Source organism: Streptomyces sp. NPDC056128, from assembly GCF_042263835.1.
GTDB lineage: Bacteria > Actinomycetota > Actinomycetes > Streptomycetales > Streptomycetaceae > Streptomyces.
On the sequence record NZ_JBHJVQ010000001.1, the window covers coordinates 223,381 to 338,355 of the forward strand.

Consider the following 114,975-nt stretch of genomic DNA (forward strand, 5'->3'; position numbering starts at 1 on the left):
ACCCTGCGGCGGTCGGTGTCCAGGCGCACGTCGGCGAAGGTGAGGACGGGGGCGTGGGCCGTGGGGCTGCGCCGGTACAGGGCACGCAGCCGGGCGACCAGCTCGGGGAAGTCGAAGGGTTTGGCGAGATAGTCGTCGGCGCCCAGGCCCAGACCCTCGACCTTGTCCCCGAGCCGCCCGGCGGCGGTCAGCATCAGGATGCGGCACCCCAGGTCCATGGCCACGATCCGGCGGCACACCTCGTCGCCGTGCACGCCGGGCAGGTCACGGTCGAGGACCACCGCGTCGTAGTCGTAGACGGTGACCCGCTCCAGGGCCGTGGTCCCGTCGTGCACCACGTCGACCGCCACGGCCTCCCGGCGCAGTCCCATCTCCAGGACCCGCGCCATGTACTCCTCGTCCTCGACCACCAGCACCCGCACCCTCGACAACCTTCGCTTCCCACGACTCTCACCCAGTACCGGATCGATTCTCTCAAGCCGCGCATTTGATCCGTGTATGAGCGGCCCGGTACCCGCCGGATCCGGCAAACACCCCTCAAAGCCCCCCGCTCCTAGCGTGGATCTCATGAATCTGTTCAAACGAGCCTGGTGGCGGCTGCGCGGCCATCCGGGCAAGACGGTCATGCTCGTCGGCCTGTTCTCCGTCATCTGCACCCTGGTCCTGTCCGGGTTCCTGATCCGGTCCGCCGCGGCCCGCGCCGCCGACTCGGCCAAGAGCAGCGTGGGCGCGGTGGCCACGATGCAGCTGGACGTCGATGCACTGATCAACTCGGGCGGCGCGTCGCAGGGCGGCGGCGCCCAGCCGGGCACCATCGGGCCCGGTGGTGACCTGCGCAGCAAGCTGGTCGACAAGGTCTGCGGGTCGCCGGTCGTGGCGGCGTGCAACTACACCGTGGACAGCGGCGCTGCCCCCACGGACCAGGTCGCGCTGCACCGGCAGGGTGAGCCGCCGGCCGGGCAGGACACGATGGGCACCGACCTCTTCAGGGCGGCCGGTGTCCGTGACCTCGACTCGGTCAAGGAGTTCCGCAACGGCGACTCGAAGATCGTCTCCGGTTCCGGACTCGAACGGGACAGCGAGAGCGACGCGATCGTCGTCGAGGAACGGGTGGCCGAGGACAACGGTCTCAAGGTCGGCGACCGGATCAAGCTCAGGGTCGGCGAGATCGACCCCGAGAAGGGCGGCATGAGCACCAAGGAGGTCGAGTTCACGGTCGCCGGTGTCTTCAGGAACAACACCGCCGACACCGGCTCCTACGTACCGGCGGTAGCCGACCCGGCGAACCAGGTCTACGTCACCCCGGAGGGCGCGACCCGGCTGCAGGGCAAGGAACCGACCGCCGACGGAGCCGCCCTCAGGGACGCCACCTTCACCCTGCGCGACCCGGACGACCTGGGCCGGCTGAAGAAGGACGCGGAAGCGGCCGGCATCGACATCGAGATCTTCCCGCTGAGCGTCAACGACAAGGCGTACAAGACGATGGTCGGCCCCATCAACAAGACCGCCGACTTCGCCTCGGTCACCGTATGGCTCGTCGCGGTCGCGGGCACCGTCATCCTCGCGCTGATCATCGCCTCGAACATGCGGGAGCGGCGCAAGGAGATGGGCATCCTGCTCTCCCTCGGCGAGAAGAAGCCCAAGCTGCTCGGCCAGCACCTGGTGGAGGTCGTCGGCTGCGCGGTCCTGGCCGTCGGCTTCGCGGCCGCCGGCAGCCAGTTCGTCGCCCAGGCCATCGGCGACCGCCTGCTCTCCGACCAGGTCTCGTCGGCCAAGGACGCCGCGGCGGACGAGGGCCCGCAACGTGACCCGTCCGACCCCACGGGACTCAGCAACGAGGACACGGGCGAGGCCGAGCCCGTCGACTCGATGGACATCGAACTGGGCGCGGACGACATCGGCGCCGTCGGCGCCACCGGCCTCGGCATCGCCGCCCTGGCCACGATCGTTCCCGGCACCCGGATCCTGCGCCTGAACCCGCGCGACATCCTCACGAAGGGCGACTGAGACATGGCCACCACCGAGGCGACCACCCCGGTCCTGCGGCTGTCCGGAGTGAGCCGCGTCCACCAGTCCGGCAACAGCCGCCGCACCGTCCTCAAGGACGTCGACCACTCCTTCGAGGAGGGCAGGATGTACTCCGTCATCGGCCCCTCCGGCAGCGGCAAGACCACCCTCCTGTCGATCGCCGCCGGCCTCGACTCACCGACCGCGGGCAGTGTCAGCTTCCGCGGCCGGGACGTCTCGGAGATCGGCCTCGGCCGGTACCGCAACCGCCACGCGGCCACGGTCTTCCAGTCGTTGAACCTGCTCACCTACATGACGGCCGTCCAGAACATCACCTCCGCGATGGAGATCACCGGGGTGAGGGGCGTCCGGAAGAGGCAGCGCGCCGTCGAACTCCTGGGCCTGCTCGGGGTGGAGGCGGCCGACCGGAACCGCAGGACGCTGGAGCTGTCCGGCGGTCAGCAGCAGCGGGTGGCCATCGCCCGGGCGCTCGCCTGCGAGGTCGACATCCTCTTCGCCGACGAGCCCACCGGCAGCCTCGACCAGGACACCGCCGACGGGATCATCGAGGTGTTCCGGAAGCTGGCGCACGACGAGGGCAAGTGCGTGATCCTGGTGACCCACTCGCGGGCGGTCGCGGACGCGTCGGACGAGGTGATCCGCCTCAAGCGCGGCAAGCTGACGAGGATCTGAGCGGCCGCTACTGCCGGTACCCGCCCAGGAACCGGCCGATCCGCCCGATGGCCGCCTCCAGGTCGTCCGCGTGGGGCAGCGTGAGGATGCGGAAGTGGTCGGGGCTCGGCCAGTTGAAGCCGGTGCCCTGGACCACCTGGATCTTCTCGCGCAGCAGCAGGTCCAGGACGAACCTCTCGTCGTCGTGGATGCCGTGAACCTTCGGATCGATGCGCGGGAACGCGTACAGCGCGCCCTTGGGCTTCACACAGGAGACGCCCGGGATCTCGTTCAGCTTCTCCCAGGCCACGTCACGCTGTTCGCGCAGCCTTCCGCCCGGGGCCGTCAGCTCGCGGATCGACTGGCGGCCGCCGAGCGCGGCCTGGATGGCGTACTGCGCGGGCGCGTTGGCGCACAGGCGCATGGAGGCCAGCATCGTCAGGCCCTCCAGGTAGTCCTTGGCGTGCTGCCTGGGGCCCGTGACGACCAGCCAGCCGGAGCGGAAGCCCGCCACCCGGTACGTCTTGGAGAGCCCGCAGAAGGTGAGGACCACCAGGTCGGGGGCGAGGGCGGCGGCCGAGTGGTGCACGGCGTCGTCGTAGAGGATCTGGTCGTAGATCTCGTCGGCGAAGACCATCAGGCCGTGCCGCCGGGCGAGGTCGAGGATGCCCTCGACGATCTCCTTGGGATAGACCGCGCCGGTGGGGTTGTTGGGGTTGATGATGACGACCGCCTTGGTGCGGTCGGTGATCTTCGACTCCATGTCGGCCAGGTCCGGGTACCACTCGGCCTGCTCGTCGCAGAGGTAGTGCACCGCCTTGCCGCCCGCCAGGGTGGTCACCGCCGTCCAGAGGGGGAAGTCGGGGGCGGGGATCAGGACTTCGTCGCCGTCCTCCAGCAGCGCCTGTACGGCCATGGAGACCAGCTCCGAGACGCCGTTGCCGAGGAAGACGTCGTCCACGTCCACCTCCAGGCCGAGCGTCTGGTAGCGCTGGGCCACGGCGCGGCGGGCGGAGAGGACGCCGCGCGAGTCCGTGTATCCGTGCGCCCGCGGCAGCATGCGGATCATGTCCTGGAGGATCTCCTCCGGCGCCTCGAAGCCGAAGAGGGCCGGGTTGCCGGTGTTGAGCCGCAGCACGCTGTGCCCCGCCTCCTCCAGCGCGTCGGCGTGCTCGATGACCGGGCCGCGGATCTCGTAGCAGACCTCGCTGAGCTTGTTCGACTGCCGGAACTCCATGCGCCGCTTCCCCTCCGGTATCTGGTGTTGCTTGGTTTTACCAAGTAGGAGCTTGGAAAGTCCAACAACTTGTCTACACTGCGTCGCATGTCACCTCGCCGAAGCTACGACCAGTACTGTTCCGCCGCCCGCGCGCTCGACGCCGTCGGCGACCGCTGGACCCTGCTGATCGTCCGGGAGCTGCTCGCCGGGCCGCGGCGCTACACCGACCTGCACGCCGACCTGCCCGGCGTCAGCACCGACGTACTCGCCTCACGGCTGAAGGACATGGAGCGCGAGGGGCTGACGACCCGGCGCAGGCTGCCGCCGCCCGGAGCGGCGTACGTCTACGAACTCACCGCGCGGGGGCGCGAGTTGCTGCCGGTCCTTGAGGCCCTCGGCGCGTGGGGCGCGGGCGAGCTGGGGGAGCGGCGGCCCACGGACGCCCTGCGGGCGCACTGGTTCGCCCTGCCCCTGCTGCGCGCCCTCAGGGCGGCCGGGGCGGCGGAGGGGCTGGTCGAGGTCCGGCTGGAGGAGGGCGACTTCCACCTGCACGCCGGTGCGCGGGGCGACGACGGCCCCGTGTACGGCGACGGGCCGGCGCCCGGCGAACCCGACGCCCGGCTGGTGCTGGACGCCGGGACGTGCGCGGCGCTGAGCCGCGGTGAGACCGGGCTGCGGGAGGCGGTGCGGGAGGGCCTGGTCGAGGTCACCGGCGACGGCACGGCGGCCAAGGCGCTGCGCGAGGGGTGAGACGCCAGGAGACCCACCCCGTGTGTGGGGCGGGCCTCCTGAGTACATGTCAGGCCGTCGGCGGCACCCGGGACGGCCGGCCCGAGCCGCGGGTCAGCGCGTAGCCGCCGATGCCCGCGAGCGCGGCCAGTACGGCGCCGACGCCGGTCCACACCCAGCGGTCCGACCACCAGCCCGACGACCAGCCGTCCTCCGGCTCGATCGCGGAGAGCACGGCGCCGCGCTCCTCGCCGTCCTCCCCGTCCCCGTCGTCCTTGCCGGACGACACCGCGACGCCCGGCACCAGGGGCTCGGCGAGCGAGCCGTCGACCGCCGCGGCCCCGCCCATGTCCTTCGAGTCCACCCGCACCTCGGTGCCGACCGGGACGCCGAGGTCGGACGTCGGCAGGTTCACCGCCGTCAGCCGGACGTAGTACGTGCCCGGCAGCGGGTCGTTGGCCCACGGCTCCGACCAGGCGCGCACCGTGCGCAGCACGCAGGCCAGCCGCAGGTCGGAGGCGTCCGCGGCGGCGGTGCGGTTCTCGGCGCCCCACTGGCAGGCCTGGCGGCGGCGCAGACCGTCGTACACGTCGATCCGCCAGGTCTGCGCCTCGTGCGTCTCGGGCAGCTTCACCGTGGCCCGTACGGTGGGCCGTTGGCCGGCGTCGGCGGGGAACGACCAGTACAGGTAGTCGCCCGCGGAGCCGTTCGCCGTGGCCCGCTGGCCTTGCTCGATCTCGGCCGCCGTACGGAACGACGTACCCGCCTCGGTTGGCGCGCCACCGTCGTCCGCCGGGCTCGCGGAGGGCGAGGGGCCGGCCGCCGCGGGGGCCGCGGCGAGTCCCAGCAGCAGCACCGCCGCACTCAACGCTCGCGTGAAACGCATCAGTTGGTCCTCCAGACCGCGAACCGCCAGCGCGACAGCCAGCCCCACAGCAGACCGGCGAGGAAGCCGACGAGCACCAGCACGCCGAGCAGCCACCAGCCCCGGCCGAGACCGAAGGAGGCCACGTCGTCGGCGTCACTCGGGGCGTCCACGACGTCGACGGTCAGCTCCAGCGGCAGACCGGGCGTGGTCTTCACGCCGGAGGCGACGGAGAAGGAGTGGGTGACCTGGAGGCACACGGCCTCGGCCGCCGCGTCGGCCGAGTCGTCGTCGGAGTCGCTCTCCGCCTTCGGGTACCGCAGCCCCGTCGAGAGCACGTCGGTGCGGCCGTCGCCCGCCGCCTCGCCGCGCACGATCTCGCGCCCGTGCGCGGTCACCGCCCGCAGCAGCACGCCGTGGGACGGGTTCACGGCCCGGTCGGCACCCACGCTCACCGAGGCGCGCAACTCCTCGCCGGGCGCCACGTCGACCCGGTACCAGCGCTGCCCGCCGAACTCCGCGCGGTCGGTGTACAGACCCGACTTCAGCGTCGGCGCCTTCGCGCAGGAGTCCGCGCCCTCGGTGGCGACCGGCGTCACCACCGGGTCGGCCGCGCGGTCCACCAACTGGTTGACCTTCTCGGTCAGTTCGTCGGTGTGCTCGACCGACGTGTACGTGCCGCCGGTCGCCTCGGCGATGCAGCTGAGCTGCTGCCGCATCTTCGCGTTGGGGACCAGGCCCAGCGTGTCGATGGTCAGCCCGATGCCCTTGGCGGCGATCTCGCGGGCCACCTCGCAGGGGTCGAGCGGGGCGCAGGTGTCCTCGCCGTCGCTGATCAGCACGATCCGCTTGGACCCGGCGCCGCCGTCGAGGTCGTCGGCCGCCTCGAGCAGCGCGGGGCCGATCGGCGTCCAGCCGGTGGGCGCCAGCGTGGCCACCGCCGTCTTCGCCTCGGTGCGGTCCAGCGGGCCCACCGGGTAGAGCTGCGCGGTGTCCTTGCAGCCCGTCCTGCGGTCGTCGCCCGGGTAATCGGCGCCGAGCGTGCGGATGCCGAGCTGCACCTCTTCGGGCGTCGCGTCCAGCACCTCGTTGAACGCCCGCTTCGCCGCGGCCATCCGGGTGCCGCCGTCGATGTCCCGCGTCCGCATCGACCCGCTGACGTCGAGCACGAGGTCGACCTTCGGCGCGTCCTCACCCGTGGGTTCACCGGCCACCGCTCCGGCCGGGAACGCCAACCCGGCCGTCAGCGCGGCGAGCAGGGCACAGGTGCCCGCCGCCAGCCGTGTTCTTGTGATCATCGGCGGATCTTATTGATCACTGATGCCGGGCTCCAAAACGAGACCGCCACGACGCCCCGACTTCACCCCGCGTGCAGCGGATTGGGCAGCTCCGTCCACAGATCCCCGCTGGTCCCCGGCGAAGTACGCATCAAAGTCAGCGACTTCACCGGCAGCGGTTCGTCGCTCAGGGCCAGGACGTCGGGGGTACGCGGCAGTTCGCGTACCGCCTCCTCCAGCGCCTTGCCCAGCACCGCACCGGAACCCGCCGTCGCCGCCAGCGCGCCGCCCACCAGTGAACCGAACAACTTGCGCCGCAGCGCCACCGGATCGTCGGTGAGCATCCGCGCGGGCAGCGGCGGGACGGCGATGGCGTGCCGGGCCAGGCGGGCCGGGCTGACGCGGATGTCGGCCAGGTCGCGGTAGACCAGGCGCAGCGGTTCGCCGGTCGGGGAGAGCAGCACGAGCAGGTTCTGCCCGTGCGCCTCCAGGGCCACGCCCAGCTCCAGCAGGCGCAGCCCCACGCCGAGCGCGAGCCGTGCGAACGCCGCCTGCCACCCGGGCGACCCGGACAGCCCGGTGCCCGCCAGCGCGGCCACCGGCACCACGTGCTCGCCGGGACCTGCGTACTCCCGCGGCGACTCGCGCAGTACGGCGGCCAGGTCGGGGGAGCCGGCGGCCACCGCGCCCAGGGTGCCGGTGACGTGCAGCAGCCCGTCCAGGCGCGCCGCCAGCTCCTGCCCGAAGTGGGACACGTCCGCCGACGCGCCGACCGAGGCGACCGAGATGTCCCGCACCGAGGACGTCAGGCGGGCGCTGAGCGCGGTCTTGACGTGCGGTCCGCCGGGCACGGCCAGTGTCCGCAGGGACATCAGCGGGTGCGCGGCGATCCCCTCCTCGCAGGGCCGCTTGAGCACGTGCGCCGCCTGCCACGGATGCACCGGCACCAGCACCGCCGGCCCGTCCCGCAGCTCCCGCGGCCACGACCCCGTCACCAGGCACTCGGCCGCCGGGACCGGCACCAGGCCCAGCTCCACCACCGGCCCGTGCTCGGGCCCGTACGCGAGCTGCTCCGCCACCGAGAAGCCCGGCCGCGAACGGCAGCCGGGGTGGTAGGGATGCCCGTCGACCACGCGCCGCTCCCAGCCCCAGTCGGTCTCCGGCCACTCGTCCGGGTGATTGTCCGGGTGATTGTCCGGCGCCGCCCCGCCCACCGCCCGCGGCTGCCCGGCGCGCGACAGCGCCAACGAACCGACACTGTGCCCGAGTTCGGCGGCGAACCCGGCGGAGTGCGCTACGGCGAGGTCGGTCATCAGCCGCTCCGGATCGTCGTACGCGACCTCGTCGAGGTGGACGACCGGGGCGTACGCGTCCGTGCGGTACGGGTCGGCCGCAGGGCCGGTCAGCCGCCGGCCGTCCCCGAGGCGCAGCACCAGTCCGTCCCCGGCGGGCTCCCGGCCCGCGATCCAGGGCAGCGGCTCATGGGCGAACGCACGCCACAGCCGGGACAGCACGGCCGCGCGGGCGCCCGGCCGCTCGGCGGCGAACCGGTCGGCCAGAGCGGGGCGGACGGCCGCCAGCTCGTCGGCGACCTCGGCCTCTGTGCTGCTGGGACGGTGCACGGGCGGGCTCCTCGGGTACGGGTACGACGGCAGGCGGAGGGACGACTACGGACCGGACGTCTACAGACATACTGATCGTCTCCGTCCTCTCCGCCATGGACAGACCGTAGGGAACGAGTGGAACGCGTGGATCTCCTGCCCCCGCCCATCGGCGCCGACGCCGCCCGGGACGCCGCCTCCCCGGGCGGCATCGCCGAACGCGCCGACGCCTGCGCGGCCGTACCGCTGCTGAACTGCCTGCTGCGCGAGGTGGCCTTGCCGCTGCCCGACGCCGGCGCGCGCCCGGTGTACCGGCTGCCCGGCGGCAGACTGCTGCGGGTGCGCGCCGGCCGGCGCCCCGCCGAACCGGAACTCCGCGCGGCGGGCGGCTGGCACCGTGTCGGCCACGCCGAGCTGGTGAAACTCGTCGCGGAGGAGCTGCGCCGGCACACCGGCCTGGCCAACCACGAACTGCCCACCGAGATGACCGACAGCCGGGACGCGGTGGCCGCGCTGCTGACGGCACGCGCGCGTGCCACCCCGCCGGAGGACCCCTACCTCCGCTCCGAGCAGTCCCTCCTCACCGGCCACACCCACCACCCCGCCCCCAAGGCGCGCGGCGGTGGCCCGCACACCGGCTGGCTGCCGTACGCGCCCGAGGCGCACGCCCGCTTTCCGCTGGTGCTGCTCGGCGTGCGCGAGGACACGGTCGTCGACGAGGGCGACACCGCCGCCCTGGACGCCCTCGGCCAGGCCCCGCCCGGCTACCGGCTGCTGCCGGCCCACCCCTGGCAGCTGGACCTGGCGGCGACCGCACTCGCCCCCGCCTTCGCCGACGGACGGCTCGTCCGGCTGGGCACCACCGGCTTCTTCACCTGGCCGACGGCGGCGATCCGCACGGTGTACGCGCCCGAGTACCTGCCGGGGCGCGACCTCTTCCTGAAGTTCAGCCTCGACGTGCGCATCACCAACGACATCCGGCGCCTGTGGCGGCACGACCTGCTCCGGCTGCGCCGCACCGACACGGCGGTCACCGAGGCGTTCGCCGCCGCCGGGCCCCCGGCCGCCTGGCTCGGCGACCGCGGCCACCGCACCGCGGACTTCGCCTTCGAGGAACTGGCCGTCGTCGTCCGCGACGGACTGCGCGACCGCGTCCTGCCCGGCGCGACCCCGCTGCTCGCCGCCGCGCTCGTGGAGGGCTTCCCCGGCAGCCCACTGGCCCGCGCCACCGACCCGGCGGCCTGGTGGCGGGCGTACCTCGACGCCGTCGTCCCGCCCGTCCTGACCGCCTTCGCCGACGACGGCGTCGTCCTGGAGGCGCACCTCCAGAACACCCTGGTCGCCGTGGACGCCGACGGCACACCGGTCCAGGCCCTGTTCCGGGACGCGGAGGGCGTCAAGCTGCTGCCGGACACCTCCCGCGCGGACGGCTGGGAACGCCTGGTGTACTGCCTGGTCGTCAACCACCTCTGGGAGATCGCCGCCGCCCTGGCCGAACACCACCCCGGCCTCGACCCCTGGCCCGCGGTCCGCCACGCCCTCTCCCGCCACACGCTCCCCGAAATCCCCGCCCTGCTCACCGCCCCCACCCTTCCCGCCAAGACCAACCTCCTCCTGCGCTGGACGGGCGCCGACGGCGCGGACGCCCGCTACCTGCCGCTGCCCAACCCCCTGCGGGAGGCGTGAGAGGACCGGGGCTATCGCGATAATCCGTGCGATCGCGGGCCCCGGAGGTGCACACTCGCTGCATGGCGGACATCGAGGCGTTCCGGGACGAGGCCGCCCGCTGGGCGGCCGGCGGGACCGGCGACACGGCGGGCGAGCTGGCCGAGGCGCTCGGGCTGCGGACGGCGGTGCTCCTTGAGGGCCCCAGCGACCTCGCGGCCGTCGAGGCGCTGGCCGTGCGGCACGGCCGGGACCTGGTCGCCGAAGGGGTGGCCGTGGTGGCGATGGGCGGCGCGATGAGCGTCGGCCGCTACGCCGGTCTGCTCGGCCCGCCCGGTCTCGGCCTGGGTCTGAAGGGCCTGTGCGACGTGGGCGAGGTGCGGTTCTACGAACGGGGCTGGCAGCGGGCCGGGGCACCGCGGGACTTCTTCGTCTGCGAGGCGGACCTGGAGGACGAACTGCTCCGAGCGCTCGGCCCGGACCGCGCCGAGGAGATCATCCGGGCCGAGGGCGAGCTGCGCCCCTGGCAGACCTTCCTCGGCCAGCCCGCGCAGCACGGCCGCTCCCGGCACCAGCAGCTGCGGCGCTTCCTCTCCACGAAGAAGGGCCGCAAGATCCGCTACGGCCGCCTCCTGGTCGAGGCCCTCGACCCCGCCCGGACACCCGCTCCGCTCCGCGGACTCTTCACGGGCCTGTGACCGGGCGGGCGCCGCGTCAGAACTGGGTCAGCCGACCGATGTCCACCGGGTCGATCCCGGTGAGCTGTGCGATGCGGGGCGCGGGGATCCCGGCCGCGTGAGCCCGGTGCACCAGCGTCTCCCAGTCCTGGGTGACCTCGCGGAAGCCGAGGAGCTCCCTCTCCAGGTCGGTGATGGACGCCGGGGTGCACTCCTGCTCCACCCGTACGGCCTCGTCCGTGGTCAGCGGCACGGGCAGGCGCTCGGCGTCCTCCGGGATGAGGACGTCCTTGGCCGCCGGAAGAATCCTGACCTGCTCGGACCCCGGCGCCGTACCGTGCGCGGAGAGCCAGCCGCGCACGGCCGGCGTCTCCAGACACTCCAACGGACCGACCGCCGCCAGCGGCGCCGCGAGCCGCGGATGACGCTCCGGCAGCAGAAACAGATACGCGTCATCGGCCATCGCTCAACTTCGCCTTTCCCGACACGGGTGTGAGGGACTGATATTAGTGCCGTCGGGGGGACCGGGGCGCCCTGTGCCTTCCCCGGACGGGTGCACCCCGTTCACCCGAAGATGGACCGATGGTGTGATGGCAGGCGCGTCGTACAACCACACCGTCCTCAACGAAGTCGTACTCCTCACAACCATCACCGGCCTCGGGGGGAGCCTGCCATTCCAGTGCAGTCCTCGGGTGTCGCGGCATCGGGGAGCAGATCCGCATGACGTACCGCTTCAATCCTCCGCCCGGCTGGCCGACTCCCGCTCCGGGCTGGGTGCCCCCGCCGGGATGGCAGCCGGATCCGTCCTGGCCTGTGCCTCCTGCGGGGTGGCAATTGTGGCTGCCGGAGCAGTCGGCCGGGCCGTCCGTAGCCCCGTCACCCGACCACGGTGCGGCAAGCGCCGGCTCCACGGGCCTCTTCGGCCGGCGGCGCAAGCAGGCCGAGGCGGAGGCCGAGCGTCTCGCCGGTGAACTGGCCCTCTGCGAAGAGCGGACGCGTGGGCTGCTGGCGCAGGTGGACCAGCTGACGGAGCAGCTTGCCGGAGTGATCGGCGCCGACAGCGCGACGATCGCCGCGGAGCAGGAGCGGCTGCGTCGGGCACACGCCGAGAAGCTGGAGGAACTGCAGCGGATCGACGGCTTGCTGGACGCGAAGGCGGAGCACGCGGCGGAACGGGCCGCGCGGTCCCTGGTCGACGTCCGCAGCCAGGCACAAGCGCTGGCGCAGCAGGCGGAACAGGCCCGACGGCAGGTGGCCGCAGCTCAAGCCGACCTGGTGGTCATCGACGAAGTGCGGATGCTGCAGGAGGCCGGTATCTACGAATACCGGCACCCCCTGGCCGACGCGGTGGCGTACGCCGGGCGGCTGGAGGAGCTGAAGTCCCGGTACAAGCAGCTGGCACGGGACGACCGTGCGGTCCTGGCCGCGCAGGACTGGACCGTCAACGGTTCCCTCGCACAAGGCCGCAAGATGGTGCGGGACTTCTCCAAGCTGATGCTGCGGGCCTACAACGCCGAGGCCGACAACGCGGTACGCGGTATGAAGCCGCACCGCCTGTCCTCGCTCATCGACCGGCTCGGCAAGACACGCGAGTCGATCGCGCGGCTCGGCGCCACGATGCACATCCGCATCAGCGACGAGTACCACCGCCTGCGGGTACAGGAACTCGAGCTGACCGCCGACCACCTGGCTCGCAAGGAGGCCGAGAAGGAGGAGCAGCGGGAGCTGCGGGCGCGCCAGCGGGAGGAGGAGCGGTTGCAGCGGGAGATCGAACGCGAGCGACAGCGCCTGGAGAAGGAGCGCAGCCACTACGAGAGCGCGCTGCGACGGCTGCGCGCCGGGACCGGCGACCCCGCGGGCATCGCCGAGCTGGAAGGCAAGCTCCAGCAGCTCGGTGACGACTTGCGGGCGGTGGAGGCGCGGGAGGCCAACATCCACGAACTCGGCGACGCCTCCGTGCCGTTCCGCTTCGACGTCCATGCACTGATCTTCAGTGAAGACGCGGTGGGTCTGGAGCGGCGACTGCACCTGCAGCGCCTGGCCGGTCAACACCTCCTGGAGTTCACCGACACCGCGGAGGCACCCGAATGGCGTGCCGGCCGGACGCCCGCGCCCAGCTGAACAAGCCTCAAACCGACTTCCCGCCGGTTGTGGTGACAACCTGCTGCAGAGTGCACCTAATGGGCTCTAGAGTTGCCGCGTTGAATATGTGGGGGGATCCATGTACGAACTGGTCAAGGGCGCCAATGCCGCATTGGCGGCCCTGAGTGACAACACAGACTCCGTGCTCGTGAGTCTGCAGTGGGCGAGCCAGTCCGGGGAGGGCGATGCGGACGTGTCCGTGCTGCTGCTGGGCGAGAACGGCCGTGTCCGCAACGACGGCGACTTCTTCTTCTACAACAACCCGGTGGCCGCCGACGGGAGCGTCGAGCTGTTGGGGAAGAAGCCCGCGGGTGAGGGCAGTGAGGACCGCATCGTCTTCGACCTGACTGCCGTCCCGCCCGGCGTCGAGCGCATCGTGATCGCCGCAAGCCGCTACGAGGGCTCGCGCTTCGACGAACTGGACGGACTGCAGGCCACGCTGGCCGATGCGTCGGGGGAGGATCTGCTCCGCTTCGTGATCAACGATGCCGGCTCGGTGAGTGCCGTCATCTTCGCCGAGCTCTACCGGCGTCAGGAGCAGTGGAAGTTCCGCGCCGTCGGACAGGGCTATGACACGGGCCTGGCCGGCCTGGCCATGGACTTCGGCGTCGACATCGACGACGACGCCCCCGTCCAGGAGGGCAGCGAGGATGTCGGCGGGGACGCCGAGGCGGCAGACACCGACGACGTACCGAGCGTCGCTACGACGGCTGCGAGCGAGCCGGATCGGCCGGTCGTACCGCCGGCCGCCGCAGCGCCGACCGTGGTGCATGGACAAGCGGCGCTCGCGGCGATCCCCGCGCCGAGGGAGCCCAGTACGTCGCCCGCGCCGACCCGCAGGGCACCGCGCCCGCGTACCGCCAAGAAGAAGATCACGATCGCCAGTACGGTCAAGAAGACCCTGGCGGAGAACGACGGTTGGAACGAGGCCCGGCTGTTCCCCGTCTCCGTCGTCAAGAGCGACCGTGACCGGGAGATGCGCGCGACCTCCGTGCTGTTGTCGGTGATGTCCCAGGTTCCCGAGTTCGGACGCCGCCTGACCGCCGCGTTCGGTGCGCCGGCTGGTCGCATGGAAGCCTTCACCGAGGTCATGCTTCCGCACGGCGACTCGCCCCGTCGGCCCGACGGCGTCATCCGGGTCGAGCGGGCCGGCAAGCTCTGGACGGCGCTGGTCGAGACCAAGACCAACGGCAATGCCTTGAAGTCCGAGCAGGTCCAGGCGTACATGGACATCGCCACCCGCCGTGGCTACGAGGCCGTCATCACCCTGTCCAACGACGTAGCCCTCGAAGGCAGCCCTCTCGTCGACGTCAAGATCGACAAGCGCCGTAAGCACAAAGTGGCTCTCTGGCACTTGTCCTGGGCCGAGGTCGCACACCAGGCACAGATGCTCATCCGCCACGAAGGCGTCAGCAACAGCGCCCACGCCTGGCTGCTGCAGGAACTCCTGCACTACATCCAGCACGACAACTCCGGTTGTCACGGCTTCCAGAACATGGGAGCGGCCTGGGTGCCGGTCCGTAACGGAATCGACGACGAGACCCTGTGCCAGGGCGACGCCCGCGCCCTGGAGGTGGTCGAGAGCTGGGAACGCCTCATCCGTCAGGTCTGTCTCGGACTCGGCGGTGAACTCGGCCAGAAGGTCCTGCCCGTGCGACGCGCCAAGCGGGGATCCGACCCTGGCCTGCGCCGGGCTCAGATGGCCGACCAGCTTTGCCTGGAGGGCCGCCTGCAAGCGGACCTGCGCATTGACGGCACCCCCGGCGTGCTGACTCTCAGTGCCGATCTGCGCACGGCCAAGCTGCGTACCTCCATCGAGATCGCGGCACCGACCGAGGGTTACCCGCTGACCTGGGCCAAGCGACTGGTCCGGAAGCTTGCCGACGCACCGGCCGATCTGCACATCGAGACGCTGGTCGACACGGAGACCGGAGGCCCGCGAGGGACGCTGGAGCGTCTTCGCCCCGAGCCGGGGGACCTGGTCCCGAAGGGCGGTGCACAGATCACCGGATTCCGCTTGTCCCTGCTCAAGGGCATGGGCAGCACGCGCGGGAACGCCGAGTCCGGCTTCATCCGCAGCGTCGACGACGCCGCTCACCGCTTCTACTCAACCGTGGTCACCCACCTGGACCGCCCAACCACCCGCAGGAACGAGCCGACCCGGGCCTGACCGGGGCCCCGACGGTGAGTGAGTTGTCAGGGGCGGTCGATCGGTGTGGGACAGGCGCATGCGTGAGCGATAGGAGCGCTCTCTGATCACCCACCAGCCATTAAGGAGGTTCAGATGCTCGAAGGTGTGCTGATCGCCGAAAGCCTGCGGGCCGGATCCGAGCTGACCGGGGTCCCTCTGCAGATCACCAAACTGACACGGGTCGAGATGACGAACGTCGGGGATGGTCAGCCGCGGCTCTGGACCCTGCTGGACTTCACCGCGGAGGAGGCCGAGGCCCGGCGCCTCGCAGATCAGCTGGCTTCTTGTCTGTCTTCGACGGGAGGTTGGTACGCCGACTTCCACACCCAGTTCGACACGTTCGTGATCTTTGCCAACAAGGTCTTCCGCTATCCACGCGGGCAAGCCGAGGGCCGCCGTGAGGCTCAGGACTACGGTCGTCGCGTCGGCGTCCCGGAACAGCAACTCGACTGGCGAGACTGACCCTCTCTCCGCTGTCGTGGAGCCCGAGCCCCGCATCGCCGGTGATCACCCTCGGTTACTATGCTGATTTCATGCCAGAGGCTGGGAAAGTGCTGAGAAGAGTCACCGCCACCCGATACATCGAGTCCCTGCACAACGGCGGCTCCGTTCCAGCCGTCGTCGAGGCCGACGACCTGGGCACGTATGTTCTGAAGTTCACCGGCTCCGCGCAGGGCCGTAAGGCGCTGGTCGCCGAGGTGATCGTCGGGGAGTTGGGGCGGGAGCTGGGGCTGCGGGTGCCCGAGTTGGTCCTCGCGCACTTCGACCCGGCGACGGCCGAGGACCAGCCGCATCAGGAGGTGCGCGACCTGCTCGACGCCAGTGCCGGACTCAACCTCGGCATGGACTACCTGTCGGGCGGCGCCGACCTCACGCCGGAGCTGGCCAGGACGTTCCCCGTGGACGCGCGGGAGGCCGGGCGCGTCGTCTGGCTGGACGCCCTCACCGTGAACGTGGACCGCACGGTGCACAGCTCCAACCTGATGGTCTGGCCCACCCTCGGCATCGCACCCCCGCGCCTGTGGCTGATCGACCACGGCGCCGCGCTCGTCTTCCACCACCGCTGGGACACCTCCGCCCCGGAGAAGGCGTACGACTTCCGCCACCACGCCCTCGGCCACCACGCGCCCGACGTCCGGGCCGCCGACGCCGAACTCGCCCCGAGGGTGACGGAGGAACTGCTGCGCGACGTGGTGGGCCGGGTGCCGGACGCCTGGCTGACCCCCGAGGCGGGCTTCGGCACACCGGACGAGGTGCGCTCCGCCTACGTCGGCTACCTGCACGCGCGCGCAAGGGCGTCCGAGCAGTGGCTGCCCACCGACTTCCCGGGCCGCGACCAGCTGGCCGCCGAGAACGCCGCCCGCGCCGTCCGGACCGAGCGGGGGCGCCCGGACTGGCTCAAGCGCGTCCCCGACCTGCACGGCAGGCCGGCCGCCGAACGGGACTGGTCCGCCCACCTGGACTGAGACACGACCGCGCCCCCGGTGCTGTGCGGTACCGGGGCGCGGGTCGGTCACGGACGCCGGGCGTCAGCCCTTGAGCTGCTCGTACGCCGGCAGGGTCAGGAAGTCGGCGTAGTCCTCGTCGAGCGAGACCGTCAGGAGCAGGTCGTGGGCCTGCTGCCAGTTGCCGACCGCGAAGACCTCGTCGCCGATCTCCGCGCGGATGTTCGCCAGTTCCTCGGCGGCGACCTTGCGGGCCAGTTCGGCGGTGACCTGCTCGCCGTTGTCGAGGACGACCTCCGCGTTGATCCACTGCCAGATCTGCGAGCGGGAGATCTCGGCGGTGGCCGCGTCCTCCATCAGGTTGAAGATGGCGACCGCGCCGAGACCGCGCAGCCAGGCCTCGATGTAACGGATGCCGACCTGCACGGCGTTGACCAGGCCCGCGTACGTCGGCTTGGCGTCCAGGGAGTCGATCGCGATCAGGTCGGCCGCCTTGACGTCGACGTCCTCGCGCAGCCGGTCCTTCTGGTTGGGCCGGTCGCCGAGGACCTTGTCGAAGGACTCCATGGCGATCGGGACCAGGTCGGGGTGGGCGACCCAGGAGCCGTCGAAGCCGTCGCCGGCCTCGCGGTCCTTGTCGGCGCGGACCTTCTCGAAGGCCACCTTGTTGACCTCGGCGTCCCGGCGGGACGGGATGAACGCCGCCATGCCGCCGATAGCGTGCGCGCCGCGCTTGTGGCAGGTGCGCACGAGGAGTTCGGTGTACGCGCGCATGAACGGCGCGGTCATCGTGACCGCGTTGCGGTCCGGGAGGACGAACTTGGCGCCGCCGTCACGGAAGTTCTTCACGATGGAGAACAGGTAGTCCCAGCGGCCCGCGTTCAACCCCGAGGCGTGGTCGCGCAGTTCGTAGAGGATCTCCTCCATCTCGTAGGCGGCCGTGATCGTCTCGATCAGGACGGTGGCGCGGACTGTGCCCTGCGGGATGCCGACGTAGTCCTGCGCGAAGACGAACACCTCGTTCCAGAGGCGCGCCTCCAGGTGCGACTCCGTCTTCGGGAGGTAGAAGTACGGGCCCTTGCCGAGGTCCAGCAGGCGCTGGGCGTTGTGGAAGAAGTACAGGCCGAAGTCGACCAGCGCGCCCGGCACCGGACGGCCGTCGACCTGGAGGTGGCGCTCGTCGAGGTGCCAGCCGCGCGGGCGCATGACGACCGTCGCCAGCTCCGCGTCCGGGCGCAGGGCGTACGACTTGCCGGTGCGCTCGTCGGTGAAGTCGATGGCGCGGTGGTAGGCGGCGGTGAGGTTGAGCTGGCCGCCGACGACGTTCTCCCAGGTCGGCGCGGAGGCGTCCTCGAAGTCCGCGAGCCAGACCTTCGCGCCCGAGTTGAGCGCGTTGATGGTCATCTTGCGGTCGGTCGGGCCGGTGATCTCGACCCGGCGGTCCTGCAGCGCGGCCGGAGCGGGGGCCACCTTCCAGGAGTCGTCCGCGCGAACGGCGGCGGTCTCCGGGAGGAAGTCGAGCGTGGAGGTGCGGGCGATCCCGGCGCGGCGCTCCGCACGGCGGGCGAGGAGCTCGTCACGCCGGGGCGTGAACCGCCGGTGCAGCTCGGCCACGAAGGCGAGCGCCGCATCGGTGAGGACCTCTTCCTGCCGGGGCAGGGGCTCGGCGTCGACGATGGCCAGCGGGGACGGCGCTGGTGCGGACATGAGCTGTCACTTCCTTCAGCGTGGCACCGGGTGCCAGAGGGTGCGTATGGGGGCATAACGCACTCGCCGTGCAGTCGAGTGCTTCTGGTCAGTGGATACTAGTTTCCTCATCGTGGAACTTCAATGGTTTGTTGACGTCGAGATTCTCCGGGTCGAGGAAAGGTGGCGCTCGGTGCCACGCCCTTCACTCAAGGTGGACCAGGTCGGCCTCGGTGTCGATGTCGTACGGCTGCGCCACGTCTCCGCACTCCACGAGCGCGATCTCGGCCTCGTGTTCCCTCAGATAGGCGCGTGCCCCCCGGTCCCCGGTGGCAGTCGCCGCGACCCCCGCCCAGTGGGCGGCGCCGAGCAGGACGGGGTGCCCCCGCACCCCCGCGTACGCCGCCGACACGAGCGACGTCTCGTCCCGGTATCCGGCGCGCACCCGGGCCATCGCCTCCGCGCCGATGCCGGGCTGGTCCACCAGGGAGACCAGGGCCGCCCGCGCCCCCGTCCCGATGAGCGAGTCGAGCCCGGTCCGCAGCGAGGACCCCATGCCCCGCTCCCAGTCGGGGTTGTCCACGAGTACGCACCCCTCGAGCGCCGCCCGGTCGCGTACGTCCGCCGCGCGCGCCCCGAGGACGACGTGCACGCGGGCGCAGCCGGCCGCGCGCAGCACGCCGACCGCGTGTTCGACGAGTGGGTGTCCGCGGTGTTCGAGCAGTGCCTTGGGGCGTCCGCCGAGCCGCCGGCCGCCCCCGGCGGCCAGCAGCAGCCCCGCTACCTGGTCTTCGTCATCCGTCATGGGTCCTGCATACCTGACGGCCCGCCAAACGTCCGGGCGTGCGCGGGGTCGCCGAAGGCTGAATTTCGGTCCGCGTGGTGGCGCGTGCCGTACGGCGTGGCGTTTACTGACCCGCGCACGACGGGGTGCGAGGGGGAGGGCTGTGTTGCGGAGCTTGGGGCAGAGGCGAGTGACCGTCGGCGACGAGGATGTGAGGGTGGCGGAACTGCGGGCCGCGGTGTCCCGGTTGCGCCGCCAACTCGCCCTGCTGCCCGCCGACTTCCCGGACCGGGCGATCGCCGAGGATGAGCTGGCCGACCTCGCCGCGATGGCGGGGCACGGAGTCCCCGAGGCGCCGCGGCTGCGCCGCTCCCTGCTGCTGATAGCGGCCGCGATCGGCTCCGTCAGCGCCCTGTCGCCGGGGCTGACGGAGGTCCGGCACGCCGTGGAACTGTTCGGGGACCCGCCGCCGGGCGGCTAGGTCCGGTCGGGCTCGGCCTCAGGCCGCCGGGTTGCCGTTCGAGGTCAGCAGTGCCTCCGACAGTTCCGCCGCCACCTGCTGGAGCAGCGGCACGATCCGGTCGGTCGCGGACTCGGTGACGCGGCCCGCCGGGCCGGAGATCGAGATGGCCGCCGCGGTGGGGGAGTCCGGCACGGAGACGGCCAGGCAGCGCACGCCGATCTCCTGCTCGTTGTCGTCGATCGCGTATCCCTGGCGGCGCACGTCCGCCAGCGCCGCGATGAACCCGTCCGGCGTGGTGATCGTCTTGTCGGTCGCGGCCGGCATGCCCGTGCGGCCCAGCAGGGCGCGCACCTCCTCCGCCGGGAAGTCCGCGAGCAGCGCCTTGCCGACGCCGGTGGAGTGCGGCAGGACGCGCCGGCCGACCTCGGTGAACATGCGCATCGAGTGCTTGGACGGCACCTGGGCGACGTACACGATCTCGTCGCCGTCGAGCAGTGCCATGTTCGCCGTCTCGCCGGTCTCCTCGACGAGGCGGGCGAGGTGCGGGCGGGCCCAGGTGCCGAGCAGCCGGGAGGCGGACTCGCCCAGGCGGATCAGGCGGGGGCCGAGCGCGTACCGGCGGTTGGGCTGCTGACGGACGTATCCGCAGGCCACGAGGGTGCGCATCAGGCGGTGGATGGTCGGCAGCGGCAGGCCGCTGCTGGCCGACAGCTCGCTCAGGCCGACCTCGCCGCCCGCGTCCGCCATCCGTTCGAGCAGGTCGAAGGCGCGCTCCAGGGACTGGACGCCGCCTGTGGCGGACCTGGCGGAGTCGGTGGTGCTGGCGCTGGACGTCGGCACGGCACGTTCCTTTCGGGGCTGGCGGGAGGAAAGAAGCGTACCCGGCGGCCGGTTGACTACCGGCTTGTACGTAGCTACGTTCTGCTTGCTGGAATTCTAATTCCGCTTTGTGGAAACGTCCAGGGCTTGGTTGCTGGGCATGCCCCCACAAAGGGTGCCTCTTGACGGGGTCCGGCGGGGAGTGAAGACTCCTTCAACAGAACGTTGAAACACATGGCAGGGAAGAGAGGGGTTCGGGTGTCGCAGGCTGAACTGGTGCTGCGCTCGACGCGCGTCGTCACTCCCGAGGGGACACGCGCCGCGTCGATCGCGGTGACCGGAGAGAAGATCACGGCCGTCCTCCCGTACGACGCACCCGTCCCGGAGGGCGCCCGGCTGGAGGACGTCGGCGACCACGTCGTCCTGCCCGGCCTGATCGACACCCACGTGCACGTGAACGACCCGGGCCGCACCGAGTGGGAGGGCTTCTGGACCGCCACCCGCGCGGCGGCGGCCGGCGGCATCACCACCCTCGTGGACATGCCGCTCAACTCCATCCCGCCGACCACGACCGTCGGCCACCTGCGCACCAAGCGCGAGGTCGCCGCCGCCAAGGCCCACATCGACGTCGGCTTCTGGGGCGGCGCCCTGCCCGACAACGTCAAGGACCTGCGCCCGCTGCACGAGGCCGGGGTCTTCGGCTTCAAGGCGTTCCTGTCGCCGTCCGGGGTCGACGAGTTCCCGCACCTCGACCAGGAGCAGCTCGCCCGGTCGCTGGCGGAGATCGCCGCCTTCGACGGCCTGCTCATCGTGCACGCCGAGGACCCGCACCACCTGGCCGCGGCCCCGCAGCAGGGCGGTCCGAAGTACAGCCACTTCCTCGCCAGCCGCCCGCGCGACGCCGAGGACACCGCGATCGCCACCCTGCTCGCGCAGGCCAAGCGGTTCAACGCCCGCGTGCACATCCTGCACCTCTCCTCCAGCGACGCCCTGCCGCTGATCGCCGAGGCCCGCGCCGACGGCGTCCAGGTGACGGTCGAGACCTGCCCGCACTACCTCACCCTCACCGCCGAGGAAGTGCCCGACGGCGCCAGCGAGTTCAAGTGCTGCCCGCCGATCCGCGAGGCCGCCAACCAGGACCTGCTCTGGCAGGCCCTCGTCGACGGCACCATCGACTGCGTGGTCACCGACCACTCGCCGTCCACCGCCGACCTCAAGACCGACGACTTCGCCACCGCCTGGGGCGGCATCGCCGGCCTCCAGCTCAGCCTGCCGGCGATGTGGACCAAGGCCCGCGAGCGCGGCCTCGGCCTGGAGGACGTCGTCCGCTGGATGTCGACGCAGACGGCGCGCCAGGTGGGACTCGACGGGCGCAAGGGCGCCATCGCGGCCGGCCACGACGCCGACTTCGCCGTCCTCGCCCCCGACGAGACGTTCACCGTCGACCCGGCCGCCCTCCAGCACCGCAACCGCGTCACCGCGTACGCGGGCAAGACCCTGTACGGCGTCGTGAAGTCCACCTGGCTGCGCGGAGAGCGCGTCCTGGCGGACGGCGCGTTCACCGACCCGAAGGGACAGCTCCTCACCCGGACCTGAGACGTCCGGACCCCCTGAACCCAGATCACCCCGAACGACCCCGAGAGGAACACCTGATCACCGTGACGGCCCAGCAGAACTCCCAGTTGGCCAGCTTCACCGGCGACGCGAACCCCTACGGAGGCGGTGACCCGTACGCGGACTACCGCACGGCCGACCTCCCGTTCACCCATCTCGCGAACCTCGCCGACCGGCGACTGGGCGCCGGTGTCGTCGCCGCCAACGACGAGTTCTTCGCCCAGCGCGAGAACCTGCTGGTGCCTGAGCCCGCCGAGTTCGACCCCGAGCACTTCGGGCACAAGGGCAAGGTCATGGACGGCTGGGAGACCCGGCGGCGGCGCGGCGCCTCCGCCGAGCACCCCTGGCCCACCGAGGACGACCACGACTGGGCGCTGGTCCGGCTCGGCGCCCCCGGCGTGATCCGCGGCATCGTCGTCGACACCGCCCACTTCCGCGGCAACTACCCGCAGGCGGTCTCCGTCGAGGGCGCCACCGTCGAGGGCTCCCCGTCGGCGGAGGAACTGCTCGCCGGGGACGTCAAGTGGACGACCCTCGTCCCGCGCACCCCCGTCGGCGGCCACGCCGCCAACGGCTTCGCGGTCGCGGCCGAGCAGCGCTTCACCCACCTGCGCCTCAAGCAGCACCCCGACGGCGGCATCGCCCGCCTGCGCGTGTACGGCGAGGTCCTCCCGGACCCGGCCTGGCTCACCGCCCTCGGCACCTTCGACGTGGTCGCCCTGGAGAACGGCGGACAGGCCGAGGACGCCTCCAACCTCTTCTACTCGCCGGCCACCAACACCATCCAGCCGGGCCGCTCCCGCAAGATGGACGACGGCTGGGAGACCCGCCGCCGCCGCGACCAGGGCAACGACTGGATCCGCTACCGGCTGGTGGACCGCTCCCAGATCCGCGCGATCGAGATCGACACGGCCTACCTGAAGGGCAACTCGGCCGGCTGGGCCTCGGTGTCGGTGCGGGACGGCGAGAGCGGGGAGTGGCGCGAGGTCCTGCCCCGTACCCGCCTCCAGCCCGACACCAACCACCGCTTCGTCCTGCCGGAGCCGGCCGTCGGCACGCACGCGCGCGTGGACATCTTCCCCGACGGCGGCATCTCCCGCCTGCGCCTGTTCGGCTCCCTCACCGAGGACGGCGCGGCCCACCTGGCCGCCCGCCACCAGGAACTGGGCGGCTGATCCCGCCCCTCACACCCACGCGCGGGGCGCCCGGCCGGACAGCACCGGGCGCCCCGCGCGTGCGTTTTCCCGCGGCGGTACGCGCGGGCGGCGCGGGCCTACGCCGCGTGCCCGCCGTCCACGGCGAACTCCGCACCCGTGACGTACGTGGCACCAGCCAGGTGCGCCACCATCGAGGCCACCTCGTCGGCGGTGCCGAAGCGGCCCAGCGCGGTCAGTGCCGACTGGCCGTCGGCGTACGGCCCGTCGGCCGGGTTCATGTCGGTGTCGATCGGGCCGGGGTGAATGATGTTGGCGGTGATGCCGCGCCCGCCCAGTTCCCGGGCCAGCGCCTTGGTCAGCCCGGTCAGCGCCGACTTGCTCATCGCGTACAGCGTCCCGCCGGGACCCGGCACGCGCTGGGTCATGCAGCTGCCGATGGTGATGATCCGTCCGCCGTCCGCCATGCGGCCGGCCGCCGCCTGCGCGGTGAGGAAGACGCCGCGCACGTTGACGGCCAGCACCCGGTCCAGGTCGGCGACCGAGAACCCCTCGACGGGGCCGAGCAGCCCGACGCCGACGTTGTTGACCAGCACGTCGAGCCCGCCCAGGGCGTCGGCGGCACGCTCCACCGCCCCCGCCGCCTCGTCCGGGTCGGCCGAGTCCGCCCGCAGGGCCACCGCCCGGCGTCCCAGCGCCTCCACGGTGCGTACGACGTCCGCGGCGGCGTCCTTGCCGTTCACATAGGTCAGGGCCACGTCGGCGCCCTCCCGCGCCAGTCGCAGCACGGTGGCCGCGCCGATTCCGCGGCTGCCGCCGGTGACGAGGGCGGTCCGGCCGAGCAGGGGTGCGGAGGGGTGCGTCGGTGAATCCGTGTTCGTGTGTGTATTCGTGTTCGTGTTCATGGGTCCATTCCAGCGAGCGGCAGGCGCGCACGCTGGCGGCGATCGGACGTCGAATCCGGACGGCCCGATTGCGGGTCGCGCGCTTTGTGAACTCGCCGAAAACACATATGACGTCCAGGGAAACTCCACCGTCTTGTCATTGACATGCCACTGTCTACGCGCGTCATCATGAATCCATGCGATTCCCCCCACACGCCGCCCGGCTCGGTGCGGCAACCGCAGTCCTGTCCGCCCTCCTCGTGGGCGGCACCGTCTCCGCGACCACGGCGGGCGCCGCCCCGGCGGCGGTCGGCGACATCTGCTACAGCGCCCTGCCCTCCCAGGCGCATGACACCCTCGACCTGATCGAGCAGGGCGGCCCCTACCCCTTCGAGCAGGACGGGACCGTCTTCCAGAACCGGGAGGGCATCCTGCCCGGCCAGTCCACCGGCTACTACCACGAGTACACGGTGATCACTCCGGGCTCCGACACACGCGGCGCCCGGCGCATCGTCACCGGTGAGGAGAACCAGGAGGACTACTACACGGCCGACCACTACGCGTCGTTCGACCTCGTCGACTACGGCTGCTGAGCCGCCGGTCCCGGGCGGGCCGAGTGCTCAGCCGGGCTTCCGGCTCTCGGCGGCCGCGAACAGCGCGCCGCCGAGCACGAGCAGCGCCACGCTCGCGTAGAGCTCGGCGCCGTCGAGGAAGCCGATCCGCTGCACCAGGCCCCAATGCCAGTCGGTGAACTCGTGCACCAGCCCCAACACGCCCTGAACCACGGCGAGCAGTCCCAGGAACTCCAGCAATTCCTTCATGTCACCGACTCTCGCCCCGCGGACCCCCCACCCACATCGGCCGCGGGGCGAGATCTCCCCGACCGAAGGCCCCTTTCTCCGTCGTCCCGCGCGTCGAAAGTCTGAGGTCCCGCGACTTTGGTCGGTGATCCCGCGCGAGGGATCGTGGCCGTGGCTTGCCCTGCGTAGATTTGTCGACCGTGAGCAAAGACAGGCCCGATCGGATCACCCCGGCGTTCCCAGGACGCCGCTGGCTGCTGCCGTCGGCGCTGATCGAACAACTCGACCCCAGCCCCGGCCCCGAGTCCTCGGACCGCCGCTTCCAGCGGCCCCGGCGCACCGCCCGCGACTGGTTCGTCGACTTCACCTGCTTCCTGATCGCCGTCGTGATCGGTCTCCTCGCCGTGGAGCAGTTGGAGAATGAGCCCGGCCTCTCCCACGGCCTGCAATTCGCCGACCAGCTGATCGGCGCCCTCGCCTGCGCCGCGGTCTGGCTCAGGCGCCGGTGGCCGGTCGGGCTCGCCGTCGCGATGCTGCCGCTGGGCTTCGTCTCGGTCACGTCGGGCGGCGCCACGCTGGTCGCCCTGTTCACCCTGGCCGTGCACCGCCCCTTCCGGTACGTGGCCTGGGTGTCGGGCGCCCAGATCGTGCTCCAGCCCCTCTTCTACTGGCTGCGCCCCGACCCCGAACTGCCCTACCTCGGCTCTCTCGTCTTCGGCACCCTGCTCACCGCCGCCGTGGTCGGCTGGGGCATGCTCGCCCGCTCCAAGCGGCAGCTCATGCTCAGCCTCCGCGACCGCGCCCGGCGCGCCGAGACCGAGGCCCGGCTGCGGGCCGAGCAGGCCCAGCGGCTCGCGCGGGAGGCCATCGCGCGCGAGATGCACGACGTCCTCGCGCACCGGCTGACGCTGCTCAGCGTGCACGCGGGAGCCCTGGAGTTCCGCCCCGACGCGCCTCGGGAGGATGTGGTGCGGGCGGCCGGCGTCATCCGCGAGAGCGCGCACGAGGCGCTCCAGGACCTGCGGGAGATCATCGGCGTGCTCCGCTCGGCGGAGTCCGACGACGCCGGGGGCCGCCCCCAGCCGACGCTCGCGGCACTCGACGCGCTGGTCACCGAGTCCCGGGAGGCCGGCATGAAGGTCACCCTCGCGAGTCACGTCACCGACCCCGACGCGGTCCCCGCCTCGGTCGGCCGCACCGCCTACCGCATCGCCCAGGAGGCGCTGACCAACGCCCGCAAGCACGCCCCCGGCACCGAGGTCACGGTCTCGGTCGGCGGAGCCCCGGGCGACGGACTCGCGATGTCGGTGCGCAACGCCCCGGCCGACGGCGAGGTGCCCCATGTGCCCGGATCCGGACAGGGGCTGATCGGACTGACCGAGCGGGCCGCGCTCGCGGGCGGCACTCTGGAGCACGGCGCCACGCCCGACGGGGGCTTCGAGGTGCGGGCGTGGCTGCCATCGGGATGAGTCCGGCACCGGCGGCCGGACGGGCTCTGTCCACAGGGCGAACTCGGCCGTCGGCAACCGTGATTACGTATGGTCCATGACTGCGATCAGACTGCTCATCGTCGATGACGACCCGCTGGTGCGGGCCGGGCTGTCCTTGATGCTGGGCGGCGCCGACGACGTCGAGATCGTCGGCGAGGCCGCCGACGGCGACGAGGTCGAGGCGCTCGTCGACCGCACCCACCCGGACGTCGTCCTCATGGACATCCGGATGCCGGTGGTCGACGGCCTGACGGCGACCGAGCGGCTGCGGGGCCGCGCGGAGGCCCCGCAGATCATCGTGCTCACCACGTTCCACGCCGACGAACAGGTGCTGCGGGCGCTGCGCGCGGGCGCCGCCGGGTTCGTCCTCAAGGACACCCCGCCCGCGGAGATCCTCGACGCCGTGCGCAGGGTCGCGGCCGGTGACCCCGTCCTGTCGCCCGCCGTGACCCGCCGGCTGATGGACCAGGCGGCCGGAGGCGCCGCCGACACGCGCCGCACCCGCGCGCGTGCCCGCCTCGACACCCTCAACGACCGCGAGCGCGAGGTCGCCGTCGCGGTCGGCCGGGGACTGGCCAACGCCGCCATCGCGACGGAGCTGTTCATGAGCGTCGCCACCGTCAAGACCCACGTCTCCCGCATCCTGGCCAAGCTGGACCTCGACAACCGGGTCCAGATCGCACTCCTGGCACACGACGCGGGGCTGCTGGAGGGGTACCAGGAGGACGGCCGGTAGGGGGCTGGGGGAGCGGGGGCCGTGACGTGTCCGGTCAGCCCGCCAGGGACGCCGCGCCCCCGGGGACCTCGGCCAGCCGCACGGGCCTGCGCTCGCGGCGGGAGATGTCGCAGGCCTCGGCGACGCGCAGGGCCTGGAGTGCCTCGCGGCCGTCGCACGGGTTGGCGCGCTCGCCGCGCACGACCTCCACGAACGTGGCCAGCTCGGCCTCGTAGGCGGGCCCGAACCGTTCCACGAAGCCCGTCCACGGCTTGTCCGCGGCCGGGGGACCGGTCGGCTCGGTGGACGCGATCGGCGTACGGTCGTCCAGACCGACGACGATCTGGTCCAGCTCCCCGGCCAGCTCCATGCGGACGTCGTACCCCGCCCCGTTCAGCCGTGTCGCCGTCACCGTGGCCAGCGTCCCGTCGTCCAGCGTCAGCAGCGCGGCGCCGGTGTCCACGTCGTCCGCCGCGCGGAACATCGGCGGACCCGCGTCCGACCCGGCGGCGTAGACGTCGGTGACCTCCCGCCCGGTCACCCAGCGAAGGACGTCGAAGTCGTGGATGAGCGTGTCCCGGTAGAGCCCGCCGGACTGCGGCAGGTACTCGGCCGGTGGCGGGGCCTGGTCGCTCGTCACCGCCCGGACGGTGTGCAGCCGGCCGAGCCGCCCGGCCCGTACCGCCTCCCGGGCCCCCTTGTACCCGGCGTCGAAGCGCCGCTGGAACCCCATCTGGAGCACCGTCCCGGCCGCCTCCACCTCGGCGATCGCCTGTAACGTGCCGGTCAGGTCCAGCGCGATGGGCTTCTCGCAGAACACCGGCAGCCCCGAGCGTGCTGCCCGACCGATCAGTTCGGCGTGGGCCGGTGTCGCCGTGGTGATCACCACGGCGTCCACGCCCCACCGGAAGATCTCGTCCACTCCGGGTGCCGCCGTCTCCCCCAGCCGGTGAGCCAGATCCTGGGCCCGCGTGAGGTCGGCGTCCGTGAGGATCAGGGATCCCACGTCGCGGTGGCGGCTGAGCGTGTTGGCGTGAACGGTGCCGATACGGCCCGTCCCGATGACCCCGATGCGCATGGAATCAAAGTGGGCTCACAGCCCGCACCCTGTCAATGCGTATGTCCGGACAATCGAACTACACAACTTCCCGTCAACAGCGCACGGAGCTACGCTCGGCCCGTGCCGAAACCAGAAGTGGACCCCACCGTGGCGCTGGACCTCAGCGTGGATCGCAGCAGCCCCGTGCCGCTGTACTTCCAGCTGTCGCAGCAGCTGGAGGCGGCGATCGAGCACGGCGCGCTGACCCCGGGCAGCCTGCTGGGCAACGAGATCGAGCTGGCCGCGCGGCTCGGTCTGTCCCGTCCCACCGTCCGCCAGGCCATCCAGTCGCTCGTCGACAAGGGCCTGCTGGTGCGCCGCCGGGGCGTCGGCACCCAGGTCGTGCACAGCAAGGTCAGGCGCCCGCTGGAACTCAGCAGCCTCTACGACGACCTGGAGGCCGCGGGCCAGCGTCCCGCCACGAAGGTCCTGGTCAACACCGTCGTCCCGGCGACCGCGGAGACCGCCGCCGCACTCGGCGTGACCGAGGGGAGCGACGTGCACCGCGTCGAGCGGCTGCGGCTGACCCACGGGGAGCCGATGGCGTACCTGTGCAACCACCTGCCCTCCGGTCTCCTCGACCTCGACACCGGCCAGCTGGAGGCCACCGGCCTCTACCGGCTGATGCGCGCCGCCGGGATCACCCTGCACAGCGCCCGCCAGTCCATCGGAGCCCGCGCCGCCACCGCCGACGAGGCCGAACGGCTCGGCGAGGACGAGGGAGCGCCCCTGCTCACGATGGAACGCACCACGTTCGACGACACGGGACGCGCGGTCGAGTTCGGCGCGCACACCTACCGCCCCTCCCGGTACTCCTTCGAGTTCCAGCTCCTCGTACGGCCCTGAGCCGCTCCCTCCGGCCGCCGCTCGCCGCGCGGGTTCGTCGCAATGTCCGGACAATGTGACCGTCGTCCGATCCCCGGAGGCAGACGCTCCGCTTGTGTGTCGGACAATGGGGCGTTTGGGGCTTCCCGGCCCCGGCCGGAGCCTCGGGCGCCCGGCACGCACAGCACGGCACAGCAAGAAGGGCACGGCCTCGTGGCACGGTTTCGGACCTGGGTAGGCATCGCGCTGGCAGGAGCACTGTCGGTGTCCCTGGCCGGGTGCAGCAGCACTGGCGGCAAGCGCGCCGAGGACGCCCGCAAGGCCGCGTCGGCCCAGGGGCAGGCGGCGGTGAACACGCCCCGCTGGACCTTCGCGATGATCACTCACTCGGGCGACGGCGACACCTTCTGGGACATCGTCCAGAGCGGCGCCGAGCAGGCCGCCGTGAAGGACAACATCAACTTCCTGTACTCCCACGACGACGAGGCACAGCAGCAGGCGCAGCTGGTGAACGCCGCCATCGACAAGAAGGTCGACGGGATCATCGTCACGCTGGCCAAGCCCGACGCCATGAAGTCCGCCCTCGACCGCGCCCGCAAGGCGGGCATCCCGGTGATCACCGTGAACTCCGGGTCCGAGGAGTCGAAGGCGTTCGGCGCCCTCACCCACGTCGGCCAGGACGAGACGATCGCCGGCGAGGCGGTCGGCGAGGAACTGAACGAGCGAGGCCGCGAGCAGGCCCTCTGCGTGCTCCACGAGCAGGGCAACGTCGGCCACGAGCAGCGCTGCGACGGCGTCGCGAAGACCTTCGACGGCAAGGTGCAGCGGCTCTACGTCAACGGCACCAGCATGCCGGACGTGCAGTCCGCCATCGAGGCCAAGCTCCAGACCGACAAGGCCGTCGACGCGGTGGTCACCCTCGGCGCCCCCTACGCCGACACCGCGGTGAAGGCCAAGCAGGGCGCGGGCAGCAAGGCCGAGATCGACACCTTCGACCTCAACGCCAAGGTGGCCGCCGGACTCGCGGACGGCACCCTCGGCTTCGCGGTCGACCAGCAGCCCTACCTCCAGGGCTACGAGGCCGTCGACCTGCTGTGGCTGTACAAGTACAACGCCGACGTCCTCGGCGGCGGCCGGCCGGTGCTCACCGGACCGCAGATCATCACCAAGGACGACGCCGCCGCGCTCTCCGAATACACCAAGCGGGGCACCCGATGAGCGCGGGCACGGATGCGGCCACCGCTGACGAAAGGATTCTGCAGACCTCTCCGCTGCGGAAACTCCTGGGCCGCCCCGAACTGGGCTCCGTCGTCGGCGCCATCGCCGTCTTCGTGTTCTTCGCGTTCTTCGCCGACAGCTTCCTGCACGCCGCCAGCCTCAGCACGGTGCTCTACGCCGCCTCCACGATCGGCATCATGGCCGTCCCGGTGGCGCTGCTGATGATCGGCGGCGAGTTCGACCTGTCGGCCGGCGTCATGGTCACCTCGTCGGCCCTGGTGTCGTCGATGTTCAGCTACCAGATGACCGCCAACGTCTGGGTCGGCGTCGGCGTGTCCCTGCTGGTCACGCTGGCGATCGGCGCCTTCAACGGCTTCATGCTGACCCGCACCAAGCTGCCCAGCTTCATCATCACGCTGGGCACCTTCCTGATGCTGACCGGCCTGAACCTGGGCTTCACCAAGCTGATCGACGGCACCGTCTCCACCAAGTCGATCGCCGACATGGAGGGCTTCCCCTCCGCGCGCGACGTCTTCGCGTCCACGATCACCATCGGCGGCGTCGGCTTCAAGGTGACCATCCTGTGGTGGCTCGCCCTGGTCGCCGTCGCCAGCTGGATCCTGCTGCGCACCCGCGCCGGCAACTGGATCTTCGCGGTCGGCGGCAACAAGGACGCCGCCCGCGCGGTGGGCGTCCCGGTCACCAAGACCAAGATCGGCCTCTACATGGGCGTCGGCTTCGGCGCCTGGATCTCGGGCCAGCACCTGCTCTTCTCCTACGACGTCGTCCAGTCCGGCGAGGGCGTCGGCAATGAGCTGATCTACATCATCGCGGCCGTCATCGGCGGCTGCCTGATCACCGGCGGCTACGGCAGCGCCGTCGGCTCGGCGGTCGGCGCGTTCATCTTCGGCATGACCAGCAAGGGCATCGTCTTCGCCGAGTGGAACCCCGACTGGTTCAAGTTCTTCCTCGGAGCGATGCTGCTCCTCGCGACCCTGCTCAACGCCTGGGTCCGCAAGCGCGCGGAGGCCACCAAATGACGCAGACCCCGGCACCCGAGGCGCTCGTCGAGCTGTCCGGCGTCAGCAAGAACTACGGCAACGTACGCGCCCTCGAAGGCGTGTCCCTCCAGGTGCACGCGGGCGACATCACCTGCGTCCTGGGCGACAACGGCGCGGGCAAGTCGACCCTCATCAAGATCATCTCCGGGCTCCACCAGCACGACGGCGGCACCCTCGCCCTCGACGGCGAGGAGACCCGCCTCTCGTCCCCGCGCGAGGCCCTGGACCGCGGCATCGCCACCGTCTACCAGGACCTCGCCGTCGTCCCGCTGATGCCGGTCTGGCGCAACTTCTTCCTCGGCTCCGAGCCCCGCAAGGGCGTCGCCCCGTTCAAGCGCATGGACGTCGACCACATGCGCCGCACCACCCACGCGGAGCTGCTGCGCATGGGCATCGACCTGCGCGACGTCGACCAGCCCATCGGCACCCTCTCGGGCGGCGAGCGCCAGTGCGTGGCGATCGCACGCGCGGTGTACTTCGGCGCGAAGGTGCTCGTCCTGGACGAGCCGACCGCCGCCCTCGGCGTGAAGCAGTCCGGCGTCGTCCTGAAGTACGTGGCGGCCGCCCGCGACCAGGGCCTGGGTGTCGTCCTCATCACCCACAACCCCCACCACGCGTACCTGGTGGGGGACAGGTTCGTGCTGTTGAAGAGGGGCACGATGGTGGGTGCGTATACGCGTGACCAGGTCACCCTGGACGAGCTGACGCGCCAGATGGCGGGCGGAAACGAGCTGGACGATCTACGCCACGAACTGCAACGCCCCTCCTAGGGGCGCGGGGAACTGCGCGACCAGCCACAACGCACCCGCAGACGGCAACGAACCGGTGACGCCACCCCCTGTCCCATTCGGCACCCAGCGTGAGCGTGCGGCACAATCGCACCCGATGAGCACCTACCGCGACTTCACCGCCCCCATCGGATCCCGCCGCGCCCCGGTCCTGCGCACCGTGGGCACGAGGGAACGCCGCTCGCACCTGACGGCACCCCGCGTGCCCACGGTCGGCATCGACATCGGCGGCACGAAGGTCATGGCGGGCGTCGTCGACGCCGACGGCAACATCCTGGAGCGCCTGCGCACGGAGACCCCGGACAAGTCCAAGAGCCCGAAGGTGGTCGAGGACACCATCGTCGAGCTGGTCCTGGACCTCTCCGACCGGCACGACGTGCACGCCGTCGGCATCGGCGCGGCCGGCTGGGTCGACGCCGACCGCAACCGCGTGCTGTTCGCCCCCCACCTGTCCTGGCGCAACGAGCCGCTGCGCGACCGCATCGCCGGCCGCCTCGCGGTCCCCGTCCTGGTGGACAACGACGCCAACACCGCCGCCTGGGCCGAGTGGCGCTTCGGCGCCGGCCGCGGCGAGGACCACCTCGTCATGATCACGCTCGGCACGGGCATCGGCGGCGCCATCCTGGAGGACGGCCAGGTCAAGCGGGGCAAGTACGGGGTCGCCGGTGAGTTCGGGCACATGCAGGTGGTGCCCGGCGGCCACCGCTGCCCGTGCGGCAACCGCGGCTGCTGGGAGCAGTACAGCTCCGGAAACGCCCTGGTCAGGGAGGCCCGCGAGCTGGCCGCCGCCGACTCGCCGGTGGCGTACGGGATCATCGAGCACGTCAAGGGCAGCATCGGCGACATCACCGGCCCGATGATCACCGAGCTGGCCCGCGACGGCGACGCCATGTGCGTCGAGCTGCTCCAGGACATCGGGCAGTGGCTCGGCGTCGGCATCGCCAACCTCGCCGCCGCCCTCGACCCGTCCTGCTTCGTGATCGGCGGCGGGGTCAGCGCCGCGGACGACCTGCTCATCGGTCCCGCGCGCGATGCCTTCAAACGCCAGCTCACCGGCCGCGGCTACCGCCCCGAGGCCCGCATCGTCCGCGCCCAGCTGGGCCCCGAGGCCGGCATGGTGGGCGCCGCCGACCTGGCCCGGCTGGTGGCCCGCCGGTTCCGCCGCGCCAAGCGGCGCCGCGTGGAGCGGTACGAGCGCTACGAGCGGTACGCCGAGGCCCGCCGCACCACCGGGGAGTCGCTGTGACCGAGACCCTGCCCCACCAGGCCGCGGCGCCCGAGGAACACGGGCCACCGGCCGAGGACCGCCGGCACATGATCCGGCGCCGTGCGCTGACGCTGCTCACCATCGTGCTGCTCATCGGCGTCCCCGCCGGCTACCTCGTGATCTCCGCCAACCAGAGCCGCGACAGCGGGCGGCAGAAGGAGGCGAAGTACGCGGCGACCGGCATGACCCGGGGCTGGCCGTCCAAGCTCCAGCGCCGCATCTACGAGCTGCCGGTCCCGGTGCCCTCCGAGAAGATCGCCTACTACGAGACGAACAACTGGAAGACCAGCCGCCTCTACGTCCAGTTCCAGACCACCAACGCCGGTCTGGACGCCTTCCTCGCCGGACTGGGCATCGACCGGGACGCGCTGGAGAAGGACAAGATCGCCATCAGCGACCGGGCCCAGCGGGTCACCGGCTGGAACTTCCGCTCCTCCAGCACCTGGTGGGGCGTGGTCAACGAGCAGCGGAACCCGGCACCGACCCAGGACGTCGTCGTGGACCTGGACGACCCGGACTACCCGATGGTGTACGTCGTCTCGCGCACCGTTCCCTAGCGACGCACGCGCCCGGCGATCGGCCGGGGCCGATTGTCAGACCCCGCCCGTAGAGTCGAAGACAGCTGATCGGGCAGACGGGCGGGAGGTGACAGGACGTATGGGCGACATGGCCGTGGCGGACACAACCGTCTCCGGGCGGGCGGGGGAGTGGCGGGAGACGAGCGGGCCGCAGGGCCCCGCACCGTCCGTCCCGCTCCGGCTGGCGGCCGTCTTCCTGCCCGCACCCCTCCCGCGCGACGCCCGGATCGCCTTCTGGGACCCGGAGGCGGGCAGGGACGACACCCTCTCCGGGTACGCCTCGACACCGGAAGGCGACCCGGCCGGACGCACGGAGCGCACGGAACTGACGGTCGTCCGCCGGCACGGCACCGGCGTGCGGCGCGGGACGACGCCCGCGCTGTCGTTGCCGCTCGGCGAGGCCCTGCCGCTCCTGGTGCGGGCCCGGCACGACCCGGCCGCCCACCCGGCGACCGCCTGCTGGGGAGCGGCGGCCCTGCACGCCCTGCGGCTCACCGCGCGCGGCAGGCTGCTGCCCGGCCTCACCGCGACCGGGCACGACGCCTGGCGCGCCGGACCGCTGGACCCCGACGACATCGCACACCTGCGGGCCGTGGCCGCCGCCCTGCCCCCGGAGGGCCACGCGGTACCGCTGGACGGCCCGGGCCCGATCCACCTGCCGGAGCCGGAGGCACTGGTCCGCGCCTTCCTGGACGCCGTCGCCGACACCCTGCCCCGCACCCCGGCCGCACCCCACGCCTCGGGCCGCCCCTTCGCCGCACGCGCCGCCCAGCGCCTGCCCGGCGCCCACGACTGGGCCGCCGAGGTCGCCGCCGGAATGGACGCGGGCGTGCGGATCTCGCTCCGCCTCGACCTGTCGGCGTACGACCTCTTCGACGGGGACGTCGCCGCCGGCGAGGGGGGCGGCGGCAGCGGCGGGGTGCGCAGCGCGGGGGCCGCGATCGTCCAGGTGCACAGCCTCGCCGACCCCACCCTGGTCGCCGACGCCGCGGATCTGTGGTCGGGGGAGGCCGACGCGGCGTTCGGCCCCCGCGCGCGGGTCGACGCCGCCCTCGGGGTGCGACGCGCGGCGCGGGTCTGGACGCCTCTCGACCGCCTCACCGAGCAGGACGTGCCCGACGTCCTCGGGCTGTCCGAGGAGGAGGTCACCGACCTGCTGGGCGTGGCGGCGGGTCGGCTCGCCGCCGCCGGGGTGGCCGTGCACTGGCCCCGCGACCTCGCGCAGGACCTCACCGCGACCGCGGTCGTCAGGACCGCGCCGGGCTCGGCGACGGACGGCACGGGATTCTTCGAGAGCGAGGACCTCCTCCAGTTCCGCTGGCAGCTGGCCATCGGCGGCGACCCGCTCACCGAGGCCGAGATGGACACCCTCGCGGAGGCCCACCGCCCGGTCGTCCGGCTCCGTGACCGGTGGGTGCTGGTCGACCCGGCGCTCGTCCGCCGGGCCCGCAAGCGCGACCTGGGCCTGCTCGACCCGGTCGACGCCCTCTCCGTCGCCCTCACCGGCCGCGCGGAGGCCGACGGCGAGACCGTCGACGTGGTGCCGGTCGGCGCGCTGGCCGCCCTGCGCGACCGGCTCACCGCGGGCGTACACCCCGCCGAACCGCCGCCCGGCCTGCACGCCACCCTCCGCGACTACCAGCTGCGCGGACTCGCCTGGCTCGACCTCATGACCTCCCTCGGCCTCGGCGGCTGCCTCGCCGACGACATGGGCCTCGGCAAGACGGTCACCGTCATCGCCCTGCACCTCGAGAGGGCCCGGACCGAGCCCACCCTGGTGGTCTGCCCGGCATCACTGCTGGGCAACTGGCAGCGGGAGATCACCCGCTTCGCGCCCGGCGTCCCCGTCCGCCGCTTCCACGGCGCCGACCGCACCCTGGACGACCTGGCCGGCGGCTTCGTGCTCACCACGTACGGCACGATGCGGTCCGCCGCCCCGGCCCTCGCCGAGCGGTCCTGGGGCATGGTCGTCGCGGACGAGGCACAGCACGTCAAGAACCCGTACTCGGCGACGGCGAAGGCCCTGCGCACCATCCCGTCCCCCGCGCGGGTGGCCCTGACCGGCACACCGGTGGAGAACAACCTCTCCGAGCTGTGGGCACTGCTCGACTGGACCACCCCCGGACTCCTCGGCCCCCTGAAGTCCTTCCGCGCGCGGCACGCACGCGCGGTGGAGAACGGCGAGGACGACGAGGCGGTGGCCCGCCTCGCCCGCCTGATCCGCCCCTTCCTGCTCCGCCGCAAGAAGTCCGACCCGGGCATCGTCCCCGAGCTGCCGCCGAAGACCGAGACCGACCACCCCGTCCCCCTCACCCGCGAACAGGCCGCGCTGTACGAGGCGGTGGTGCGCGAGTCGATGCTCGCCATCGAGGAGGCCGAGGGCATCGGCCGCCGCGGTCTCGTCCTCAAGCTCCTGACCTCGCTCAAGCAGATCTGCGACCACCCCGCGCTCTTCCTGAAGGAGGAGCACCCGCCGGGCGCCACGGGTGTGGGCGGCGCCGACCGCATGGCCGCCCGGTCGGGGAAACTCGCCCTGCTGGACGAGCTGTTGGACACGCTGCTCGCGGAGGACGGATCGGCGCTCGTCTTCACGCAGTACGTCGGCATGGCCCGCCTCATCACCTCCCACCTGGCCGCTCGCGCGGTCCCCGTCGACCTCCTCCACGGCGGCACGCCGGTGCCCGAGCGCGAACGCATGGTGGACCGCTTCCAGAGCGGCGAGACGCCGGTCCTCGTCCTGTCCCTCAAAGCCGCCGGCACCGGCCTGAACCTCACCCGCGCGGGCCACGTCGTGCACTTCGACCGGTGGTGGAACCCGGCGGTCGAGGAGCAGGCCACCGACCGCGCCTACCGCATCGGCCAGACCCAGCCGGTCCAGGTGCACCGCCTCATCACCGAGGGCACGGTCGAGGACCGGATCGCCGAGATGCTCCAGTCCAAGCGCGCCCTGGCCGACGCGATCCTCGGCTCCGGCGAGTCGGCCCTCACCGAGCTGACGGCCCGTGAACTGTCCGACCTGGTGTCCCTGCGGAGGCCGTCATGACCGCCCGCCCCGCCGACGAGGCCCGCCGCGCCCTGCGCGAGGCCCGACTGCGCGGCGAGACGACACCGGACACCCCCGCGGACACCGGGTCCGGGACCGGCGCCCACCCGGAGCCCGACACCTCGGTCCGCGAGCCCGCGCGGCAGCATGACCGGGACCAGGCCCGCGACCCGGACGGGGACCGCCCTCCGCGCCCCGGTGACATCGCACGCGCGGCGCTGCGCGGCACCCGGACCGCACGGCAGACGGTGGCGCACGACGCCGACGCCGAGGAGCCCGAGGAGACGGCTCCCCAAGCCGCGTCCGCCCGCACGGACGCCCTCGACTCCGACCCCGATGCAGCGCCCCGCCCCACCGCATCGACCCTTCCTGACGCATCGTCACCCTCCGCCCCCACCACCCCGGACGCGGGCGACACCCGCCCGGCCGACGTGGCACGGGAGGCCCTGCGCGCGGCGCGGCGACAGGCACGCGCGGACGCCGCGAGCAAGGAAGCGTCGAGCACCCGGCGACGCCCGGCCCCGCCCCTGCACCCCCGGCCCACCACGGGCGATCCGCGCGCCGCCGACGCCCGTGCCCGCGCCCGCGCCGTACGGGACTTCGCCGCGGACGCCTTCCGACTGCCGCCGGAGACGGACCGGGAGGACGACGACGCCCCGCCCCCGGCAGCACCCGAAGGGCCGGGCACGCCGGGCGGCCCGGCCGACGAACCGACCCGCTCGCCCGCCGTCGCGGCACGGACACCGCACCCCGCCGAGGACTCCCCGCCGGACGGGCAGCCCCGCCCCGCGACGACCTCCTCGCCGCCGCACAGAGACGACGCCACCCCCCGCCAGGCCAGCTCCACCCCGCCCGCCCCCTCCGCGAAGCCCCGCAGCACCCCCCGCTCGATGGCCGCCCCGGACCGCGACGGCGACCTCCGCCGCACCTTCCCCGCGCTCCCGCCCCGCGCGCCGGACGAGGGCCTCGCCGCGACCTGGTGGGGGAACGCGTGGGTGAGCGCGCTGGAAGAAGGCGCCCTGGACGCGGCCCGGCTGGCCCGCGGACGCGGCTATGCCGAGCGGGGGCACGTCGACGCCATCACCGTGACGCCCGGCCTGGTCCTCGCCTACGTACAGGGCAGCCGGCCGCGGCCGTACCGGGTGCAGGTGCGGTTGCGCACGCTGGGCGACGACGACTGGCAGCGGTTCCTGGACGCTGCCGTCGAGCGGCCCGGACACATCGCCGCACTTCTCGACGGGGAGCTGCCCCACTCCCTGGCCGACTGCGGGGTGCCGCTGCTCCCCGGCCCCGGCGATCTCGCGCCCCGGTGCAGTTGCCCCGACTCGGGGCACCCCTGCAAACACGCCGCCGCGCTCTGCTACCAGACGGCGCGGCTGCTCGACGCCGACCCCTTCGTCCTGCTCCTGCTCCGCGGCCGGGGCGAACGCGCGCTCCTCGACGCCCTGTCCCGGCTGAACGCGGCCCGTGCCGCGCGTGCCGCCCAGGACCGCGGACCGGCGCCGCTGCCCGGCGTACGGGCCAGCGCGGCACTGGACACGCGGGCTCTCCCGCCCCTCCCCGCCCCGTTCCCCACACCCCCGCATCCCGAGCAGCCCCCGGCCTACCCGGCGGCACCCGGCGGACCCGACCCCTTCGCGCTGGACCAGCTGGCCACCGACGCCGCCGCTCGCGCCCACGCGCTGCTCAGCACCGGCCGTGACCCGGTGGGCGGGCTGACGCTGTGGCAGGACGCCGCCCGCCTCGCCGCGGCCCGCCCCGGCTCCGGTCTCACCGCCGGCACCCGGGCGCTCTACGCCTCCCTGGCCGGCGCGGCCGGCCGGGACCAGGCCGACCTGGCGCGCGCCGTGGCGGCCTGGCGACAGGGCGGCGCCGACGGCCTGGACGTACTGGAGGAGGCCTGGGACCCGCCGGCCGGCCGCTTCGACCGCGCCCGACCCCTGCTGCTCGCCGCCGACCTCCCCGCGTTCCGGCCCTGGCGCAACCGCCTCACCCACCCCGGCGGCCACGTCCAGCTCCGGCTCGGCCGGTCAGGGCTCTGGTACGCCTACGAGTCGGAGCCCGGCCGGGAGGACTGGTGGCCACGCGGCACCCCCGACCTCGACCCGGTGGGCGCCCTCACCGGCCTGGGCGCGTCCGACGACCTCTGACCGGCCGCCAGGGGCCACCCTTGCCGGGGGTCACCCTTGCCAGGGGTCACCCCTCGGCGTCACGCACCAGGAGGGCGATCTGCACCCGGTTCTCGACTGCCAGTTTGGCGAACAGGCTGCCCGTGTGCGCCTTGACCGTCGCCACGCTGATGTGCAGCCGCCGGGCGATCTCCGGGTTGCCCAGCCCGTCCGCGATGGCCCGGGCGGTGTCGAGTTCCCGTTCGGTCAGCGCGGCCAGCTGCTTCCGCGCGGCGTCGCGCGAGGAGTCGCGGGCGTGCGAGGACTGCGGACCGGTGGCCGCGGCGATCACCCGGGCCGTGGCGGCCGGAGACAGCACGGGATTGCCGTCCGCGACCGCCCGCACCGCGTCGAGGAGCCGCGGCGGCTGGGTGTCCTTGAGGACGAACCCGAGCGCTCCGGCGCGCAGGGCGCCGAGCACCAGATCGTCGGAGTCGAAGGTGGTCAGGATCAGCACCCGCGGCGGCGCCGGGCGGGTGAGCAGCTCCCGGGTCGCGCTGAGACCGTCACGGCCGGGCATCCGCACGTCCATCAGCACGACGTCCGGCCGATGTTCGTCCACCACGGCGATCGCCGCGTCGCCGTCGGCCGCCTCCGCGACGACCGTCAGGTCCGGTTCGCCGTCGATGACGAGCCGCAGCGCCATGCGCACCAGCTGTTCGTCGTCGACGATGACGACCCGCACCGGCTCCCGCTCGCTGTCCACTCATGCTCTCTTTTCGTGCGTGGGGTTGGGCCAGGGCAGTTGTGCGGTGAGGAGGTATCCGTCGTCCCGTGTGGGGTGGTGGCGCAGCTCTCCACCGGCGAGGTCGACACGCTCGCCGAGGCCGAGCAGGCCGAACCCCGACGCCGGCGGCTTCGCGGCCGTCGTGGTCGACGCGGAATTGCGGACGCTCACCCGGAGGCTGTCGCCCGCCGCCCCTTCCAGGGTGATCCGGATGCGCGCGTCCGGGGCGTGCTTGGCGGCATTGGTCAGCCCCTCCTGGACGACCCGGTAGCCGGTGCGGCCGACGAGGTCGGGCGGCGTCCCCGTCACGGTGCCGGTGAGCGTGACGTCCAGTCCGGACGCGCGGGCGTCGGCCACCAGGTCGGGGACGCCGTCCAGCGAGGGCTGCGGCGGTTCCGGGAGACCGGGGTCGGCCCGGAGCACGCCGAGGACGTCCCGTAGCTCCTCCAGCGCGAGGTGGGACCCCTCAGCGATGCCGCGGACCAGTACGCGGTTCTCCTCGGCCTTGAGATCCCGGCGGTGGTCCAGCACACCCGCCTGCATGGCGACCAGGGAGATCCGGTGCGCGAGGACGTCGTGCATCTCGCGGGCGATCCGGTTGCGTTCCAGGGCCCGCGCCTGCGCCGCCCGCGCGGACTGCTCCCGCTCCGCGCTCTCCGCCCGCTCCCGCAGCGACCGCACCTCGACGCGCCGGGCCCCGACGGCCATGCCCATCGCCACCGCGATGCCCGCGGTCAGGGCCGGCGACACGAGCTGGAACCAGAACGAGCCGGGCGGGGTCTCGACCGGATAGAGCTGGACGGCGAACTGGGTCGCGGCCACATAGGCCACCACCACGACCCCGATCTCCACCGGACGACGACGGGTGGAGATCGAGCCCAGTGCCACCAGCGCCGCGCCGGTGGCCAGCGCCGACGTGGTCGAGGCGACCGACACCGCCAGTGCGACGGCGAGCGGGAACCGCCGCCGCCACAGGAGCGCCGTCAGGCAGGCGCCGGCCACCAGCGGATCACCGATGAGGAACCACGAGCCCACTTCGCCCGCCGGCCCCTTCGACACCGCCACACCGGTGGTGACCCAGGCCAGCAGGCCCAGGGCCGCGGCCGCCGCCAGCCGCCAGGTCTGCTGCCACCACCCGAGCCGTGGCGCGACGTCCATGTTCACCCGGCCATTATCGCGAAGCCGTGCGGCCGGTGACTCGGTCAGAGGAGTGAGGTGCCTTAGACCAAAGTCGAATCCCTGCCTCGCCCGTGGTCCAAGACGTTTCGGACCGCCGGGCCGATGTGCGGTCCGCGCCGCACGAACAGACTCCTTCATGCGCCGGGACAACCGAAGAGCAGCGCGAGCCGAGCGAGCAGAAGGAGTGGCAGGCATGTTCGAGGACGTGCGCCGTCGGCGGGCCGTGGGGCGGGTCGAGCCAGGGGACGGGCGGGCGCTGAAGCGTTTCCGTTGGTGGCAGTTGCCGTTCCGCGCCCTGTTCTATCTCCGGCTGCCGAACGACGACGGCGGCCGGAGCGTCTACGCCGTCGACGTCAGGCACTGGAAGAGCGACGACTCCGGCAGGGTCAGCGCCCAGCTGTACCTCGACGGCAGGCAGCACGCCGAGTCGAAGCTCCCCGCCGCCTTCCCCGTCCCGGGCGGCGTCGTGGAGGTGAGGCGGAGCGAGTTCGGGCTCAAGCGCTGCCACTACGTCACCGATGACGGGGCCGAGTACCAACTCGTCCCCGACCGTGACTCGGCCGAAGGGCGCCGCGCCCACTTCGACCGCAAGCACCCCGCGGTGAGCCGCGCCGTCGGCTTCCTCTCGGCGGTCGTGCTCCTCGTCGGCCTGTTCCTCGTCCTCACGCAGCTCGCCGAACAGCTCACCCGGCCGGAGGAAATCGCCCGGCACGTCGGCGGGACCTTCACCGCGCCCGTCGACCTGCCGGCCTGGGGCAACACCGTGGTCGGCCTCATCACGGTGGCGGCCAGCACGGAGCGGGCCCTGCGGCTCCGCTACAGCCGGCTCCTCGACGGCGCGGCGGGCTGACCCGCCCCCTGCCCCCCCACACACACCACGCTCCACAAAGCAAAGAGTAAGGAGTACTGCATGCGAAAACTTCTCGTCGGGGTCCTCGCCACCCTCATGGTGGCGCTGCTCACCTGGCAGGGCGCCTCCGCGCAGACGGCACCGAGCGCGGCACCGCCCCCCGACCGGATCAGCTGGGGCGAGTGCCCCGGCACCCCACTGCCGAGACTGGAGTGCGGCACACTCAAGGTGCCGCTGGACTACCGGAACCCCGACGGCAGGAAGATCGACGTCGCGATCTCACGTCTGGCCAGCACGAATCCCGAGAAGCGCCGAGGCGTGCTGTTCACGAACGCCGGCGGACCGGGCGCGCCCGGCCTCAGCTATCCGCTGGTGCTGAAGTACTACGGCGTGCCGCAGAGTGTGCTCGACACCTACGACGTGATCGGCTTCGACCCCCGCGGTGTCGGCTACAGCGCTCCGGTGACCTGCGGTCTGGAGGGGGAGGCGACGGCGACGGCGAACGTCCCCGACTACGCGTTGAACCGGGCCGACGTCGCCCGGCAGGCCGAGCACGCCGCCGAGGTCGCCGAGAAGTGCGGCTCAGCGGCGACGGCGTCCCTGCTGCCCCACATCAGCACGGCCAACACCGCCCGTGACATGGACCGGATCCGTGCCGCCCTGGGCGAGCCGAAGATCTCCTACCTCGGCATCTCCTACGGCACCTACCTCGGTTCCGTCTACACCACGCTGTTCCCGCGCCGGAGCGCGCAGTTCGTGCTCGACAGCGCGATGAGCCCCGAAGGCAGCGGACCGTCGGCCACCCGCGGATTCGGGGAGGGCGTCGAGGACAGATTCCCCGACTTCGCGACGTACCTGTCAGAACATCCGGAGTACGGCTTCGGCACCTCGGTGGAGCGGATCAGGGACACGTACTTCGAGCTCGCCGCCCGGCTGGACGCGAAGCCGAGGCCGGACGGATTCGACGGCAAGAAGTTCCGCAAAGTCACGTTCGAGAGGCTCTACCTGGACCTGTGGCTGCCCGAACTGGCCGAGATCTGGCAGGCCGTCGACACCGGACGGGCCCTCCCGCCGACACCGCCCGTCGAGGTGCCGCCCGGGCAGCCGGCCGACAACCCCGTCGCCGGTCAGCTCGCCGTGCTCTGCAACGACCGGAACTGGCCGGAGTCGGTCGCCACGTACCAGCGCAACGTCCGGACCGACCGTGACCGACACCCGATGTTCGGCGCGGCGGCGGCCAACATCTGGCCCTGCGCGTTCTGGCCGACGGAACCGTCCGAGCCGCCCGTGCGGATCAGCGACCGGGGACCGTCGAACGTGCTGATCGTGCAGAACCTGCGCGACCCGTCCACGCCGCTGTCCGGTGCCCGCGCACTGCGCGCGGCCTTCGGCGAGCGGGCGCGGATGATCACCGCGGACCAGGGCGGGCACCTCGCCTACCTCTACCTCAAGAACCGCTGCCTCAACGACGCGACGACCACCTTCCTGGTCACCGGGGAGCGCCCGCGCACCGACCGGGCCTGCGCGGCCGAACCGAGCGCGAGCCGCGACGGTCGGCCCGATGCCCCCTGAAGCGGGAGCACCGGCGCCGGAATCCGTGCGGCTACGCGGCCTTCAGTCGTCGTACGACAAGCCGTGTCCCATGCGGAAGAGGACCCTGGCCGGATCGTCGGCCCGCTGGATGGGTACGGGCAGCTTGCCCCGCGGCTCGACCCGGCCGGCGATCACCCGGGCCGCGGCGCGCAGTTCGACCTCGGTCCAGCAGTAGGAGACCAGTGAGGCCGGGACGTCGCCGAGGTGGGCGATGTCGTAGGGGTTGCGCACCGCGAGGTGGACGACGGGGACGCCGGTCGCGAGCAGCCGGGACACCAGGGTGCGCTGGGCGCTGGTGGCACCGACGTTGTCGGTGGTGACCACCACCGCGTCCCGTCCCCGCGCGGCGGCCACGGCCTCGTCGATCTTCGCCGCGTCGGGCGTCCGGCCGGTGGCGAGGTGGGTGGTGCCGTAGCCCAGTTCGTCGAACGCCCTGGCCAGCTCAGGCACCGTGGTGCGGTCGGCGTCGGTCGGGAAGGCCGGGCTGGCGCCGACCACGAGCAGCTTCCGCTGCCTGCGGCGCAGCGGGAGCGTGTCGTCCTCGTTGACCAGCAGGGTGGTGGTGCGCTCGGCGATCCGGGCGGCGGCGCGCAGGTGACCCCGGGCGCCGACGACCCGGTCGACCTCCCTCTGCGACACGTAGGGGCTGCCGCTGAGCAGGCCGGCCTTGTCCTTGACCCGCAGGATGCGCAGGACCGATTCGTCGAGGCGGTCCTCGGTGATCTCCCCTTCCCGGACGGCGGCCAGGACGCCGTTGTAGGCGACGCCGATGTCCGGCGGGAAGAGCAGTTGGTCGACGCCGGCCTTGAGGGCGAGGACGGGCACGCGGTCGTCGCCGTACTTGGTGCGCACGCCCTGCATGTTGAGGGCGTCGGTGACGATCACGCCGTCGAAGCCGAGTTCGTCGCGCAGCACGCCCTGGAGGATGGCGGGCGACAGGGTGGCGGGATCGTTGCTGGGGTCGAGCGCGGGGACCTGGAGGTGCGCGGTCATGATCGAGTCGACGCCGGCGGCGATCGCGGCCCTGAAGGGCGGGGCGTCGATGCGCTCCCACTCCTCGCGGGTGTGGGTGATCACGGGCAGTCCGGTGTGGCTGTCCTCGCCGGTGTCCCCGTGGCCCGGGAAGTGCTTGGCGCAGGCCACGACACCGGCCCGCTGATAACCCGTCACCTGGGCGCCCACCATGCGACCGACCTCGCGGGCGTCGGCGCCGAATGAGCGGACGTTGATGATGGGGTTGGCCGGATTGACGTTGACGTCGGCGACCGGCGCGAAGTTCTGATGGATGCCGAGAGCGGCGAGTTCGGTGCCCGATATCCAGCCGGCGGTGCGCGCGTCGGAGAGCGAGCGGCCCGCGCCGAGCGCCATCGCACCCGGCAGCTGGGTGGCGCCGCTGCCGATGCGGACGTTGACGCCGTGCTCCTGGTCGATGGAGATCAGGGAGGGGACGGGGGTGGGCAGCGCCAGCGAGGCCCGCTGCACACCGTTGCTGAGGTCCGCGATCTGGCGGGGGTCCTGGATGTTGTTCGCCCAGCCGGAGAAGTAGATGACCCCGCCGACGTGGTACTTGGCGATGAGCTCGGCCACGGTGCGGACGCCGAGTTCCTTGAGGTTGCGGTCCTGGTCGAGCCGGCTGGGGGAAGTCGCCGACGTACCGTAGAAGTACGGCACGAACAGCTGGCCGATCTTCGCCTCGACGCTCATCCTGGAGATGATCTTCTTGAGGCGCCGGTCGCGCGAGTGGGCGACCGCCGGGGTGGCCGCCACACCCGAGACGGCCGTCGCGCCCGCGGCGACCACGGTCGCGGAGGCGAGCACGGTTCGTCGGGAAAGACTCCGGTCCTGCATGCGGACTTGCTCCTTCCACCCTTGCCCATCAAGGGACTTGACGGATTCTTGAAGGACTCCGAGCAGCGGGAAACGTAGCCCGCGGATTACGGGCGGGGCAATAGGTCTAGACAAAATAGGTCCAGACGAATGAGGGCTCCGCGCCCGTCAGGAGTCCGGGTGGGCGGCCCACTCGTGGTGGTGACCGATGAGTTCTGACGTCGATGGGAGTCCCATGGACGACACCCGATCCCTGGAGGCCCGCGCCATGACCGAACCGCACATTCTGGAGACCCGGCGAGACCTGGAGCGGGCGATCCACGTCGAGCGTTCCGCGCTCGCTCAAGACCTGGCCGGGCTCAGTGAGGCGCAGTGGGCGGCATCGTCGCTGTGTGAACGCTGGACGGTGGAGGAGGTCGTGGCCCACCTGACCGCGGGTGCCGGCGTGGGGAGGTGGCGTTGGCTGTTGAGCATGCTGGCCGCCCGGTTCGACGCCGACCTGCACAACGACCGACGACTCGCTGAGCACCGTGGTGCCACACCTGAGGCGACCTTGCGACGGTTTCGCGATGCCGTCGCCGGGCCCGCCGGGCCCACGGGACATACAGCGGCCTGGCTGGGCGAAATCGTCGTGCACGGCGAGGACATCCGTCGGCCGCTGGGTCTGGTGGGGACACCACCGGTGGCCACGACGACCGCCGTGGCCCGCTTCTTCGCCCGCCGCGATTTCACCGTTTCGAGCCGCAGTGCCATCGCCGGGTTGCGGGTCGAGGCCACGGACGGTCCGTTCACCACCGGCTCGGGGGAGCTGCTCCGAGGGCCGACGCTCTCGCTGGTGATGGCGATGGCGGGCCGCGCGGCGGCATGCGAGGACCTCGAGGGGGACGGTGCGGCGGTCTTGCGCGCCCGGCTGCGCTCGGGCCAAAAGACAAGCTGAGTGCCGATCTGCGCGACCTCAGGCCATCGGCGGTCACTTCGGCGAGAGCGAGGCCGGCTACTCGTCCCGGAAGCCGATCGTCGGCACCGCCCGCAGCCGGGTCGGCGCGAGCGGTTCCGCCGGTGCCAGGGCGTCCAGGAAGGCGTACCGCCGGGCCAGTTCGCCGGTGGCGGCGCTCCCGCGCAGCGCCCGCCACCAGGCCGTCACCTCCACCCAGCCGGGCGCCGACAGCGAGCCGCCGAAGTGCTCCACGGACAGGGCGGCGGTGAGGTTGGCGAAGGCGAGACGGTCGGCGAGCGGCCAGCCCGCGAGCGTACCGGTCATGAAGCCCGCCACGAACACGTCGCCGGCGCCCGTCGGGTCCAGGGCCCGGACCGGGACGCCGGGCACCTCGGCGCTCTCGCCGGTGACGGAGTCGATGGCGAGGGCGCCCTCCGGCCCCCGGGTGACCACCGCGATCGGCACCAGCTCCGCCAGCGCGCGCACCGCCTCCTCGGGCGTCTCCGTACGCGTGTAGCGCTGGGCCTCAGCGGCGTTCGGCAGGAAGGCGTGGCAGTGCCCGAGGTCGCGCAGCTCCGCCAGGTCCCAGCGTCCGCTCTCGTCCCAGCCGACGTCGGCGAAGATCTTGCTGCCCTGTCGGGACGCCTCGCCCAGCCACGCGTCCTGCCGCCCCGGTTCGAGCGAGGCCACGCAGGCCCGCGAGCGCGGCGGCCCGCAGGCGGGCGGGGGCGGGGCCGGGTGCTCGTGGGTCACCATGGTGCGCTCGTCCTCGTACGCCATCGAGACCGTGACCGGCGAGTGCCAGCCGGTGACCCGGCGCGAGGGCCCGAGGTCGATGCCCTCGGCGGCGGAGAGGGTGTCCCAGCAGTAGTCGCCGTACAGGTCGGTGCTGAAGGCGGAGGCCAGCGTGGTCCGCAGACCGAGCCGGGCCAGCGCGGTGGCCATGTTCGCGACGCCGCCCGGGCTGAACCCCATGCCACGGGCCCAGTTCTCGGTGCCGCGGACGGGGGCGTGGTCCAGGCCCGTGAAGATGATGTCGAGGAAGACCGTGCCCGTCAGGTACACGTCGTGCAGAGGATCACCGGCGACGCGTAGGCCCGCCAGCGGGTCGACCGAACCGGAGACCGCCGAAGGAGTGCTCACCGGTGCGCCTTTCTGATTGTTTGCAAGCATGACGACCGAAACCTTGCACCGCGGTCCCGCAGAATGCAAGAGGTCGATCACAGTCGCGCACAAGCGCTCATGTGGAGTAGATTGCGGGGCATGTTGCGAGAGGTACGCCACGAAAAACTGCTCGGCATCCTCGGCGAGGAGGGCGTACTGCCCATCCGGGAGATCGCCCGACGGCTCGGCGTCAGCCAGGCCACTGCCCGCCGTGACCTCACCGAGCTGGGCGAGGCGGGCCGGCTCACCCGTGTCTACGGAGGGGCGGTGGCCGCCCGCGCCGACGACGAGCCGGCCTTCGAGGACGTGGCGGTGGACGAGTTGTCGGCCAAGGCCGCCCTGGCCGCCCGGGCCGCGGAACTCGTCGCGGACGGGGACACCATGCTGCTGGACATCGGGACCACGACGCTCCAGCTGGCGAAACTGCTGCACGGGCGGCCGGTCACGGTGGTCACCAGCAGTCTCGCCGTGTACGAGGAGCTGGGCGACGACCCCGAGGTGCGGCTGATCCTGCTGGGCGGCGAGGTGCGCCGCAACTATCTCTCGCTGGTCGGCTTCCTCACCGAGTCCAACCTGCGCGAGCTGCACGTCCGCCGGCTCTTCCTGGGCGCGAGCGGCGTGCTGCCGGACGGCAGCGTGCTGGACAGCACCCATGTGGAAGTGCCGGTGAAGCGGGCGATGATCGCCGCGGCGCGGGAGGTCGTGCTGCTCGCGAGCGCCGGCAAGTTCCCGGGCCACTCCGGCCTCGCCCGCGTCTGCGGGGCAGCGGACATCGACGCCCTGATCACCAACGACACATCGGACCCGGCCACCCTCGCGGCGTTCCGCGAGGCCGGGACGGAGGTAATCACCGTATGAGGCTCACTCTGCTCGGCGGCGGCGGGTTCCGCGTACCGCTCGTCCACCGCGCCCTGGTCACGGACGACGGCGACGCGACCGGCCGGTGCACCGAACTGGTGCTGTACGACACCGAGCGGGCGAGGCTCGACGCCATCTCCTCGGTCCTCGCCGAGCAGGCGGCCGCGCTCGCCGGGAACGACCGGCCGGCGCCGCCCGCCGTCCGGACCACCACCGATCTCGACGACGCTTTGCGCGGCGCGGACTTCGTCTTCTCCGCGATCCGTGTCGGTGGCCTGGAGGGCCGTGGCCGGGACGAGCGTGCGGCACTCGGCGAGGGGGTCCTCGGGCAGGAGACGGTCGGCGCGGGCGGCGTCCTGTACGGGCTGCGCACGGTGCCGGAGGCGGTGCGGATCGCCGAGCGGGTCGCGGCCGTCGCGCCGGACGCCTGGGTCATCAACTTCACCAACCCGGCGGGCATGGTCACCGAGGCCATGCAGCGCGTTCTCGGGGACCGCGTCATCGGCATCTGCGACTCGCCGGTCGGCCTGTGCCGGCGGGCCGCGCGAGCGCTGGGCGCGGATCCGGACCGCGTGGGCTACGACTACGTGGGGCTCAACCACCTCGGCTGGCTGCGGCGGGTCACCGTCGACGGCCGCGACCGGCTGCCGGAGCTGCTGGCGGACACGACCGCGCTGGAGTCCTTCGAGGAGGGCAGGCTCTTCGGCGCCGACTGGCTGCGGACGCTCGGCGCGCTGCCCAACGAGTACCTGCACTACTACTACTTCAACCGGGAGGCGGTCGAGGCGCTGCGGCAGGCCCCCGCGACCCGCGGGGAGTTCCTGCGCGAGCAGCAGGCCGCCTTCTACGCGGACGCGGCCGCCCGGCCCGAGCACGCCTTCGCCGCGTGGGAGCGCACGCGCCAGGAACGCGAGGCGACGTACATGGCCGAGAGCCGGGAGAGCACAGGTGGCTGGCAGCGTGCCGCGTCCGATCTCGAGGGCGGCGGCTACGACCGGGTCGCGCTGGCGCTGATGCGCGCGATCGCCCGCAACGAGCGGACGACGCTGATCCTCAACGTCCGCAACCGCACGGCCGTCCCGGGCCTGGACGCGGACGCGGTCGTCGAGGTGCCCTGCCTGGTCGACGCCACCGGCGCGACCCCCCTGGCCGCGGGGCCGGTGGCGCCGGACCAGCTCGGCCTGATGCTCAGCGTGAAGGCGGTGGAGCGCGCGGCGATCGAGGCGGCGACCAGCGGTTCGCGGTCCGCGGCGCTGCGGGCCCTGGCACTGCACCCGCTGGTGGACTCGGTGAACACGGCGGAGCGCGTCCTCGCGGACCGGCTTCCGCCGAACCGGCCCCACCGGGACTGACGAAGCCGGGGGGCAGCATGCTGCCCCCCGGCTCCGACTCACCCGACGTCGACGCGGTGTGCTCGGCCCCCGTCGAGGGATATCCGGGCAGGGTTGCCGACCGGGGCGCCGTCGACGCGGACAGGAAGCCCGGCGTATGCGCGCGGCACCACGAACTCGCCCCGGGTGTCCGCCGGTGCGCAGACCTCGACGTTCATCCCGCCGCCCGGCGGACACACCCACCGCACCCGGAACCTGCCGTACGGCGTGTGGAGTTCGCCGCGTGCCCGGCCGAGCCGGGCGGGGCAGGGGGCCAACTGCCAGCGGAGATAACCCGGTTCGCGGGGCAGGACACCGAGTACGTAGCAGCTGAGCAGCGCGGTGGGACCCACCGACCAGGGGTGGGCCAGGCTGGTGTTGCCGCCGTGGCCGCTGTTGATGCCGGGGGTGGTCAGTGAGCCGTCGGCGTCCATGACCTCCCAGACCGTCCTTCCGGGATCGCCGTCGGCCATCGGGCCCCACATGCGCCGCACCAGGTCCAGCGCCTGCTCCGTCATGCCGTTCTCCGCCAGGGCCCACGTGAACATGCCCGCCATCATGGGACCGAGGATCGGGAACTGTCCCTCCGTGGCGGGGAGGGGGACCGCCAGCATGCCGCGCGGCGTGTCGAGGACCGCGCTCGTCGCCTCCAGCGTGCGGCGTGCCTCCGGTGCGTCGAGCAGGCCGTGGAGGACGACGGCGGTCGCGGCGTCGAGGGGCGTGACGCCGGGCTGTTCGCCGCTCATGCCGATCAGCCCGGTGGCGGGGTCGCGGAAGGCGGCCACCACCGCACGGGTCACCCGCGCCGCCTGCCGGGCGCACTCGGCCGCGGCACGCAGATCGCTCCGCGTGCCCAGGGCCCGGTACATCCGTGCCGCGTGGCCCAGCGCCGCCGCGTAGAGCGCGTTCTCGTAGGCAGGTGTGCCCTCGACGAGGGAGTAACGCCAGCTCATGCCGTCATCGATGCCGGTGCGCAGCAGTCCGTCCGGGCCGCGCCGGCTCGCGTTCCACGCCAGTTGCCGGTCCATCGTCTCGCGCAGCTCGGCGACGAACCCCAGGTCGCCGGTGTGCATCCAGTAGTCGTGGAGGTTGAGTACGAAGGCCAGGGAGTACGCGGCCGAGGGGTAGCGGACGGTGTCCTCGGCATAGCGCTGCCCGGTGGGGCGAGGCGGAGCCGCCGGGTTGGTGTTGGCGGGCACATAGCCGCTGGGCAGCTGGCGGTCGGCCAGCTGGCGCAGGGATGCGCGGGCGTACTCCCAGCGCTCGTCGATGAGCATCAGCACCCGCGCGGCCACCATGTTGTCGCCCTGCCAGACGAGCCGGTCGCGTTTGATCCCGTCGAGCAGCGTGGGGCGTTCCGTCACCCCCGGCCGCCGGAACCGTTCGGCGTCGGCCGCGGAGTCCAGTTCGAGGTGGATCGGTGCGGCGCCGGCCGGACGCACCGTCAGGCGGCGGAAGCGGGCCGCGCCGTCCGCGGAGACCCCGAGGCCGACCCGTCCGTCCGTCCCCGCCGGTGCCGGTACCCGGGCGGAGAGTATCCGGTGTCCGGCCAGGCGCAGTTCGGCGTGTTCGCCGTGGACGGTGGCCGTGAGCAGCTGCCAGCCGTCATCGCCGCCGGGGACCGCGGCGGTCGGGGCCGAGGCGAGCACCACCGGTTCGGCGTCGATGCGGGCGCGATGCTCGACGACCGGTCCCTCGGGCGTCAGCCGGAACAGCAGTCCCGAGCCGTCCTCACCCGCGCGCAGCACGCAGCCGGCGGTGCCGTGGGCACGGTGGACGCGTACATCGAGGCGGACGTCGCTCCAGCCGCCGTCCCGCAGCAGTCCGTGGTCGAGACCGTCGGGGTCGGTGAAGGTGTGGCGGGCGTCGAGGCCGTGCTCGTCGAAGACCCAGTACCCGGCGTCGCTCCCGGCCGGCAGCAGGTTGAGCTGCACGGTGTGGGCTCCCGCGTACCAGATCCGGTTGAGGAGCGGGTCGTCGCACAGGAAGTGGCCCGCGTAGTCGGCGGCGGGTGCCGGGCAGTCCGTGCGGTGTACGCCGAGACCGGTCAGCCGGACGCTGCCGGGACCGCGCAGGGTGAGCACCTGGTAGCGGAAACCTCCCTGCACGAAGCGCTGCCGGGTGGTGCGGCCGGGTTCGACGGACCACTCCTCGTAGCGGCGCGGGTTGCCCGCCACGCGCAGCCCGTCGAAGACCAGGTCGCCGTCGGGGGCGGCATGCCGGAGGCTCTCGCTGTATCCGGCGCGCAGGAGCGGCGTCCCGGCGGCGGCGGTGGTGGTGCCGGAACACGGGCCTGTGGTGTGCCAGGGGTGGCCCGACAGTTCCTGCCCGTAGTCCACGAGCACCCGTGCCGGAGCGTGCGCACCGGTGCTGCGCAGTTCGAGTGCGTCCTCCTCGGAGGGTTCGCCGCGCGGCAGGCGTACGTCGCCGCACAGGGCCCGGATTCCCGTCGGCCGCGCCCGAGCCGGTGCCTCGGGGACCAGCACGTGCCAGTCGGTGTCGTGCTCCCAGCCTGCCAACGGGTCGCCCGACGAGGGTGCCGTGTGGTCGGCGTGCCCGGTCACCGCTTGCCCTCCTCCGCCGTAGCGGTGGCCGTGCGGGGCGTCCCCTCGCTCAGCGTGAACCGCTCGAAGTCGCAGACGGCGCCCTCGGGCCCGGCCGTGTAGGCGCCGGCGAGGACACCGGTGAACCCGCCGGCCACCTCGGGTGCCAGGTAGCGGATGTCCGCCGTGCCGACGACGCGCTCCCGGCCGTCGCTCGCGCCGACGACGAAGGTGAGCCGGCCGTCCCGGCAGCGCACCTCGAGCCGCGCGTCGTCCTCGACCCGGATCTGCTCCGAGGTGCGGTCGCGCACGTCCCCGATCCGGCGGTGCAGTTCGACGCTCCTGTTGCCCTTCCCACCTTGTAGTGCCAGCCGGTAGTGATGCCGAGGGTCCTCCCAGATCACCAGGCCGGACTCCTCCGCCTCCGGGCCGGGGCGCAGGTGTGCGCCGAGGGTGAAGTCGGGCGCGGGGAGCCGGCGCAGAGCCATGGAGCAGGCCGGACCGTCCTCCGGCAGCGCGTCGCGGCCGGAGAGGCGGATGCCGCCGTCCGGCAGCTCACGGCAGGCGGCCCGGGCCGGCTCGCCGAGGAAGCACCAGGTCTCGGAGACGAAGCGCGGCGCCCGCTCGCCCGCCCACGGCAGGGTCACCGACTCGGGAACGAGCCCGTCGCTGCCGAAGACGGGCCAGTCGTCGTCCGTCCACCGCACGGGCAGCAGGAACGTCTCCCGGCCCAGCGGGGCGACGGCCGGGTGGCCCTGCGGCCGGGTGCCGAGGCAGACGGCCCACCAGCTGCCGTCGCCCGCCTCCACCAGGTCGGCGTGGCCGACGCACTGGAAGGGGCTGGTGCGGCTGCGGTGGCTGAGCACCGGGTTGTGCGGTGCGGGCTCGTAAGGGCCTTCCGGCCGTGCGGCGCGGGCGACGGTGACCATGTGGCCCGCCTCGGTGCCACCCTCGGCCAGGATCAGGTACCACCACCGGCCGCGGCGCACGAACCGTGGCCCCTCGGGAAAGCGGCCGCACCAGCCGCGCGTCAGTTCCGTCACCGGACCGATGCGCGCACCGGTGGCGAGGTCGATCTCCCCGATGAGCACGGCGTGCTCGGTCCGGCTCGGGTCGGCGGCCACGCCGCCGCCGGTGGCTGTGGTCGCCATCAGCACCCGCCCGTCGTCGGTGAAGGCAAGTCCTGGGTCGATGCCGGTGCGGTCCACGCGCACCGGCGGCCCCCAGCCCTGCGCCGGGTCGCGGGTGCTCATCACGAAGTTCCCGTACCGCGTGGTGTCCGTGGCGGCCAGATGGAGCGTGCCGTCATGGGCGCGGAGCGTGGGCGCGTAGATGCCGTCGGAGGGGTCGAGGCCCGACCGGGGGATTCCGGAAGGGCCGTCCAGCGCGTGCCCGACCTGACGCCAGGTCGCCAGGTCGGTGCTGTGGAACACCGGCAGACCAGGTACGTATCCGAACGAACTGGTCACGACGTAGAAGTCATTGCCGAGGCGGCAGACCGAGGGATCTGGATGGAAGCCGGGCAGTACGGGGTTCACGGCGGTGAGAGGGGGACGCAACGGATCTCCTGAGGGGCGAGGCCAGTCTCAACAATCGATATCGCGCAAAGAACGTCATCCTTGTGCAGGACGTTGCTTCAAGACGAGCAGACATACATACTTCTGCGCAACTCGTTGACCGATGTCGCTCGTTCTTGCGGCCACGAAGGGATGGAGCTTCATGCGTCTGAAGTCCTCACGTCGTCAATTCCCGCGTGCCGCCGTCGCCTTGCTGAGCCTTTCGCTCATCTCCGGCTGCGGGCTTCCCGGCGGGAACGGCACGGGCGCCGGACATGGATCGCTCACCGTGCCCACCGACTCGCCGGAAGCCGCGGGTGACTGGCAAGGGACGATCACGATGTTCGCGCAGGAGTACACCCCGCACGCCGAGGTCGCCAACGGCACCGGCCTCGACGGACTGCGGGCCGCCGCGGACGCCTGGGAGAAGCGGCATCCGGGCGTCCGCATCCGCTTCGTCGACGACAAGTTCGACGACTACGTCACCACGGTGCGGGTCAAGGCCGCCGCCGGCGAACTGTGGGACGTCTTCTGGGGCCAGTCGGTGGCGCTGAACGGTCAGTGGCCCGAGGGCATCGCCTACGACCTCACGCCGGCGCTGAAGCAGCGCAACCCGTACGCACCCCGGTACAAGACCTGGGCGCAGGCCATGAACCCGCAGGTCATCAACGCGACCAAGAGCGGGGAGGGGGCGTCGTACAACATCAACGGCGACTACGTCATCTCGAAGTGGTACTACAACAAGGACCTGTTCCGAAAAGCCGGGATCAAGGGACCACCGCGCACGTGGCGCGAGTTCACCGAGGTCTGCCGAGAGCTACGGGAGAAGGGCGTCAACCCGGTCAGCTACGTGCCGTACCAGACGTGGATGTCCAAGCACTTCCTCACGGACCTGTACGCGAAGGACTTCGACAGGCTCTCCCGGCTCGACGGCGCCAGCGGTTTCTCCACCTCCGACGAGGCGCTGGCGATCACCGACGGTTCCCTGGCCCCAGAGAACAAACGTTTCCTCTCCTGGTGGCCGGCGTTCAAGAAGGCCACCGACCACTGGAACCGCGACTACGTCAGCGCTCCCCCCGAGCGCAACGTGCAGGCCGAGCAGGACTTCGTCGCGGGCAAGGCGGCCATGTACTTCAACGGCTCCTACTTCACCGCCAAGCTCCAGGGCGCGAAGCCGTCCTTTGCGTGGGGATCCTTCGACTACCCGAAGGTCACCGAGGAGAGCGTCCCGGACGCCCACGGCATCGGCACGGCGAACGCCTCCGGCGGGCCCACCGGCGCCTACCAGTTCGCGATGTCCACGCCGCAGGCCAACCGCAGCATGGGGAAGAAGGGCAAGGCGGAGACGGTGCTCGACTGGTTGCGCTACCTGGGCAGCGGACCGGTCTCCGAGGAAATCATCAACGAGGCGGGGCAGTTCCTGCCGAGCTTCGCGGGAACCACGCCCGTCCCGGCCTTCAGGAAAGACGCCCACCTGGTGAGGGAGCCGTGGCGAACCCCCTTCGTCGGGTTCACGTCGCCCTCGCTCGACCTGGACCTCCAGCGGGTGTTCGGCAACTACCTCGGTGGCGGGATCTCCCTGGACACCGCCTCGGACGAGGTCCAGCGCCTCCTGGACCGGGCCGCCCAGCAGTACCTCACCGCTCACCGGCCCAACAGGCCGTCGGAGAAGCCATGACCCGTTCCCGCACATCCCTCGGCCCTGCCCTGGTCCGCCGCCACCGGCTCACCCTCACCGGATACGCCTTCGTCCTGCCCGCGTTCGTGCTGCTGGGGTACTTCGTCTACTACCCCGCGTACGTGGCCTTCGTGGGGTCCTTCACCAACTGGGACGGTTTCAACCCGGCCCAGTGGGTCGGGCTGGACAACTTCCGCCAACTGTTCGGGGACCCGACGTTCTCCACCGCCGCCTGGAACAACCTGTTGTGGGCCCTCGGCAAGGTCGCACTGGCTCTGGTGCCGCCGTTTGTCGTGGCCGAGCTCATCTTCCATGTGCGCGACAGCAGATGGCAGTTCATCTACCGCTCGCTGTTCGTCATCCCGCTGGTCATCCCCACGATCGTGACCATGCTGGTGTGGACCTTCTACTACCGCTCCGACGGCGTGATCAACCAGGTGCTCGGCGCGGTCGGGCTCGACGCCCTCCAGCACTCCTGGCTGGGCGACAGCAACACCGCCCTGTACGCGCTGATCCTCATGGGCTTTCCGTGGATCGCGCCGTTCAACCTGCTCGTCTTCTACTCCGGCCTGCAACGCACGCCGAAGGAGATCCTGGAAGCCGCGGCGTTGGACGGATGCGGCACCTGGCGGCGTATCCGCTCCATCGACCTGCCGATGATGATGCGGCAGACGCGCCTGCTCACCACCCTCGCGGTCATCAACAGCGTGCAGGCGATCCTGGAGCCGCTGCTGATGACGGGCGGCGGGCCCGGCAACTCCACGATGACGCCCATCTACTACCTCTACCGCACCGGCGTGAACGACGGCCGATTCGGCTACAGCATGGCCGTCTCCCTGGTGCTGTTCACGGTCGTCCTCGTGCTTTCCGCCGTGAGCAACCGTGTGCTGCGCCCGCAGAGCGACTGAGCCGAGCAACACGACAGGAGCTTTCCGTGACTCAGGTGTCCCTTCCCTCCCAGACCCGCAACCCGGCGGTCGACCGGCCGCCGGCCTCCGACCCGGGCGATGGGGCCGCGCTCGGCACCCTGCACCGGATTCCGGGGCTGGCCCGACACCTGACTCTGGCCGTGCTGGCGGCCATCAGCCTGTTCCCCTGCTACTACCTTCTCGTCAACTCGCTCAAGAGCCGTGGCCGGTTCGCCGACAGCCAGTGGGATCTGCCGCTGTCCGACCTGCGCTGGGACAACTACGGACGAGCGTGGGACGTCGTCGCCCGGCCCCTGCTGAACTCGATCGTGGTCGTCGGGGTCAGCGTGCTCGCCATCCTCGCCCTCGCCGCACTCACCGCCTACGCCTTCTCGGTGATCCGCTTCCCGGGTCACCGGATCGCCTACGCGCTGACCTTCGTCCTGCTGATGGTGCCCAGCTTCCTGCTGCTTCTGCCGCTCTACCTCCAGATCAGCAACCTGCCCGCCATCAAGACCAATCTGTCGGGGATCATTCTGCCGAGCGTGGCGGCCAATCTCTCCTTCGCCGTCGTCGTCCTCAAGTCGGCCTTCGACGACCTGCCCCGCGACGTCGTCGACTCCGCCCGGATCGACGGCGCGGGAGAGCTGCGCATCCTGTGGTCCATCGTCCTGCCCCTGTGCCGGCCCGTGCTGGCCAGCGTCAGCATCATCCAGTTCGTCGCGCTGTGGAACGACTACCTGCTCCCTCAGCTCGTGCTGGCGCCCCAGGACCGCACCGTTTCGGTGGCCCTGGTCGCCTTCACCGGCAACCCCGGGCAGAACTCGTCGCCCGACTTCGGTCCGCTCATGGCCGGGTACGTGCTGGCGGCCGTGCCGCTGATCCTGCTGTTCTCCGTGCTCATGCGCGCCTACATCGAGGGCCTCACCAGCGGGGCCACCAAACTCTGACCGTACGAACCAGGGAAGTCCAGGGAAGTCATGTCCTACACCGAACGCAACCACGGCCACCGCGTGCCCTCCGGCATCGAACGGGCCCTGATCGTCGCCGCCCACCCCGACGACATCGAGTGCTTCGCCGGCGGAGCCGTCGCTCTGCTCACCCGAGCCGGCGCCGACGTCAGCTACTTCTTCGCGACCCGCGGAGAGGCCGGCAGCGACGACCCCGCGCTCGGCCGCGAGGACGTCATCGCCCTGCGCGACCGGGAGCAGACCGAGGCCGCGCGGCTGCTGGGGGTGAAGAACCTGCTGTGGCACGACGAACCGGACGGCGACGTGCACGACCGGACAGCGCTGCGGCACGCGATCGTCCGTGCCATCCGGACCGTCCGGCCGGACGTCGTCATCACCTTCGATCCGACCCGCTACCTGCTGGGCACCTACGTCAACCATGCCGACCACCGTGCGGTCGGCGCCGCCGCCATGACCGCCACCTGGCCCTCCGCCGCCAACGCACGCTACGCACCGCAGCATCTGACCGCCGCTCTCACACCGCACGTCGTGCGTGAACTGTGGCTGATGACGGCGACGGAACCGGACTTCGCGCTGGACATCGAGCCCGTCCTGCCCGACAAGTCCGCGGCGCTCAGCGCGCACGCGTCGCAGGGCCAGCACCCGGACGCCGTCACGGCCCGCCTGCTCGCCGACGCCAGGCGCGACGGCGTCCCGGGGGCCCGCCTCGCAGAGCGCTACCGCCGCGTCGTCATCAACGCACCTGAGCCCGCGCTGGGTGCCGGCGCCCACGATCCTGTGTGTCACACCTCAGTGGCAGACTGGCGGCACAACGAAGTTCCGTAAGGGCAGGGCGATGCGGCAGGTGCCACGGGGGGAGACGCGCGGCTGTGATCTTCGACAGTCTTGATGTGTCGTACGGCGAGTTGTGGGGTTCCCTGCAGGGAATGACCCATCCGGATCCGATATCGCGTGCGGTCGCGGCACGCAGGCATGCTGCCGGGACGGATTACGCGGTTCTGCTGTCCGCGCGGGAGCGGCCGCTGGCGCTGGTCGAATACTGGCCGCGCCGGATGTGGCGTGTGTATCTGTTCGACGACAGGTCCTGGCGCATGCAGACGATTGACCTCAAGCCGCACAGCACGGGGATGTTGCTGGCTCGCTGGAACACCCGATGGCAGTTCTCCAACGAGCAGGAGTACTCGTCCTGGAAGTGGGATGTTCAGGAGAGAACGACTGTCTCGGCCGACGGGCAGGTCGAGGTGAGCACCGAGTTCGCCAGGCCGAGGGGAAAGCCGACGGAGCCAGGGCACGCTGGACCATCCGACCCGCCGAGTGTCCCCGTGCGGCGGTTTTCGGCGCCCGTCGAAGGCTTCCTCTGCCCCGTACCGGAATTCGGCGACTGGCAGGTGTTCGCGCCGCTCCTCGCCCAGCAGGGCCACGAGCCCGCCACTACCGTGGTCCTGAACGACGTGTCGGTGGACGAGGGATCGGGACCGCTGCGCGCGACCGGAATCGAGCACCTCTTCCGTGCGGGCGCGTGCGACACTCCGGACGGGCCGGCCGTCCTCGAGCTCGTTGACGCAGGCCTGCTGCGGATCACTTCAGGGCAGCTGGCGGTCTCGGACCCCGGCTGGATCGGAGAGACCCAGCGGATCGTCGCCGTGCCACCGGGCGAGTTCCCGGTCACGCTGTCGCTCTTGCGCTCGACAGACGGGGCCGGTGTCGCCGCGGCCAGGGTGACGTTCCTGGACATCCCGCCCCACGAGTGGGAACTGGCCCTCCTGCCCGACGAGGACCTGGGGCTGCTCGGCGAGGGCCAGTTCTACGGGGTTGGCGTGGATACGGGCACAGCGGCTTTCATGGATGTGACTCGGACGGTGACCGAAGACCAGCTGGACGAGGACCTGTTCATACCCCTCGGCAGCCAGTTCACCGTCGAACTGCCCGGCACGGAGCCCGAGCCGAACCTCATCGCCTTCCGCGCCGGCCGGGGCGACGGGTCCTACCCCGTCTGGATCGGCCGCACCGATGACGGACGCGTCGGCTGCGTCGTCGTCGACTTCCAGCTCCATTCCGTCGACGGGGAAGAATAAGGAGCGCAGCCGACCATCGGCGCGAGGCCGCACTGCCCGAGACCGGGACCGCGGCGAACCTCCAGAGCGCGGACGGCGACTTCTTCGAGAACGGCAACGCCCGTGCTGCGCCCTAATGTGCGCGGGACTGTATTGGGCGCTCACAGGCTCGCTCTTCCGTGTGCATCGACTTCTTCGCTTTGGCGGTGGCTGCCCGCGCGTTGGCGGAGCATCGCCCAGTCAGGCAGCGGTCCCGCCGAAATCTCGCGTTGGTACCTCGCTGGGCCGGTGCCGCGGCGCGACGGTCAGTCTGCGGTCGCCTCGGGGACGAGCTCTCCCTTCCAGGTCTCCTTGCCGTCCTCGTCGTAGGCCGTCACTTCGCCGTCCTGGAAGTGGTAACTGGTGCCCTGCGGCTTGAAGTTCACCACGTAGCCGTTCTCGGACTTCCTCGCTTCTGTGGGGGCTCCGTACGATTCACCGTCCCCCATGCTGGCGAAGTAGAAGACCTTTCCCGTCTTGGTCCGGCAGAAGGCGTACCGCTCCTCCAGGTCGTCCCTGCTGTAGGCGGCGACGAGTCGCGCCCCGGATCCCTCCGGCAACCTCTCGGCCATCGGCTTCGGGCAGGGGCCGCTCGCCGAGGGCGCCGGGGAGGGCTTCGAGGAGTCGGAGCCGGTCACGAACGAGGTCACGGTCGACCAGTTGAGGATCAGCAGAACGATCGGGGTGATGATGACGGCAGCGATGAGCAGAAGACAGCCGCACCCCGCCACCAACTCCCCGCGTGTCGCTTCCCTGGGGGGTGTGCGTACGGGAAGGGGGGTGCTGCCGAAAAGGGTGTCCTCGAGAAGGGGCGTGGCGGCGGTCGACCAACGCGTGCCGCACCTGTCGCACCTCAGGCGGTCGACTACACGGTGCGCGCAGAGGGGGCACCCCCATACGAGTCCCCGCACGGTCGGGCTGCCTGTTCCCGTCGCGTCGAAGCGCATGTCGAGCGACGTTCTCCTGCCGCCCGTGACAGGCAACTCCGTGACGGGTGCCCTCTTGGCGGTGGCTGATTTCTTGGCAGGGACTGATTTCTTGGCGGGGGCTGTCTTCTTGGCGGCGGCCGCCCTCTTCGTGGCGGCGGCCTTCTTCGATACGGCCTTCCTCGGTACGGCCTTCCTCGGGGAAGGCGGCTCGGGAGCGGCCCTGCGTATCGCCGCGCGCGGTGTCTCACAGACGTGACACACCGGCACCCCGGCGTCGTTGTACGTGTCACAGTCCGAGCACTGCCAGGTCGGCCCGGCCACCATGCCTCCCTGAACTCACGAGTCCGCGACGGTCAGGCGGGCCATGACCGAGCGGAACAGGTTTCGCGTCGCCGGTGAGACGGGCGCGCTGAGCCAGTCCCGGCTCTCCTCCCGCTCGACGGCGGACGGCTCGGCGTCGTCCCACCAGGAGGCGGAGACGTCCTCGACGCGGTAGGTGTGTGCGAACCATTGCGCGAACTGCCAGGCCGAATCCACCTGGTGAGCGCCCACGACGATCTCCGCCACGACGTCGCCGACGCTCACCCCGGTGGGCCGGAACCGGAACGTCAGCCGCAGGCTTCCGTCGTGTCCGGACAGCCGGCCCGCCACCGAGCGACAGCTCTCGGGCTCCATGTACAGACGGCCGCCGACACCGCCCGCGCTGCCGTCTCGGCGGCTCCAGGAGAAGACCAGCCACCGCCGCCCGTCGAAGTCCAGCCGGACGCCGTCGCCCTGTAGCCGGAGACTCACAGGCTGTTCGCGATCGTCTCGATGATCTCGTCCATCTCGAACTCCTCCAGTCCCTCCCCGGCCCTGGAGGGGAAGTGCAGCGTGAGGTCCCACTCCTCCCCGATCGCGTCCTGCCAGGGCTCCTCCTCGGGAGCGAAGAGGACGAGTCGCTTCGCCGACTGTTCCATCACCGCCGTCTGGCTGCGGGCGTATCCCCATTGCTCGAAGAGATCGTCCATGGAGCGCGGGATGTTCCGCGGATACGTCTGCGCGGCGACGCCCACCGTGCCGAGCGGGTGGGCGGGGGCGTCGGTGAACATGACGATGACGTGACGCCGCCGGTCGAGACCCGTCTCCCAGGGGGAGTTGATGGCCAGGGCCAGCGCCTCAAGACCGGACTCGGGGATGTCCCCGCCGCCGCCCGCCTCGAGGTTCCGTACGAAGTTCTCGAATTCCGCCACCTGCTGGGGAAGGCGCAGGAACTCCGTCTGCTCGATCGCGTCGGAGGGATCGTCCCCGAAGTCTCGGAAGGCGATGATCCGCAGCCGCAGCTGGCTGATCTCCTTGCTCTTCCTCGCCATCACCTCGTTCAACCGCTGATGGAACCGGAGCGAGTTGTTCTTCACGATGTCCAGTACGGGATACATGCTGCCCGTGGCGTCGATGCACATCACGATGTCGACGGCGTACCGCAGGTTGCCGTGGTACTTCTCGATCTCCGCGCTCACGCGTTGCTCCTCGGTTTCGGAGGGAGGAAGGGAGGGAGGGAGTAGAAGGGTCATGGGGCGGAACGGCTGCCGGGTAGGTCGTCACGGTGTCGACCGAGATTGATCCTGACCCTGGACTTCTTCGGCCCGTCGTCCGTCGCGGCCGGTGGCCGGTGGCCGGAGCGGTCCGGCGGGTTGAACTGCACCCGGCTCCTGCGAGGTCCGTCGGACGTCGCGGAACCGGCGTGTTCCTTGCCCGGGTCGGAGGCGCCCGGGGGTGGCTGCGGAGTGCTGTGGAGGGTGCACAGCTCGGCGTCCTTCAGCGCCTCCAGGAACGCGGCGACGGTGGGCCGGGCCTTCGGGTCGGCTGCCGTCATGGCTGCGATCAGTGCCTGCGTCGAGGTGCCGAGCCGATCGTCGGCGACCAGTGGCTCGGCCGCGTTCGCCGCGTCCGCCGGGGATCCGTAACGGCCGGTGTACGCGGGCAGCGAGCCGGTCAGGTAGAGGTGCGTCATCAGGCCCAGCGCGAACACGTCCACGGCCGTCGTCAGGTCCCGGGCCTGTACGGACTCGTCGCCCCGCACATAGCGCCGCCACTCCGGTGCGCCGTACAGCGAGTCGCCCGCGATCTCCTCGCGGGCCGGAGGGCGGCCGGAGAGATACGAGTCGTCGAAGTCGATGAGCTTGGCCGTGTGGAAAGCGGCGGCCTCCCGTTTCTGGACCAGGACGTTGGCCGTCTTCAGATCGCCGTGCACCACGTCGATGTCGTGCAGCAGCCGCAGGCTGGTCGCCAGCGTCCTCAGCAGGACCGCCTTCTGCTTCGAGCCGAGTGCCTGCGGATCCTCCAGGCTGGCGGTGTCTATGCGTTCGGTCACCTTGTAGTAGGTGCTGCCCGCGTGAAAGAAGTCGGTGGCGAGCACCAGGTTGCCCGCGCCGCTGGCGTCCGGCCGCAGCAGCTTCATGATGCTCCTGTGCCGTTCCTCGAATTCCCGGCACGTCTCCAGCCGGATGCGCCGGCTCGCGGCGCTGCCCGCGGAGCCCTCGCGGGGGCGCTTGGGTTCCAGGAAGCGTTTGAGGAAGTACTCCTTGCCGTTCTTCTCGGCGAAGGCCCACACGCATTTGCCGCCGTCGGCATTGGTCGGCTCGGTGACGACCCGGTACCCGCCGATCACATCACCCGGCTTCACTCACGCACCTCCGGCATGAACTTCTCGTATGCGGGTCGATAGGTCTGCCAGGTCCGGTCCTGCCAGCCGCGCACCGCCTCCGGACCGTCGCCCGGCGGGACGTCCAGGTACCCGCTCCGTGCGACGTCCGCGTGTCGTTCGGCGAAGGCTTCACGCAGCTGCCCGAAGTCCTCGAAGCCGAAGGCCGCGAGAGAGAGCGACGCGTCGTCGCCCGTGGCCGGCTGGATGGCCCGGCGCAACAGCTCGGCCCACTCACCCATGTCCCGGGCCCGCCCGAGCGTTTCGAGCAGTACGCACTCGAACTGCGCGGGCGTGTGAACGTAGCCGAAGAAGCCGTCGGTGGCGGCCAGCAGGACGCACGGCTCGCGGAACTCGCCGCGGTGGGCGGACAGGGTGAAGTCGCGGTCCGCGCAGATCACGTTCGTCATCGGCGGGTCCTGCCGGAGCTGGGCGAGCGCGTCGTCCTCCCGGGTGTCGTCCCGGGTGAGCGCGTGCAGGCCGCTGACGGGAAGCATGGCGTACGACCGGGAGTCGCCGGCCCAGATGGCCTGCCAGTGGACTCCCTTGTCATGGGCCCGGTACCGGAGCGCGGCCAGGGTCGTGGGCAGTACGCGGCGCATGGACCCGGTGATCTTGCTCCGTGCCCCCGTCGGGGCCGCGTGCAGCATGGTCCGCAGCCAGTGCTTGAGGTGCGGCAGGGAGTCCGCCTCCTCGGAGGCCGCAACGCGCTGGAACCAGCACTCCGTGGCAAGGCGGGCGACCCGGGCTCCGGTCCAGGCACTGGTGTACGTCGCGCCGTCGGGTCCGCGCCAGGCAGGGGCCGCTCCGGAACCGCCCGAGCCGTCGAAGACGGCCAGCAACCCGTGCGCGGTGGGCCGGTGGTACGCCGCGAGCGGCTCGGCGTCCTCACCGTGGCCGGGGCGGCGTTCCGTCCACACAACGAGGGTCTGGAGCCTGCCGTCGACGGCCGACCAGGTCAGGTGGCCGGGCCGGGAGCGAGCACGGTCCGGCGGGAGGGTGGGCTTGGGCGGAATGATCACGTCCGTCCACCGTTCCGGCCGTCGCGTCGCCCGTCGTCCATCGTCCCCGTGCCCCGCACCCTGCTCACGCGACGCTCCGGCGCGGACACCGGGGGTGGTGGCGCGTGAGGTGGCCGGGACGGCGCGGGCGGCGGCACGCTCGGGGGACGGCGTGGCCTGGGCGGCGGCAGTGGCTCCTCCTTGCGTGCCACCACCTCGCCCCGAAGCACGTCGGGTCCGTCGGGCCCCGGCGCCGCCGCGGGCAGGCGGTGCGATACTCCGCGCACGCGGCTTCCGCCGGGGCCGGCAGCAGGCTCCCGACGGGGGAGCAGTTCGGTCCGGGCTCCGGACAGCCGGACATCGGCGTCCCCGGTGAAATCCCGCAGGGCGGCGTTCAACGCGTCCTGTACTGCTGCCCGGGACCGCCCGGCGCCGTATCCGCGCGACACGTTCCGCAGCCGTTCGCGCAGGGGGCCGTCCCATGCGGCGCTCATGTCGCGGATGCCCCGTGCCACCACGGCGCCGGGGTCTGCCACCCGGCACATCAGCTCCACCCGGCAGTGGAACGGTGCGGACCAATCCCGTCCGGCCAGTCGCAGGTCGAGAACCAGCCGGTGCTCCGTCGTGTCGACGAGGAACATCCGCTGGTACACACCGTCCCGGAACTCGGGCACCGGCTCTCCCGGGCGGACCGTGCGCATCGGCCCGGCGTCCGGGACCAGCACCAACGCCCTGCCCGGCGGCGGCGTCCGCAACCGGCCCGGCGGGCGGGCCTGCGGCAGCGAGCGGTCCTCGACCACCGGGTCGTACGTCAGCGGATGCGTCACCATGCCGGCTTCCGGTGCCCGGCTGCGGCCTTCCCGTATGCCCCCGCACGGCGCTCAGCCATGGCCGCTGCCTTCCGCCATACGTCTTCCTCCTGTGGGACACGCGGCGCGGGGCTGTCGCTCTCGCGGGGCCGGTACTCCCCCCCGTTCACGGAGCGCCCGCCCTGATCGTTGAGCCGCTGAGTGATCTGAAGGGCTTGCGCTGTCAGTTTGGGCGTGTGCCGAGTTGTTCAGCAGCCGGTTCCGCGCGGCTGAACAACTGACTGGGCGGTGACGGGCTGGCCGCTTCGGCAGGTGGGACGCGTCACCTGAGAGGGGGGTGGTTCGCTCATCGTGGTACCTCCTCTACCGGGCCGGTCTCGGGCCGGACACCCCCTCCCGGAGGGCGGCACCGTCCGTCACAGCGGCGTCCAACCGGACGCGGCGGGTATCTCGACGGTGACCTCGACGCGGGGAAGACGCCCGTGCGCGCGGACGCGTCGGCCAGGGCGTCGCGGAAGGCGTCCCGGTAGGCGGTATCAGCCGTCGCAGGGGGGCGGTGCGGGCGGATGGCAAGGCCGCACAGCAGCATCCGGCGGTTCGTCGCCGCCTGCATCCCCACATCCGACTGTGCGACGACTGTCCTCTACCTCAACAGCCGTGCTCAGCCGCCCGCACGGAATTCCCCAGGTATGACCAGATGCTCTGGTGACATTCTGTGACGCCTCGCGAGGGCTGTTCTGCCGCCCTATTCGCGTCGAGGGGACTCGAACGGGTTGATCTCAACTGCGGTTGAGGTTGCAGCATCAGTCCGTACGACGAGCCGCGCACGAAAGCTACGGCCGTCGCAAGGTGAGGAGTTGGCGTGAGCAACGTACGGAGTGTCCTGGTCATCGGCGCAACGGGTAATCAGGGCGGCGCCACGGTACGAGAGTTGCTCTCTAGTGGCTGGAACGTGCGGGCGATGGTTCGCAACCCGGACAAGCCGCAGGCCCGGGAGCTCGCACGACGAGGAGCGATACTGGTGCGGGGCGATCTGGACGACGAAGCGTCGCTGCGTCGCGCGATGACCGGTGTCCATGGCGTGTTCAGCGTGCAGGCGCTGGCGTACGAGCCGGCCACCCTGGCCGCCGAGGTCCGGCAGGGCAAGGCGGTGGCGGACGCCGCCAAGGCAGCGGGTATCGAGCACTTCGTGTACAGCTCCGTGGGCGGCGCCGAACGCAACACCGGGATCGACCACTTCGAGAGCAAGGCCGAGATCGAACGGCACATCCTGACTCTCGGTCTGCCCGCCACCGTGCTGCGGCCGGTGTTCTTCATGAACAACCTGCTGCACTACGCCGACGCAGCAGGTGAACGGCTCATGGCACTCCCCGTCAAGCCGGACAAGCCCATGCAGCTGATCGCCAGCGACGACATCGGATTCTTCGCCGCGGCCGCCTTCGACGACCCGCAACGCTACGTCGGCCGCCAGATCGAGCTGGCCGGCGACGAGATCACCTTCCCTGAGGTGGCGGCGATCTACGAGCGGGTCACCGGCGTTCCCACACGCCTGGAGGCCCTGCCGATCGAAGAGCGCATGTTCGAGTGGTTCGCGGAGGAGGGCTACCAGGCGGACATCCCCGCCCTGCGGCGCCTGCATCCCACCCTCATGTCCTTCGAGGGCTATCTTTCCCGACAGCTGGGGACATCTGCGTCCTGATCCCGCCGCCCGCAGCAGCTGGTTCCGTAACGCGCAGTGACAGGTGATTGCCGTGCTCCCGAAGGCGGCATTGCTGATACCCCCGATGTTCGCGTGCGTCGGGCCCGTCGACAGGACGGCAGTGACCGTCGCCGCCAGGGCAGCCGTCCGGTGCCGCCCAAGCCCCCCTTACTCATCCCGGCGTTTCCCAGTCAGTCCCCTGTGGGACTGGGTTTCGCGTTTTCCGTGACGTACTCTTCCAGCCTTGATATGTATTCCCATTTCGTAGGTTCGGTGATGACATCGTGGATCTTCGTTCCCTCCAGTACTGAGCTTTCGCACCGACGTATGTGCAGTACTCGCTCACACGGTCTGAGGCGCGGGTGGGATGCGAGGCGCACGCGACCAACTGCACGTCCCGCGGGGACGGTTCCGCCTCCTGGCCGTCAGTGGCATGAGTGAGAAAGTCCGTGCCCCCGGTAAAGAGGACCAGTGGATGCGGTCCGCCCCCGCTGTAGGGTGCCGTTTCGCCGAATCCCTCATGATTCTCACTGCAACGGCGATGTAAATCCGGCAGCCCTAAGTGTCAGCCATTCGACTACTGCTTTCCACATGCCATGGAGGCTAGTCGACAGGCACAGCCGGCCCTGGCCAAGTCCTCTTCCTATGACGGCGGTTGGCAGAAGCGCGAGGGCTGTCCCCAGCTGGGAGCACTTCGCCTGCCGAATGAGCTGATCGGCCGCCTTATGAGCGGATCCGGTCGTAGACCATGGCGATCTCGCCCAGCTCACCGGTCTCCTGGTGGGCGAGCCTCCACGTCGAAGCCGGCAGGCCGTCGTCGAACAGTCGCTGCCCGTCTCCCGCGATCTCAGGGAAGATCATGAGGTAAAGCCGGTCGAGCAGATCTGCAGCAAGGAGCGGCTTGATGACACTCGGGCAGCTGTTGACGAGGATGTCGCCCTCGCCGGTGGCCTTGAGTTCGGCAACGACGTCGGCGGCTGGGGCGTTCACCACGCGGGTGTGTTCCCACGGCGCTTCGGTCAGCGTGGTCGAGAAGACCACCTTATCCGTTTCCACCAGCCACTTTGCGTATCCGCGGTCGCGGGGATCGGCGTTCTCGTCCTCGGCGACCGTCGGCCAGTAGCCCAGGAATCCCTCGGCGTTGATCCGGCCGAGCAGCGCCGTCGTAGCGCCCTCCCAGATGCGGGTGAGCTGGCCCCGCGCGACCTCGGAGGTCACGTACGGCGCGAACATGCTGAAGTCGCCGGGCCCGCCGGGGCCGTGGTAACGCCCGTCGAGGGAGAGGCTCAGGTTCGCGGTCACCCTGCGTCCGGTGGAGTCAGTCATTTCGTGCTCCTTGTTTCGGTGCTGTCGGTGTCGTGTGGGTCGGCAGCGAGTGCCGCTTCGAGCTTGTCGAGGCTCTGGCCGAAGCCGATCTCGATGCCTGCGATGAAGTCAGCGGAGTCGACGGTGCTGTCGGTGATCCGCCAGTGGACGTCGAGGTCCGTGCCTGTCCCGTTGGGCCGCAGGTCGAGTGCGACGTGGGCGGTGAAGGCGAGGCCGCCGTCGGGGAGCTGCGGGGAGAGCCGGTAGGCGAGGCGCTCACCAGGGCGGACGTCGTCGACCACGCCCTCCGCGCGCCCTGCGACCAGGTCGGAGCCGTCGGCGTCCTCGACATCGCGGTACTCCTGGACGATCCGCCCGCCTTCTCGCGCCTCGAAGACGAGCTCGGATACGCGGAGGTCGTGCGGCGTCCACCATCGGGCGAGCAGGCAGGGGTCGGTCAAGTGGCGCCACACCAGCCCGGGGCGCCCCGTCAGCGACCGGCGGAAGCTGAACGAACGGCCGTCGGCCCACCCCGGCTCCTCCGCGGCGAGCCGCTCCGCGTGGAGGCCGGCCCCGTAACGGTCGTAGGTCTCGCGCGGGCCCCCAGCCTGCTCCGCGGTGTCGGCGAGCCGGCCGAGCGCAGCCGCCAGCTCCCGCAAGGGACCAGACTGGAGCGCGTAGATGCGGCGCTGGCCGGTGCGCTGGGAGGTGACGACGCCGGCGCGCTCAAGGGTCTGCAGGTGTTTGGTCGTCTGCGGCTGGCGCGCCTCGGCGAGCTCGGCGAGGACACCGACCGGACGGGGCCGCTCGGCGAGCAGACTCACGAGCCGCCAGCGCGCCGGGTCGGCCAGTGCGGTAAGGAGTACGTCCATGGAACGAGTATTCATCATGAAGAATATTCGTGTCAAGGAATAGGCTATTTGACCTCGCCGGAGCGGGCTCGATCGGAAGGTCTCCCAGTCGCCGCGGAACGGCACGCCCTGGCCGCGGTGACCGGGCAGGCCCCGACACTCGACTGGCCTTGAGAGCCCACCACCCTTACGCCTGCCTCAACACGATGCGCGGAGTCGACGCAGACAGATGATGTGTTGCACGCGAGTTGAGGCAGGCCGACGTGGATGGCCATTCGTAGTGCTCGCTCCGCGTCGTCTGGTCCGAACCGGCGGACGCCCAGCCGCTGATGAAGGCCAGCACGGCCGAAAGGCCGATTATCGGCACGGAAGGCGGCCGAGGTGCGAGGGTCCCGGGGATCAAGGATCATGACGAGATGCTGGCCGGCGGTCGGCCACCGGGTCCGGGTCGCCGATGCGGGTCAATGCCGCTCAGTGGCGTTTCATGCGTTCGGTGAGATCAGCAGTTCGCCGGTAGGTGGTCGATCGGCCAGCGTGAGGTCGTGCAAGTAGGCGAGTTCGGCGCTGTTTGCGTCGGCCGTGCCTACGCCCGCAGCCTGCGCTCCGCGCCGCATGGGTGACCTTGGGTCATCCAACTCGTATCCGCAGGTGGGGAACTGTGTGGCGAAGGCCGGTAGGTGGACTGCTCGGCGGCCGCCTGATCACGGGCTCGGCTGGTCATCGGTGTTCTGGATCGGTGCGATCTTCCCGCTCGCCCTGGCTGCGGCTCGGGCATCTGCCGCACCCGTGCAGCCAGAGAGCACGCATGGCCCACGAAAGGCCCGGGGGTGTCGCCGGGGAGGGTGAAGCTGGGTCTTGCGGGCCGTGACCGAACCTGGGTGGCTCTGCCGGTATTGGCTGAGCACGAAGGCGGCAGGGCTGGAGCGCGCGCCGAGCAGCCGAGGCACTGGTGATGCTCACCGGGGTGATGCGTCGCCTGGTACAGCTTCCCTACACCCCCGACCCCGGAGACGACCCCGCCCACCAGGAGGAACACCACCGCTACCTGGCCCTCCGCAAGGTCCGGCACACCATCCTGCGCCTCTTGGGCGACGACTTCCGACGCCCCGCAGGGTCCCACCGCTCCTGGCAGGACTGCGATCTCGACCTCAACGGCATCACCATCGACGCCAGCATGAACTTCGCCTGCGCAGCGTTCACCGACGGTGTCGTCGTGTCCTTCGACGGCGCAACGTTCGCCGACGGCAGCACAGTCTCTTTCAACAGCGCGGCGTTCTCTGATGGTGCGGTTTCCTTTGACGGCGCGATGTTCTCTGGAGGCACGGTGGTCGTCCACCACGCGACGTTCTCCAACAGCAGGGTGTCCTTCGAGGGCGCCACCTTTGCCGGTGGCTCTGTGGCTTTCGACGGCGCGTTGTTCAGCTCCGGCAGCTGGCTGCCTCTCGGCACCGGACCGCTTTCCAGTGGCGGCACGGGCGGCTACGTCGGCATCCCCACACCCTCCAGCGGCGTAGTGTGGGCCCGAAACACACCGCGCTCCGACGTTGGAGTGTTCTTCCACCACGCGACGTTCGCCGGCGGCTCGGTGTCCTTCGACGGCGCAGCCTTCGACGGCGGCACTGTCTCCTTCGACGATGCGACAGGCCCGCCCCCAGCGGGCTGCCCACAGACGTCGGAACTCCTACCCCTGAATCGGTCATCCTCCCCTCTGCCTGGCTGACCCCGACTCCGTAGCACCGGGAGAGGCAGAAACGGTCCACATCGGCAGTAACCAGCCCTGCGCAACCGCACTGGCCCGCACCCGCGCGCTCGGCCTGTTCCCGGAACGCCTGGACGCCTTGCCGTACGACTTCGCCTCCGACGACGCCGCGTACGTGCAGCGGCCGGCCGACGCCGACTTCTGGGCCCGCCTGCACTGGACCGTCAGTGCCCACCGCGCGGTGTTCCTGGAGGAGGTCTTCGCCGTTAACGCCTCCCGGTGGCACCGCCTCACCCGCGACAACATCGAGACTGTGCGCTCCCAGCTGGCCCCACGCGCACAGCTGACAATCTGGCCAGACCTGCTCACCGACATCGACACGGCCGCGGCCGCTCTGCCCGACGAAGGCCTCGTGGAGGTCGTCTGGGAGGGCGAGGACGGGCAGATGACGAGCACGGTCGTGGACGAGAGCACGGCTGCGACGGTCTGCAGTTCGCAACGTCCGGCGGTGGGCCATCGCGCCGTCCCCACACCATCGTTGACTTGGTGTGAGTACAGCGGCAGCCTCCGGGAAGGGCGGAACGCTCACAAGTCTGTGAGTGCCTGTGAGCGTCCTGCGGCCGGCCCGAAGCTGAGCCAGTGCACACGTCGCTGGCGTCGCCGATGTGCAGTACCACGGCCGCCTGGTCCGCCGCTCGCGCGGAGAGCACCGACGCGCCCAAGTGCAGCTGCCCGGTGACCTCCAGGGTCTCGCGCGTCTGCCGATCCGGTACTCGCCCTCACGGAAGTAGGTCAACGCTCGGATGAAGGGCGACCGTCTGGCTGCGCTGCCGCTGCTGTCCCTGATGGGGCTCCGTCCGGCGGAGGTCTGCGGCCTGCGTGGTCGGACGTCGCCTGGCGGCGGGCGAGGGGTACGTGGGCGGCACGTGCGTGCTCGTGGATGAACCTGGGAGCGCGTTGAAGGGTCGGCAGCTCCGAACGCGGGCCTACGAAATAATGGACGCAAACGGCCTTCGCAGGGTCCGTCTGTACGATGCTCGGGCGTCTTGCCTCACGTAGCTCGCCAACAACGGTGTGCCAGATCACCTGCTCGCCAGGTGGGCCGGGCACACGAACGTGAAGACGACGAAGAAGTGGTCCGTGAAGCCAGACGTAGCGGACCTGCTTCCGGCGGCGGAGGCATGGGGAGGTCTCGCAGGGGGCGTGTGACAGATCGTGACAGATGAAGGTGTGAACCCGTGACCGAAGACAAGACCGAGACGCTGCAATACCGCTTTGACGGGCCAGAACACCTACCAGTCCTGATCCTGGGGCCGTCCCTCGGTACCACATGGCACATGTGGGACCGCCAGGTGCCCGAGCTGTCGCAGCACTGGCGGGTCTTCCGGTTCGATCTGCCGGGGCACGGGGGCGCCCCCGCCCGCCCGGCGGGGTCCGTCGCCGAGCTCACCCGGCGGCTGCTGGCCACCCTCGACGGACTCGGCGTGCAGCGCTTCGGCTACGCGGGCTGCGCGTTCGGCGGTGCGGTCGGTATGGAGCTGGCCCTGCGCCATCCCGAGCGCCTCGCCTCCCTCGCGCTGATCGCCGCCTCGCCCCGTTTCGGCACCGCCGACGAGTTCCGCCAGCGCGGCGTGATCGTCCGCACCAACGGGCTCGACCCCATCGCCCGCAGCTCTCCGGAGCGCTGGTTCACCGGCGGGTACGCCGCCGCCCAGCCCGCGATCACCGAGTGGGCCGTGCAGATGGTGCGGACCACCGACCCCGGCTGCTACATCGCCGCGTGCGAGGCGCTCGCCGCGTTCGACGTGCGCGGCGAACTCGGCCGGGTCGGCGTCCCCACCCTGGTCCTCGTCGGCTCCGACGACCAGGTCACCGGCCCCGCCGAGGCCCGGACCCTGGTCGCCGGCATCCCCGACGCCCGCCTCGCCGTCGTGCCCGGCGCCTCCCACCTGGTCCCGGTCGAGCAGCCCGCGGCCGTCACCGACCTGCTGGTGCGGCACTTCACCACCGCCTGGCAGGCCCCGCACGACACCGCCTCCACCGGCCAGATCCCCGTCCAGGCCCCCGTCGCCCCGGTGGCCTCCCCGGCCCCCGCGCAGCCGGCCCTGGCCCCGCCGGCGCAGACCGCGCCCATCGCCGAGATCGCCCCGGCCGCCGTACCGCGGCAGGCGCAGGGGCGGCCCGACCCGTACGACGCGGGGCTCAAGGTCCGCCGCGAAGTGCTCGGCGACGCGCACGTCGACCAGGCCCTCGCGCAGGCCGACGAGTTCTCGGGGGACTTCCAGGAGTTCCTCACCCGGTACGCGTGGGGCGAGATCTGGGACCGGCCGGGCCTGGACCGGCGCTCCCGCAGCTGCGTCACGCTCACCGCCCTCGTCGCCGGCGGGCACGCGGACCAACTCGCCCCCCACCTCAGAGCCGCCCTGCGCAACGGCCTCACCCCGGCCGAGATCAAGGAAGTACTGCTCCAGGCGGCCGTCTACTGCGGCGTACCGGCCGCGAACAGCGCCTTCCGGGTCGCGCAGCAGGTCATCCGCGAGGAGACGACACCCCAGGAGTGAGGGCGCAGGATGGAGTCATGAAGCTCACCAAGAAGTCGCACGCCTGCGTCCGCCTCGAAAAGGACGGGCGGACGCTCGTCCTGGACCCCGGCGGACTCAGCGAGGAGGACGCCGCCCTCGGCGCGGACGCCGTCCTCGTCACCCACGAGCACCCCGACCACTTCGACGAGCGGCGGCTGCGCGCCGCGATGGAGGACAACCCGGCCGCCGAGATCTGGACGCTGAAGTCCGTCGCGGAGAAGATCTCGGCGGCGTTCCCGGGCCGCGTGCACACCGTCGGCCACGGCGACACGTTCACCGCCGCCGGATTCGACGTCCAGGTCCACGGCGAGCTGCACGCCGTGATCCACCCGGACATCCCGCGCATCACCAACGTCGGCTTCCTCCTCGACGGCGGCAGGGTCTTCCACCCCGGCGACGCGCTCACCGTCCCCGACCAGGCGGTCGAGACGCTGATGCTCCCCGTCATGGCCCCCTGGAACAAGATCGCCGAGGTCATCGAGTACGTCCGTGAGGTCAAGCCGCAGCGCGCCTACGACATCCACGACGCGCTCCTCACCGACCTCGCCCGCCCGATCTACGACCGGCAGATCGGCGAGCTGGGCGGCGCCGAGCACCTGCGGCTGACCCCGGGCGACTCCGCGCGGCTCTGAGGCCCCACGGGCCGGGACCGGGTTGTCAGTGCCGCCCGGTAGGTTGTGGGACATGCGCATCGCGACCTGGAACGTGAACTCGATCACCGCCCGCCTGCCGAGGCTCCTCGCCTGGCTGGAGAGCAGCGGCACCGACGTGCTGTGCCTCCAGGAGGCCAAGGTCGCCGAGGCGCAGTTCCCCTTCGACGAGCTGCGCGAGGCGGGCTACGAGGCGGCCGTACACGCCACCGGGCGGTGGAACGGGGTGGCGGTGCTCTCCCGAGTCGGCCTCACCGACGTGGTCAAGGGCCTGCCCGGCGACCCGGGCTACGAGGGCGTCCAGGAGCCCCGCGCGATCTCCGCCACCTGCGGCCCGGTCCGCGTCTGGTCGGTCTACGTGCCCAACGGCCGCGAGGTCGACCACCCGCACTACGCCTACAAGCTCCAGTGGTTCGAGGCGCTGCGCGCGGCCGTCGAGGGCGACGCCGCCGGCGACCGGCCGTTCGCGGTGATGGGCGACTACAACGTCGCGCCGTCCGACGACGACGTCTACGACCGCGCCGCCTTCGAGGGCGCCACCCACGTCACCCCCGCCGAGCGCGCCGCCCTCACCTCCCTGCGCGGGGCCGGCCTGTCCGACGTGGTCCCGCGCCCGCTGAAGTACGACGCCCCGTTCACGTACTGGGACTACCGCCAGCTCTGCTTCCCCAAGAACCGCGGCATGCGCATCGACCTGGTCTACGGGAACGAGCCCTTCGCCAAGGCCGTCACCGACTCCTACGTCGACCGCGAGGAGCGCAAGGGCAAGGGTGCCTCGGACCACGCGCCGGTCGTGGTCGACCTCGGCGTGTGAGCGCGCCGGGCCTGCGCGCCCTGTGGTGCGCGGGGCGGTACGAATGACAGTGTGGAGGTATGAACTTCCCCTTCCTGGGCAAGCGGCGCGCAGATCCCCGGGCGCATGACGCCGAGGGCATCGGCGAGCTGCTCGCCGACTGTGATCTGCTGCGTTCGCAGGCGTTGCGGGAGGGGGTCCGACTCGACGACTCCGCGGTCTCGTTGGAGCAGTTGGACCAGATCCTGCCGCGCTGGCGCGGCGACGAGGAGATCCAGACCTGGCTGGGCAACGACGCCGGTCTGTACCTCGGCACGGTGATCGTGCGGACCGTCCCCGGATCCGTCTGGGCCATCCGGTCCGACGGCCAGCCCGTCGTCCGGCTCGCCTCCGGCCGGGAGTTCGACGTGGTGGCGTCCGGTCACGCGTGGGCGGCGGACGGTGTGCCCGAACTCTCGCAGCTGTACGGCGAAGTCGCCGAGGCGTGAACCCTCGGCCCGATAATCGCCTTAAAAGTGGCTAATGCCCGAATGGTGCGTGTCGTTGGCATGTGTGCCGTTTGTCTCGGTACGTTGCAGTGGTCAGGGCACACGAACGGCCAGGGGGAATCGCAGAGTGCAGCCGGAGATCACTGCTCGCGCTCCATGGCGGACACCACGCAAGGGTGTCCGCGGGCGAGGAGAAGGTCAGCTGCACACACCCCCTAAGCCCGGTGGGCGTTGCGGGACGTCGGTGCCGGTGTCGGCAGGGGGCTGGTCGCCGCCCGGGTGACGTCCCCCACGAGTTCGACGACGTCCGGGCCGTACGCCTGAGAGTTGACCACCTTCAGCAGCAGCACGAAGGAGCTGGTGCCGTGCTTGCGGGCCAGCTTCTCGTGGTGCCGGGCGAGGTAGCGGGTGGCGGCCTGGTTGGTGATCGCCCGCTGTCCGCAGAACAGGAAGGCGGGCCGGGCCTCGCGCCGGTCCCCGGCGGTGAGGCGGGCCAGCAGGACGTACTCCGTGATGCCCGCGTCCAGTCGGTAGCGTTCGCTGCCTATCTGGAAGGCGCCGCGGTCCGGACCGGGCTCGGGGTCGACGTTGACCCGCACCCCGGGCAGCATGGCCGCCATGTGGGCGACCATGCGCCGGTTCGAGCCGGGGCCGCCCACGCAGAACTCCGTGCGCTCGCCGAAGCCCTGCGCGACCATGTCCTGCGTGACCACCTGGATGTGCGCGCCGCAGTCCTTGATCAGTGCCGCCAGCTCCAGCAGCGCGAACACGTCGAAGCGGTGGACCGCCGGTTCCGAGGCGGCCGGGTCCCGGTTGACGACCAGCAGCGACTCGGAGCTGTCCGGCAGCCCGAAGAACGCCTGCTTGCGGCGGAGTCTGCGCCGGGACAGGTAGGTGCGGGTGAACCAGCCCAGCGCGGCGCTGATGCCGGCCGCGACCACGCCCAGGACGATGTTGCGTACGTCGTCAGTCATGGGCGCGCATGCTAGCGGGCGTCGGCGTACCCGTGTTCGACGGGCCGCCGGGCCACCCGCTCGGATGGCGGCCGTTGTGCTCCTGACGCGACCATGACGATCAACTAAGCTGCCCGAACGGCCTTTCCCTGGAGGTGCGGATGCGTCGCCCTGTCGCACGGAATCTGACGGTCCTGGCGGTCTCGGCCGCCGTGGTGTCGGTGGGGGCCGCGGCGCCGCCCACGCCCCACGGCAGCCCCGGCGCCCCGAAGACCCCGGTCGCCGTCGGGTACGGGGGCGCGGTCGCCAGCGTCGACCCGGACGCCTCCGCCGCCGGCATCGAGGTGCTGCGCAAGGGCGGCAACGCCGTCGACGCCGCCGTGGCCACCGCGGCCGCGCTCGGCGTCACCGAGCCCTACTCCGCCGGCGTCGGCGGCGGCGGGTACTTCGTCTACTACGACGCCAAGTCCCGCACGGTGCGGACCATCGACGGCCGCGAGACCGCGCCGCTGACCGCCGACGAGAAGCTCTTCACCGAGGACGGCAAGCCGATCGCCTTCGCCGAGGCCGTCAGCAGCGGCCTCGCCGTCGGCACCCCGGGCACGCCCGCCACCTGGCAGACGGCCCTCGACAAGTGGGGCAGCCGCAAGCTCGCCTCCGTGCTCAGGCCCGCCGAGCGCCTGGCCCGGCACGGCTTCACCGTCGACGACACCTTCCGCTCCCAGACCGCCGCCAACGAGCAGCGGTTCCGCTACTTCCCGGACACCGCCGAGCTGTTCCTGCCCGGCGGGCAACTCCCCGTCGTCGGCTCCACGTTCAAGAACCCCGACCTGGCCCGCACCTACAAGGAGCTGGGCCGCGAGGGTGTCGACGCCATCTACCGCGGCGAGCTGGGCGAGGACATCGTCGACACCGTCAACGAGCCGCCCGTCGACCCGGACTCCGGCTGGAACGCCCGCCCCGGCGACCTGTCCGCCAAGGACCTCGCCGCCTACGAGGCCAAGTTCCAGGCGCCCACAAAGACCTCGTACCGCGGTCTGAACGTGTACTCCATCGCGCCCTCCTCCTCCGGCGGCACCACCGTCGGCGAGGCGCTGAACATCCTGGAGCGCACCGACCTCTCCGAGGCGAGCAAGTCCCGCTACCTGCACCGCTTCATCGAGGCCAGCCGCATCGCGTTCGCCGACCGCGGCCGCTGGGTCGGCGACCCCGCCTTCGAGGACGTACCGACGAAGGAGCTGCTCTCGCAGCGGTACGCCGACTCGCGCGAATGCCTGATCAAGGACGACGCGGCGCTCACCAGCCCCCTCGCGCCCGGTGACCCCCGGCACCCCGCCGCCTGCGCGGGCGGCGGCACGGCGGCGCCGACGACGTACGAGGGCGAGAACACCACGCACCTGACCGTGGCCGACAAGTGGGGCAACGTCGTCGCCTACACGCTCACCATCGAGCAGACCGGCGGCAGCGGCATCACCGTGCCCGGCCGCGGCTTCCTGCTCAACAACGAGCTGACGGACTTCTCCTTCGCCCCGGCCAACCCGGCCGTCCACGACCCGAACCTGCCCGGGCCCGGCAAGCGCCCGCGGTCCTCGATCGCCCCGACCATCGTCCTGGACCGGCACCACAAGCCGGTCGTGGCGGTCGGGTCGCCCGGCGGGGCCACCATCATCACCACCGTGCTCCAGACGCTCACCGGCTTCATCGACCGCGGGCTGCCCCTGGTGGACGCGATCGCCGCCCCGCGCGCCAGCCAGCGCAACGCCGCCCAGACCGAACTCGAACCCGGCCTCTACGACAGCGGGTTGCGGGGGCGGCTGGAGGCGCTCGGGCACTCCTTCAAGGAGAACCCGGAGATCGGCGCCGCGACCGGCGTCCAGCGGCTGCCGGGCGGCAAGTGGCTGGCCGCCGCCGAGAAGGAGCGACGCGGCGGCGGCTCGGCGATGGTGGTGTGGCCCACCCGGCAGCGGTAGCGCGGATCACAGGTCGGGGACGGGCCGCTGCGGCGTCCGGAACGCCAGCCGCCCGTCCTCGACGTCGACCGTCACCCGGCCGCCCTCCGCGACCCGCCCGTCGAGCAGCAGCCGGGACAGCTCGTTGTCGACCTCGCGCTGGATGGTGCGGCGCAGCGGACGGGCGCCGTACTCCGGCTGGTAGCCGCGCTCGGCGAGCCAGTCCACCGCCGCGTCGGTGAAGTCGACGGTGATGTCCTGCGCGCGCACCATGCGGCGGGTCTGCTCCAGGAGCAGGCTGGTGATCTGCCGCAGCTGCTCCCCGCTGAGCTGCCGGAAGACCACGATCTCGTCGACGCGGTTCAGGAACTCGGGCCGGAAGTGCTCGCGCAGCGGGCGCATGACCTGCTCGCGCCGCGCCTCCTCGTCCGCCTCCGCACCGCCCGCGCCGAAGCCGATGCCGGCGCCGCGCCGGGTGATCACGTCGGAGCCCAGGTTGCTGGTCATCACGACGACCGCGTTGGTGAAGTCCACGGTCCTGCCCTGCGAGTCGGTCAGCCGGCCGTCGTCCAGGACCTGGAGCAGGATGTTGAAGACGTCGGGGTGCGCCTTCTCCACCTCGTCCAGCAGGAGCAGCGAGTACGGGTGCCGGCGCACCACCTCGGTGAGCTGGCCGGCCTCCTCGTGCCCCACGTAGCCGGGCGGGGCGCCCACCAGGCGGCTGACCGTGTGGCGCTCCTGGTACTCGCTCATGTCGAGCCGCACCATCCGGTCCTCGCTGCCGAACAGCGCCTCGGCCAGCGCCCGGGCCAGCTCCGTCTTGCCGACACCGGTCGGACCGAGGAAGAGGAAGCTGCCGATCGGCCGGTCGGGGCTGGAGAGCCCGGCGCGCGAGCGCAGCACGGCGTCGGAGACCACCCGCACCGCCTCCTCCTGGCCGACCACGCGTTCGTGCAGGTGGGACTCCAGGCCCAGCAGGCGGTCCTTCTCCTCCTGGGTGAGGCTGCTGACCGGGATGCCGGTCTGCCGGGACACCACCTCGGCGATGGACTCGGTGCCGACGACCAGGTTCAGCCCCTCGTCGGCCTCGCCGCCGCCGTCGGCCTCGGTGATCCGCTGCTTCAGCTCGCCGATCCGGTCGCGCAACTGGGTTGCCTGCTCGTACTGCTCGTCCGCGACCGCCTGGTCCTTGTCCCGGAGCAGCTGGTCGACCTCGCGCTCCATGGTCCGCACGTCCGTGCCCTTGGTGCGCGACCGGAGCCGGACGCGGGCGCCCGCCTGGTCGATCAGGTCGATCGCCTTGTCCGGCAGCCGGCGGTCGGTGAGGTAGCGGTCGGACATCTGCACGGCCGCCACCAGCGCCTCGTCGGTGTAGCGGACCTGGTGGTGGGCCTCGTAGCGGTCGCGCAGACCGCGCAGGATCTCGATGGCGTCCGCGGGGGTGGGCTCGGGCACCAGGATCGGCTGGAAGCGGCGGGCCAGGGCCGCGTCCTTCTCGATCCTGCGGTACTCCTCCAGCGTGGTGGCGCCCACGACGTGCAGCTCACCCCGGGCCAGCGCCGGCTTGAGGATGTTCCCGGCGTCCATCGAACCGCCCTCGCCGCCCCCGCCGGCGCCGACGACCGTGTGCAGTTCGTCGATGAAGATGATCAGCTGGTCCGAGTGGGCGCGGATCTCGCCCACGATGTTGTTCATCCGCTCCTCGAAGTCGCCCCGGTAGCGGGTGCCGGCGACCACACCGGTCAGGTCCAGGGCGACCACCCGGCGGCCGAGCAGTACGTCGGGCACGTCGGCGTCGGTGATGCGCTGCGCCAGCCCCTCCACGACGGCGGTCTTGCCGACGCCCGCGTCACCGATCAGCACCGGGTTGTTCTTGCCGCGGCGGGAGAGCACCTCGACGGTCTGCTCGATCTCGTCCTCGCGCCCGATCACCGGGTCGATCCGGCCCTGCTGGGCCAGGTCGGTGAGGTCGCGGCCGTACTTGTCCAGCGTCGGCGTGTTCGTGGCCCGCGCGCTCTCGGGGCGGGCCTTGGCGGCGTCCGGCGACTCCGTGGGCAGGCCCGAGGGCGCGAACCGGGCCGCGTTAAGGATGTGCCCGGCGGCCGAGTCCGGGTTGGCGGCCAGGGCGCTGAGCACGTGCTCCGGGCCGATGTACCCGGTGCCGGTCGTCCGGGCCAGCTCGTGCGCGTCCAGCAGCGCCCGCTTGACGGCCGGGGTCAGCGAGAGCGACGTCGGCGGCGGGGCCTCGCCCGGCGCGTGCTGCGCCGGGCCGGTCCGCTCGTCGATCTGCGACGCCAGCGAGTCGGGGTCGGCACCGGCGCGGCTCAGCAGGCCCCGGGTCGGTTCGGTGGCGAGCGCGGCTCGCAGCAGGTGCTCCGTGTCCAGGTCCCGGCTGCCGTGCTCGGCCGCGTACTGGGCGGCGCCGCGCACCAGCTCCCGGGCCGGCTGGCTGAGCAGCCGGCCGATGTCGATCTGCCTGGGCTTCGGCCCGCCGAAGAAGCGTGCCAGGAATTCCGCGAACGGGTCGCCCTCCGGGCCCATGAAGCCGCTGGTCATCGTTTCCGGTCCTCCGCTGCTTCGCTGATCGGCGTACCGGGGCCGGGTAACCCGGTCGGCTTGCGCTCATGCCCCAACATGACACGTTCTGTGCCGGTGGGCATGTCCGCGAAGGCGGGCGGACCCGGGCGGACCCGGGCCGGGACCTACCGGACCTGGAGGGCGTCCCGTGCGGTCAGGACGCGCGGGCCGCTGTCCGTGATCGCCACCGTGTGCTCCACGTGCGCCGCGCGCGAGCCGTCGTTGGTGCGCAGGGTCCAGCCGTCGGCGGCCGCGTGGTAGTCGTCCCGGCCGCCGGCGATCAGCATCGGCTCGATGGCGATGACCATGCCGTGGCGCAGCGGGAGACCGCGTCCCGGCCGGCCCTCGTTGGGCACGCCCGGGTCCTCGTGCATCTGCCGGCCGATGCCGTGGCCGCCGAAGTCGTCCATGATGCCGTAGCCGCCCGCCCGGCACACCGTGCCGATCGCGTGCGAGATGTCGCCGATGCGATTGCCGACGACGGCCGCCGCGATGCCCGCCGCGAGGGCCCGTTCCGCGGTCTCGACCAGGGTGACGTCCGCCGCGCGCGGGGTGCCGACGACGAAGCTGATCGCCGAGTCGCCGGCCCAGCCGCCGAGCGTGGCCCCGCAGTCGAGTGAGACGAGGTCGCCGTCGCGCAGCCGGTAGCCGTCCGGGATGCCGTGCACGATCGCGTCGTTGACCGACGCGCAGAGGACGGCCGGGAACGGGGTCGGCGCGAAGGAGGGCCGGTAGCCGAGGAACGGCGAGCCCGCGCCCGCCTCCTTCAGTACGCCGTGCGCCACCTCGTCCAGTTCCAGCAGGGAGACGCCCACGGCGGCGGCGTTCCGGGCGGCGGTCAGGGCGCGGGCGACGACCTGGCCGGCCGTGTGCATCGCGTCGATCGATGTGTCTGTCTTGAGCTCCACCATGCCAATTACTATACCGGTATTTGAATTGGGTCGAACCTCGGGTCCGGTACGGGAAGCCGGTATTACAATGACGGTATGGTGCGCACCCCCCTGACCCCCGAAGAGCACGAGCGCGGCGAGCGGCTCGGCCGGCTGCTGCGTGAGGCCCGCGGCGAGCGGAGTATGACGGAGGTCGCCGCCGAGGCCGGCATCTCCGCCGAGACGCTGCGCAAGATCGAGACCGGCCGGGCGCCGACCCCGGCGTTCTTCACGGTGGCCGCGCTGGCCCGCGCGCTCGGGCTGTCCATGGACGAACTGGCCGGGCTGTGCGTCCTCGCCGGGGTGTGAGGGTGCGGTGACGCCCCTTCCCGAAAACTCCCTGTAGCGGCGCCGTAACACGGCTGGTGTTCCCTACGTGACCGGACGGACCGGAGTCCTCCGGTCGGGCGGGAGTCGAACCATGGCCGTGGAACAACTGCCGGGTCGGGTCTGGGACTTCACCCGGTACCTGACCGGACTGCTGACGCGTCTGGACCAAGGCGCCGGCTGGTGCGGGGTGTTCTGGCAGCGCGACCCCGAGGGCATGCGGGCCTGTCTCGAGGGGCGTGAGATCCCGCCTTGGGACGTGCTGGAGGCGCTGCTCCAGGACCTCGCCGGCCGGTACGGTGCCGCCGCCGCGGAGGCCGAGACGGAACCGGCCCGCGCCCTGCACGCCGCCGCGCTCACCGCGTACGACTCCCTGCCGGGCGCGCGCGACGCCCTGCGGGACCGGCTCGACGTCATGCTCCGCGAGCAGCGGTACGCCGCGGAACGCGAGACCCGGCTGACCCGGACGCTGTCCCTCCCCGACACCACCCCGGAGACGGCCGCCTCCCTCCGACTCGACCTCGCCTGGGCCCACGACGACCACACCCGGGCAACGGCCCGCTGCACCGAACTCCGATCCCGGCTGACGGCACTGGATGCCGTCCGGCGGGGGAGCGGGGGCATCCGGACGGACGCCGACACGCCGACCCCGGCAACCGGCCCCACGCGGCCCGGTCCACCGGGAGACGACGCCTCCACCCACACGGCAGGGCCCGAGACCCCGGCCTCCGCCTTCGGCGGGCCCGCGCCCGGGAGGCCGGGAGGCGCCGCTCCCGTGCACCGCCTCGCGCCCGCTGCGGAGCCCGAGGAACCCGCCTCCGCCTTCGGCGCGTACCCGCCCGGGGGCGTGTCCGGGAGGCTGGGGGAAGGCGCTCCCGCGTACCGCCCTGCGGCGATCGACGACTCGGGCTTCGGCGCGTCCGCGCCCGGGGGTGTGTCCGGGGGGCCGGGGGGCGTCGGCCCCGCGCACCACCCTGCTCCCGCCACGCCGCCCGGGGCTCCGGCCTCCGCCTTCGGCGCGTCCGCGCCCGGGGATGTGTCCGGGAGCCGGGTGGACGGTGCTCCCGCGTACCGCTCCCAGGGGTCCGAGGACTCCGCCTCCGCTTTCGGTGCCCCCGGGCACCCCTCCGCGCCCACCGAGCCGCGCGAGGGCCCCGCCCCCGCCTTCGACGCGCCCGCGCCCGATCGCGTGTCCCGGACGCCCGGGGGCGTGTCCCGGACGACGAGGGACGGCACCCCCGCGTACGGCTCCGCGCCGCCGGACGACCCCGCACCCCCTCCCGCCGCACCCACCACCCCGCCCGAGAACCCCGTACCCACCCCCGCCGCATCCCCGCCCCCCACCCCGAAACAGCGCAAACGCCGCCGCGGAGGTGCCCGTTTCGCCGGGGGCGTTGAAGCAGACGTGAGCCCCGTCGTGCCCGGGCAGGTGCCGGTGCCGGCCGCGCCGGGCCGGCGTACGCCACGCGGAGCGCGATTCGCGGGGGCCGATGACGTGGGGGAGCAGGCGGTGCCGCGGGCCGAGGCGCCGGGGGAGGAGGATCGGGTCGCCGTCGATGCCGTCGTCGAGGGCGTGGCGCGGCTGCGGGCCGGAGGGATGGGCGGGGAGGCGCCCGCCCTGCTGGCCGAGGCGGCCCTCGGGCCCGCCACCCGCTTCCCGCTGCTCGCCGCCCGGCTCGAACGGGCCGGGCTCGGCGCCGACTGGACCACCCTGCTGTGGGAGACCGCCTCGCTGCCCGCCGGCCACCTGGTCGCCGCCGCCGACGCGCTGGCCCTCGCCGGGCGCGCGGCCGACGCCGAGCAGGTGCTGCGGCATGGCGTCGTACGGCCCGCCGCCGAGATCGGCGCGGCCGTCGTCGGCCTGGTCGCCGAGGGCCGGCATCGAGAGGCCCGCGCGCTCCTCGACGCCTGCGTCCGCTCCCGCACCCCCGAGGACGCCGCCCGCAGCGCCGCACCGGACCCGGAGACGCTCGTGCCGCTCCTGCTGGAGGCGGCGCGCAACGTCTCCCAGCAATGCCACTGGGACCTCGTGCACGCCCTGCGCGTCGCCGGGTTCACCGCGTGAAATCCGCCCCCGTGACCCCACCGCCCCCACCACTCACCCACAGGAGTGCGAAAAGCGATCGACACCGCGCCTTGGCGACGATGGTCTTGGCAAGCCCGTCCGGCCAGGCTTACGTTCGTCCCTCTACGGCCCGCTCTACGGGCGTAGAGGCTCTGACGTCGCGTCGAAGGAGCAGCTCATGGCCAACGTCGTACGTGCCGCTCTCGTCCAGGCCACCTGGACCGGCGACACCGAGTCCATGGTGGCGAATCACGAGGAGCACGCCCGCGAGGCGGCCCGGCAGGGAGCCAAGGTCATCGGCTTCCAGGAAGTCTTCAACGCCCCCTACTTCTGCCAGGTCCAGGACCCCGCGCACTACCGCTGGGCCGAGCCCGTGCCCGACGGCCCGACCACCCGCCGTATGCAGGCCCTCGCCCGCGAGACCGGCATGGTGATCGTCGTCCCCGTCTTCGAGGTCGAGCAGTCCGGCTTCTACTACAACACCGCCGCCGTGATCGACGCCGACGGCACCGTCCTCGGGACGTACCGCAAGCATCACATCCCGCAGGTCAAGGGCTTCTGGGAGAAGTTCTACTTCCGGCCCGGCAACCTCGGCTGGCCGGTCTTCGACACCGCCGTCGGCAGGATCGGCGTCTACATCTGCTACGACCGGCACTTCCCGGAGGGCTGGCGCCAACTCGGCCTCGGCGGCGCCCAGCTCGTCTACAACCCCTCCGCCACCCACCGCGGACTCTCCGCCCACCTGTGGCAGCTCGAACAGCCCGCGGCGGCCGTCGCCAACGAGTACTTCGTCGCCGCGATCAACCGGGTCGGCCAGGAGGAGTACGGGGACAACGACTTCTACGGGACGTCGTACTTCGTCGACCCGCGAGGGCAGTTCGTCGGCGAGCGCGCCAGCGACACCAAGGAGGAACTCGTCGTCCGCGACCTGGACTTCGACCTCATCGACGAGGTGCGGCAGCAGTGGGCCTTCTACCGCGACCGCCGCCCCGACGCCTACGAAGGGCTGGTGCGGCCGTGACCAAGGACCTGTTCGGCCGCCACCGCGCCGTCCTGCCCGACTGGCTCGCCCTGTACTACGAGGACCCGCTGGAGATCACCCACGGCGAGGGCCGGCACGTCTGGGACGCCGCCGGCAACAAGTACCTCGACTTCTTCGGCGGCATCCTCACCACGATGACCGCGCACGCCCTGCCCGAGGTGACCAAGGCGGTGAGCGAGCAGGCCGGACGGATCATCCACTCCTCGACCCTCTACCTCAACCGGCCCATGGTCGAACTCGCCGAGCGCGTCGCCCACGTGTCCGGCATCCCGGACGCCCGCGTCTTCTTCACCACCTCCGGCACCGAGGCCAACGACACCGCCCTGCTGCTCGCCACCACGTACCGGCGTAGCAACACGATCCTGGCGATGCGCAACAGCTACCACGGCCGCTCCTTCAGCTCCGTCGGCATCACCGGCAACCGCAGCTGGTCCCCGACCTCGCTGTCCCCGCTCCAGACGCTCTACGTCCACGGCGGCGTCCGCACCCGCGGCCCCTACGCGCACCTGGACGACCGCGACTTCATCGCGGCCTGCGTCGACGACCTCACGGACCTCCTCGGCCACACCCGCGCCCCCGCCGCGCTGATCGCCGAGCCGATCCAGGGCGTCGGCGGCTTCACCTCCCCGCCGGACGGCCTGTACGCCGCCTTCCGCGAGGTGCTGCGCGAGCGGGACATCCTCTGGATCGCCGACGAGGTGCAGACCGGCTGGGGCCGCACCGGCGACCACTTCTGGGGCTGGCAGGCCCACGCGCAGAGCGGCCCGCCGGACATCGTCACGTTCGCCAAGGGCATCGGCAACGGCATGTCCGTCGGCGGCGTCATCGCCCGCGCCGAGATCATGAACTGCCTGGACGCCAACAGCATCTCCACCTTCGGCGGCACCCAGGTCACCATGGCGGCCGGCCTCGCCAACCTCTCGTACCTGCTGGAGCACGACCTCCAGGGCAACGCCCGCCGCGTCGGCGGACTGCTCCTCGAACGGCTGCGGGCGGTCGCCGCCCAGGTGCCGCACGTACGGGAGGTCCGCGGGCGCGGGCTGATGCTGGGCATCGAGCTGACCCGGCCCGGCACCGACGAGGCGGCGCCCGAGGCGGCGGCCACCGTGCTGGAGGAGGCCCGCGCGGGCGGGCTGCTCATCGGCAAGGGCGGCGGCCACAACACCAGCGCCCTGCGCGTCGCCCCGCCGATGACCCTCACCGTCGCGGAGGCCGAGGAGGGCGCGGCGATCCTCGAACGCGCCCTGCGGAGCATCTGACAGCAGCGTCCCGAGCAGAGGAACCGCCGCCATGACCTCCACCCCGGACACACCGGACACCCTGGAGCAGCAGCCCTGGGAACCCGCCCTGTCGGTCCGTCAGGTCCTCGGCCTGGAGCGGGTGCTGGCCGGACAGCCCGAGGTGGTGGCCGGCGCGCACCGGCTCGACCAGCCGGTGCGCTGGGTGCACGTGGCCGAGGCCGCGGACGTCGGCGTGATGCTCAGCGGCGGCGAGATGGTCCTCACCACCGGTGTGCTGCTCGCCGGTGACGAGGACAAGCAGGGCGAGTACATCCGCTCCCTGGACCGGGCGGAGGCGGCGGCCGTCGTGCTCGGCCTCGGCCGCGCCTTCCCCGCCCCGCCGGACGTGATGCGGCGGGCGGCCGAGCGGTGCGGGCTGCCCATGGTCGTCCTGCACCGGCCGTTCCCCTTCGCCGAGCTGACCGAGGAGGTGCAGTCCCGGCTGCTGCGGCGCAAGTTCGCCGCCGTCAGCCTCTCCGAGGCCGTACGCACCGAACTGACCGGCCTGATCACCGCGGGCGCCCCGGTGCAGCGCCTGCTCGACGAGGTGGCCCGGCACGGCGGCTGTCCGGTCGTCGTCACCAACCTCGCCCACCGCGTCCTCGCCACGGCGGGGGAGCGGCCCGCGGTCGACGACGTGCTCCGGGACTGGGAGCGCATCGCCCGGCAGGCCGGGGCCGGCACCGCCGACGGCTGGATCCGCGCCGAACTGACCTGCCGGGGGGAGCGGTGGGGCCGGCTGGTGCTGTGCGGCTACCGCGGCGACCGGGCCGCCGGACGGCTGCTGGCCGAGCGCGCCGCCGAGGCGCTCGTCCTGCACCGCATGCTCGGCGGCGACGGGGCACATACAGGCGGCTCCTGGGACTCGTGGGAGCAGCAGTCCGCCCGGAGCCTGCTCACCGACCTGGTCAGCGGCGCCGTACCGGCGCGGCAACTGCTGCCCCGGGCGCGCGCCGCCGGGCTGCCGGTCAACCGCCGGGTCTTCGTCCCGCTCGTCGTCCGCGAGCGGGACACCGCACGCCTGGACCGGGTGCTGCGGCTGCTGGGCCTGTCCGGGATCGCCGCCGGGCTCGCCGACGACCGGGTCGCCGTCCTGCTCAGCCTCGCCCCCGACCAGGACGCCAAGGCGCTGACCGCCCACTTCGCGGCCCGGCTGCGGTCGGAACCGGACGCCGCGCACACCGTCGTCGCGGCGGCCGACGCCCGCACCGACTGGGCCGGCGTACCGGCCGGCCTGCGCGAGGCCCAGCACGTCGCCGACGCCGTGGCCGACTCCCCGGCCGCCCTCGACCTGCCGCCCGTGGTGCGCCTGCGCGACGTCCACCTGCGCGGACTGGTCCGGCTGCTGCGCGACGACCCGCACGTCCAGTCCTTCGCCGAGCGGGAACTCAACGGACTGCTGCGGAGCCCCGACGAGGACCTGCTGGGCGTGCTGCGCACCTACCTCGCCACCGGCCGCAACAAGTCCCGCACCGCCCAGCTCCACCACGTCTCCCGGCCCGCCCTCTACCGCAGGCTGGAGGCGATACAGGGCCGCCTCGGCGTCGACCTCGACGACTTCGAACAGGCCGCCTCCGTCCACATCGCGCTCCTCGCCCACGACGCACAACAGGGGTGACACCGTGCAATGCCCGACCCCCGCAGACGTGACACCGTGCCACTCAAACCGCCCGTCCGCGCTCCCTAGGCTCGCCCCACACGCAGCGCCACACCGAGCGAGTGGAGGCCGAACATGAGCCGAGTGATCCGTGCCGCGCTCTTCCAGACCGCCTGGACGGGCGACAAGGAATCGATGATCCAGGTCCACGAGCAGGCGGTCCGCGACGCCGCCGCGCAAGGGGCCCAAGTGCTGTGCTTCCAGGAGCTGTTCTACGGCCCTTACTTCTGCCAGGTCCAGGACCCCGAGTTCTACGCCTACGCCGAGCGCATCCCCGACGGCCCCATCGTCGAGCGCTTCCAGCGGCTGGCCCGCGAACACGGCATCGTCCTGGTGCTGCCGATGTACGAGGAGGAGCAGCCCGGCGTCCTCTACAACACCGCCGCCGTGCTCGACGCCGACGGCTCCTACCTCGGCAAGTACCGCAAGACGCACATCCCGCAGGTGCGGGGCTTCTGGGAGAAGTTCTACTTCCGCCCCGGCAACTCCGGCTGGCCGGTCTTCGACACCGCCGTCGGCAAGGTCGGCGTGTACATCTGCTACGACCGGCACTTCCCGGAGGGCTGGCGGGCGCTGGGCCTGCAGGGCGCCGAGGTCGTCTTCAACCCGTCGGCCACCTCGCGCGGCCTCTCCGGCTACCTGTGGCAACTGGAGCAGCCGGCGGCGGCCGTCGCCAACGAGTACTTCGTGGGCGCCATCAACCGCGTCGGCGTCGAGGAGTACGGCGACAACGACTTCTACGGCACCTCCTACTTCGTCGACCCCGAGGCCCAGTTCGTCGGCGAGGTCGCCAGCGACAAGGAGACCGAACTCGTCGTGCGCGACCTCGACCTGGCCAAGCTGCGCGAGGTCCGCGACCGCTGGCAGTTCTACCGGGACCGCGCGCCGGGCGCGTACTCCCCGCTGACCGCGCCCTGACCGACCGGGCCCGGACCGCCCCTGACAGGAGGGAACAGCATGAGCAGCCGTACCGTCATCCGCGGCGGCCTCGTCATCACCGCGTCCGACGAGATCCACGCCGACGTCCTGATCGAGGACGGCCGGGTCGCCGCCCTCGCCGCGACCGGCACCCCGGCCGCCGCATCCTTCACGGCCGAGCGGGTCATCGACGCCACCGGCAAGTACGTCATCCCGGGCGGCGTCGACGGGCACACCCACATGGAGATGCCCTTCGGCGGCACCTACGCGGCCGACACCTTCGAGACCGGCACCAGGGCCGCCGCCTGGGGCGGTACGACCACCATCGTCGACTTCGCCATCCAGAGCGTCGGACACTCCCTGCGCGAGGGCCTCGACGCCTGGCACGCCAAGGCCGAGGGCAACTGCGCGATCGACTACGGCTTCCACATGATCGTCTCCGACGTGAACCAGGAGACGCTCAAGGAGATGGACCTGCTGGTCGAGGAGGGGGTCACCTCCTTCAAGCAGTTCATGGCCTACCCCGGCGTCTTCTACTCCGACGACGGCCAGATCCTGCGGGCCATGCAGCGCGCCGCCGAGAACGGCGGGCTGATCATGATGCACGCCGAGAACGGCATCGCGATCGACGTCCTGGTCGAGCAGGCCCTCGCCCGCGGCGAGACCGACCCGCGCTTCCACGGCGAGGTCCGCAAGGCCCTCCTGGAGGCCGAGGCCACCCACCGCGCCATCAGACTCGCCCAGGTCGCCGGCGCGCCCCTCTACGTCGTGCACGTCTCCGCGACCGAGGCGGTCGCCGAGCTGACCCGGGCCCGCGACGAGGGCCTGAACGTCTTCGGCGAGACCTGCCCGCAGTACCTGTTCCTGTCCACCGACAACCTCGCCGAGCCCGACTTCGAGGGCGCCAAGTACGTGTGCAGCACCCCGCTGCGCCCGCGTGAGCACCAGGCGGCCCTGTGGCGGGGCCTGCGGACCAACGACCTCCAGGTGGTGTCGACCGACCACTGCCCCTTCTGCTTCAGCGGCCAGAAGGAGCTGGGCCGCGGCGACTTCTCCAAGATCCCCAACGGGATGCCGGGCGTCGAGAACCGCATGGACCTGCTCCACCAGGCCGTCGTCGACGGACACATCGGCCGCCGCCGCTGGATCGAGATCGCCTGCGCCTCCCCGGCCCGCATGTTCGGCCTGTACCCGAAGAAGGGCACCATCGCGCCCGGCGCCGACGCCGACATCGTCATCTACGACCCGCACGCCGAGCAGGTCATCTCCGCCGAGACGCACCACATGAACGTCGACTACTCGGCGTACGAGGGCAGGCGCGTCACCGGCCGCGTGGAGACGGTGCTCTCGCGCGGCGAACCGGTCGTCACCGAGCGGGAGTACACCGGACACAAGGGCCACGGCGCGTACCTCCCGCGCTCCACCTGTCAGTACCTCAGCTAGGAGCCCAGCCCATGGACTTCGGACTCGTCCTGCAGACCGACCCGCCGGCCTCCCGCGTCGTCAGCCTGATGCAGCGGGCCGAGCGCAACGGCTTCAGCCACGGCTGGACCTTCGACTCCGCCGTGCTCTGGCAGGAGCCGTTCGTCATCTACAGCCAGATCCTCGCCAACACCACAAGCCTCAAGGTCGGCCCGATGGTCACCAACCCGGGCACCCGCACCTGGGAGGTGACCGCCTCCACCTTCGCCACCCTCAACGACATGTTCGGCAACCGCACCGTCTGCGGCATCGGCCGCGGCGACTCCGCGATGCGCGTGGCCGGCCGCAAGCCCAACACCCTCGCCCGCATCAGCGAGGCCATGAAGGTCGTCCGGGCCCTGGGCCGGGGCGAGGAGGCCGACCTCGGCGGCGGCACCGCGGTCAGGTTCCCGTGGATCAAGCCGGGCGCCGAAGTGCCGGTGTGGATGGCGGCGTACGGGCCGAAGGCCCTGAAGATGACCGGCGAGGAGGCCGACGGCTTCATCCTCCAGCTCGCCGACCTCTACCTCACCGAGTACATGGTCAAGGCCGTCAAGGACGCCGCCGCGGCCGCCGGCCGGGACCCGGACGAGGTGACGATCTGCGTCGCCGCCCCCGCCTACGTCACCGCCGACGACTCGCCCGAGGCGCTCGCCCACGCGCGTGAGCAGTGCCGCTGGTTCGGCGGCATGGTCGGCAACCACGTGGCCGACCTCGTCAGCAAGTACGGCGAGCACTCCGCCGCCGTCCCCGACGAACTCACCGACTACATCAAGTCCCGCGAGGGCTACGACTACGCCCACCACGGGCGCAGCGGCAACCCGGACACGCAGTTCGTGCCGGACGAGATCGTCGACCGGTTCTGCCTGATCGGGCCGGTCGAGAAGCACATCGAGAAGCTCCAGGCCCTGCGCGCCCTCGGCGTCGACCAGTTCGCCGTGTACGACATGCACGACGCGCAGGAAGCGACGATCGACGCGTACGGCGCGGAGATCATCCCGGCACTCCACCGCTGACCGGAACCCGTTCCGGAACCCGCCGCCGAAGGGTCACGCCCATGACCGCGACCGTCCCGCCCATGCCGTCCGACGGCCCCATACCCGAGCAGGCGGGACGCGTCGAGCTCCCGTCCGGCACCGTCCTCACCGACAACCGCTTCGTCAACGACGACCTGCTGCCCGTGCCGCTGGCCCGCCGCCGCTGGACGACGTACAACTTCGCGGCCCTGTGGGTGGGGATGGCGCACAACATCCCCTCCTGGCTCCTCGCCTCCGGTCTCGTCGCGCTCGGCATGGACTGGAAACAGGCCGTGTTCACCATCGCGCTCGCCAACGTCATCGTGCTCGCGCCGATGCTGCTGACCGGGCACGCCGGGCCCAAGTACGGCATTCCGTTCCCGGTGCTGGCCCGTGCCTCGTTCGGGCTGCGCGGCGCCAACCTGCCGGCGCTGATCCGGGCCGGGGTGGCGTGCGCCTGGTTCGGCATCCAGACCTGGATCGGCGGCCAGGGGATCTTCGTCCTGCTCGGCAAGCTGTTCGGCGGCTGGGCCGAGGCGTCCGAGGTCGGCGGCCAGCCCTGGACGCTCTGGGTGTGCTTCGTCCTGTTCTGGGCCCTCGAACTGGCCATCATCTACCGGGGGATGGAGGCGCTGCGCCGGTTCGAGAACTGGGCCGCGCCGTTCGTCATCGTCGGGGCGCTGGTGCTGCTGGTCTGGATCGCGAACAAGGCCGGGGGCCTCGGGCCGCTCCTTGACCAGCCGTCGCGGCTCGGCTGGGGCGCCGACTTCTGGCCGGTGTTCTTCCCGTCCCTCATGGGCATGATCGCCTTCTGGGCGACCCTGAGTCTGAACATTCCCGACTTCACCCGCTTCGGTGCGGGGCAGCGCGCCCAGGTCTGGGGCCAGACGCTCGGACTGCCCACGACCATGACGCTGTTCGCGCTGCTGTCCGTGTTCGTCACCTCCGGCTCGCAGGCGGTGTACGGGGCCGCGGTGTGGGACCCGGTCGCGCTCGCCGCCAAGACCGACAACGTCTTCGGACTGCTCTTCGCCCTGGTGACGGTGCTCGTCGCCACCATCTCGGTGAACATCGCGGCGAACGTCGTCTCACCGGCGTACGACCTGGCGAACCTGGCGCCACGGCTGATCAACTTCCGGACCGGCGCACTGATCACGGGCGTCGTCGGCGTGCTGATCATGCCGTGGAAGCTCACCGAGACACCCGAGCTGTACATCTTCACCTGGCTCGGCCTGGTCGGCGGGCTGCTCGGCACCGTCGCCGGCATCCTCATCGCCGACTACTGGCTGATCCGCCGCACCGTGCTGGACCTGCCCGCCCTGTACACGCCCGGGGGACGCTACTGGTACACCTCCGGCTGGAACCTGCGCGCCGTCGCCGCCTTCGTGGTCGGCGGGGTGCTCGCGGTGGGCGGCTCCCACTCGGCCCCGGGCAAGGGACCCTTCCCCGAGGACGGGCTGATCCCCTTCCTGAAGCCCCTCGCGGACTACGGCTGGGCGGTGGGGCTGGCGGCGTCGCTCGTCGTGTACGTCGGGCTGATGGCGGGCCGCAGGCGTACGTGAGCGCCTGCGGGCCGCGCCCGCCCCTCCCCGCTCGTCTAGCGGGCCGTGCCGAAGTCCTGGGTCCAGTAGGAGCCGGGCTGCGCGAGGCCGACGCCGATCTCCTTGAAGTCGCAGTTGAGGATGTTCTCCTTGTGGCCGGGGCTGGACATCCAGCCCGCCATCACCTTTTCGGGCGTTTCGTAGCCGTACGCGACGTTCTCGCCGTAGGTGCTCCAGTTGTAGCCGGCGTTCGTGATGCGGTCCTCCGGGGACGATCCGTTGGACCCGGAGTGCGACATGGTGCCGGTGGCCGCCATGTCCTCGCTGTGTGCCTGCGCGGCCTTGGTGAGGGCGGCGTTCACCGTCACCGGGGAGCAACCGGCCTTACCGCGCTCGGCGTTGACGAGTTCCACGACCTTGGCGACGTCACCGGAGGCCGGGGTGGTGGCAGCCGGGGTGCTCGGCGAAGCGGGGGCCGAGGGGGTGGGCTTCGCGGCGGGGGGCTTGGAGGCACCGGCGGTGGGCTTGGAGGAGCCGGTGGACGGCTTGGAGCCGGCGTCGGACGGCCTGGCGGCGGGGGCCTCGGGGGTGGCGGTCGCCTTCGGCTTGTGCGGCTTTTGCGACTTGTGCGACGGTCCGTCGCCCCGGTGCTTGGGTGCGTCCGGCTTGGAACCGCGCTCGGTGGCGGTCGGCTTCGTAGACGGTGCCGCCGAGGGCTCACCGCTCTGCTGGCTGCTCCACTCCCGGTACCAGTTCGCGTCGCCCCACCTGTCCTCGGTCGTGGTCGAGGCGGCGGTGCTCCGCAGCTCCCGCTCCTCGCTGCCGGGCCAGTCGGAACAGGCCAGGGCGACGGAGGGTATGCCTATGGCCCCCACAACCAGTGCCGCGACGACCGGCTTCCGGTAGTGCTGCTGGTGGCGATGCTTTCCCATGCGTGACCTCACTCGGTGGCGACAACCTGAGGTTGGTCATTCTTGGGACGGGCCCACACGGGGGCAAAGGGTCCTTCTACTATTGCGCTTAGTAGGCGTGCCCGGTACTTGCGGCAGGCGGCCGGGCGTGCAGACCCCGCCCCCACCGGCGGCGGGTGGTATCTGCTGTCGTGTCAGAAGGCCGCCGCTCGCGGAGAAGCGCAGACTCTCCCGCATGGTCTGGACCACCACTCCCATTGGCCCGTACTGCACCCGTGGCAAGCCGGACAAAGTCCTATTTGTCGCGGAGGCGGTGTCTACTAAGGTGCCCGCAGAGATCGGTAAGTGACGTGACGGATGTCACGGAACCGTGGATTCCGGTTCAGCCCTGTTCGTCGGACAGGGCCGCCACGGCCTCCTTGGCCGCCTTGATGGCGCCCTTGTTGATGGTGTCCGAGGACGGCGCCTTCTTGGACTCGAAGTCACTGCCGTTGTACGTGATCATCACCAGGGCGTTGGACGCCCGGACCAGCACGGTGCCCTCGCGCGTCTGCTGCTTGTCCTCGGTGGTCAGGTTCACCACCGAGTAGGCGCCGTCACCGAGGCCCGGGACCTCGCCGCCCCCGCTGCGGTCGGCGACCCGCTCCTTGTACGACTTCTGCGCCGCCTCGTCGGACGCCATCACCTCGAAGGAGACGTCGAGCCAGCGGTAGTCGTATCCCTTGAGCGCGTTCCACGAACAGGTGCGGCGCACGTCCGTGTCGGTCGAGGGGATCTCCTTGCCGGCCGACTTGGCACCCGGCACCAGCGAGGTGACGGTCTTCTCGGCCAGGCTCCCGCACGGCGCGGGTGCGGCGGCGTACGTCTTGGTCGCGGCCTCCGTGGCCGGCGCGGAGGCGGACCGCTCGGCGGTGTCGGGCGGCGTCTTGTCCGTCGCGGCCGGTGAGGTGTCCGGCCCGGACGACAGCGCCCAGCCCGCCGTGGCGAGCACGGCGACGGGGGCCAGACGCGCGGTCAGGGCGAGCGGCAGGGGAAGAGAACGCACGGCGCACTTCTCGTGGGGGATGGTGCGGAGGGGGGTCCGCACTGCGGACGGGACGTCAGTCTCACACGACTCCCTGTGGGGCGGAAGCCCGAACTCGGTGCGTGGCCGGGCGGTGACGCAGACGGAGCGTGGGTGGGGGTACACGGGCGGAGGTTGGTGCGGGTGCCGCGAGGGCGGGGGTGTGCAGAGGGGGCGCGGTGCGGGTGGCGGGTGGGTTGGCGGCGGGGACCGGCCGCCGGGCGCGGCGCTCGCGTCAGGGGCGGACCGCGGTCACCAACCACACCCCGGCACGCATGCGGACGCCGGTGTCGGTGGCGTACGGGCGCAGGGCCGCCTCCAGTTCGGCCAGGCGGCCCGCGGGGAGCGCGCCGCCCGGGTAGCGCGACAGCAGGAACTCGACGGCGTCCGGGACGTCGCGGCCCCAGACCGCCTCGACGGTGACCGGCTCCACCGTCACGTCCTCGTACCCGGCGAGGACCTCCCGGACGCGGTCCGGGTCGGACAGCGAGGCCATCGCGGTCCGCGCGGCGACCGCTTCGGCGCCGGGCTCCTCGTCGACGAGCCGGGCGAACAGCGCGAGCGTCCGGGCCTCCGGCGAGTGCGGTCCCGGCGGCTGCGGGCAGACGAACGCGAGCCGCCCGCCGGGACGCAGCGCCCGCGCGAGATTGCGGAAGGCGGCGGCGTGGTCCTCGAAGAACATCACCCCGCCCCGGCTGACGACCACGTCGTAGGCGTCCGCCGGGAAGGGGTGCACCTGCGCGTCCGCGCACTCGTACGCCGCGTTCGCGACCCCCTCGGCCGCCGTGCTCGCACGGGCCCGCTCCAGCAGGGGCGCCGAGATGTCGACGCCGACGGCGTGACCGGGAGCGGCCAGTCGCGCCGCGATCCGGGTCGTCGCGCCCGCCCCGCAGCCGACGTCGAGGACCCGGTCGCCGGGCGCGACGGCCGCCGCGCCGAACAGGGCGTCGTTCACCCCGGCCAGCATCGCGTCGTAGCGGGCCTGGTGGGTGGCCCAGTGGGCGCCGACCGGGCCGTTCCAGGCTTCGGCCTGGCGGGAGTTGGCGACGAGGGTCATGAGGTCTCCTTGGAGGTGGCAGGAGCGGTGGAAGGGGTGGTCGGACGGGCGGGCGTACGGCGGGCGGGACGGGCGACGGGCGCGGACAGTCCGCGTTCCACGCGGTCCACGGCGGCGAACGCGCCGTACGCGACGAGGTGCACCAGGCAGTGGTCGGTGTGCTCGGGCCGGCGCCACGCCGCCACGTCCGCGTCCGTGATCCGGTACGGCGCGCACGCGGCCAGCAGCGCCAGCCGCGCCCCGGGCCGGGTCCGCCGGTCCGGGAACGGGTCGGGCGCGAGGGGCGGATGGGCCCCGCCCCAGGCGTCCAGGGTCCGGCGTACGAGGGCCTGGTCGTCGGTGTCCAGGAGCCCCGCGCCGGACAGCGCGGCGGTGCGCAGCGCCGCGTACGCCGGGCCGACCGGCGTGCCCGCCGCCCACTCCGGACCCGGCCCGGCATCGTCCAGCAGGGGAAGTGAGGCACCGGGCGCGGCGACCCGGCGCACGGCACGCGACAGCGACCGGCCCACCAGGCTCCGCACCGGACGCAGCCGTTGCGCGTCGGCCGGGAGCAGGTTCTCGGTCACCAGCGCGGACACCACACGGTTGATGAAGTGGAAGGCCAGCACGGTGCCCAGATAGCCGGGCGCCTCCTCGCGCGGGAACGGGTACGGCTCCCGCACGGCCCCCGGCTCGCGGGTGCGCCGCGCCCAGTCCAGTACGCGCGCGTGCCGCTCGTCCTCCGGTTCCAGGCCCCGGGCCAGCCGCTCGGCCAGCGCGTGGTCGCCGGTGGCGTGCAGCAGGACGGTGTGCGCGTCCACGCAGAACGGGCACTTGTTGGCCGACGACACCCCGAACGCCGCGACCTCCTTTCCGGTCCGGTCGCCGGGACCGGCGATCAGGGACTCGCGCATCAGCGCCCACGCGGGGGCCAGCAGGGCGGGGGCGGAGGCGAGGACCACGAAGGTGGAGGGTTCGGCGATGCCGAAGTCCCGCGCCATCTGGGCGTAGACCTCGGCGACGCGGCCGGTGGCCGCCTTCGGCGGCGGCGGTTCGGTGTGACGGAAGGGTGTGGGCATGCACAGCAGCCTGCGCCGCGGGACCGCCCGCGGTCGTCGTACGGCCGGATACGGTCCGCACTGCGCCGACGGTCGCGGTCGCCGTGCGCACTACTTCGCCGGGAGTAGTCCGCAAGCCGTCCACAGGGCCGACGCGGCTGTCGGCGGGCCGGTCTAGTCTGCGGGCATGAGTGGGCGTCAGATCGACCGCAGAGTGCTCGCCGACGTGGTCCTCGCGGCCGTGGTCGGCGCCCTCGGCATGGGCGTCGCCGCCTTCGACGACGGCACCGACGCGCTCGACCTCACGCTCATCGCCCTCGCCTCGGCCTCCCTCGCCCTCCACCGTGCCGCCCCGCGCGCGGTATTGGCCGCGGCCACCCTCCTCGGCACGGCGTACGTCGTCCACGCGCACCCCGGGCCGCTCTCCGCGCTGCCCGTCCTGGGCGCCGTGCACACCGCCGCCCGGGTCGGCCACCGGGGCCTCGCGGCGGCCGCCAGTACGGTGTTCCTCGCGGGGTACGTGGCGACCGGTCCCGGCACGCAGGAGGTGGCCGAGCGGGCCGGGCTGCTCGCCGGCTGGTTCCTGTGCGCGGTGGTGACGGGCCTGGCCGACCGCAACTGGCAGGCGTATCTGCGCCAGACCGAACAGCGCGCCCAGGAGGCCGAGCGCACGCGCGAGGAGGCGGCCCTGCGCCGGGCCGGTGAGGAACGCCTGCGTATCGCCCGGGAGTTGCACGACTCGCTGACCCACAGCATCTCCATCGTGAAGCTCCAGGCGGGCGTCGCCGTCCATCTGGCGCGCAAGCGCGGCGAGGAGGTGCCGCCCGCGCTGCTCGCCATCCAGGAGGCCAGTGGCGAGGCGATGCGCGAACTGCGCTCGGCCCTCCAGGTGCTGCGCGCCGACGAGCCGGCCGGTACCCCGGCGCTGCTCGTGGAGCGGGCCCGCGCGGCCGGACTGGCCGTCGACCTGACGGTCACCGGCGACGAGCGCCCGCTGCCGCGGGCGGTGGACCGGGCCGCCTACCGCATCGTCCAGGAGGCCCTCACCAACGCGGCCCGGCACGCGGGCCCGGCGAAGATCACGGTACGTATCGACTACGGCGGGGGAGGCGAGGGGGAGTTGGCGATAGACGTGGACGACGACGGAGCCGCCGATCCGGCCCGCCCGCCGGTCCCGGGCACCGGACTGACCGGCATGCGCGAGCGGGTGACGGCGCTGGGCGGCACCCTGCGCGCCGCCCCGCGCGCGGAGGGCGGCTTCGCGGTGCGCGCCAGGCTGCCGATGGGGGAGACGGTATGAGTGACGTCCTGCGCGTGGCGCTCGTCGACGACCAGGCGCTGATGCGGGCCGGGTTCCGGGCGCTCCTCGACGCGGAGGACGGCGTCGAGGTGGTGGGTGAGGCCGCCGACGGCGAGCAGGGTGTGGCGCTGGTGCGCGCCCAGGTGCCCGACGTGGCCCTGGTCGACGTGCAGATGCCGGTGATGACGGGTATCGAGGCGACCCGCCGCATCGCCGCCGCCCCGGCCCTCGCCGCCGTTCGCGTGGTCATCCTCACCAACTACGGCGTGGACGAGTACGTCTTCGAGGCCCTGCGCGCGGGCGCGAGCGGCTTCCTGCTGAAGGACACCGAGCCGGCCGACCTGCTCCAGGCCATCCAGGTGGTCGCGCGCGGCGAGGCGCTGCTCTCCCCGTCGGTCACCCGCACCCTCATCGGCGAGTTCGTCGCCCGCCCCCCGGACCGCTCCACCGCCCCCGGCCTGGACTGCCTCACCCGCCGCGAACGCGAGGTCACCGCGCTCGCCGCCCGCGGCCTGAGCAACGAGGAGATCGCCGCGCACATGGTGATCAGCCCGCTCACCGCCAAGACTCACATCAGCCGCGCGATGACCAAGCTGGGCGCCCGGGACCGGGCCCAACTCGTGGTGTTCGCCTACGAGTCGGGCATGGTGACGGCCCGGGGCGGCACCCGTTAGTCCTGGGTCCCCGCCCGTCAGGGCACCCGCGCGGTCCACTCCGGGGAGGAGAACTTCGTCTCCGCCAGCTCCCGCGCCCGGGCCAGTTCGTCGTCGGTCACCTTGCCCCGGCTCAGCCCGTACCGCGCGCCGAAGGAGGCGATCATCCGCCCGATCACGTCCTCGCGCGCCAGCCCGGTCTGCCGGCGCAACGGGTCCACCCGCTTCTTCGCGCTCCGGATGCCCTTGTCGGACATCTTCTCCCGCCCGATGCGCAGCACCTCCAGCATCTTGTCCGCGTCGATGTCGTAGGACATGGTCACGTGGTGCAGCACGGCGCCGGGACCGCCCCCGGGGCCGACAACGCGCTTCTGGGCGGCGCCGGCGATCTTGCCCTGGTCGGTGGCGATGTCGTTCAGCGGCTGGTACCAGGCGCGGATCCCCATCTCGCCGAGCGCCCCCAGCACCCAGTCGTCGAGGTAGGCGTAGCTGTCCTGGAAGGAGAGCCCCTGCACCAGCGCGTCCGGCACGGACAGGGAGTACGTGATGGTGTTGCCGGGCTCGACGAACATGGCGCCGCCACCGGAGATCCGGCGCACCACCTCGATGCCGTGGCGTGCGGCACCCTCGGCGTCCACCTCGTTGCGCAGCGACTGGAAACTGCCGATGATCACCGCGGGGGCGCCCCACTCCCACACCCGGAGTGTGGGCGGGCGCCGGCCCGCGGCGACCTCGGCGGTCAGCACCTCGTCCAGCGCCATGTGCAGGGCTGGGGACTCGGGCCCCTCGTGGATCAGCTGCCAGTCGTAGTCCGTCCAGTCCGTGGCGTGCGCGAGGGCCCGGCGCACGGCGACGGCCACGCCCTCGGAGGTCAGCCCGTACATCACGGTGCCCTCGGGCAGCGCCGCGTCGATCCGCGCGGCGAGCCCCGCCGCGTCCGTGTCCACCGGCGCGCCCTCCAGCGCGCGGTTCACGGCCGCCAGGGCCTCGTCCGGTTCGAGGAAGAAGTCACCGGCCACCCGCACGTGCCGCAGCACACCGCCCTCGGCCTCGACGTCCACCACGACCAGCTTGCCGCCGGGGATCTTGTATTCACCGTGCACCGTCGCGCCTCCGTTCCGCATCCGGGGCAACAGCCCGGCCGACCGGTGTGTTCCCACCGCGCGCCGGGCCGGTCCGGGGCCCGGCTAGCCTGAGCCGCATGCGTGTCACCAGGGAACTGCCGACGCTCGCCGCCGGCGAGGTCGACGTCTCCTTCGTGATCAAGGGGTACGAGGAGGTCGTGGCCGCCGACACGGCCTGGAACGAGCACTCCCACCCGTGGCACGAGCTGCTGTGGAACGAGCGTGGCGCGTCCACCGCCGTGGTCGGCACCCAGGTGTGGTGCATCACGCCGACGCTGGGGCTCTGGATGCCCGCCGGACAGCTGCACTCCGCCTCCGCCGTCGCGGGCACCTCCTACCGCGCCCACTTCTTCCGGCACGGCACCGAGTCGGCGCTGCCCGACAGGCCGGTGGCCGTGGACATCACCCCGCTGCTCCGGCTCCTCCTGGAGCGGCTGGAGGAACCCGGCCTGTCCGCGCGCTCCCGGGCCGTGACCGAGGCCATGGTCCTCGACGTCCTGCGGCCGTCACCGCGTGCCCTGCTGGTGCAGCTCCCCACGTCCGAGCTGCTGCGGCCGATCGTGGACGCGGTCCGCGCGGACCCCGCCCACCAGCGGACGCTCACCGGCTGGGCCACCGCCCTTGGGTGCAGTGCCCGCACCCTGACCCGGGCGTTCCGGACCGAGACCGGCACCAGCTTCGCCCGGTGGGTCGCCTCGGTACGGGCCCAGCACGCCGTGCAGTTGCTCTCCCAGGGCTTCGATGTGGACGTGGTGGCCGACGCGGTCGGCTACCGCTCGGCCAGTGCCTTCGGCGCCGCGTTCCGGCGGACGACCGGCACCACGCCGGGCAGGTTCCGGGCGGGCTGACGGCGCCGGGGGGACCCCGCCGGGTGTCCCGATCGCTACAAGGACTGTCGAAAAGGCTCGATTGATGCGCGCGCATCCGCTCTCTAATCTGTGCAGGTAAGCCTTACCTAACTTCCTGCACCTTCCCATTGAGAGTGAAACCCGGGTCGATGAGAACACCCCGCCTTCGCGTGCTCGCCCTCGCCGCGTCCCTCCTGTTCGGCCTCACCGCCTGCGGCGGCCAGGACGACACCAAGGACGACAGCGCCGCCGCCGCCGGCGCCGACGGCTCCGGCCGGTTCCCCGTGAGCATCAAGCACGCGCTCGGCACCACCGTCATCCCCGACAAGCCGAAGCGCGTCGCCACCGTCAACTGGGCCAACGACGAGGTGCCGCTCGCCCTCGGCGTCGTCCCCGTCGGCATGGCCAAGGCCAACTTCGGCGACGACGACGCGGACGGCGTGCTGCCCTGGACCGAGGACCGGCTCAAGGAACTCGGCGCCAAGACGCCCGTCCTCTTCGACGAGACCGACGGCATCGACTTCGAGGCCGTCGCCGACACCAGGCCCGACGTCATCCTCGCCTCGTACTCCGGCCTGACCGCGCAGGACTACGAGACCCTCAGCCAGATCGCGCCCGTCGTCGCCTACCCCGAGGCCGCCTGGGCCACCCCGTGGCGCGACATCATCCGGCTCAACAGCAAGGCCATCGGCATGGCCGACCAGGGCGACGAGCTGATCGCTGACCTGGAGGGGCGGATCGCCAAGACCGTCGCCAAGTACCCCCAGATCAAGGGCAAGTCGGCGATGTTCATGACCCACGTGTCCTCCAAGGACGTCAGTGAGGTCGGCTTCTACACCACCCACGACACCCGCACCCAGTTCTTCACCGACCTCGGCATGAAGATCCCGGCCAGCATCTCCGAGCCGTCCAAGGACACCAAGAAGTTCGTGCTCAGCAAGAGCGCCGAGCGCATCGACGACTTCAACGACGTCGACATCGTCACCGGCTACGGCGACGACAAGGGCGAACTGCTGAAGGCCCTCAAGAACGACCCGCTCACCTCGAAGCTGACCGCCGTCAAGCAGGACTCCGTGTACCTGCTGCCCGGCACCACCCCGCTCGCGACCGCCGCGAACCCGACCCCGCTGTCCATCCCGTACGTCCTGGACGACTACGTGAAGGCGCTCGCCGCGGCCGCGGACAAGGCCGCGTGACCGTCACCGACACCCCGCGCGCGTCGAACGCCGTCCCGGTGCGGCGTCCGGCGCGCGTCCGCGTGACCTGGCTCCTCGTGCTCGCCGCGGTCCTGCTCGCCGTCATGACCGCCTCCCTCGCCCTCGGCTCCCGCGACGTCGCCTGGTCCGACGTGTGGTCGGCGCTCGGCGGGGCGGAACACACCCTGGAGGAGGCGGCGGTCGCCAAGCGCGTACCCCGCACCCTCCTCGCCGTCACCGTGGGCGCCGCCCTCGCGCTGGCCGGCGCGGTCATGCAGGGCGTCACCCGCAACCCGCTCGCCGACCCCGGCATCCTCGGCGTCAACATGGGCGCCTCGCTGGCCGTGGTGATCGCCATGGCCCACTTCGGCCTCGCGTCGGTCTCCGGGTACATCTGGGTGGCGATGACCGGGGCGGCACTGACCGCCGGGTTCGTCTACGCCGTCGGCTCGCTGGGCCGCGGTGGGGCCACCCCGCTGAAACTGGCCCTCGCCGGTGCCGCCATCTCGGCCGCGCTCGCCTCCCTGGTCACCGCCGTCGTACTGCCGCGCAACGACATCTCCGACACCTTCCGGCTGTGGCAGATCGGCGGCGTCGGAGGCGCCTCCTACGCCCAGCTCGGCACGGTGCTGCCGTTCCTCGCCGCCGGTCTCGTGCTCTGCCTCGCCTCCGCGCGGGCCCTCAACTCGCTGGCGCTGGGCGACGACCTGGCCGCCGGGCTCGGCGAACGCGTGGCGCTCGTACGGGCCACCGCCGCGCTCGGCGCGGTCGTCCTGTGCGGCGCGTCCACCGCCGTCGCCGGGCCCATCGCCTTCGTCGGCCTCGTCGTACCCCACACCTGCCGGCTCCTGGTGGGCGTCGACCACCGCTGGCTGCTGCCGTTCTCCGCGCTCGGCGGTGCCGTACTCCTCACCGCCGCGGACGTGGTGGGACGGGTTGTGGCCCGGCCGGCCGAGATCGACGTCGGCATCCTGACCGCGGTCATCGGCGCCCCCTTCTTCATCCACATCGTCCGCCGACAGAAGGTCAGATCCCTGTGAGCGCCCCTGCCGCGAGCGTCCCGTCCGCGCTGCGGACCGTCACCCGCGCCCGGATCCGCGGCGCGTACCGGCGGCGGCTGCTCGTCCTGACGCTGCTGCTGCTCGTCGCCGCCGCGTTCGCCACCACCCTCATGGCCGGGCACACCTTCTACCCGGCCCACGACGTGCTGCGCGTGGTCATGGGGGAGGACGTGCCGGGCGCGTCCTTCACCGTGGGCAGGCTGCGGCTGCCCCGCGCGGTGCTCGCCCTGACCGCCGGATTCAGCTTCGGCATGGCGGGTGTCACCTTCCAGACGATGCTCCGCAACCCGCTGGCCAGCCCCGACGTCATCGGCATCAGCGCGGGCGCGAGCGCCGCGGCGGCCATCGCCATCGTGACCCTCTCCCTGAGCGGCACCGAGGTGTCGGTGCTCGCGATCGCCGCCGCGCTCGGGGTGGCGCTGCTCGTGTACACGCTCGCGTTCCGCGACGGGGTCGCCGGCACCCGGCTCATCCTCATCGGCATCGGTGTCGCCGCGCTGCTCGACAGCGTCACCTCCTACGTCCTGTCGCAGGCCGCCGAGTGGGACCTCCAGGAGGCGATGCGCTGGCTCACGGGCAGCCTCAACGGCACCACCTGGGAAGAGACCGTGCCCACGGTCGCCGCCCTGCTCGTGCTCAGCCCGGTGCTGCTCTCCCAGGCCCGCAACCTGAGCGCGCTGAGCCTCGGGGACGACACGGCCTCCGCGCTCGGCGTCCGGGTGGAGCGAACCCGCGTCACGGTGATCGTGGCGGCCGTGGGGCTGATCGCGTTCGCGACGGCGGCCGCCGGACCGATCGCCTTCGTCGCCTTCCTCTCCGGTCCGATCGCCGCCCGGCTGGTCGGCACCGGCGGTTCCCTGCTGGTGCCCGCCGGGCTGGTCGGGTCCCTGCTCGTGCTGGTCGCCGACTTCACCGGCCAGTACGCCTTCGACACCCGCTACCCGGTGGGCGTCGTCACCGGCGTCCTCGGCGCCCCCTACCTCGTCTACCTGATCGTCCGCACCAACCGGGCCGGAGGCTCACTGTGACCGCGTCCCACACCCTCTCCACCGAGGACCTCACGCTCGGCTACGGCGACCGAGTCGTCATCGAGGGCCTGGACCTGACCCTCGCGGCCGGGCGCGTCACGGTGATCGTCGGCGCCAACGCCTGCGGCAAGTCGACCCTGTTGCGCTCCATGTCCCGGCTGCTCGTCCCCCGCGCGGGCCGCGTCGTCCTGGACGGCAGGGAGGTCCACCGCACCCCCGCCAAGGAACTCGCCCGCACCCTCGGCCTGCTGCCCCAGTCGCCGGTCACCCCCGAGGGCATCACCGTCCTCGACCTGGTGGGCCGGGGCCGCCACCCGCACCAGCGTGCCTTCGCGCGGTGGACGGCCAAGGACGACGCGGCGGTCGCCGCCGCGCTGGAGGCCACGCACACCACGGACCTGGTGGACCGCTCGGTCGACGAACTCTCCGGCGGCCAGCGCCAACGGGTGTGGATCGCGATGGCGCTGGCCCAGCAGACCGACCTGCTGCTGCTCGACGAACCCACCACGTTCCTCGACATCAGCCACCAGATCGAGGTGCTCGACCTGCTGACCGACCTGAACCGGACCCGCGGCACCACGATCGTCATGGTCCTGCACGACCTCAACCTGGCCGCGCGCTACGCCGACCGGCTCATCGCCCTGGCCGCCGGCCGGCTGCACGCGGCCGGAACCACCGAGGAGGTGATGACCGAGGAGACGGTCAGGACCGTGTACGGCATGGAGAGCCGCGTCATCGAGGACCCGGTCTCCGGCCGGCCCCTCGTGCTGCCCATCGGCCGCCACCACTCGATGGCGTCATGAGTCCGAAGCTCACCGCCCTGCTCCCCGACCTCGCCCCCTGGCGCACCTCCCGGGACTTCCGCCTCCTGTGGGTGCAGGGGCTGGTCACCTACCTCGGCAGCGTCATGGCCCTGATCGCGCTGCCGCTCCAGATCAAGGACCTGACCGGATCCCCGCTCGCGGTCGGCGTCATGGGCGCCGTCGAACTCGTACCACTGGTCGTCTTCGGGCTGTACGGCGGCGCACTCGCCGACGCGGTGGACCGGCGCAAGGTCATCGTGGTCACCGAGGCGGGACTCGGCCTGCTGGCGGCGGTCCTGCTCGTGAACGCGATGCTGCCGAGCCCGATGCTGTGGCCGCTGTACGTGGTGGCGGCCGGGGTCGCCGCCCTGGCCGGACTCCAGCGGCCCGCGCTGGACTCGTTGCTGGCCCGGATCGTCCCGCACGGCCAACTGGCGGCGGCCGCCGCGCTGAACGCCCTGCGCTGGCAGGCCGGCGCGATCGCCGGGCCCGCGCTGGCCGGCCTCGTGGTGGCCTACGCGGGCAACGTCCCGGCGTACGCCACCACCGTGGCCTGCTTCCTCGGGTCGGTTCTGATGTGCCGTCGGCTCTCACCCGTGCCGCCCGCCGAGCACGCGGCCAGGCCGTCGCTGCGCGGCATCGCGGAAGGCGCGCGGTACGCGTGGTCGCGACCGGTGCTGCTCGGCACGTACGCCATCGACCTGGCGGCGATGTTCTTCGCCTTCCCGAACACCATATTCCCGTTCCTCGCCGACGACCTCGACGCCGAGTGGGCGCTCGGGCTGATGTACTCGGCGGGAGCGGTGGGCTCGCTGCTGGTCAGCCTGACCAGCGGCTGGGTGTCCCGGACCCGGCGGCACGGGCTGCTGGTGGTGTGCGGCGCCGCCGGGTGGGGCCTGGCCGTCGCGGCGGCAGGCTGGACGTCGCAGGTCTGGCTGGTGCTGGTGTGCCTCGGGCTGGCGGGAGCGGGGGACATGCTGAGCGGTCTGGGCCGTTCGACGATCTGGAACCAGACCATTCCCGACCGCCTGCGCGGCCGGCTCGCCGGCATCGAGGTCCTCTCGTACAGCGTCGGCCCGCAGCTCGGCCAGGTCCGCGCCGGGGCGATGGCCGGCTGGACCGGCGCGCGTCCGGCGATCTGGAGCGGCGGCCTCGCCTGCGTCGCCGCGGTGGGCCTGCTCACCGCCGCACTGCCCAAGCTGATCAGCTACGACGCCCGGACGGACGAGGACGCCCGCCGCCGCGCCGCCGAGGGCGTCGGTCAACAGCGGGACCCGCTCGTGGACCGGGGGACCGGTGAGGCTAGCGTGAACCACTGACAACAGTGAGTGACCGTTCGCGTCGCCACGCTTTCCGCAAGGAGGAGCGCCCCGCATGCCCCGATCCACGACCCCGCCCCCACACCGGCGTCGACTGAGTCTGCTCGCCCTCGGCGCGACCACCGCCCTCGCTCTCACCGCCTGCGGCGGCGGTGAGGAGGGCGGCACCGACACACCGACCCGGAGCGAGGACGCCGCCCCCAAGGCGCTCATAACGGAGCAGGCGGCGAAGAAGGTGGTCGACACCTACGAGTTGACGAACAACCGCGCCAACGCGAAACGCGACGCGAAGCTGCTGAGCACCGTGGAATCGGCACAGGTCCACGAGCAGTCCAAGGCCGACTACAAGCAGTGGGAAACGTGGCCGGAGAAGGAGCAGAAGGAATACACGGCGCCCTTCTCCTACGAGAAACGCGAGTACCTGATCCCGTCCGCCGACAGCGGAGCCACCTGGTTCGCTGTCAAGGCCCGCTCCAGTGAGGACCCGAAGGGCGAGGGCGCGCTCATCGTCTTCGACAAGGTCGGCGGCACGTTCAAGGTCACGATGGCGGTCTACGCCGACGACGCCCCGATCCCGGAGATCGCCGTCGACAAGAACGGCCTCGTCAGCCCCGCCGACCCGTCGGCCAGGGTCGGCGGCCTCGCCCCGGACCAACTCGGTGCCGTCTACGAGGACTTCTTCGAAACGGGTGGAAAGAAGAAGGCCGCCGACGCGTTCGTCTCCACCAAGACCTCGAAGGGCTCGATCGACGTCTACCAGGACGGCCCCGACGACGACGTCAAGAACTTCGCCACCGAGAAGTACTTCGCGAAGGACCCGGCCCACCCGAAGGTCTACGCGCTCAAGCTCGCCAACGGCGGAACGCTCGCGCTCTTCCCGACCGCGCACACGCAGGAACTGATGCTCAAGCCGAGGTACATGAGCAGCTTCGACATCACCCCCACGGAGGAGGAGGGCCTCTACGACTCGTCCAAGCGGGACGTGGTCACCGACGAGTTCCAGGGCCAGGGTCTCGCCGTACTCGACCCCAAGGGCAAGCCCCGCGTGACCGCCATCGAGTACCGGATGGTCGACTCCCGCTGACGGACCGGCCCGACCGGGAATGGACGGCCGCCATTGCCCGAAAGGGCAGCGGAATTGCCCGGCGAAGTTTTTCAAGACGTTCACAGTCAATGATTTCCGGCTCCGGCCGCCCACTTGACGGCTGGTAACGTGCCCGCCGTTCCACCCCCACAGAACGAAGTACCCGATCTTTGGAATTCACTTTATGACTGGTACGCCAGACGAAACCCCCACGAACACTTTCGCCCCGGGCGGACGCCGGCGGCACCGCCGGGCGAGAGTCGGCCGGTTCGGCGCGCGACGGGCCCTCGTGCTCGCGATGGCCGTGCCCGTGGCCTCCGCCACGCTGGCCGGAACCTCGGCCTTCGCCGCCGACGACAGCGCCGCGGCACCGCAGGGCATCTCGGTCGACGACCTCGACGCCGACGACGCCCAGTTGGTCAAGAACCTCAACGAGCGGGTCGCCGACAAGCGCCTGGGCACGAACGTCAGCGGCGTGGTCCTCGACGCCGACTCGGACACCGCCCTGTGGGACCACAACGGCTCCACCACCCTCATGCCGGCCTCCAACGCCAAACTCGCCACGGCGACCACCGCACTGACGCTGCTGGGCGCGAACCACGAGTTCACCACGAAGGTCGTGTACGGCGAGGGCACCCTCACCCTCGTCGGCGGCGGTGACCGCACCCTCACCAGCGACGACGTGGCCGAGATGGCCAAGACCGCCGTCGACGGGCTCAAGGCCGCGGGCCTGACCGGCGTCAAGGTCCGGGTGGACGACAGCCTGTTCGCCGAGCCCAGCCTCGCCAAGGGCTGGAACGAGGGCTACTACCCCACCGAGGTCGCACCGGTCCGCTCGCTCGTCGTCGACGGCGCCGCGGTGAACGACACGGCGATCGACGCCGGCAAGGTCTTCGCCAAGAAGCTCGCCGCGCTGGGCGTCACCGTCGACGGCGAGGTCGGCCGCGCGAAGGCGCAGCAGTCCGACGTACCGGTGGCGCAGCACAAGTCGGCACCGCTGTCGGACATCGTCAAGAAGATGCTCAAGACGAGCGACAACAACATCGCCGAGACCCTGCTGCGGATGTCCGCGGTGGAGCTGGGGAAGCCGGCCACCTTCGAGAGCGGCGTCGCACTCGTCCGCCAGGTGCTCAGCTCGTACGGGGTGTCGCTCGACAACTTCGAGATGTACGACGGCAGCGGCCTCTCCCGCGCCGACCGCATCCCGGCCGCGACCCTCGCACAGCTCCTCGACGCGATCACGGAGTCCCCGGCCCTCGGGTCGATCCTGGACGGTCTGCCGGTCTCGGGCGAGGCCGGTGCCAGCCTCGGCCCGGAGTGGGGACGCTTCGACGACGCCAACTCCAAGTGCGCCGTCGGCAAGGTGCACGCGAAGACCGGCACGCTCACCGGTGCCGTCGCCCTGAGCGGCGTCACGCGGACCGATGACGGAGAGTGGCGGATCTTCTCCTTCATCGAGAACAACTCGTCGGCCAACCCGAGCGACATCAAGGACGCCATGGACGGCCTCGCCGCCACGGTGAACGGCTGCTGGGCCTGACACCCCACCCCTCACGCCCGCCCGCGCGTCGCCCAACGGCGGTGCGCGGGCGGACGCGTGCGGAGTTCCGGTGAAGAACCGAGCGGACTCGGGAACTGGTGCCCACGCCCGTCGACGGTGCCGCGAGTGCAGCGGCACATGACCTCTCGGGCAAGAGCCCCGATTCTCTTGGTGTTGCCGCCGAAGCACTTGTCGGAGTCCCGGCCCGGCCTGACCCTCACGATCTACACCGCCGAACCCGGCTCACCCTCCGCGGCGAGCTGAGCCTCGGGTGCGATGCCGAGCCGTTCGGCAGGCACTCGCTCGATGCGGGTCCAGCCCCTCCAGCCGCGCTCCTGCAGAATCGCCAGCACCAGTTCGGCGCCCGGTGCGGACGCCACCATGGCCGAGTCCATCAGGGCGACGAACTGATCGTCGAAGCCGTCCTCCCCCACCTCGCCGGACTCCACGGCGCGAATCATCAGGCGCTCCAGGATGTCGGCGATCTCGACGATCCGTGGATCGTCGGCCCGCCAGTCCGGCTCCCCGGTGAAGAAGGAGTAGAGCGTCACCATGTCGGGGTCGTCCAGCTCCTCGTGCTTCTTGGCGATCACGGAGTCGATCAGGTCCGGCACCTGCGCGGCGATCATGATCCAGGCATCCCGTTCCAGCTCGATGTACCGCTCGCCGACGCCGAGACCGCGCAACCGGTCGAGGTACCCCACGACGCTCTGCGGCAGCGCCAGATGCTCCCCGGCGGCGAGCCGGGCGAGCCGGCCGCGGGTGCCCCGCAGCCGCCGGATCTCGGCGCGCAGCTCCTTGTCGATCTCCCGCACGCCACCGGCGAACTCCTCCGGCCCGGCGTCGAGGAGTTCCTGCACCCTGGCCAGCGGCACGCCCGCGTCGGCCAGGGTGCGGATCCGGATCAGTCGCACGACCGCGACGGCGTCGTAGGTGCGGTACCCGGACCGGTCGCGCTCGGGCTCGGGCAGCAGCCCGATCTTGTGGTAGTGGCGTACCGCCCGTACCGTCACCCCGGCGTACGCGGCCAGCTGACTGATGGTGAGCATGGGTCTCAGCCTGCCTCAGGTGATCTTCCGGCGGTAGGCGAGCATCGCGAAGACGTACGCCACGACGAGGATGCCCGCACACCACGCGAGCGTGATCCAGATGTCGTCGCCGACCGGCCGTCCGGCGAACAGGGCACGGATCGTGTCGACGATCGCCGTCGCCGGCTGGTGCTCGGCGAACCAGCGCACCGGGCCGGGCATCGTCTCGGTCGGCACGAACGCCGAGCTGACGAACGGCAGGAAGATGAGCGGGTAGGCGAACGCGCCCGCTCCCTCGACCGACGACGCGGAGAGCCCGGGGATCACCGCGAGCCAGGTCAGCGCCAGGGTGAACAGGAGCAGGATGCCGGCGACCGCGAGCCATGCGGACACTCCCGCCCCCGAGCGGAACCCCATGAGCACGGCGACGCCCACGACGAGCACGAGCGCGATCAGGTTGGCCACCAGCGAGGTGACGACATGCGCCCACAGCACACCCGACCGCGCGATCGGCATGGACTGGAACCGCTCGAAGATCCCGCTCTTCACATCGGTGAACAACCGGTACGCGGTGTACGAGATGCCCGACGCGATGGTCATGAGCAGGATGCCGGGCAGCATGTAGTTCACGTACGAGAACGACCCGGTCTCAATGGCGCCGCCGAACACGTAGACGAACATCAGCATCATGGCGACCGGCGTGATGACGGTCGTGATGATGGTGTCCACGCTGCGTGTGACGTGCCGCAGGGTCCGCCCCGTGAGCGCGGCGGTGTCACTGAGGAAGTGCGCGGTCATCGTTGCCCCTTGGGTGTCGTGCCAGTGGTGCGACTCGTCTCTCCGCCGACCACCGCGAGGAAGATCTCTTCGAGGGTCGGCTGCTTCTCGACGTACTCGACCTTCGCGGGCGGGAAGAGCTGCTTGAGCTCGGCGAGGGTGCCGTTCACGATGATCCGGCCCTGGCGCAGGATCGCGATCCGGTCGGCCAGCTGTTCGGCCTCCTCCAGATACTGCGTGGTGAGCAGCACCGTCGTTCCGTTACGGGCGAGTTCCCTGACCGCGTCCCACACCTCGACGCGCGCCTCGGGGTCCAGTCCGGCCGTCGGCTCGTCCAGGAAGATCACCGGCGAGTCCCCGATGAGACTCATCGCGATGTCCAGGCGGCGGCGCATCCCACCCGAATACGTCGACACCCGCCGCGCCCCCGCCTCGGTCAGCGAGAAGCGCCGCAGCAGGTCGTCCGCGACCGCGCCCGGATCCTGGAGGTGGCGCAGCCTGGCGACGAGGACGAGGTTCTCCCGGCCGCTGAGGATCCCGTCGACGGCCGCGAACTGACCGGTGAGACTGAGGGACTCCCGCGCGTCCGCCGGTTGCGCGGCGACGTCGAAGCCGTTCACGCTCGCCGTCCCCGCGTCCGCCTTCAGGAGCGTGGCGAGGATGCGCACGGTCGTGGTCTTGCCCGCCCCGTTGGAGCCGAGCAGAGCGAAGATGCTGCCCCGCGCCACGTCGAAGTCGACGCCGCGCAACACGTCGAGCTTCCCGTACGACTTCTCCAGCCCCCGCACACGAATCGCCGGACCGGCCATGGATTGGGCCGTCATGGTCATCTGCCTCCTTCGTCCTTCGTGGAGCGGTTCCAGGCGACCGCGAGGAAGCTCCTGCGGGAAGGATGGAGGGTTGACCCGGCGTCAGGGTCAAGCCGGAGCGAAGACTGTGCGCCTCATGACTCGGCAGGGGCAGGGGCAGGGGCGGGGGCGGGGGCTCGGGGAAGGCGCAACTGGAAGCAGGCTCCGAGGGTCCGGGGGGCGAGGGTGAGGGTGCCTCGGTGGCGGTGCGCCAGGTCGCGGGCGATGGCGAGGCCCAGGCCGGTGCCGCCGTGGTCGCGGGAGCGTGCGTCGTCGAGCCGGACGAAGCGTTCGAAGATGCGCTCGGCGTCCTCGGCGGGTACGCCCGGTCCGTCGTCGTGCACCGTGAGGACGACCCACTCGTCCTCGTTCCGTACGGTGATCTGGATGCGGTGTGCGGCGTGGCGGGCGGCGTTGTCGATGAGGTTGCGCAGCAGCCGTTCGAATTCGTCGAGGTTCCCGAGGGCGGGTGCGGGGGCGGTGCTGTCGCAGGTGAGCGACAACGGCCGTTCCGTGAGGGGGTATTGCTCGGTCAGCCGAGAGGCGAGGGCTTTCAGGTCGACGGTTTCGGGGCCGGCCATGGAGGTGCGGGTGTCGAGGCGGGCGAGGAGCAGCAGGTCTTCGGCGAGGGCCTGGAGACGACGGGTCTGTCGTGCGGCCGTGGTGGCCGCGGCGGGCCAGTCGGTGCGTTCCGGGTAGGCGAGCGCGACTTCCAGGCTGGCCAGCAGGGTGGTGAGGGGGCTGCGCAGTTCGTGTGCGGCGTCCGCGACGAAGCGGCGCTGCTGGGCGGCGGCGTGGTCGAGGCGTTGGAGGGTGGTGTTGATGGTGGTGGCCAGGGCGGTGATCTCGTGTCCCGTGGCCGGGACGGTGACGCGTTCGCGGGGGTCGCTCGCGGTGACCGAGGCGGTGAGGACGCGGATGGCTTCGACCGGCCGCAGCGCGATGCGGACGGCGAAGTAGGCGGCGGCGGCGATCAGTACGAGGCCGACGAGGCCGGCCCGCAGCAGCAGACGGTCGGTGGTCGAGGTGATCTCCTCGGCTGTGTCTGGGAGCACCACCACGTAGACGCGCAGCTCGGCGTCGGCGGCGACGCCCAGAGCGGCGCGTTCGTCGCTGCTCAGTTCACCGGCACTGATGTCGGAGCAGAAGACCCGATAGGTACCGCCAGCGATGGAGCCTCTGATCCCGGAGTTGTAGTCGCGGTTCACAGGCAGGCGGACGTAGTTGGGCGAGCCTCCCCCGGTCGGGGCGGGCAGCACATGGCGGGTGCCGGGGTCGAAGTCGGCCATGCCTCCGCCGTAGGCGACAGCGGTGCGTCGGCCGGTCGCGACGACCTCGTACGGCACGACGCTTCCGCGTACGGGGACCACACCCCTGTTCAGCTGGTCGACGAGAGCGTCGAGCTGGTGCACGGCTTGGAGCTGCGCGATCTGCGTGCTCTGGCGGTAGACGTCGTGGTGCACCCACCAGCCGATGCCGGCCAGGATGACGGCGGCGGTCGAGGCGGCGGCCAGGGCCGCGCGGGCCCGTACCGACCTGGGCCACCAGCGGCGTCGCGGCTCAGTCGCGTTCACGGTCGTCCACCAGCCGGTAGCCGGTGCCCCGTACGGTCTGCAGGGACTGCCGGTGGAACGCGGCGTCCACCTTCTTGCGCAGCGCGCTGACGCGCGCTTCCACCAGGTTGGGATCCTCGGCCTCGTCGGGCCACGCGTGATAGAGCAGATCCGCCTTGGAGACCGCCTGGCCCGCCCGGCGGGCCAGCAGCTCCAGCACGGCGAACTCCCTCGGCGTGAGTTCCACCCGGGTCCCGGCCCGGCGGCAGACCCGCCCCGCGACATCCAACGAGAGGTCACCCACGGCAAGGACGGGCGGGGCGACCGTGGCGGCCCGTCTGACCAGGGCCCGCAGCCGTGCGACGAGCACCACGTAGGAGAACGGTTTGGCCAGGTAGTCGTCGGCCCCCGTGTCCAGGGCCTCTGCCTGATCCCATTCCCCGTCCTTGGCGGTGAGCACCAGGATGGGGGTCGCGTTGTTCTCCCGTCGCAGCTGGGCGCAGACCTTGTAGCCGTTGAGTCCGGGCAGCATCAAGTCCATTACGACAAGGGCGTATTCGCCGGTCCGGGCCATCCACAGTCCCTGCCGGCCGTCATGGGCGAGGTCGACGCTGTAGCCCTCGGCGGTCAGACCGGTGTGCAGGGTGTGGGCAAGGTCCACCTCGTCTTCGACCACCAGGATGCGCATGCGGTGCAGCCTCGCACAGCGCGGGGCCGCCTTCCTGATCGGCCGATCAGGTTGGGTCAGCAACCGGTCAACGCGTCCCCGGCACGCTGACGGAGTCTCTTCGCCACTGCTGAAAGGCCCTGTCGCCGATGTCCGTCGATGAACATGCCCTCGCCGTGATCAGGACGGCTTCCCCTCCCGTACCCGCCCCTCGCCAACCACCGGGCCCGGCCCGGGCCGTTGTCGTCCTCGCGCCCCTGACGCTGACGGTCGTTCTGGGGCTCTGGGGTATCCGCAGGAAGAACACCATGTGGGGCGACGAGTCCGTCACCCATCAGCTCGCGCACCGCGATCTTTCGCAGATATGGCTCACCGCCCAGCATGTTGATCTGGTCCACGCCCTCTACTACGTCGTGATGCATGAGCTGTTCGGCCTCTTCGGCGGAGGTCTGCTGACGTTGCGGCTGCCGTCCGTGCTGGCCATGTCCGTGGCGGCGAGCGGCGTCGGGCTCCTGGGCCTCCGCCTGGCGGGACCCCGTGCCGGACTACTGGCCGGGCTCGTATTCGCGCTCCTGCCCCAGGTACAGAAGTACGCGCAGGAAGGCCGCTCGTATGCCATGGTCTGTGCCCTGGTCACCTGGGCCACCTACGCGCTCGTGGTCAGCGTCCCGCACCGCACCCGATGGCGGTGGGCGGTTTACGGCTCCACGATGCTGCTGGCCTGTCTGCTCCACGAGTTCGCCGTCCTCGCCCTGGTCGCACACGGCGTCACACTGGTCGTCTCCCGCGTTCCACGCCCGGTGCTGAGAGCCTGGAGTGTGGCAGCCGCGGGCGTTGTGGCCGGGCTGCTGCCACTGGCGATCTGCAGTGCCGGGCAGTCGGAGCAGATCTCCTGGATCGACGGACCGGTGCGGCTTCGCTACTTCCTGGTGGTGGCGGTCATCGGCGTGGTGTGTGCCCGGGCGCCCCTGGAGGTGCGGTGGCCCGTGCGGCTTTCCGCGCTGGCGGTGCCGATTCTGGTGCTTCCGGGTCTTCTGCTGCTGATCGCCTCACTGGTCAAGCCCCTCTTCGTCGACTGGTACGTGGTCTACAGCAACATCGGAATCGCCTTGCTGCTGGGCGCCTTGATGGACTACGTCCACCGGCTGCGGCACTCTTCCCGCTACACCTGGATCGCGGCGGTTGCCGTCCTTGCCGCGCTCGTCCCGCCGAGCCTGTCGCTGAGGACCCCACAGAGCCGAAGCGACAACGTCACCGCCATCGGCGCCGCCGTACGCAAGGAAGGCCGTCCCGGCGACGGGCTGCTCTACATCTCCGGCCGGCACCGGATCCTGACCGCGGCCAACCCCGAGGACACCCGTTCCCTGACGGATCTCGCCCTGGCACAGGATCCCGTTTCGTCGAACACCCTCGCAGGAGTCGAGCTTCCCGCTCAGGACATCGCGGCACGCATGCTGGAGTTCGACCGGATCGTCGCGGTCCGCGCGGCGGGTACGCACTCACCGGCCAACCCACAGGAGAAAGCGAAGCAGAGCACCCTGCGGAGCCACTTCCGCGAGTACGGAACAACTCATGTCGGCGGGGCGAGAGTCACCGTCTATGTCCGGAACCCAGGCTGGTCGGCTGCCGACGCCCCCACCGCCGAACGACAGGCGATATGGGATAAGGTCCCGA

The 114,975-nt window shown here is 71.8% G+C and carries 98 protein-coding genes and 1 pseudogene (1 of these 99 only partly in view); 60 read left to right on the forward strand and 39 right to left on the reverse strand.

Annotation, left to right across the window (positions count from 1 at the left end):
• Positions 1-422 carry the 5' portion of a response regulator transcription factor gene (locus tag ACFC1X_RS01085; RefSeq protein ID WP_376347612.1) on the reverse strand. 241 nt of this gene lie to the left of the window's left edge, so the window shows 422 of its 663 coding nt (coding positions 1-422); it begins with the start codon at positions 420-422; its stop codon lies beyond the left edge, outside the window.
• A 145-nt stretch (positions 423-567) separates the two neighbouring features.
• On the opposite strand from ACFC1X_RS01085, the gene ACFC1X_RS01090 reads away from it, so the two are divergent.
• Both ACFC1X_RS01090 and ACFC1X_RS01095 read left to right on the forward strand, forming a co-directional pair.
• Positions 568-2,007, forward strand: coding sequence for an ABC transporter permease (locus ACFC1X_RS01090; RefSeq protein WP_376347614.1), 1,440 nt, complete (start codon positions 568-570; stop codon positions 2,005-2,007).
• Between the two features lie 3 nt (positions 2,008-2,010).
• A complete protein-coding gene (locus tag ACFC1X_RS01095) occupies positions 2,011-2,700 on the forward strand; it encodes an ABC transporter ATP-binding protein (RefSeq protein WP_376347615.1) in 690 nt (229 codons plus the stop codon).
• A gap of 7 nt (positions 2,701-2,707) precedes the next feature.
• Here the strand turns inward: ACFC1X_RS01095 and ACFC1X_RS01100 are convergent, their stop codons facing one another.
• Positions 2,708-3,916, reverse strand: coding sequence for a pyridoxal phosphate-dependent aminotransferase (locus ACFC1X_RS01100; RefSeq protein ID WP_376347617.1), 1,209 nt, complete (start codon positions 3,914-3,916; stop codon positions 2,708-2,710).
• An 87-nt stretch (positions 3,917-4,003) separates the two neighbouring features.
• On the opposite strand from ACFC1X_RS01100, the gene ACFC1X_RS01105 reads away from it, so the two are divergent.
• Complete coding sequence (locus ACFC1X_RS01105) at positions 4,004-4,648, forward strand: winged helix-turn-helix transcriptional regulator (RefSeq protein ID WP_376347618.1); 645 nt, start codon at positions 4,004-4,006, stop codon at positions 4,646-4,648.
• A gap of 49 nt (positions 4,649-4,697) precedes the next feature.
• Here ACFC1X_RS01105 and ACFC1X_RS01110 read toward each other — a convergent pair whose 3' ends face one another.
• The 3 genes from ACFC1X_RS01110 to ACFC1X_RS01120 form a co-directional block, all read right to left on the reverse strand.
• Complete coding sequence (locus tag ACFC1X_RS01110) at positions 4,698-5,513, reverse strand: hypothetical protein (RefSeq protein WP_376347620.1); 816 nt, start codon at positions 5,511-5,513, stop codon at positions 4,698-4,700.
• A complete protein-coding gene (locus ACFC1X_RS01115) occupies positions 5,513-6,790 on the reverse strand; it encodes a VWA domain-containing protein (RefSeq protein ID WP_376347622.1) in 1,278 nt (425 codons plus the stop codon). The genes ACFC1X_RS01110 and ACFC1X_RS01115 overlap by 1 nt, the downstream gene beginning before the upstream one ends.
• Before the next feature lie 62 nt (positions 6,791-6,852).
• A complete protein-coding gene (locus ACFC1X_RS01120; protein WP_376347623.1) occupies positions 6,853-8,391 on the reverse strand; it encodes an IucA/IucC family protein in 1,539 nt (512 codons plus the stop codon).
• A gap of 117 nt (positions 8,392-8,508) precedes the next feature.
• Between ACFC1X_RS01120 and ACFC1X_RS01125 the strand changes: the two genes are divergently transcribed.
• Entirely contained in the window at positions 8,509-10,056 is a 1,548-nt protein-coding gene (locus ACFC1X_RS01125) for an IucA/IucC family protein (protein ID WP_376347625.1), read from the forward strand.
• A gap of 62 nt (positions 10,057-10,118) precedes the next feature.
• Positions 10,119-10,733: a TOPRIM nucleotidyl transferase/hydrolase domain-containing protein gene (locus tag ACFC1X_RS01130; RefSeq protein WP_376347627.1), complete on the forward strand. Its 615-nt coding sequence runs from the start codon at positions 10,119-10,121 to the stop codon at positions 10,731-10,733.
• Between the two features lie 16 nt (positions 10,734-10,749).
• Here the strand turns inward: ACFC1X_RS01130 and ACFC1X_RS01135 are convergent, their stop codons facing one another.
• Positions 10,750-11,175: a DUF6003 family protein gene (locus tag ACFC1X_RS01135; protein ID WP_376347628.1), complete on the reverse strand. Its 426-nt coding sequence runs from the start codon at positions 11,173-11,175 to the stop codon at positions 10,750-10,752.
• A 371-nt stretch (positions 11,176-11,546) separates the two neighbouring features.
• Between ACFC1X_RS01135 and ACFC1X_RS01140 the strand changes: the two genes are divergently transcribed.
• The 4 genes from ACFC1X_RS01140 (at position 11,547) to ACFC1X_RS01155 (ending at position 16,511) form a co-directional block, all read left to right on the forward strand.
• Positions 11,547-12,833 carry a DUF4041 domain-containing protein gene (locus ACFC1X_RS01140; protein WP_376347629.1) on the forward strand — a complete coding sequence of 429 codons (1,287 nt, stop codon included), beginning with the start codon at positions 11,547-11,549 and terminating at the stop codon, positions 12,831-12,833.
• 100 nt (positions 12,834-12,933) lie between these two features.
• A complete protein-coding gene (locus ACFC1X_RS01145) occupies positions 12,934-15,024 on the forward strand; it encodes a TerD family protein (RefSeq protein ID WP_376347631.1) in 2,091 nt (696 codons plus the stop codon).
• Positions 15,025-15,138: 114 nt separating this feature from the next.
• Positions 15,139-15,507 (forward strand): hypothetical protein, encoded by a 369-nt coding sequence (locus tag ACFC1X_RS01150; protein WP_376347633.1) that lies wholly within the window; start codon positions 15,139-15,141, stop codon positions 15,505-15,507.
• A gap of 89 nt (positions 15,508-15,596) precedes the next feature.
• On the forward strand, positions 15,597-16,511 hold the full coding sequence (locus ACFC1X_RS01155; protein WP_376348505.1) for a HipA family kinase: 915 nt from the start codon (positions 15,597-15,599) through the stop codon (positions 16,509-16,511).
• Between the two features lie 63 nt (positions 16,512-16,574).
• On the opposite strand, the gene aceB is transcribed toward ACFC1X_RS01155, so the two are convergent.
• Both aceB and ACFC1X_RS01165 read right to left on the reverse strand, forming a co-directional pair.
• The gene (gene aceB / locus ACFC1X_RS01160; RefSeq protein WP_376347635.1) at positions 16,575-18,197 is read right to left on the reverse strand and encodes a malate synthase A; all 1,623 of its coding nucleotides are present in this window, start codon (positions 18,195-18,197) and stop codon (positions 16,575-16,577) included.
• Positions 18,198-18,381: 184 nt separating this feature from the next.
• The gene (locus ACFC1X_RS01165) at positions 18,382-18,981 is read right to left on the reverse strand and encodes an NTP transferase domain-containing protein (protein ID WP_376347637.1); all 600 of its coding nucleotides are present in this window, start codon (positions 18,979-18,981) and stop codon (positions 18,382-18,384) included.
• Between the two features lie 142 nt (positions 18,982-19,123).
• Between ACFC1X_RS01165 and ACFC1X_RS01170 the strand changes: the two genes are divergently transcribed.
• Complete coding sequence (locus ACFC1X_RS01170) at positions 19,124-19,441, forward strand: DUF5955 family protein (RefSeq protein ID WP_376347639.1); 318 nt, start codon at positions 19,124-19,126, stop codon at positions 19,439-19,441.
• An 18-nt stretch (positions 19,442-19,459) separates the two neighbouring features.
• Here the strand turns inward: ACFC1X_RS01170 and allR are convergent, their stop codons facing one another.
• Positions 19,460-20,263, reverse strand: a complete 804-nt coding sequence (allR, locus tag ACFC1X_RS01175) for an allantoin degradation transcriptional regulator AllR (RefSeq protein WP_376347641.1) — start codon at positions 20,261-20,263, stop codon at positions 19,460-19,462.
• 237 nt (positions 20,264-20,500) lie between these two features.
• On the opposite strand from allR, the gene allB reads away from it, so the two are divergent.
• A complete protein-coding gene (allB, locus tag ACFC1X_RS01180; RefSeq protein WP_376347643.1) occupies positions 20,501-21,838 on the forward strand; it encodes an allantoinase AllB in 1,338 nt (445 codons plus the stop codon).
• A gap of 62 nt (positions 21,839-21,900) precedes the next feature.
• Positions 21,901-23,031 carry an allantoicase gene (gene alc, locus ACFC1X_RS01185; protein WP_376347645.1) on the forward strand — a complete coding sequence of 377 codons (1,131 nt, stop codon included), beginning with the start codon at positions 21,901-21,903 and terminating at the stop codon, positions 23,029-23,031.
• Between the two features lie 98 nt (positions 23,032-23,129).
• Here alc and ACFC1X_RS01190 read toward each other — a convergent pair whose 3' ends face one another.
• Complete coding sequence (locus tag ACFC1X_RS01190) at positions 23,130-23,915, reverse strand: SDR family oxidoreductase (protein ID WP_376347647.1); 786 nt, start codon at positions 23,913-23,915, stop codon at positions 23,130-23,132.
• A 176-nt stretch (positions 23,916-24,091) separates the two neighbouring features.
• Between ACFC1X_RS01190 and ACFC1X_RS01195 the strand changes: the two genes are divergently transcribed.
• A complete protein-coding gene (locus ACFC1X_RS01195) occupies positions 24,092-24,487 on the forward strand; it encodes a ribonuclease domain-containing protein (protein ID WP_360892371.1) in 396 nt (131 codons plus the stop codon).
• A 27-nt stretch (positions 24,488-24,514) separates the two neighbouring features.
• Here the strand turns inward: ACFC1X_RS01195 and ACFC1X_RS01200 are convergent, their stop codons facing one another.
• The gene (locus ACFC1X_RS01200; protein WP_376347648.1) at positions 24,515-24,715 is read right to left on the reverse strand and encodes a hypothetical protein; all 201 of its coding nucleotides are present in this window, start codon (positions 24,713-24,715) and stop codon (positions 24,515-24,517) included.
• Positions 24,716-24,885: 170 nt separating this feature from the next.
• On the opposite strand from ACFC1X_RS01200, the gene ACFC1X_RS01205 reads away from it, so the two are divergent.
• Both ACFC1X_RS01205 and ACFC1X_RS01210 read left to right on the forward strand, forming a co-directional pair.
• The gene (locus ACFC1X_RS01205; protein ID WP_376347650.1) at positions 24,886-26,163 is read left to right on the forward strand and encodes a sensor histidine kinase; all 1,278 of its coding nucleotides are present in this window, start codon (positions 24,886-24,888) and stop codon (positions 26,161-26,163) included.
• A 76-nt stretch (positions 26,164-26,239) separates the two neighbouring features.
• On the forward strand, positions 26,240-26,920 hold the full coding sequence (locus tag ACFC1X_RS01210; protein WP_376347652.1) for a response regulator: 681 nt from the start codon (positions 26,240-26,242) through the stop codon (positions 26,918-26,920).
• Between the two features lie 34 nt (positions 26,921-26,954).
• Here ACFC1X_RS01210 and ACFC1X_RS01215 read toward each other — a convergent pair whose 3' ends face one another.
• Positions 26,955-27,977, reverse strand: coding sequence for a Gfo/Idh/MocA family oxidoreductase (locus ACFC1X_RS01215; RefSeq protein WP_376347654.1), 1,023 nt, complete (start codon positions 27,975-27,977; stop codon positions 26,955-26,957).
• 129 nt (positions 27,978-28,106) lie between these two features.
• Here ACFC1X_RS01215 and ACFC1X_RS01220 point away from each other — a divergent pair, with 129 nt between their 5' ends.
• From ACFC1X_RS01220 to ACFC1X_RS01255, 8 genes are all read left to right on the forward strand, one after another.
• Positions 28,107-28,844, forward strand: coding sequence for a myo-inositol degradation transcriptional regulator (locus tag ACFC1X_RS01220; RefSeq protein WP_376348506.1), 738 nt, complete (start codon positions 28,107-28,109; stop codon positions 28,842-28,844).
• A 192-nt stretch (positions 28,845-29,036) separates the two neighbouring features.
• Positions 29,037-30,041, forward strand: a complete 1,005-nt coding sequence (locus ACFC1X_RS01225; protein WP_376347656.1) for a sugar ABC transporter substrate-binding protein — start codon at positions 29,037-29,039, stop codon at positions 30,039-30,041.
• Entirely contained in the window at positions 30,038-31,081 is a 1,044-nt protein-coding gene (locus ACFC1X_RS01230; protein ID WP_376347658.1) for an ABC transporter permease, read from the forward strand. The genes ACFC1X_RS01225 and ACFC1X_RS01230 overlap by 4 nt, the downstream gene beginning before the upstream one ends.
• A complete protein-coding gene (locus tag ACFC1X_RS01235; RefSeq protein ID WP_376347660.1) occupies positions 31,078-31,872 on the forward strand; it encodes an ATP-binding cassette domain-containing protein in 795 nt (264 codons plus the stop codon). The genes ACFC1X_RS01230 and ACFC1X_RS01235 overlap by 4 nt, the downstream gene beginning before the upstream one ends.
• A 115-nt stretch (positions 31,873-31,987) precedes the next feature.
• Positions 31,988-33,136, forward strand: a complete 1,149-nt coding sequence (locus tag ACFC1X_RS01240; RefSeq protein WP_376347662.1) for an ROK family glucokinase — start codon at positions 31,988-31,990, stop codon at positions 33,134-33,136.
• Entirely contained in the window at positions 33,133-33,714 is a 582-nt protein-coding gene (locus ACFC1X_RS01245) for a sugar kinase (protein ID WP_376347664.1), read from the forward strand. The genes ACFC1X_RS01240 and ACFC1X_RS01245 overlap by 4 nt, the downstream gene beginning before the upstream one ends.
• A gap of 100 nt (positions 33,715-33,814) precedes the next feature.
• The gene (locus ACFC1X_RS01250; RefSeq protein WP_376347665.1) at positions 33,815-36,778 is read left to right on the forward strand and encodes a DEAD/DEAH box helicase; all 2,964 of its coding nucleotides are present in this window, start codon (positions 33,815-33,817) and stop codon (positions 36,776-36,778) included.
• Positions 36,775-38,928, forward strand: coding sequence for an SWIM zinc finger family protein (locus ACFC1X_RS01255; RefSeq protein WP_376347667.1), 2,154 nt, complete (start codon positions 36,775-36,777; stop codon positions 38,926-38,928). Before ACFC1X_RS01250 ends, ACFC1X_RS01255 begins: the two co-directional genes overlap by 4 nt.
• Positions 38,929-38,974: 46 nt before the next feature.
• On the opposite strand, the gene ACFC1X_RS01260 is transcribed toward ACFC1X_RS01255, so the two are convergent.
• Positions 38,975-39,652 carry a response regulator gene (locus tag ACFC1X_RS01260; RefSeq protein WP_376347669.1) on the reverse strand — a complete coding sequence of 226 codons (678 nt, stop codon included), beginning with the start codon at positions 39,650-39,652 and terminating at the stop codon, positions 38,975-38,977.
• On the reverse strand, positions 39,653-40,837 hold the full coding sequence (locus ACFC1X_RS01265) for a sensor histidine kinase (protein ID WP_376347671.1): 1,185 nt from the start codon (positions 40,835-40,837) through the stop codon (positions 39,653-39,655).
• Positions 40,838-41,045: 208 nt separating this feature from the next.
• On the opposite strand from ACFC1X_RS01265, the gene ACFC1X_RS01270 reads away from it, so the two are divergent.
• Both ACFC1X_RS01270 and ACFC1X_RS01275 read left to right on the forward strand, forming a co-directional pair.
• Positions 41,046-41,702 (forward strand): hypothetical protein, encoded by a 657-nt coding sequence (locus ACFC1X_RS01270; protein ID WP_376347673.1) that lies wholly within the window; start codon positions 41,046-41,048, stop codon positions 41,700-41,702.
• A gap of 60 nt (positions 41,703-41,762) precedes the next feature.
• Positions 41,763-43,274, forward strand: a complete 1,512-nt coding sequence (locus tag ACFC1X_RS01275; RefSeq protein WP_376347675.1) for an alpha/beta hydrolase — start codon at positions 41,763-41,765, stop codon at positions 43,272-43,274.
• A 42-nt stretch (positions 43,275-43,316) separates the two neighbouring features.
• Here the strand turns inward: ACFC1X_RS01275 and ACFC1X_RS01280 are convergent, their stop codons facing one another.
• Positions 43,317-45,143, reverse strand: coding sequence for a glycoside hydrolase family 3 protein (locus ACFC1X_RS01280; RefSeq protein ID WP_376347677.1), 1,827 nt, complete (start codon positions 45,141-45,143; stop codon positions 43,317-43,319).
• A 214-nt stretch (positions 45,144-45,357) separates the two neighbouring features.
• Between ACFC1X_RS01280 and ACFC1X_RS01285 the strand changes: the two genes are divergently transcribed.
• Positions 45,358-46,059 (forward strand): maleylpyruvate isomerase family mycothiol-dependent enzyme, encoded by a 702-nt coding sequence (locus ACFC1X_RS01285; protein WP_376347679.1) that lies wholly within the window; start codon positions 45,358-45,360, stop codon positions 46,057-46,059.
• 57 nt (positions 46,060-46,116) lie between these two features.
• Here the strand turns inward: ACFC1X_RS01285 and ACFC1X_RS01290 are convergent, their stop codons facing one another.
• Positions 46,117-47,232, reverse strand: coding sequence for a carbohydrate kinase family protein (locus tag ACFC1X_RS01290; RefSeq protein ID WP_376347681.1), 1,116 nt, complete (start codon positions 47,230-47,232; stop codon positions 46,117-46,119).
• Between the two features lie 90 nt (positions 47,233-47,322).
• On the opposite strand from ACFC1X_RS01290, the gene ACFC1X_RS01295 reads away from it, so the two are divergent.
• Together ACFC1X_RS01295 and ACFC1X_RS01300 are read left to right on the forward strand one after the other, a co-directional pair.
• Positions 47,323-48,081 carry a DeoR/GlpR family DNA-binding transcription regulator gene (locus ACFC1X_RS01295; protein WP_376347683.1) on the forward strand — a complete coding sequence of 253 codons (759 nt, stop codon included), beginning with the start codon at positions 47,323-47,325 and terminating at the stop codon, positions 48,079-48,081.
• Positions 48,078-49,433 carry a 6-phospho-beta-glucosidase gene (locus ACFC1X_RS01300; RefSeq protein ID WP_376347685.1) on the forward strand — a complete coding sequence of 452 codons (1,356 nt, stop codon included), beginning with the start codon at positions 48,078-48,080 and terminating at the stop codon, positions 49,431-49,433. The genes ACFC1X_RS01295 and ACFC1X_RS01300 overlap by 4 nt, the downstream gene beginning before the upstream one ends.
• A 38-nt stretch (positions 49,434-49,471) precedes the next feature.
• On the opposite strand, the gene ACFC1X_RS01305 is transcribed toward ACFC1X_RS01300, so the two are convergent.
• On the reverse strand, positions 49,472-52,015 hold the full coding sequence (locus ACFC1X_RS01305; RefSeq protein ID WP_376347687.1) for an alpha-L-rhamnosidase C-terminal domain-containing protein: 2,544 nt from the start codon (positions 52,013-52,015) through the stop codon (positions 49,472-49,474).
• The gene (locus ACFC1X_RS01310) at positions 52,012-53,553 is read right to left on the reverse strand and encodes a family 43 glycosylhydrolase (protein ID WP_376347688.1); all 1,542 of its coding nucleotides are present in this window, start codon (positions 53,551-53,553) and stop codon (positions 52,012-52,014) included. The genes ACFC1X_RS01305 and ACFC1X_RS01310 overlap by 4 nt, the downstream gene beginning before the upstream one ends.
• Before the next feature lie 160 nt (positions 53,554-53,713).
• On the opposite strand from ACFC1X_RS01310, the gene ACFC1X_RS01315 reads away from it, so the two are divergent.
• From ACFC1X_RS01315 to ACFC1X_RS01335, 5 genes are read left to right on the forward strand one after another with little or no spacing between them, the layout of a single operon-like run.
• Positions 53,714-55,228 carry an ABC transporter substrate-binding protein gene (locus tag ACFC1X_RS01315; protein ID WP_376347690.1) on the forward strand — a complete coding sequence of 505 codons (1,515 nt, stop codon included), beginning with the start codon at positions 53,714-53,716 and terminating at the stop codon, positions 55,226-55,228.
• The gene (locus ACFC1X_RS01320; protein ID WP_376347692.1) at positions 55,225-56,136 is read left to right on the forward strand and encodes a carbohydrate ABC transporter permease; all 912 of its coding nucleotides are present in this window, start codon (positions 55,225-55,227) and stop codon (positions 56,134-56,136) included. Before ACFC1X_RS01315 ends, ACFC1X_RS01320 begins: the two co-directional genes overlap by 4 nt.
• A 26-nt stretch (positions 56,137-56,162) precedes the next feature.
• The gene (locus ACFC1X_RS01325; RefSeq protein WP_376347693.1) at positions 56,163-57,086 is read left to right on the forward strand and encodes a carbohydrate ABC transporter permease; all 924 of its coding nucleotides are present in this window, start codon (positions 56,163-56,165) and stop codon (positions 57,084-57,086) included.
• A gap of 30 nt (positions 57,087-57,116) precedes the next feature.
• Positions 57,117-57,932, forward strand: coding sequence for a PIG-L deacetylase family protein (locus ACFC1X_RS01330; protein WP_376347695.1), 816 nt, complete (start codon positions 57,117-57,119; stop codon positions 57,930-57,932).
• 44 nt (positions 57,933-57,976) lie between these two features.
• Entirely contained in the window at positions 57,977-59,182 is a 1,206-nt protein-coding gene (locus ACFC1X_RS01335; RefSeq protein WP_376347697.1) for a DUF4241 domain-containing protein, read from the forward strand.
• Between the two features lie 284 nt (positions 59,183-59,466).
• On the opposite strand, the gene ACFC1X_RS01340 is transcribed toward ACFC1X_RS01335, so the two are convergent.
• Genes ACFC1X_RS01340 through ACFC1X_RS01365 form a run of 6 tightly spaced genes read right to left on the reverse strand, consistent with a single transcriptional unit; the run spans position 59,467 to position 64,643 of the window.
• Positions 59,467-60,453, reverse strand: a complete 987-nt coding sequence (locus tag ACFC1X_RS01340; RefSeq protein WP_376347698.1) for a hypothetical protein — start codon at positions 60,451-60,453, stop codon at positions 59,467-59,469.
• 12 nt (positions 60,454-60,465) lie between these two features.
• Positions 60,466-60,921: a hypothetical protein gene (locus tag ACFC1X_RS01345; protein ID WP_376347700.1), complete on the reverse strand. Its 456-nt coding sequence runs from the start codon at positions 60,919-60,921 to the stop codon at positions 60,466-60,468.
• The gene (locus tag ACFC1X_RS01350) at positions 60,918-61,628 is read right to left on the reverse strand and encodes a vWA domain-containing protein (RefSeq protein ID WP_376347702.1); all 711 of its coding nucleotides are present in this window, start codon (positions 61,626-61,628) and stop codon (positions 60,918-60,920) included. The genes ACFC1X_RS01345 and ACFC1X_RS01350 overlap by 4 nt, the downstream gene beginning before the upstream one ends.
• Positions 61,629-61,678: 50 nt before the next feature.
• Positions 61,679-62,794: a protein kinase gene (locus ACFC1X_RS01355; RefSeq protein WP_376347704.1), complete on the reverse strand. Its 1,116-nt coding sequence runs from the start codon at positions 62,792-62,794 to the stop codon at positions 61,679-61,681.
• Positions 62,791-63,834 (reverse strand): serine/threonine protein phosphatase, encoded by a 1,044-nt coding sequence (locus ACFC1X_RS01360; RefSeq protein WP_376347706.1) that lies wholly within the window; start codon positions 63,832-63,834, stop codon positions 62,791-62,793. Before ACFC1X_RS01360 ends, ACFC1X_RS01355 begins: the two co-directional genes overlap by 4 nt.
• Positions 63,831-64,643 (reverse strand): hypothetical protein, encoded by an 813-nt coding sequence (locus tag ACFC1X_RS01365; RefSeq protein WP_376347707.1) that lies wholly within the window; start codon positions 64,641-64,643, stop codon positions 63,831-63,833. Before ACFC1X_RS01365 ends, ACFC1X_RS01360 begins: the two co-directional genes overlap by 4 nt.
• 841 nt (positions 64,644-65,484) lie before the next feature.
• On the opposite strand from ACFC1X_RS01365, the gene ACFC1X_RS01370 reads away from it, so the two are divergent.
• Entirely contained in the window at positions 65,485-66,321 is an 837-nt protein-coding gene (locus tag ACFC1X_RS01370) for an NmrA/HSCARG family protein (RefSeq protein ID WP_376347709.1), read from the forward strand.
• Positions 66,322-67,044: 723 nt separating this feature from the next.
• Here ACFC1X_RS01370 and ACFC1X_RS01375 read toward each other — a convergent pair.
• Positions 67,045-67,647 (reverse strand): dihydrofolate reductase family protein, encoded by a 603-nt coding sequence (locus ACFC1X_RS01375; protein ID WP_376347710.1) that lies wholly within the window; start codon positions 67,645-67,647, stop codon positions 67,045-67,047.
• Positions 67,644-68,498: a metalloregulator ArsR/SmtB family transcription factor gene (locus tag ACFC1X_RS01380; protein ID WP_376347712.1), complete on the reverse strand. Its 855-nt coding sequence runs from the start codon at positions 68,496-68,498 to the stop codon at positions 67,644-67,646. The genes ACFC1X_RS01375 and ACFC1X_RS01380 overlap by 4 nt, the downstream gene beginning before the upstream one ends.
• A gap of 931 nt (positions 68,499-69,429) precedes the next feature.
• Here ACFC1X_RS01380 and ACFC1X_RS01385 point away from each other — a divergent pair.
• The 5 genes from ACFC1X_RS01385 to ACFC1X_RS01405 all read left to right on the forward strand — a co-directional run bounded on the left by ACFC1X_RS01385 (position 69,430) and on the right by ACFC1X_RS01405 (position 74,689).
• Positions 69,430-70,197 carry a hypothetical protein gene (locus tag ACFC1X_RS01385; RefSeq protein ID WP_376347714.1) on the forward strand — a complete coding sequence of 256 codons (768 nt, stop codon included), beginning with the start codon at positions 69,430-69,432 and terminating at the stop codon, positions 70,195-70,197.
• 1,217 nt (positions 70,198-71,414) lie between these two features.
• Entirely contained in the window at positions 71,415-72,737 is a 1,323-nt protein-coding gene (gene pcaC, locus ACFC1X_RS01390; protein ID WP_376347715.1) for a 4-carboxymuconolactone decarboxylase, read from the forward strand.
• Positions 72,738-72,754: 17 nt separating this feature from the next.
• The gene (locus ACFC1X_RS01395) at positions 72,755-73,390 is read left to right on the forward strand and encodes an MBL fold metallo-hydrolase (RefSeq protein ID WP_376347717.1); all 636 of its coding nucleotides are present in this window, start codon (positions 72,755-72,757) and stop codon (positions 73,388-73,390) included.
• 52 nt (positions 73,391-73,442) lie between these two features.
• Positions 73,443-74,222 carry an exodeoxyribonuclease III gene (locus tag ACFC1X_RS01400; protein WP_376347718.1) on the forward strand — a complete coding sequence of 260 codons (780 nt, stop codon included), beginning with the start codon at positions 73,443-73,445 and terminating at the stop codon, positions 74,220-74,222.
• A 59-nt stretch (positions 74,223-74,281) separates the two neighbouring features.
• Positions 74,282-74,689: a DUF6278 family protein gene (locus ACFC1X_RS01405; protein ID WP_376347719.1), complete on the forward strand. Its 408-nt coding sequence runs from the start codon at positions 74,282-74,284 to the stop codon at positions 74,687-74,689.
• Between the two features lie 215 nt (positions 74,690-74,904).
• Here ACFC1X_RS01405 and ACFC1X_RS01410 read toward each other — a convergent pair whose 3' ends face one another.
• Positions 74,905-75,663: a hypothetical protein gene (locus ACFC1X_RS01410; protein ID WP_376347720.1), complete on the reverse strand. Its 759-nt coding sequence runs from the start codon at positions 75,661-75,663 to the stop codon at positions 74,905-74,907.
• A gap of 140 nt (positions 75,664-75,803) precedes the next feature.
• Between ACFC1X_RS01410 and ggt the strand changes: the two genes are divergently transcribed.
• Positions 75,804-77,612, forward strand: a complete 1,809-nt coding sequence (gene ggt / locus ACFC1X_RS01415) for a gamma-glutamyltransferase (RefSeq protein ID WP_376347722.1) — start codon at positions 75,804-75,806, stop codon at positions 77,610-77,612.
• Between the two features lie 6 nt (positions 77,613-77,618).
• Here ggt and ACFC1X_RS01420 read toward each other — a convergent pair whose 3' ends face one another.
• Positions 77,619-80,147: an ATP-dependent Clp protease ATP-binding subunit gene (locus ACFC1X_RS01420; protein ID WP_376347723.1), complete on the reverse strand. Its 2,529-nt coding sequence runs from the start codon at positions 80,145-80,147 to the stop codon at positions 77,619-77,621.
• Positions 80,148-80,293: 146 nt separating this feature from the next.
• Positions 80,294-81,079, reverse strand: a complete 786-nt coding sequence (gene map, locus ACFC1X_RS01425; protein ID WP_376347725.1) for a type I methionyl aminopeptidase — start codon at positions 81,077-81,079, stop codon at positions 80,294-80,296.
• Positions 81,080-81,154: 75 nt separating this feature from the next.
• Between map and ACFC1X_RS01430 the strand changes: the two genes are divergently transcribed.
• From ACFC1X_RS01430 to ACFC1X_RS01470, 9 genes are all read left to right on the forward strand, one after another.
• Entirely contained in the window at positions 81,155-81,406 is a 252-nt protein-coding gene (locus tag ACFC1X_RS01430; protein WP_064730573.1) for a helix-turn-helix domain-containing protein, read from the forward strand.
• 112 nt (positions 81,407-81,518) lie between these two features.
• Entirely contained in the window at positions 81,519-83,489 is a 1,971-nt protein-coding gene (locus ACFC1X_RS01435) for a hypothetical protein (RefSeq protein ID WP_376347727.1), read from the forward strand.
• 178 nt (positions 83,490-83,667) lie between these two features.
• Entirely contained in the window at positions 83,668-84,510 is an 843-nt protein-coding gene (locus ACFC1X_RS01440) for a nitrilase-related carbon-nitrogen hydrolase (protein WP_376347728.1), read from the forward strand.
• A complete protein-coding gene (locus ACFC1X_RS01445; RefSeq protein WP_376347730.1) occupies positions 84,507-85,790 on the forward strand; it encodes an aspartate aminotransferase family protein in 1,284 nt (427 codons plus the stop codon). The genes ACFC1X_RS01440 and ACFC1X_RS01445 overlap by 4 nt, the downstream gene beginning before the upstream one ends.
• Before the next feature lie 31 nt (positions 85,791-85,821).
• A complete protein-coding gene (locus ACFC1X_RS01450; protein ID WP_376347732.1) occupies positions 85,822-87,429 on the forward strand; it encodes a PucR family transcriptional regulator in 1,608 nt (535 codons plus the stop codon).
• Between the two features lie 114 nt (positions 87,430-87,543).
• On the forward strand, positions 87,544-88,386 hold the full coding sequence (locus tag ACFC1X_RS01455; protein ID WP_122618872.1) for a nitrilase-related carbon-nitrogen hydrolase: 843 nt from the start codon (positions 87,544-87,546) through the stop codon (positions 88,384-88,386).
• 39 nt (positions 88,387-88,425) lie between these two features.
• Complete coding sequence (hydA, locus tag ACFC1X_RS01460) at positions 88,426-89,829, forward strand: dihydropyrimidinase (RefSeq protein ID WP_376347734.1); 1,404 nt, start codon at positions 88,426-88,428, stop codon at positions 89,827-89,829.
• Between the two features lie 11 nt (positions 89,830-89,840).
• A complete protein-coding gene (locus tag ACFC1X_RS01465; RefSeq protein ID WP_376347735.1) occupies positions 89,841-90,863 on the forward strand; it encodes a TIGR03842 family LLM class F420-dependent oxidoreductase in 1,023 nt (340 codons plus the stop codon).
• 41 nt (positions 90,864-90,904) lie between these two features.
• Complete coding sequence (locus tag ACFC1X_RS01470) at positions 90,905-92,425, forward strand: NCS1 family nucleobase:cation symporter-1 (RefSeq protein WP_376347737.1); 1,521 nt, start codon at positions 90,905-90,907, stop codon at positions 92,423-92,425.
• A 35-nt stretch (positions 92,426-92,460) separates the two neighbouring features.
• Here ACFC1X_RS01470 and ACFC1X_RS01475 read toward each other — a convergent pair whose 3' ends face one another.
• From ACFC1X_RS01475 to ACFC1X_RS01490, 4 genes are all read right to left on the reverse strand, one after another.
• A complete protein-coding gene (locus tag ACFC1X_RS01475; protein WP_376347738.1) occupies positions 92,461-93,336 on the reverse strand; it encodes a CAP domain-containing protein in 876 nt (291 codons plus the stop codon).
• A 361-nt stretch (positions 93,337-93,697) separates the two neighbouring features.
• The gene (locus ACFC1X_RS01480; protein ID WP_376347739.1) at positions 93,698-94,360 is read right to left on the reverse strand and encodes a hypothetical protein; all 663 of its coding nucleotides are present in this window, start codon (positions 94,358-94,360) and stop codon (positions 93,698-93,700) included.
• A gap of 253 nt (positions 94,361-94,613) precedes the next feature.
• Positions 94,614-95,435, reverse strand: a complete 822-nt coding sequence (locus ACFC1X_RS01485; protein WP_376347741.1) for a class I SAM-dependent methyltransferase — start codon at positions 95,433-95,435, stop codon at positions 94,614-94,616.
• Positions 95,432-96,493: a carboxymuconolactone decarboxylase family protein gene (locus ACFC1X_RS01490; RefSeq protein ID WP_376347743.1), complete on the reverse strand. Its 1,062-nt coding sequence runs from the start codon at positions 96,491-96,493 to the stop codon at positions 95,432-95,434. The genes ACFC1X_RS01485 and ACFC1X_RS01490 overlap by 4 nt, the downstream gene beginning before the upstream one ends.
• A 166-nt stretch (positions 96,494-96,659) precedes the next feature.
• Here ACFC1X_RS01490 and ACFC1X_RS01495 point away from each other — a divergent pair, with 166 nt between their 5' ends.
• Both ACFC1X_RS01495 and ACFC1X_RS01500 read left to right on the forward strand, forming a co-directional pair.
• Positions 96,660-97,772 (forward strand): sensor histidine kinase, encoded by a 1,113-nt coding sequence (locus ACFC1X_RS01495; protein ID WP_376347745.1) that lies wholly within the window; start codon positions 96,660-96,662, stop codon positions 97,770-97,772.
• Positions 97,769-98,446 carry a response regulator gene (locus tag ACFC1X_RS01500; protein WP_376347747.1) on the forward strand — a complete coding sequence of 226 codons (678 nt, stop codon included), beginning with the start codon at positions 97,769-97,771 and terminating at the stop codon, positions 98,444-98,446. The genes ACFC1X_RS01495 and ACFC1X_RS01500 overlap by 4 nt, the downstream gene beginning before the upstream one ends.
• A 17-nt stretch (positions 98,447-98,463) precedes the next feature.
• On the opposite strand, the gene ACFC1X_RS01505 is transcribed toward ACFC1X_RS01500, so the two are convergent.
• Entirely contained in the window at positions 98,464-99,528 is a 1,065-nt protein-coding gene (locus tag ACFC1X_RS01505; protein WP_376347748.1) for a biotin/lipoate A/B protein ligase family protein, read from the reverse strand.
• A 98-nt stretch (positions 99,529-99,626) separates the two neighbouring features.
• On the opposite strand from ACFC1X_RS01505, the gene ACFC1X_RS01510 reads away from it, so the two are divergent.
• From ACFC1X_RS01510 to dacB, 8 genes are all read left to right on the forward strand, one after another.
• Positions 99,627-100,397 carry an AraC family transcriptional regulator gene (locus ACFC1X_RS01510; protein ID WP_376347750.1) on the forward strand — a complete coding sequence of 257 codons (771 nt, stop codon included), beginning with the start codon at positions 99,627-99,629 and terminating at the stop codon, positions 100,395-100,397.
• A 149-nt stretch (positions 100,398-100,546) separates the two neighbouring features.
• Complete coding sequence (locus tag ACFC1X_RS01515) at positions 100,547-101,593, forward strand: iron-siderophore ABC transporter substrate-binding protein (protein WP_376347752.1); 1,047 nt, start codon at positions 100,547-100,549, stop codon at positions 101,591-101,593.
• The gene (locus ACFC1X_RS01520; protein WP_376347754.1) at positions 101,590-102,633 is read left to right on the forward strand and encodes a FecCD family ABC transporter permease; all 1,044 of its coding nucleotides are present in this window, start codon (positions 101,590-101,592) and stop codon (positions 102,631-102,633) included. Before ACFC1X_RS01515 ends, ACFC1X_RS01520 begins: the two co-directional genes overlap by 4 nt.
• Positions 102,630-103,682, forward strand: coding sequence for a FecCD family ABC transporter permease (locus tag ACFC1X_RS01525; protein ID WP_376347755.1), 1,053 nt, complete (start codon positions 102,630-102,632; stop codon positions 103,680-103,682). Before ACFC1X_RS01520 ends, ACFC1X_RS01525 begins: the two co-directional genes overlap by 4 nt.
• Positions 103,679-104,485: an ABC transporter ATP-binding protein gene (locus ACFC1X_RS01530; RefSeq protein WP_376347757.1), complete on the forward strand. Its 807-nt coding sequence runs from the start codon at positions 103,679-103,681 to the stop codon at positions 104,483-104,485. Before ACFC1X_RS01525 ends, ACFC1X_RS01530 begins: the two co-directional genes overlap by 4 nt.
• Entirely contained in the window at positions 104,482-105,804 is a 1,323-nt protein-coding gene (locus ACFC1X_RS01535; protein ID WP_376347758.1) for an MFS transporter, read from the forward strand. Before ACFC1X_RS01530 ends, ACFC1X_RS01535 begins: the two co-directional genes overlap by 4 nt.
• Before the next feature lie 55 nt (positions 105,805-105,859).
• A complete protein-coding gene (locus tag ACFC1X_RS01540) occupies positions 105,860-106,888 on the forward strand; it encodes a hypothetical protein (protein WP_376347760.1) in 1,029 nt (342 codons plus the stop codon).
• Between the two features lie 184 nt (positions 106,889-107,072).
• On the forward strand, positions 107,073-108,428 hold the full coding sequence (gene dacB, locus ACFC1X_RS01545) for a D-alanyl-D-alanine carboxypeptidase/D-alanyl-D-alanine-endopeptidase (RefSeq protein WP_376347762.1): 1,356 nt from the start codon (positions 107,073-107,075) through the stop codon (positions 108,426-108,428).
• A gap of 224 nt (positions 108,429-108,652) precedes the next feature.
• On the opposite strand, the gene ACFC1X_RS01550 is transcribed toward dacB, so the two are convergent.
• From ACFC1X_RS01550 to ACFC1X_RS01570, 5 genes are all read right to left on the reverse strand, one after another.
• Positions 108,653-109,477 (reverse strand): MerR family transcriptional regulator, encoded by an 825-nt coding sequence (locus ACFC1X_RS01550; RefSeq protein ID WP_376347763.1) that lies wholly within the window; start codon positions 109,475-109,477, stop codon positions 108,653-108,655.
• A 15-nt stretch (positions 109,478-109,492) separates the two neighbouring features.
• Positions 109,493-110,254 carry an ABC transporter permease gene (locus tag ACFC1X_RS01555; RefSeq protein WP_376347765.1) on the reverse strand — a complete coding sequence of 254 codons (762 nt, stop codon included), beginning with the start codon at positions 110,252-110,254 and terminating at the stop codon, positions 109,493-109,495.
• Positions 110,251-111,057, reverse strand: a complete 807-nt coding sequence (locus ACFC1X_RS01560) for an ABC transporter ATP-binding protein (RefSeq protein WP_376347767.1) — start codon at positions 111,055-111,057, stop codon at positions 110,251-110,253. Before ACFC1X_RS01560 ends, ACFC1X_RS01555 begins: the two co-directional genes overlap by 4 nt.
• Positions 111,058-111,176: 119 nt before the next feature.
• Positions 111,177-112,655, reverse strand: coding sequence for a sensor histidine kinase (locus tag ACFC1X_RS01565; RefSeq protein ID WP_376347769.1), 1,479 nt, complete (start codon positions 112,653-112,655; stop codon positions 111,177-111,179).
• The gene (locus ACFC1X_RS01570; RefSeq protein WP_376347771.1) at positions 112,642-113,322 is read right to left on the reverse strand and encodes a response regulator transcription factor; all 681 of its coding nucleotides are present in this window, start codon (positions 113,320-113,322) and stop codon (positions 112,642-112,644) included. Before ACFC1X_RS01570 ends, ACFC1X_RS01565 begins: the two co-directional genes overlap by 14 nt.
• Before the next feature lie 128 nt (positions 113,323-113,450).
• Here ACFC1X_RS01570 and ACFC1X_RS01575 point away from each other — a divergent pair.
• Positions 113,451-114,911: pseudogene (locus ACFC1X_RS01575) on the forward strand (hypothetical protein); the annotation flags it as partial.
• Positions 114,912-114,975: the final 64 nt, after the last annotated feature.

Excerpts from the sequence above, each read along its gene's own strand:
- ACFC1X_RS01090 (WP_376347614.1), top strand. The coding sequence starts at position 568 with ATGAATCTGTTCAAACGAGCCTGGTGGCGGCTGCGCGGCCATCCGGGC.
- ACFC1X_RS01095 (WP_376347615.1), top strand. The coding sequence starts at position 2,011 with ATGGCCACCACCGAGGCGACCACCCCGGTCCTGCGGCTGTCCGGAGTG.
- ACFC1X_RS01100 (WP_376347617.1), bottom strand. The coding sequence starts at position 3,916 with ATGGAGTTCCGGCAGTCGAACAAGCTCAGCGAGGTCTGCTACGAGATC.
- ACFC1X_RS01105 (WP_376347618.1), top strand. The coding sequence starts at position 4,004 with ATGTCACCTCGCCGAAGCTACGACCAGTACTGTTCCGCCGCCCGCGCG.
- ACFC1X_RS01110 (WP_376347620.1), bottom strand. The coding sequence starts at position 5,513 with ATGCGTTTCACGCGAGCGTTGAGTGCGGCGGTGCTGCTGCTGGGACTC.
- ACFC1X_RS01115 (WP_376347622.1), bottom strand. The coding sequence starts at position 6,790 with ATGATCACAAGAACACGGCTGGCGGCGGGCACCTGTGCCCTGCTCGCC.
- ACFC1X_RS01130 (WP_376347627.1), top strand. The coding sequence starts at position 10,119 with ATGGCGGACATCGAGGCGTTCCGGGACGAGGCCGCCCGCTGGGCGGCC.
- ACFC1X_RS01135 (WP_376347628.1), bottom strand. The coding sequence starts at position 11,175 with ATGGCCGATGACGCGTATCTGTTTCTGCTGCCGGAGCGTCATCCGCGG.
- ACFC1X_RS01145 (WP_376347631.1), top strand. The coding sequence starts at position 12,934 with ATGTACGAACTGGTCAAGGGCGCCAATGCCGCATTGGCGGCCCTGAGT.
- ACFC1X_RS01150 (WP_376347633.1), top strand. The coding sequence starts at position 15,139 with ATGCTCGAAGGTGTGCTGATCGCCGAAAGCCTGCGGGCCGGATCCGAG.
- aceB (WP_376347635.1), bottom strand. The coding sequence starts at position 18,197 with ATGTCCGCACCAGCGCCGTCCCCGCTGGCCATCGTCGACGCCGAGCCC.
- ACFC1X_RS01165 (WP_376347637.1), bottom strand. The coding sequence starts at position 18,981 with ATGACGGATGACGAAGACCAGGTAGCGGGGCTGCTGCTGGCCGCCGGG.
- ACFC1X_RS01190 (WP_376347647.1), bottom strand. The coding sequence starts at position 23,915 with ATGAACACGAACACGAATACACACACGAACACGGATTCACCGACGCAC.
- ACFC1X_RS01195 (WP_360892371.1), top strand. The coding sequence starts at position 24,092 with ATGCGATTCCCCCCACACGCCGCCCGGCTCGGTGCGGCAACCGCAGTC.
- ACFC1X_RS01200 (WP_376347648.1), bottom strand. The coding sequence starts at position 24,715 with ATGAAGGAATTGCTGGAGTTCCTGGGACTGCTCGCCGTGGTTCAGGGC.
- ACFC1X_RS01210 (WP_376347652.1), top strand. The coding sequence starts at position 26,240 with ATGACTGCGATCAGACTGCTCATCGTCGATGACGACCCGCTGGTGCGG.
- ACFC1X_RS01215 (WP_376347654.1), bottom strand. The coding sequence starts at position 27,977 with ATGCGCATCGGGGTCATCGGGACGGGCCGTATCGGCACCGTTCACGCC.
- ACFC1X_RS01230 (WP_376347658.1), top strand. The coding sequence starts at position 30,038 with ATGAGCGCGGGCACGGATGCGGCCACCGCTGACGAAAGGATTCTGCAG.
- ACFC1X_RS01235 (WP_376347660.1), top strand. The coding sequence starts at position 31,078 with ATGACGCAGACCCCGGCACCCGAGGCGCTCGTCGAGCTGTCCGGCGTC.
- ACFC1X_RS01240 (WP_376347662.1), top strand. The coding sequence starts at position 31,988 with ATGAGCACCTACCGCGACTTCACCGCCCCCATCGGATCCCGCCGCGCC.
- ACFC1X_RS01250 (WP_376347665.1), top strand. The coding sequence starts at position 33,815 with ATGGGCGACATGGCCGTGGCGGACACAACCGTCTCCGGGCGGGCGGGG.
- ACFC1X_RS01255 (WP_376347667.1), top strand. The coding sequence starts at position 36,775 with ATGACCGCCCGCCCCGCCGACGAGGCCCGCCGCGCCCTGCGCGAGGCC.
- ACFC1X_RS01270 (WP_376347673.1), top strand. The coding sequence starts at position 41,046 with ATGTTCGAGGACGTGCGCCGTCGGCGGGCCGTGGGGCGGGTCGAGCCA.
- ACFC1X_RS01275 (WP_376347675.1), top strand. The coding sequence starts at position 41,763 with ATGCGAAAACTTCTCGTCGGGGTCCTCGCCACCCTCATGGTGGCGCTG.
- ACFC1X_RS01280 (WP_376347677.1), bottom strand. The coding sequence starts at position 45,143 with ATGCAGGACCGGAGTCTTTCCCGACGAACCGTGCTCGCCTCCGCGACC.
- ACFC1X_RS01285 (WP_376347679.1), top strand. The coding sequence starts at position 45,358 with ATGGACGACACCCGATCCCTGGAGGCCCGCGCCATGACCGAACCGCAC.
- ACFC1X_RS01290 (WP_376347681.1), bottom strand. The coding sequence starts at position 47,232 with ATGCTTGCAAACAATCAGAAAGGCGCACCGGTGAGCACTCCTTCGGCG.
- ACFC1X_RS01295 (WP_376347683.1), top strand. The coding sequence starts at position 47,323 with ATGTTGCGAGAGGTACGCCACGAAAAACTGCTCGGCATCCTCGGCGAG.
- ACFC1X_RS01300 (WP_376347685.1), top strand. The coding sequence starts at position 48,078 with ATGAGGCTCACTCTGCTCGGCGGCGGCGGGTTCCGCGTACCGCTCGTC.
- ACFC1X_RS01315 (WP_376347690.1), top strand. The coding sequence starts at position 53,714 with ATGCGTCTGAAGTCCTCACGTCGTCAATTCCCGCGTGCCGCCGTCGCC.
- ACFC1X_RS01320 (WP_376347692.1), top strand. The coding sequence starts at position 55,225 with ATGACCCGTTCCCGCACATCCCTCGGCCCTGCCCTGGTCCGCCGCCAC.
- ACFC1X_RS01330 (WP_376347695.1), top strand. The coding sequence starts at position 57,117 with ATGTCCTACACCGAACGCAACCACGGCCACCGCGTGCCCTCCGGCATC.
- ACFC1X_RS01340 (WP_376347698.1), bottom strand. The coding sequence starts at position 60,453 with ATGGTGGCCGGGCCGACCTGGCAGTGCTCGGACTGTGACACGTACAAC.
- ACFC1X_RS01365 (WP_376347707.1), bottom strand. The coding sequence starts at position 64,643 with ATGGTGACGCATCCGCTGACGTACGACCCGGTGGTCGAGGACCGCTCG.
- ACFC1X_RS01375 (WP_376347710.1), bottom strand. The coding sequence starts at position 67,647 with ATGACTGACTCCACCGGACGCAGGGTGACCGCGAACCTGAGCCTCTCC.
- ACFC1X_RS01380 (WP_376347712.1), bottom strand. The coding sequence starts at position 68,498 with ATGGACGTACTCCTTACCGCACTGGCCGACCCGGCGCGCTGGCGGCTC.
- ACFC1X_RS01385 (WP_376347714.1), top strand. The coding sequence starts at position 69,430 with ATGCTCACCGGGGTGATGCGTCGCCTGGTACAGCTTCCCTACACCCCC.
- ACFC1X_RS01395 (WP_376347717.1), top strand. The coding sequence starts at position 72,755 with ATGAAGCTCACCAAGAAGTCGCACGCCTGCGTCCGCCTCGAAAAGGAC.
- ACFC1X_RS01400 (WP_376347718.1), top strand. The coding sequence starts at position 73,443 with ATGCGCATCGCGACCTGGAACGTGAACTCGATCACCGCCCGCCTGCCG.
- ACFC1X_RS01405 (WP_376347719.1), top strand. The coding sequence starts at position 74,282 with ATGAACTTCCCCTTCCTGGGCAAGCGGCGCGCAGATCCCCGGGCGCAT.
- ACFC1X_RS01410 (WP_376347720.1), bottom strand. The coding sequence starts at position 75,663 with ATGACTGACGACGTACGCAACATCGTCCTGGGCGTGGTCGCGGCCGGC.
- ggt (WP_376347722.1), top strand. The coding sequence starts at position 75,804 with ATGCGTCGCCCTGTCGCACGGAATCTGACGGTCCTGGCGGTCTCGGCC.
- ACFC1X_RS01420 (WP_376347723.1), bottom strand. The coding sequence starts at position 80,147 with ATGACCAGCGGCTTCATGGGCCCGGAGGGCGACCCGTTCGCGGAATTC.
- map (WP_376347725.1), bottom strand. The coding sequence starts at position 81,079 with ATGGTGGAGCTCAAGACAGACACATCGATCGACGCGATGCACACGGCC.
- ACFC1X_RS01430 (WP_064730573.1), top strand. The coding sequence starts at position 81,155 with ATGGTGCGCACCCCCCTGACCCCCGAAGAGCACGAGCGCGGCGAGCGG.
- ACFC1X_RS01435 (WP_376347727.1), top strand. The coding sequence starts at position 81,519 with ATGGCCGTGGAACAACTGCCGGGTCGGGTCTGGGACTTCACCCGGTAC.
- ACFC1X_RS01440 (WP_376347728.1), top strand. The coding sequence starts at position 83,668 with ATGGCCAACGTCGTACGTGCCGCTCTCGTCCAGGCCACCTGGACCGGC.
- ACFC1X_RS01450 (WP_376347732.1), top strand. The coding sequence starts at position 85,822 with ATGACCTCCACCCCGGACACACCGGACACCCTGGAGCAGCAGCCCTGG.
- ACFC1X_RS01455 (WP_122618872.1), top strand. The coding sequence starts at position 87,544 with ATGAGCCGAGTGATCCGTGCCGCGCTCTTCCAGACCGCCTGGACGGGC.
- hydA (WP_376347734.1), top strand. The coding sequence starts at position 88,426 with ATGAGCAGCCGTACCGTCATCCGCGGCGGCCTCGTCATCACCGCGTCC.
- ACFC1X_RS01465 (WP_376347735.1), top strand. The coding sequence starts at position 89,841 with ATGGACTTCGGACTCGTCCTGCAGACCGACCCGCCGGCCTCCCGCGTC.
- ACFC1X_RS01470 (WP_376347737.1), top strand. The coding sequence starts at position 90,905 with ATGACCGCGACCGTCCCGCCCATGCCGTCCGACGGCCCCATACCCGAG.
- ACFC1X_RS01475 (WP_376347738.1), bottom strand. The coding sequence starts at position 93,336 with ATGGGAAAGCATCGCCACCAGCAGCACTACCGGAAGCCGGTCGTCGCG.
- ACFC1X_RS01485 (WP_376347741.1), bottom strand. The coding sequence starts at position 95,435 with ATGACCCTCGTCGCCAACTCCCGCCAGGCCGAAGCCTGGAACGGCCCG.
- ACFC1X_RS01490 (WP_376347743.1), bottom strand. The coding sequence starts at position 96,493 with ATGCCCACACCCTTCCGTCACACCGAACCGCCGCCGCCGAAGGCGGCC.
- ACFC1X_RS01495 (WP_376347745.1), top strand. The coding sequence starts at position 96,660 with ATGAGTGGGCGTCAGATCGACCGCAGAGTGCTCGCCGACGTGGTCCTC.
- ACFC1X_RS01500 (WP_376347747.1), top strand. The coding sequence starts at position 97,769 with ATGAGTGACGTCCTGCGCGTGGCGCTCGTCGACGACCAGGCGCTGATG.
- ACFC1X_RS01510 (WP_376347750.1), top strand. The coding sequence starts at position 99,627 with ATGCGTGTCACCAGGGAACTGCCGACGCTCGCCGCCGGCGAGGTCGAC.
- ACFC1X_RS01515 (WP_376347752.1), top strand. The coding sequence starts at position 100,547 with ATGAGAACACCCCGCCTTCGCGTGCTCGCCCTCGCCGCGTCCCTCCTG.
- ACFC1X_RS01535 (WP_376347758.1), top strand. The coding sequence starts at position 104,482 with ATGAGTCCGAAGCTCACCGCCCTGCTCCCCGACCTCGCCCCCTGGCGC.
- ACFC1X_RS01540 (WP_376347760.1), top strand. The coding sequence starts at position 105,860 with ATGCCCCGATCCACGACCCCGCCCCCACACCGGCGTCGACTGAGTCTG.
- dacB (WP_376347762.1), top strand. The coding sequence starts at position 107,073 with ATGACTGGTACGCCAGACGAAACCCCCACGAACACTTTCGCCCCGGGC.
- ACFC1X_RS01550 (WP_376347763.1), bottom strand. The coding sequence starts at position 109,477 with ATGCTCACCATCAGTCAGCTGGCCGCGTACGCCGGGGTGACGGTACGG.
- ACFC1X_RS01555 (WP_376347765.1), bottom strand. The coding sequence starts at position 110,254 with ATGACCGCGCACTTCCTCAGTGACACCGCCGCGCTCACGGGGCGGACC.
- ACFC1X_RS01560 (WP_376347767.1), bottom strand. The coding sequence starts at position 111,057 with ATGACGGCCCAATCCATGGCCGGTCCGGCGATTCGTGTGCGGGGGCTG.
- ACFC1X_RS01570 (WP_376347771.1), bottom strand. The coding sequence starts at position 113,322 with ATGCGCATCCTGGTGGTCGAAGACGAGGTGGACCTTGCCCACACCCTG.